This is a genomic window from Marinomonas ushuaiensis DSM 15871, from assembly GCF_000521805.1.
GTDB lineage: Bacteria > Pseudomonadota > Gammaproteobacteria > Pseudomonadales > Marinomonadaceae > Marinomonas > Marinomonas ushuaiensis.
Genome location: NZ_JAMB01000009.1, coordinates 1 through 115,343, shown reverse-complemented (window position 1 = coordinate 115,343; position 115,343 = coordinate 1). Strand labels below are relative to the sequence as shown.

The 115,343-nt window shown below is 41.0% G+C and carries 108 protein-coding genes and 1 riboswitch (1 of these 109 running past the window's edge); of the genes, 47 read left to right on the top strand and 61 right to left on the bottom strand.

The window, feature by feature from the left end; translation table 11 throughout:
• The 3 genes from mutL to tsaE form a co-directional block, all read right to left on the bottom strand.
• A protein-coding gene (mutL, locus tag MUS1_RS11050) for a DNA mismatch repair endonuclease MutL (protein WP_036162466.1) crosses the window boundary here: on the bottom strand, positions 1–1,715 show its 5' portion. 211 nt of this gene lie to the left of the window's left edge; 1,715 of the gene's 1,926 nt are visible here — the first part of the coding sequence; its start codon is at positions 1,713–1,715; its stop codon lies beyond the left edge, outside the window.
• 54 nt (positions 1,716–1,769) lie between these two features.
• Positions 1,770–3,098 carry an N-acetylmuramoyl-L-alanine amidase gene (locus MUS1_RS11045; RefSeq protein ID WP_036162465.1) on the bottom strand — a complete coding sequence of 443 codons (1,329 nt, stop codon included), beginning with the start codon at positions 3,096–3,098 and terminating at the stop codon, positions 1,770–1,772.
• Positions 3,099–3,184: 86 nt separating this feature from the next.
• Positions 3,185–3,655 (bottom strand): tRNA (adenosine(37)-N6)-threonylcarbamoyltransferase complex ATPase subunit type 1 TsaE, encoded by a 471-nt coding sequence (tsaE, locus tag MUS1_RS11040; RefSeq protein WP_051436223.1) that lies wholly within the window; start codon positions 3,653–3,655, stop codon positions 3,185–3,187.
• Between the two features lie 149 nt (positions 3,656–3,804).
• Between tsaE and MUS1_RS11035 the strand changes: the two genes are divergently transcribed.
• Positions 3,805–4,554, top strand: a complete 750-nt coding sequence (locus MUS1_RS11035; protein WP_036162461.1) for a sulfite exporter TauE/SafE family protein — start codon at positions 3,805–3,807, stop codon at positions 4,552–4,554.
• A 118-nt stretch (positions 4,555–4,672) separates the two neighbouring features.
• Here the strand turns inward: MUS1_RS11035 and orn are convergent, their stop codons facing one another.
• A complete protein-coding gene (gene orn / locus MUS1_RS11030) occupies positions 4,673–5,239 on the bottom strand; it encodes an oligoribonuclease (protein ID WP_036162459.1) in 567 nt (188 codons plus the stop codon).
• A gap of 73 nt (positions 5,240–5,312) precedes the next feature.
• Between orn and rsgA the strand changes: the two genes are divergently transcribed.
• Entirely contained in the window at positions 5,313–6,347 is a 1,035-nt protein-coding gene (rsgA, locus tag MUS1_RS11025) for a small ribosomal subunit biogenesis GTPase RsgA (protein ID WP_036162454.1), read from the top strand.
• Here rsgA and MUS1_RS11020 read toward each other — a convergent pair.
• Both MUS1_RS11020 and motA read right to left on the bottom strand, forming a co-directional pair.
• Complete coding sequence (locus MUS1_RS11020) at positions 6,344–7,243, bottom strand: flagellar motor protein MotB (protein WP_036162452.1); 900 nt, start codon at positions 7,241–7,243, stop codon at positions 6,344–6,346. The two genes, rsgA and MUS1_RS11020, sit on opposite strands and share 4 nt — an antisense overlap.
• A gap of 33 nt (positions 7,244–7,276) precedes the next feature.
• Entirely contained in the window at positions 7,277–8,131 is an 855-nt protein-coding gene (gene motA, locus MUS1_RS11015) for a flagellar motor stator protein MotA (RefSeq protein WP_036162450.1), read from the bottom strand.
• A gap of 120 nt (positions 8,132–8,251) precedes the next feature.
• Between motA and MUS1_RS11010 the strand changes: the two genes are divergently transcribed.
• Together MUS1_RS11010 and asd are read left to right on the top strand one after the other, a co-directional pair.
• Positions 8,252–9,733, top strand: coding sequence for an HDOD domain-containing protein (locus MUS1_RS11010; RefSeq protein ID WP_036162449.1), 1,482 nt, complete (start codon positions 8,252–8,254; stop codon positions 9,731–9,733).
• A 24-nt stretch (positions 9,734–9,757) separates the two neighbouring features.
• Positions 9,758–10,627, top strand: a complete 870-nt coding sequence (gene asd, locus MUS1_RS11005; protein ID WP_211236458.1) for an archaetidylserine decarboxylase — start codon at positions 9,758–9,760, stop codon at positions 10,625–10,627.
• Positions 10,628–10,794: 167 nt separating this feature from the next.
• Here asd and dnaQ read toward each other — a convergent pair whose 3' ends face one another.
• The 3 genes from dnaQ to MUS1_RS10990 are packed head-to-tail and all read right to left on the bottom strand — an operon-like array spanning position 10,795 to position 12,685.
• Positions 10,795–11,508: a DNA polymerase III subunit epsilon gene (gene dnaQ, locus MUS1_RS11000; protein ID WP_036162445.1), complete on the bottom strand. Its 714-nt coding sequence runs from the start codon at positions 11,506–11,508 to the stop codon at positions 10,795–10,797.
• Positions 11,505–11,933: a ribonuclease HI gene (gene rnhA / locus MUS1_RS10995; protein WP_036162585.1), complete on the bottom strand. Its 429-nt coding sequence runs from the start codon at positions 11,931–11,933 to the stop codon at positions 11,505–11,507. Before rnhA ends, dnaQ begins: the two co-directional genes overlap by 4 nt.
• 11 nt (positions 11,934–11,944) lie before the next feature.
• Entirely contained in the window at positions 11,945–12,685 is a 741-nt protein-coding gene (locus MUS1_RS10990; RefSeq protein WP_036162444.1) for a class I SAM-dependent methyltransferase, read from the bottom strand.
• Between the two features lie 95 nt (positions 12,686–12,780).
• On the opposite strand from MUS1_RS10990, the gene gloB reads away from it, so the two are divergent.
• Both gloB and MUS1_RS10980 read left to right on the top strand, forming a co-directional pair.
• Positions 12,781–13,554 carry a hydroxyacylglutathione hydrolase gene (gene gloB, locus MUS1_RS10985; protein WP_036162584.1) on the top strand — a complete coding sequence of 258 codons (774 nt, stop codon included), beginning with the start codon at positions 12,781–12,783 and terminating at the stop codon, positions 13,552–13,554.
• 54 nt (positions 13,555–13,608) lie between these two features.
• Entirely contained in the window at positions 13,609–15,303 is a 1,695-nt protein-coding gene (locus MUS1_RS10980) for a LysM peptidoglycan-binding domain-containing protein (protein WP_036162443.1), read from the top strand.
• A gap of 80 nt (positions 15,304–15,383) precedes the next feature.
• Here MUS1_RS10980 and ppnP read toward each other — a convergent pair whose 3' ends face one another.
• From ppnP to MUS1_RS10960, 4 genes are all read right to left on the bottom strand, one after another.
• Complete coding sequence (gene ppnP, locus MUS1_RS10975) at positions 15,384–15,674, bottom strand: pyrimidine/purine nucleoside phosphorylase (RefSeq protein ID WP_036162442.1); 291 nt, start codon at positions 15,672–15,674, stop codon at positions 15,384–15,386.
• A gap of 66 nt (positions 15,675–15,740) precedes the next feature.
• On the bottom strand, positions 15,741–16,619 hold the full coding sequence (gcvA, locus tag MUS1_RS10970) for a transcriptional regulator GcvA (protein ID WP_342665495.1): 879 nt from the start codon (positions 16,617–16,619) through the stop codon (positions 15,741–15,743).
• 141 nt (positions 16,620–16,760) lie between these two features.
• Entirely contained in the window at positions 16,761–18,107 is a 1,347-nt protein-coding gene (locus MUS1_RS10965; protein ID WP_036162439.1) for a DEAD/DEAH box helicase, read from the bottom strand.
• 89 nt (positions 18,108–18,196) lie between these two features.
• Complete coding sequence (locus MUS1_RS10960; RefSeq protein WP_036162437.1) at positions 18,197–18,757, bottom strand: DUF1285 domain-containing protein; 561 nt, start codon at positions 18,755–18,757, stop codon at positions 18,197–18,199.
• A 170-nt stretch (positions 18,758–18,927) separates the two neighbouring features.
• On the opposite strand from MUS1_RS10960, the gene MUS1_RS10955 reads away from it, so the two are divergent.
• On the top strand, positions 18,928–19,884 hold the full coding sequence (locus MUS1_RS10955; protein ID WP_036162435.1) for a methylenetetrahydrofolate reductase: 957 nt from the start codon (positions 18,928–18,930) through the stop codon (positions 19,882–19,884).
• On the opposite strand, the gene MUS1_RS10950 is transcribed toward MUS1_RS10955, so the two are convergent.
• Complete coding sequence (locus MUS1_RS10950) at positions 19,877–20,887, bottom strand: glycosyltransferase family 9 protein (protein WP_036162434.1); 1,011 nt, start codon at positions 20,885–20,887, stop codon at positions 19,877–19,879. The two genes, MUS1_RS10955 and MUS1_RS10950, sit on opposite strands and share 8 nt — an antisense overlap.
• Before the next feature lie 107 nt (positions 20,888–20,994).
• Between MUS1_RS10950 and MUS1_RS10945 the strand changes: the two genes are divergently transcribed.
• Both MUS1_RS10945 and MUS1_RS10940 read left to right on the top strand, forming a co-directional pair.
• Positions 20,995–21,708, top strand: a complete 714-nt coding sequence (locus tag MUS1_RS10945) for a 3-deoxy-D-manno-octulosonic acid kinase (RefSeq protein ID WP_036162432.1) — start codon at positions 20,995–20,997, stop codon at positions 21,706–21,708.
• A complete protein-coding gene (locus MUS1_RS10940) occupies positions 21,701–22,621 on the top strand; it encodes a lysophospholipid acyltransferase family protein (protein ID WP_036162430.1) in 921 nt (306 codons plus the stop codon). Before MUS1_RS10945 ends, MUS1_RS10940 begins: the two co-directional genes overlap by 8 nt.
• Positions 22,622–22,760: 139 nt before the next feature.
• On the opposite strand, the gene MUS1_RS10935 is transcribed toward MUS1_RS10940, so the two are convergent.
• On the bottom strand, positions 22,761–23,753 hold the full coding sequence (locus MUS1_RS10935) for an LLM class flavin-dependent oxidoreductase (protein ID WP_036162428.1): 993 nt from the start codon (positions 23,751–23,753) through the stop codon (positions 22,761–22,763).
• 152 nt (positions 23,754–23,905) lie between these two features.
• The gene (locus tag MUS1_RS10930) at positions 23,906–26,254 is read right to left on the bottom strand and encodes a fatty acid cis/trans isomerase (protein ID WP_036162427.1); all 2,349 of its coding nucleotides are present in this window, start codon (positions 26,252–26,254) and stop codon (positions 23,906–23,908) included.
• Between the two features lie 483 nt (positions 26,255–26,737).
• Between MUS1_RS10930 and MUS1_RS10925 the strand changes: the two genes are divergently transcribed.
• A complete protein-coding gene (locus MUS1_RS10925; RefSeq protein ID WP_036162426.1) occupies positions 26,738–27,145 on the top strand; it encodes a pyridoxamine 5'-phosphate oxidase family protein in 408 nt (135 codons plus the stop codon).
• A 204-nt stretch (positions 27,146–27,349) separates the two neighbouring features.
• On the opposite strand, the gene MUS1_RS10920 is transcribed toward MUS1_RS10925, so the two are convergent.
• From MUS1_RS10920 to MUS1_RS10905, 4 genes are all read right to left on the bottom strand, one after another.
• Entirely contained in the window at positions 27,350–27,958 is a 609-nt protein-coding gene (locus MUS1_RS10920) for a hypothetical protein (protein WP_036162424.1), read from the bottom strand.
• A gap of 68 nt (positions 27,959–28,026) precedes the next feature.
• On the bottom strand, positions 28,027–28,407 hold the full coding sequence (locus MUS1_RS10915; RefSeq protein ID WP_036162421.1) for a YacL family protein: 381 nt from the start codon (positions 28,405–28,407) through the stop codon (positions 28,027–28,029).
• Positions 28,408–28,421: 14 nt separating this feature from the next.
• Positions 28,422–29,432, bottom strand: coding sequence for a ribosome biogenesis GTPase YlqF (ylqF, locus tag MUS1_RS10910; RefSeq protein WP_036162415.1), 1,011 nt, complete (start codon positions 29,430–29,432; stop codon positions 28,422–28,424).
• Between the two features lie 263 nt (positions 29,433–29,695).
• A complete protein-coding gene (locus MUS1_RS10905; protein WP_036162413.1) occupies positions 29,696–30,295 on the bottom strand; it encodes an acyl carrier protein phosphodiesterase in 600 nt (199 codons plus the stop codon).
• A 240-nt stretch (positions 30,296–30,535) separates the two neighbouring features.
• Between MUS1_RS10905 and MUS1_RS10900 the strand changes: the two genes are divergently transcribed.
• The 6 genes from MUS1_RS10900 (at position 30,536) to MUS1_RS10875 (ending at position 37,039) form a co-directional block, all read left to right on the top strand.
• Complete coding sequence (locus tag MUS1_RS10900; protein WP_036162411.1) at positions 30,536–32,065, top strand: ABC transporter substrate-binding protein; 1,530 nt, start codon at positions 30,536–30,538, stop codon at positions 32,063–32,065.
• Between the two features lie 75 nt (positions 32,066–32,140).
• A complete protein-coding gene (locus tag MUS1_RS10895) occupies positions 32,141–33,121 on the top strand; it encodes an ABC transporter permease (RefSeq protein WP_036162409.1) in 981 nt (326 codons plus the stop codon).
• The gene (locus tag MUS1_RS10890; RefSeq protein ID WP_036162407.1) at positions 33,118–34,056 is read left to right on the top strand and encodes an ABC transporter permease; all 939 of its coding nucleotides are present in this window, start codon (positions 33,118–33,120) and stop codon (positions 34,054–34,056) included. Before MUS1_RS10895 ends, MUS1_RS10890 begins: the two co-directional genes overlap by 4 nt.
• 1 nt (position 34,057) lies before the next feature.
• On the top strand, positions 34,058–35,056 hold the full coding sequence (locus MUS1_RS10885; RefSeq protein WP_036162406.1) for an ABC transporter ATP-binding protein: 999 nt from the start codon (positions 34,058–34,060) through the stop codon (positions 35,054–35,056).
• A complete protein-coding gene (locus MUS1_RS10880) occupies positions 35,056–36,066 on the top strand; it encodes an ABC transporter ATP-binding protein (RefSeq protein ID WP_036162404.1) in 1,011 nt (336 codons plus the stop codon). The genes MUS1_RS10885 and MUS1_RS10880 overlap by 1 nt, the downstream gene beginning before the upstream one ends.
• 37 nt (positions 36,067–36,103) lie before the next feature.
• Positions 36,104–37,039, top strand: a complete 936-nt coding sequence (locus tag MUS1_RS10875) for a LysR family transcriptional regulator (protein WP_036162403.1) — start codon at positions 36,104–36,106, stop codon at positions 37,037–37,039.
• Between the two features lie 98 nt (positions 37,040–37,137).
• Here MUS1_RS10875 and MUS1_RS15695 read toward each other — a convergent pair whose 3' ends face one another.
• Positions 37,138–39,477: a bifunctional diguanylate cyclase/phosphodiesterase gene (locus MUS1_RS15695; protein WP_051436222.1), complete on the bottom strand. Its 2,340-nt coding sequence runs from the start codon at positions 39,475–39,477 to the stop codon at positions 37,138–37,140.
• 181 nt (positions 39,478–39,658) lie between these two features.
• On the opposite strand from MUS1_RS15695, the gene dbpA reads away from it, so the two are divergent.
• The 3 genes from dbpA (at position 39,659) to guaD (ending at position 42,852) form a co-directional block, all read left to right on the top strand.
• Entirely contained in the window at positions 39,659–41,041 is a 1,383-nt protein-coding gene (dbpA, locus tag MUS1_RS10865; RefSeq protein ID WP_036162401.1) for an ATP-dependent RNA helicase DbpA, read from the top strand.
• A 13-nt stretch (positions 41,042–41,054) separates the two neighbouring features.
• Entirely contained in the window at positions 41,055–41,447 is a 393-nt protein-coding gene (locus MUS1_RS10860) for a VanZ family protein (protein ID WP_036162579.1), read from the top strand.
• Between the two features lie 103 nt (positions 41,448–41,550).
• Positions 41,551–42,852: a guanine deaminase gene (guaD, locus tag MUS1_RS10855; protein WP_036162399.1), complete on the top strand. Its 1,302-nt coding sequence runs from the start codon at positions 41,551–41,553 to the stop codon at positions 42,850–42,852.
• Positions 42,853–42,863: 11 nt separating this feature from the next.
• Here guaD and MUS1_RS10850 read toward each other — a convergent pair whose 3' ends face one another.
• Positions 42,864–43,151, bottom strand: a complete 288-nt coding sequence (locus tag MUS1_RS10850) for a hypothetical protein (RefSeq protein ID WP_036162398.1) — start codon at positions 43,149–43,151, stop codon at positions 42,864–42,866.
• A gap of 281 nt (positions 43,152–43,432) precedes the next feature.
• On the opposite strand from MUS1_RS10850, the gene MUS1_RS10845 reads away from it, so the two are divergent.
• Positions 43,433–45,103, top strand: coding sequence for a methyl-accepting chemotaxis protein (locus MUS1_RS10845; RefSeq protein WP_036162396.1), 1,671 nt, complete (start codon positions 43,433–43,435; stop codon positions 45,101–45,103).
• A gap of 160 nt (positions 45,104–45,263) precedes the next feature.
• Here MUS1_RS10845 and katG read toward each other — a convergent pair whose 3' ends face one another.
• On the bottom strand, positions 45,264–47,477 hold the full coding sequence (katG, locus tag MUS1_RS10840; protein ID WP_036162394.1) for a catalase/peroxidase HPI: 2,214 nt from the start codon (positions 47,475–47,477) through the stop codon (positions 45,264–45,266).
• A gap of 434 nt (positions 47,478–47,911) precedes the next feature.
• Between katG and codB the strand changes: the two genes are divergently transcribed.
• Positions 47,912–49,162 carry a cytosine permease gene (gene codB / locus MUS1_RS10835; RefSeq protein ID WP_036162392.1) on the top strand — a complete coding sequence of 417 codons (1,251 nt, stop codon included), beginning with the start codon at positions 47,912–47,914 and terminating at the stop codon, positions 49,160–49,162.
• A 91-nt stretch (positions 49,163–49,253) separates the two neighbouring features.
• The gene (gene codA, locus MUS1_RS10830) at positions 49,254–50,510 is read left to right on the top strand and encodes a cytosine deaminase (protein WP_036162390.1); all 1,257 of its coding nucleotides are present in this window, start codon (positions 49,254–49,256) and stop codon (positions 50,508–50,510) included.
• 13 nt (positions 50,511–50,523) lie between these two features.
• Here the strand turns inward: codA and MUS1_RS10825 are convergent, their stop codons facing one another.
• A complete protein-coding gene (locus tag MUS1_RS10825) occupies positions 50,524–50,958 on the bottom strand; it encodes a cupin domain-containing protein (RefSeq protein ID WP_211236457.1) in 435 nt (144 codons plus the stop codon).
• 307 nt (positions 50,959–51,265) lie between these two features.
• Positions 51,266–51,372: riboswitch (TPP riboswitch) on the top strand.
• 67 nt (positions 51,373–51,439) lie between these two features.
• Between MUS1_RS10825 and thiD the strand changes: the two genes are divergently transcribed.
• The 8 genes from thiD (at position 51,440) to MUS1_RS10785 (ending at position 58,140) form a co-directional block, all read left to right on the top strand.
• Positions 51,440–52,285 carry a bifunctional hydroxymethylpyrimidine kinase/phosphomethylpyrimidine kinase gene (thiD, locus tag MUS1_RS10820; RefSeq protein WP_051436226.1) on the top strand — a complete coding sequence of 282 codons (846 nt, stop codon included), beginning with the start codon at positions 51,440–51,442 and terminating at the stop codon, positions 52,283–52,285.
• Complete coding sequence (gene thiO, locus MUS1_RS10815) at positions 52,282–53,316, top strand: glycine oxidase ThiO (RefSeq protein WP_051436221.1); 1,035 nt, start codon at positions 52,282–52,284, stop codon at positions 53,314–53,316. Before thiD ends, thiO begins: the two co-directional genes overlap by 4 nt.
• Positions 53,313–53,513 carry a sulfur carrier protein ThiS gene (thiS, locus tag MUS1_RS10810; RefSeq protein ID WP_036162388.1) on the top strand — a complete coding sequence of 67 codons (201 nt, stop codon included), beginning with the start codon at positions 53,313–53,315 and terminating at the stop codon, positions 53,511–53,513. The genes thiO and thiS overlap by 4 nt, the downstream gene beginning before the upstream one ends.
• Positions 53,513–54,319 carry a thiazole synthase gene (locus MUS1_RS10805; protein ID WP_342665493.1) on the top strand — a complete coding sequence of 269 codons (807 nt, stop codon included), beginning with the start codon at positions 53,513–53,515 and terminating at the stop codon, positions 54,317–54,319. The genes thiS and MUS1_RS10805 overlap by 1 nt, the downstream gene beginning before the upstream one ends.
• A gap of 1 nt (position 54,320) precedes the next feature.
• On the top strand, positions 54,321–54,947 hold the full coding sequence (locus tag MUS1_RS10800) for a thiamine phosphate synthase (RefSeq protein WP_211236456.1): 627 nt from the start codon (positions 54,321–54,323) through the stop codon (positions 54,945–54,947).
• Positions 54,944–55,912, top strand: coding sequence for a HesA/MoeB/ThiF family protein (locus MUS1_RS10795; protein ID WP_036162386.1), 969 nt, complete (start codon positions 54,944–54,946; stop codon positions 55,910–55,912). The genes MUS1_RS10800 and MUS1_RS10795 overlap by 4 nt, the downstream gene beginning before the upstream one ends.
• A gap of 67 nt (positions 55,913–55,979) precedes the next feature.
• A complete protein-coding gene (gene tenA, locus MUS1_RS10790; RefSeq protein ID WP_036162385.1) occupies positions 55,980–56,708 on the top strand; it encodes a thiaminase II in 729 nt (242 codons plus the stop codon).
• Positions 56,701–58,140, top strand: coding sequence for a sodium:solute symporter family transporter (locus tag MUS1_RS10785; RefSeq protein ID WP_036162383.1), 1,440 nt, complete (start codon positions 56,701–56,703; stop codon positions 58,138–58,140). Before tenA ends, MUS1_RS10785 begins: the two co-directional genes overlap by 8 nt.
• 61 nt (positions 58,141–58,201) lie before the next feature.
• Here the strand turns inward: MUS1_RS10785 and MUS1_RS10780 are convergent, their stop codons facing one another.
• The 12 genes from MUS1_RS10780 to MUS1_RS10725 all read right to left on the bottom strand — a co-directional run bounded on the left by MUS1_RS10780 (position 58,202) and on the right by MUS1_RS10725 (position 72,284).
• Positions 58,202–59,167: a D-2-hydroxyacid dehydrogenase family protein gene (locus MUS1_RS10780; RefSeq protein WP_036162381.1), complete on the bottom strand. Its 966-nt coding sequence runs from the start codon at positions 59,165–59,167 to the stop codon at positions 58,202–58,204.
• Between the two features lie 205 nt (positions 59,168–59,372).
• Positions 59,373–60,548, bottom strand: a complete 1,176-nt coding sequence (gene fadA, locus MUS1_RS10775) for an acetyl-CoA C-acyltransferase FadA (RefSeq protein ID WP_036162379.1) — start codon at positions 60,546–60,548, stop codon at positions 59,373–59,375.
• A 27-nt stretch (positions 60,549–60,575) separates the two neighbouring features.
• Positions 60,576–62,726 (bottom strand): fatty acid oxidation complex subunit alpha FadB, encoded by a 2,151-nt coding sequence (gene fadB, locus MUS1_RS10770; RefSeq protein WP_036162378.1) that lies wholly within the window; start codon positions 62,724–62,726, stop codon positions 60,576–60,578.
• Positions 62,727–62,825: 99 nt separating this feature from the next.
• Positions 62,826–63,755 (bottom strand): electron transfer flavoprotein subunit alpha/FixB family protein, encoded by a 930-nt coding sequence (locus tag MUS1_RS10765; protein WP_036162375.1) that lies wholly within the window; start codon positions 63,753–63,755, stop codon positions 62,826–62,828.
• Positions 63,752–64,522: an electron transfer flavoprotein subunit beta/FixA family protein gene (locus MUS1_RS10760; protein ID WP_036162373.1), complete on the bottom strand. Its 771-nt coding sequence runs from the start codon at positions 64,520–64,522 to the stop codon at positions 63,752–63,754. The genes MUS1_RS10765 and MUS1_RS10760 overlap by 4 nt, the downstream gene beginning before the upstream one ends.
• A 205-nt stretch (positions 64,523–64,727) precedes the next feature.
• Entirely contained in the window at positions 64,728–65,480 is a 753-nt protein-coding gene (locus MUS1_RS10755; RefSeq protein ID WP_036162371.1) for an enoyl-CoA hydratase-related protein, read from the bottom strand.
• A gap of 80 nt (positions 65,481–65,560) precedes the next feature.
• Positions 65,561–67,255, bottom strand: coding sequence for an AMP-binding protein (locus MUS1_RS10750; RefSeq protein WP_051436219.1), 1,695 nt, complete (start codon positions 67,253–67,255; stop codon positions 65,561–65,563).
• A 109-nt stretch (positions 67,256–67,364) separates the two neighbouring features.
• Positions 67,365–67,679: an SCP2 sterol-binding domain-containing protein gene (locus MUS1_RS10745; RefSeq protein ID WP_036162370.1), complete on the bottom strand. Its 315-nt coding sequence runs from the start codon at positions 67,677–67,679 to the stop codon at positions 67,365–67,367.
• 54 nt (positions 67,680–67,733) lie between these two features.
• Complete coding sequence (locus MUS1_RS10740; protein ID WP_036162368.1) at positions 67,734–69,539, bottom strand: acyl-CoA dehydrogenase C-terminal domain-containing protein; 1,806 nt, start codon at positions 69,537–69,539, stop codon at positions 67,734–67,736.
• A 193-nt stretch (positions 69,540–69,732) separates the two neighbouring features.
• Positions 69,733–70,755, bottom strand: coding sequence for a CobW family GTP-binding protein (locus MUS1_RS15690; protein ID WP_051436218.1), 1,023 nt, complete (start codon positions 70,753–70,755; stop codon positions 69,733–69,735).
• Positions 70,756–70,786: 31 nt separating this feature from the next.
• A complete protein-coding gene (locus MUS1_RS10730; protein ID WP_036162367.1) occupies positions 70,787–71,533 on the bottom strand; it encodes a DUF481 domain-containing protein in 747 nt (248 codons plus the stop codon).
• A 211-nt stretch (positions 71,534–71,744) separates the two neighbouring features.
• Positions 71,745–72,284: an RNA methyltransferase gene (locus MUS1_RS10725; protein WP_342665492.1), complete on the bottom strand. Its 540-nt coding sequence runs from the start codon at positions 72,282–72,284 to the stop codon at positions 71,745–71,747.
• Positions 72,285–72,387: 103 nt separating this feature from the next.
• On the opposite strand from MUS1_RS10725, the gene MUS1_RS10720 reads away from it, so the two are divergent.
• The 3 genes from MUS1_RS10720 to MUS1_RS10710 all read left to right on the top strand — a co-directional run bounded on the left by MUS1_RS10720 (position 72,388) and on the right by MUS1_RS10710 (position 75,676).
• Positions 72,388–73,248, top strand: a complete 861-nt coding sequence (locus MUS1_RS10720; protein WP_036162364.1) for a TraB/GumN family protein — start codon at positions 72,388–72,390, stop codon at positions 73,246–73,248.
• A gap of 209 nt (positions 73,249–73,457) precedes the next feature.
• Complete coding sequence (locus tag MUS1_RS10715; protein WP_036162358.1) at positions 73,458–74,750, top strand: NCS2 family permease; 1,293 nt, start codon at positions 73,458–73,460, stop codon at positions 74,748–74,750.
• 182 nt (positions 74,751–74,932) lie between these two features.
• Positions 74,933–75,676, top strand: a complete 744-nt coding sequence (locus tag MUS1_RS10710) for a class I SAM-dependent DNA methyltransferase (RefSeq protein ID WP_036162356.1) — start codon at positions 74,933–74,935, stop codon at positions 75,674–75,676.
• A gap of 23 nt (positions 75,677–75,699) precedes the next feature.
• On the opposite strand, the gene MUS1_RS10705 is transcribed toward MUS1_RS10710, so the two are convergent.
• The 3 genes from MUS1_RS10705 to MUS1_RS10695 form a co-directional block, all read right to left on the bottom strand.
• Positions 75,700–75,915 (bottom strand): hypothetical protein, encoded by a 216-nt coding sequence (locus MUS1_RS10705; protein WP_036162354.1) that lies wholly within the window; start codon positions 75,913–75,915, stop codon positions 75,700–75,702.
• A gap of 304 nt (positions 75,916–76,219) precedes the next feature.
• A complete protein-coding gene (gene cpxA / locus MUS1_RS10700; protein WP_036162352.1) occupies positions 76,220–77,617 on the bottom strand; it encodes an envelope stress sensor histidine kinase CpxA in 1,398 nt (465 codons plus the stop codon).
• Positions 77,617–78,303: a response regulator gene (locus MUS1_RS10695; protein WP_036162351.1), complete on the bottom strand. Its 687-nt coding sequence runs from the start codon at positions 78,301–78,303 to the stop codon at positions 77,617–77,619. Before MUS1_RS10695 ends, cpxA begins: the two co-directional genes overlap by 1 nt.
• A 197-nt stretch (positions 78,304–78,500) precedes the next feature.
• Here MUS1_RS10695 and MUS1_RS10690 point away from each other — a divergent pair, with 197 nt between their 5' ends.
• Positions 78,501–78,998 carry a CpxP family protein gene (locus tag MUS1_RS10690; protein ID WP_036162349.1) on the top strand — a complete coding sequence of 166 codons (498 nt, stop codon included), beginning with the start codon at positions 78,501–78,503 and terminating at the stop codon, positions 78,996–78,998.
• A gap of 75 nt (positions 78,999–79,073) precedes the next feature.
• Here the strand turns inward: MUS1_RS10690 and MUS1_RS10685 are convergent, their stop codons facing one another.
• The gene (locus tag MUS1_RS10685; RefSeq protein ID WP_036162347.1) at positions 79,074–79,352 is read right to left on the bottom strand and encodes a hypothetical protein; all 279 of its coding nucleotides are present in this window, start codon (positions 79,350–79,352) and stop codon (positions 79,074–79,076) included.
• A gap of 224 nt (positions 79,353–79,576) precedes the next feature.
• Here MUS1_RS10685 and MUS1_RS10680 point away from each other — a divergent pair, with 224 nt between their 5' ends.
• Entirely contained in the window at positions 79,577–80,098 is a 522-nt protein-coding gene (locus MUS1_RS10680; RefSeq protein ID WP_036162345.1) for a hypothetical protein, read from the top strand.
• A 93-nt stretch (positions 80,099–80,191) separates the two neighbouring features.
• Here the strand turns inward: MUS1_RS10680 and MUS1_RS10675 are convergent, their stop codons facing one another.
• From MUS1_RS10675 to MUS1_RS10665, 3 genes are all read right to left on the bottom strand, one after another.
• Positions 80,192–81,190: a branched-chain amino acid aminotransferase gene (locus MUS1_RS10675; protein WP_036162344.1), complete on the bottom strand. Its 999-nt coding sequence runs from the start codon at positions 81,188–81,190 to the stop codon at positions 80,192–80,194.
• A 183-nt stretch (positions 81,191–81,373) separates the two neighbouring features.
• Positions 81,374–81,658 (bottom strand): DUF1294 domain-containing protein, encoded by a 285-nt coding sequence (locus MUS1_RS10670; protein WP_036162341.1) that lies wholly within the window; start codon positions 81,656–81,658, stop codon positions 81,374–81,376.
• 139 nt (positions 81,659–81,797) lie between these two features.
• Entirely contained in the window at positions 81,798–82,706 is a 909-nt protein-coding gene (locus MUS1_RS10665; protein WP_245595797.1) for a LysR substrate-binding domain-containing protein, read from the bottom strand.
• 104 nt (positions 82,707–82,810) lie between these two features.
• Here MUS1_RS10665 and MUS1_RS10660 point away from each other — a divergent pair, with 104 nt between their 5' ends.
• Positions 82,811–83,476: a LysE family translocator gene (locus MUS1_RS10660; RefSeq protein WP_036162338.1), complete on the top strand. Its 666-nt coding sequence runs from the start codon at positions 82,811–82,813 to the stop codon at positions 83,474–83,476.
• A 121-nt stretch (positions 83,477–83,597) separates the two neighbouring features.
• Here the strand turns inward: MUS1_RS10660 and MUS1_RS10655 are convergent, their stop codons facing one another.
• Positions 83,598–83,990 carry a YciI family protein gene (locus MUS1_RS10655; RefSeq protein ID WP_036162336.1) on the bottom strand — a complete coding sequence of 131 codons (393 nt, stop codon included), beginning with the start codon at positions 83,988–83,990 and terminating at the stop codon, positions 83,598–83,600.
• Positions 83,991–84,186: 196 nt separating this feature from the next.
• Here MUS1_RS10655 and MUS1_RS10650 point away from each other — a divergent pair, with 196 nt between their 5' ends.
• The 6 genes from MUS1_RS10650 to MUS1_RS10625 all read left to right on the top strand — a co-directional run bounded on the left by MUS1_RS10650 (position 84,187) and on the right by MUS1_RS10625 (position 89,324).
• Positions 84,187–84,867, top strand: coding sequence for a malonic semialdehyde reductase (locus MUS1_RS10650; RefSeq protein WP_084035606.1), 681 nt, complete (start codon positions 84,187–84,189; stop codon positions 84,865–84,867).
• Between the two features lie 49 nt (positions 84,868–84,916).
• Positions 84,917–85,366 carry an OsmC family protein gene (locus tag MUS1_RS10645; protein ID WP_036162334.1) on the top strand — a complete coding sequence of 150 codons (450 nt, stop codon included), beginning with the start codon at positions 84,917–84,919 and terminating at the stop codon, positions 85,364–85,366.
• Between the two features lie 39 nt (positions 85,367–85,405).
• Positions 85,406–86,497, top strand: coding sequence for a C4-dicarboxylate TRAP transporter substrate-binding protein (locus tag MUS1_RS10640; protein WP_051436216.1), 1,092 nt, complete (start codon positions 85,406–85,408; stop codon positions 86,495–86,497).
• 63 nt (positions 86,498–86,560) lie between these two features.
• Positions 86,561–87,139, top strand: coding sequence for a TRAP transporter small permease subunit (locus tag MUS1_RS10635; protein WP_051436215.1), 579 nt, complete (start codon positions 86,561–86,563; stop codon positions 87,137–87,139).
• The gene (locus MUS1_RS10630) at positions 87,136–88,443 is read left to right on the top strand and encodes a TRAP transporter large permease (protein WP_036162333.1); all 1,308 of its coding nucleotides are present in this window, start codon (positions 87,136–87,138) and stop codon (positions 88,441–88,443) included. Before MUS1_RS10635 ends, MUS1_RS10630 begins: the two co-directional genes overlap by 4 nt.
• Before the next feature lie 11 nt (positions 88,444–88,454).
• Positions 88,455–89,324, top strand: a complete 870-nt coding sequence (locus MUS1_RS10625) for a dioxygenase family protein (RefSeq protein ID WP_036162331.1) — start codon at positions 88,455–88,457, stop codon at positions 89,322–89,324.
• Positions 89,325–89,442: 118 nt separating this feature from the next.
• Here the strand turns inward: MUS1_RS10625 and uxuA are convergent, their stop codons facing one another.
• Together uxuA and MUS1_RS10615 are read right to left on the bottom strand one after the other, a co-directional pair.
• Positions 89,443–90,630, bottom strand: coding sequence for a mannonate dehydratase (gene uxuA, locus MUS1_RS10620; protein WP_036162329.1), 1,188 nt, complete (start codon positions 90,628–90,630; stop codon positions 89,443–89,445).
• Position 90,631: 1 nt separating this feature from the next.
• On the bottom strand, positions 90,632–92,122 hold the full coding sequence (locus MUS1_RS10615) for a mannitol dehydrogenase family protein (RefSeq protein WP_036162328.1): 1,491 nt from the start codon (positions 92,120–92,122) through the stop codon (positions 90,632–90,634).
• A gap of 244 nt (positions 92,123–92,366) precedes the next feature.
• Here MUS1_RS10615 and MUS1_RS10610 point away from each other — a divergent pair, with 244 nt between their 5' ends.
• The 4 genes from MUS1_RS10610 to MUS1_RS10595 all read left to right on the top strand — a co-directional run bounded on the left by MUS1_RS10610 (position 92,367) and on the right by MUS1_RS10595 (position 96,370).
• The gene (locus MUS1_RS10610) at positions 92,367–93,134 is read left to right on the top strand and encodes an FCD domain-containing protein (protein ID WP_036162326.1); all 768 of its coding nucleotides are present in this window, start codon (positions 92,367–92,369) and stop codon (positions 93,132–93,134) included.
• A gap of 343 nt (positions 93,135–93,477) precedes the next feature.
• A complete protein-coding gene (locus MUS1_RS10605; protein WP_084035605.1) occupies positions 93,478–94,473 on the top strand; it encodes a TRAP transporter substrate-binding protein in 996 nt (331 codons plus the stop codon).
• Between the two features lie 95 nt (positions 94,474–94,568).
• A complete protein-coding gene (locus MUS1_RS10600; RefSeq protein WP_036162325.1) occupies positions 94,569–95,063 on the top strand; it encodes a TRAP transporter small permease in 495 nt (164 codons plus the stop codon).
• The gene (locus MUS1_RS10595) at positions 95,060–96,370 is read left to right on the top strand and encodes a TRAP transporter large permease (protein WP_036162323.1); all 1,311 of its coding nucleotides are present in this window, start codon (positions 95,060–95,062) and stop codon (positions 96,368–96,370) included. The genes MUS1_RS10600 and MUS1_RS10595 overlap by 4 nt, the downstream gene beginning before the upstream one ends.
• Positions 96,371–96,491: 121 nt before the next feature.
• On the opposite strand, the gene MUS1_RS10590 is transcribed toward MUS1_RS10595, so the two are convergent.
• The 15 genes from MUS1_RS10590 to sdhC all read right to left on the bottom strand — a co-directional run bounded on the left by MUS1_RS10590 (position 96,492) and on the right by sdhC (position 113,417).
• Positions 96,492–97,379: an NAD(P)-dependent oxidoreductase gene (locus tag MUS1_RS10590; RefSeq protein ID WP_036162321.1), complete on the bottom strand. Its 888-nt coding sequence runs from the start codon at positions 97,377–97,379 to the stop codon at positions 96,492–96,494.
• A 56-nt stretch (positions 97,380–97,435) separates the two neighbouring features.
• Positions 97,436–98,518 carry a class I mannose-6-phosphate isomerase gene (locus MUS1_RS10585; RefSeq protein WP_036162319.1) on the bottom strand — a complete coding sequence of 361 codons (1,083 nt, stop codon included), beginning with the start codon at positions 98,516–98,518 and terminating at the stop codon, positions 97,436–97,438.
• Positions 98,519–98,781: 263 nt separating this feature from the next.
• A complete protein-coding gene (locus tag MUS1_RS10580) occupies positions 98,782–99,246 on the bottom strand; it encodes a hypothetical protein (RefSeq protein ID WP_051436214.1) in 465 nt (154 codons plus the stop codon).
• 111 nt (positions 99,247–99,357) lie between these two features.
• Positions 99,358–99,732, bottom strand: a complete 375-nt coding sequence (locus tag MUS1_RS10575) for a helix-turn-helix transcriptional regulator (protein ID WP_051436213.1) — start codon at positions 99,730–99,732, stop codon at positions 99,358–99,360.
• Positions 99,733–100,168: 436 nt separating this feature from the next.
• Entirely contained in the window at positions 100,169–101,392 is a 1,224-nt protein-coding gene (gene lhgO, locus MUS1_RS10570; RefSeq protein ID WP_036162317.1) for an L-2-hydroxyglutarate oxidase, read from the bottom strand.
• A gap of 31 nt (positions 101,393–101,423) precedes the next feature.
• On the bottom strand, positions 101,424–101,627 hold the full coding sequence (locus tag MUS1_RS10565; protein WP_036162316.1) for a cysteine-rich CWC family protein: 204 nt from the start codon (positions 101,625–101,627) through the stop codon (positions 101,424–101,426).
• A 101-nt stretch (positions 101,628–101,728) separates the two neighbouring features.
• A complete protein-coding gene (gene sucD / locus MUS1_RS10560) occupies positions 101,729–102,601 on the bottom strand; it encodes a succinate--CoA ligase subunit alpha (RefSeq protein WP_036162314.1) in 873 nt (290 codons plus the stop codon).
• Positions 102,601–103,767, bottom strand: coding sequence for an ADP-forming succinate--CoA ligase subunit beta (gene sucC / locus MUS1_RS10555; RefSeq protein WP_036162312.1), 1,167 nt, complete (start codon positions 103,765–103,767; stop codon positions 102,601–102,603). The genes sucD and sucC overlap by 1 nt, the downstream gene beginning before the upstream one ends.
• Positions 103,768–103,859: 92 nt before the next feature.
• Complete coding sequence (lpdA, locus tag MUS1_RS10550; RefSeq protein WP_036162310.1) at positions 103,860–105,299, bottom strand: dihydrolipoyl dehydrogenase; 1,440 nt, start codon at positions 105,297–105,299, stop codon at positions 103,860–103,862.
• Between the two features lie 142 nt (positions 105,300–105,441).
• Positions 105,442–106,962 (bottom strand): 2-oxoglutarate dehydrogenase complex dihydrolipoyllysine-residue succinyltransferase, encoded by a 1,521-nt coding sequence (odhB, locus tag MUS1_RS10545; protein WP_036162308.1) that lies wholly within the window; start codon positions 106,960–106,962, stop codon positions 105,442–105,444.
• A 36-nt stretch (positions 106,963–106,998) separates the two neighbouring features.
• Positions 106,999–109,836, bottom strand: coding sequence for a 2-oxoglutarate dehydrogenase E1 component (locus MUS1_RS10540; protein WP_036162305.1), 2,838 nt, complete (start codon positions 109,834–109,836; stop codon positions 106,999–107,001).
• Between the two features lie 369 nt (positions 109,837–110,205).
• Positions 110,206–110,910 (bottom strand): succinate dehydrogenase iron-sulfur subunit, encoded by a 705-nt coding sequence (locus MUS1_RS10535; protein WP_036162303.1) that lies wholly within the window; start codon positions 110,908–110,910, stop codon positions 110,206–110,208.
• Positions 110,911–110,922: 12 nt separating this feature from the next.
• Complete coding sequence (gene sdhA / locus MUS1_RS10530; protein ID WP_036162302.1) at positions 110,923–112,695, bottom strand: succinate dehydrogenase flavoprotein subunit; 1,773 nt, start codon at positions 112,693–112,695, stop codon at positions 110,923–110,925.
• Positions 112,696–112,698: 3 nt separating this feature from the next.
• Positions 112,699–113,046 (bottom strand): succinate dehydrogenase, hydrophobic membrane anchor protein, encoded by a 348-nt coding sequence (sdhD, locus tag MUS1_RS10525; protein ID WP_036162301.1) that lies wholly within the window; start codon positions 113,044–113,046, stop codon positions 112,699–112,701.
• The gene (gene sdhC / locus MUS1_RS10520; RefSeq protein ID WP_036162299.1) at positions 113,040–113,417 is read right to left on the bottom strand and encodes a succinate dehydrogenase, cytochrome b556 subunit; all 378 of its coding nucleotides are present in this window, start codon (positions 113,415–113,417) and stop codon (positions 113,040–113,042) included. Before sdhC ends, sdhD begins: the two co-directional genes overlap by 7 nt.
• A gap of 572 nt (positions 113,418–113,989) precedes the next feature.
• Here sdhC and gltA point away from each other — a divergent pair.
• Positions 113,990–115,273 (top strand): citrate synthase, encoded by a 1,284-nt coding sequence (gene gltA, locus MUS1_RS10515; RefSeq protein WP_036162297.1) that lies wholly within the window; start codon positions 113,990–113,992, stop codon positions 115,271–115,273.
• Positions 115,274–115,343: the final 70 nt, after the last annotated feature.

Sequence of the window (115,343 nt, the reverse complement as noted above, 5' to 3'; positions counted from 1 at the left end):
TCAGATATACCATTGGCGGCTAAATCACTAATCACATCACGAACAAGCCCTTCAACATCACCACGAATCAAAATAACAGGCACTTCGCGGACCATGACGCTTTCTAACCCAGTCCGCTCTACGCGAAAACCAAACGACTCAAAGACAGCACTACTTTCTTCAACCAAATCCGCCTCACTTTGTGACACAGCAACATTGATTGGCACTAGCAAAGGCTGAGATGAAATGTTTTTTTGATAAAAAGCCGTTTTCATTCTCTCGTAAACAATACGCTCATGAGCCGCATGCATATCTACCAAAATAAGCCCCTGCTCACTTTCAGAAAGTATATACACCCCATGCAATTGAGCTACAGCAAAACCCAATGGTGGAACCGCCTGATAGCCCACTTCTTGAACATACAAAGCATTATCATTTCCCAAAGAACGCAGAGAAGTAGATTCCTTTATTTCACCGGTTTCAGGGTCAACCACTTCAGCATTAGAAGCATAACCTTGCGCATAATCAGAAAGTTGACGCATCCCATCAAGTTGACTATGAACCTCATTCAAGGCTGGAGAGCTTTGCGTTGTTCGCATCCAATCCATACTATTTGAAGCGGGATGATTTGATAATGGTAAAGCGGACTGCTCTTTTATCTGTGACTCGTTAAGTGCAGATACACTCGATAAACTGTCATTCTGCACACCTGTTGGAGCACCGTCAGATTCAGGTCGAACATCTGCAATGGCTTTATGTATTCGGCTAAATAAGAAATCATGCACCAAACGACCATCACGAAAGCGAACTTCATGCTTAGTCGGATGTACGTTCACATCAACAGTGGAAGGATCCAATTCAAGGTACAAAACAAAGGTAGGGTGACGACCATTATACAAAACATCACGATAAGCCTGACGAACCGCATGAGCTACCAGTTTATCCTTAACAACTCGACCATTCACAAAGAAGTACTGAAGATCCGCCTGAGAACGGGAAAATGTTGGCAAACCAATCCACCCCCATAAACGCAACCCAGCAGCCTCAACATCAAGCGTCAAAGAATTTTCAATGAATTTTTTACCCAACAAGGTCGCAAGTCTATGCTCAGCATGAAGCTGATCGGTTACAGGACGAAGGTCATATACTTGTTTGCCATTATGACTCAACCGAAAGCCTGTTTCATAACGACTCAACGCCAGTCGCTTCACCACCTCTTCAAGATGAGTAAATTCAGTCTTTTCTGTACGCAAAAACTTACGACGCGCGGGTGTATTGAAAAACAAATCTCGCACATCAATTGTTGTGCCTTGCGGATGCGAAGCTGGGCGAATCGCCGCTGCCATATCTTTACCTTCAGCCTCAACACGCCAAGCCTCCGTTTCATCTTCCGCCTGAGAAGTCAAATGCATCCTGGAAACAGAACTGATACTTGCCAGAGCCTCACCACGAAAACCTAAAGTACGAACCGCCTCCAAATCATCCAATGTAATGATTTTACTGGTTGCATGGCGACTTAAAGCCAAAGACAAGTCATCTTTGACGATTCCAGTACCATTATCTCGAATTTTGATACGGCGGACACCACCCTGCTCAACATCAATATCAAGCTGTGAAGCACCCGCATCCAAACTATTTTCAAGTAACTCCTTCACTACAGAAGCTGGTCGTTCAACCACCTCACCTGCAGCAATTTGGTTAGCTAAACGTGGTGATAAAAGATTTATTCTTTGCATGAAAGACCTTCAATAGAAATACCTCTAACCGTCAGTTAGAAATAAAATTGGATTTTATCCGGCAGGAATAACCAGTTTTTGACCTATCCATATAACATCATTTTTGAGACTGTTCGCTTGACGCAATACACCAAGTGAGACTTGGTTGCGCCGAGCAATTTCAGATAAGGTATCACCTTTCCCAACTGTATAAATATAATCAGAGTGACTGTTTTGCTTCCAAGCGACTAAGGTTCCATCGGGTGCATTTTTAGTAAAATATTCAATAACACCTTTTGATATTGAAGCTGCCAACTTCACTCTGTAATTTCTACTAGACAAATTCTTTGCCTCTATCTTATTTGAAACAAAACCCGTCTCAATCAAAATAGAAGGAATATCTGGGGATTTCAACACCACAAAACCAGCTTGCTGAACACTGTTTTTATGCAGTTTTGCAACACCTCGCATTTGCCCCAAAACACTTTCGCCGACATTCAAGCTCATTTGAATCGTCGAATTCATAGACATATCCAACAAAACTTCTGCCAACAATTGATCCTTATCATCTAACGAAATACCACCAACCAAATCAGCAGAATTCTCCTGACTTGCTAGCCAACGCCCCATTTCAGAGCTTTTTCCGCTTAACGATAGCGCCCAAACAGAAGCGCCACTTGCACTGGCTTTTGTAAATGCGTCCGCATGCACAGAGATCATCAAATCAGCATTTGCCTCACGAGCTACTTTGGATCGATCTCGCAACTTAAGATACACATCCGTTGATCGCGTCAACACCGCCTTGAAACCATCAACCGCACTAATACGACTTGCCAACTCTTTAGCGATAGATAGAACAATATCTTTCTCTCGAACACTGTATTGACCTAAAGCACCCGGATCTTTCCCCCCATGACCTGGATCAATAACAATCACTATGTCGCGCTTCTCTTTGGATAAATTCGCCAAGCTTTTGACAACCGTTGCTGGTTTTCGATCTCCATATTCAAGCTCAATTAAAATACGCGGCCCATAGGTGCCATTCGAAGATAAAACCGTACTTTTGGCTTTTGCAGCTTGAGACAAGTCTAAAACGAAACGCACACCATTATCTCGCTTGGCATAACGGACTCGCATCAAAACACCGGAAGATATAGCAGATAACCCGTTAACAACTGAATTACTTAGATCCACACCACCTAAATCCAACACAATACGATCAGGATTTGAAAGAGGAAAAAGGCGATGTTCTGCTGTTTCAGAAAGCTCAAAAACAAGACGCGTCACGCCTTCTTGCTGAGCAACACGAATATCTCGAACCTCTGCAGAAAACGCACTTAAAGGTACAAAAAATAAAATAAAACCAAGAAAAATAAAAAGATTATTACGAAATTTAGTATGCATATCAGACAGCTAGCTAGTATATGTACTCCACTATAACTGCTGATTAAGTGGATCTCAATCTTACTTATAGTAAAGACCTCTATACATCAAGACGCTATAGCACCTCGCGCAGCATTTAGAATATCATTACCTTTTGGGGTTTTCGCTTCTAATGAGACATGTCGACCTTGATTTATTAAGCTCAAGGAGACAATAACGTCTGCTTCTGCGAGCACGCCTTCACCCATTTCAGCCCACTCAATCAAACACAAGCCACCATCATTAAAGTAGTCACGGATCCCCATATACTCTAACTCTTCAGGATCCGTTACACGATATAAATCAAAATGAAACACCTCCAAAGCATCCAATTCATAAGGCTCAACAATCGTATAAGTTGGACTCTTAACTGGCCCTTGATATTCTAGGCCACGCAGAACACCTCTTACTAAAGTGGTTTTCCCCATTCCCAAATCGCCTTCAAGATAGACAACACCACCGTCACGCAATGAAGACGAAAAAGCTTCTCCCAACTTTTCCATTGCCTCTTCACCGTAAACTTCTTTTTCTATTTGCATTATATCTTTACCCTTTTTTCACTCAAACAGAGCAAAATAAACATTCAAACAATTCTAATACAGAAACCTTTTGAATTAAGACTAGATAGCTCATAATCAAAAATATCTATTTTACTAATCAAAACAATAATTTTAAATAAAGAGTTCTTATGGACTGGTTACTTATCTCTCTCATTAGTATTGCTGTCTTTATAACTGGCGTATCAAAAGGTGGTTTTTCCGGCGCATTTGGCGTTATCGCTGTGCCCTTTATTTCACTCCAGACTTCGCCTACTCTTGCCGCAGCAATTATGCTTCCAATACTTTGCGTTATGGACATTTTCACCGTTCAAAAGTTCTGGAAAAAATGGAATACAGAGCAACTTATAAAATGTATTCCGGCCGCTATAATAGGCATTATTGTCGGTGGATTAACTGCATCATGGTTTTCGGTAGAATGGTTAAAAATTGTCGTTGGTATAATTGCCGTTGGTTTTACTATTAATTCATGGCCGAAGAAAAATAAAATATCTCAATTAAAACCACTCAACTCAATAATAGGCAAGCTTTGGTGTGCTCTTGGAGGCTTCACAAGCTTTATTGCTCACGCTGGCGGACCACCAATGAGCGTCTACTTACTTAGAACCAATTTAGACAAAACCCAATACGTTGCCACCGCAGCTGTTATTTTTGCAGCCATCAACTACGTCAAACTCATCCCATACGGCATGCTTGGACAACTAAATGCATCAAACATTGTACTGTCTCTCTGTTTCACCCCTCTTGCTTATGCAGGAGTACAGCTAGGCGCTTGGTTACATTATAAAATTCCAACTGAATCCTTCTTCAAATACATGTACTTTTTTCTGTTTTTAACAGGTACAAAACTTATTTGGGATGGCGCTTCCGCTCTCATCTAAAAATCAACAACACCCAACACATAAGTACAAACTACATAAACACCTAACTGATACAAAACGTTAAAGGCGCCTACTCTTTCACCTAAATTTCGTACCTAACCTTTTTTAGCTTACCGCTTCATTCACTCAAACTTTTATCATCTAGACCAAACATAGTACGACGGTAATGCTTAAGCTCACCAATAGATTCTAAAATATCATCCATCGCCAAATGCGCTCCTGACTTTTGAAAACCGTCCAACGCTTCTGGCTTCCAACGTTTCGCCAACTCTTTCACGGTACTTACATCAAGATAGCGATAATGGAAATAACGCTCTAGATTCGGCATATAGCGATACAAAAAACGGCGATCTTGACCGACACTATTACCACATATTGGCGAAACACCAGCGGGCACATACTGAGACAAAAACTCAATCGTCTCCCTTTCTGCTTGCTCCATACTGATCGTCGAAGACAAAACCCTTGCCGTCAAACCAGAATCACCATGGTGCTGCGTACACCACTCATCCATTGCATCCATCACCGATTTTTCTTGATGCACAGCAAAGCTAGGACCTTTCACCAACACGTTAAGGTGCTTATCCGTTACAACCGTCGCGATTTCAATAATCGTATCTGTTTCTGGATCTAACCCTGTCATTTCCAGATCGATCCACACTAAATTCTCTTCATTTAAACTCATATCTTCCAAATCCTTTATTATCAATGCCAAGCATTATACTCTATGCGCCTTACTATATGACCAGACGAATCTAATGTCGAAGCGAAAACTTACCAAACAACAAACTTGGCGAATTGAACGAATTCAAAAAGAGCGTGTAGAACGCACACAAAAACGAGGCGATGTCGCTGAAGAACTTCTTCAATCATCAGACCTCGGCCCTGAAACAGAAGGCATCATCATCTCTCATTTTGGCACCCAAGTTGAGGTCGAAGGTACGCAAGAACCATTTATCGGTGTTTCCACACGCTGTAACCTACGCGCTAACTTAGGCCAATTAGTAACGGGCGACAAAGTTGTTTGGCGTCCAAAACAAAACGAAGGTGGCGTTGTTGTCGCAACAACCCCAAGAAACACGTCACTGTCTCGCCCAGACATGCATGGCAGAATAAAGCCTGTCGCCGCCAATATAGATCACATTATTGTCGTCATTGCAGCCGAACCTGTTGCTCACGCCAATTTAATCGACCGTTATCTAGTTGCCGCTGAAACCGTTGGAATCCCACCGGTTATATTATTAAATAAGTGTGACTTAATAGACGAAAGCAATCAATCAGATCTCAATGAACTTCTAAAGACGTACGAAGATTTGAATTACAAAATCATTCGAACTTCTATTAAACACCAAGAAGGCATGGAGTCTCTTTATTCTTTTTTACAAGATAAAACCAGTGTTTTTGTTGGACAGTCAGGCGTAGGGAAATCATCCCTTATCGGAACCCTTCTCCCTGACATAGACATCACAGTTGGTGAACTATCACAAAAGAGAAAGAAAGGTGTTCATACTACAACCACAGCACGTTTATTTCACATGCCAAAAGGTGGAGATCTTATAGACTCACCTGGAATACGTGAATTTGGTTTGTGGCATATATCAGAAGATGAACTAATGAATGGCTTTATAGAATTTCGCCCTCATATTGGCTACTGCCGATTCAGAGACTGCGCCCATGAAAAAGAGCCAGGATGCGCCATTCTTGAAGCCCTAGAAAAAGGTGAGATAACTCAACACCGTTTCCAGAGTTTCTTAAGAATCAAACACTCAATTAGAGAAAACCAAGCTTTTTAAAATGTCGTTTCCGGCGTCAATTTCACATCAGATTGACGCATTGGAACACCAAAATTTCGACGATTACGCTCTAGCATTTCTTTATAAGCTTTATCTGTTAATAAAGTAATGCTGATCCGTCGATTTTCAGGACCATTTCTATCAATCCGATTATAAGGAACTGTGTCAGACAAACCAATCACCTGTGCAACCCTATCACTTACAACACCACCTTCCTCCAATATACGACGAGCGGCATTTGCCCTCAGAGCAGACAAATCCCAATTATCCAATTGATTTGGATCGTCAAACTTAGATGAATCCGTGTGCCCAGTAATAACAATTGGATTTGTTATGCTATTGAAGATCGGTGACATCGCAAGCAAGGTGTGTTCGATATCAGGCATCATTCGAGCACTGCCACGCTCAAACATCGGCTTATTTGGATCGTCTAACAAGGTAATACGAACACCTAAAGGTGTAATTTCGATACGTAGATTTTTCTCTTCAGAAAGAGTGATATTCATTTTTTCCATTTGCTCAAGCACAACATCATTCAAACTTGTTGAGTCTGATGTTTCTGAGCCACTACCTCGTCGATTTTCTATCAACTGCACATCAATGCTACCCGCCTCTGGTAACTGTAAATCCAACTTTTTCTCTGCACTTTTTGCAGGACTCCCTCCCAAATCAATAGGATTAGCACTATAGCCTGCAGTTGACTGCCCTATAGGATCTTGAAAATATCCCTCGACACTAGCCAACTCCTCAGGAGAAGCCACACTCAACAACCAAAGAACCAAAAAAAACGCCATCATAGCTAAAGCAAAATCGGCCAAAGCTATTTTCCAAGCACCACCGTGATGACCGCCCTTTTTAATTTTTTTAACCCGTCGAATAACTAAGCCGTTAGCCATCAAACACCTCCCATAATCTGGCGTGAGCTCATACTAGCGATACTGCTTAAGTTCATTAGACAATTCGACAAAACTTGGACGCATTTCCGGTGGAAGCAATTTACGCCCGGTTTCAGCAGCCACAGCTGGCGCATACCCAGATACAACCGAGTTTATGCTGGCTTTAATACACAAATACGCTTTTAGCTCATGTGTTCCTAAGGTTTCTAGATGAGAAGCAGCAGGACCAACAAAGCCATAGCCAAAAAAGATACCCAGAAAAGTCCCAACTAAAGCCGCTGCTACATGCGCTCCAATCTCTTCTAATGGACCACCAATGGATCCCATAGTAATAACAATACCAAGAACTGCAGCAACAATACCAAATCCAGGCAACCCTTCAGCCACACGAGTTAAAGCATGACTAGGGGCAACAAGCTCTTCTTGAATTTGCTCAATTTCATTATCCATAATAGCGTCGATTTCATAGGCAGGAAGCCCCGTCAGAGTGAAAATTCGATAGTTATCGGTAAGAAAATCAACCACTTCATAATCTCGAACGACTGCAGGAAAACGGTTGAATAGCTCACTGGTAAAAGGGGATTCGATATCGTCTTCAATAGAAAGAAAACCATCTTGACGACTTTTTTGAAAAAGGCAATAAATCAACCCCAGCAGCTGCAGGTAAAAATTTTTATTATGTCGACTCCCAGAAAAAACCTGAGGCAACATAGTAAACACTTTCTTTTGAACGATTAACGGATTAGCCACCATAAAGGCACCCAATGCAGAACCACAAATAATCAGCACCTCAAACGGCTGCCATAACACCAACATATTACCATGAGATGCTAAATACCCAACCACAACACTGATGATAACCACTAGCACACCAGCTAATGCAAACATATACTCTTCCTTAATACTTACAATGTATGCTCTCACCTCAATATACAGTATGATGAATGAGATCAAAAACATAAGAACGCTTTAAACGCACAAATAACAGAGCCTTTAATGTAACCAGCTATGAAAGACAAGTCACCTTCTAGCCTAAATGAATGGCTACATTTTTTAAAAAATAAAAAATTCCCAGTTAAGTCTGTTAATTTAGCTCGTTTAAAGACTCAGATTAAAAGAACAGAAGAGACTCTCGATACGCTTGATGGAATGCAAACTAACATCGCGTCCGACCCGATGCTCGCTTTTACCATACTTAATGAAGCAAACCGCATCACATTAAATCAAACCAGCCAAATCAAAACACCATTACATGCCGCCTCTATGATTGGTATGAAGGGCATTACAAGACTTTTCACTCGTTTTACCCCATACAACTCGAAAAATAAAAACCATCCACCACATTTAGTCGCTTTTTTAAATCAGGTACAAACCAGTTATGAAGCCGCGAGCATTGCAAAATACTGGGCGATAAAAAATGTATCCAGTCATGAAGACGATATTTTCTGGACCACCCTGTTTAGAGATTCCGTAAGATGGCTGCTATGGTTTTATGCCTATCCTTTGATGACTGAAATCTCTCAAAAAATAATACAAGGTGAAAAATCAAGCCAAGCAGAACTTAGCGTTCTAGGTTGCCACATTGATGAACTAACCGTTCATATGTGTCTGTATTGGAATACATCAAATGGAATCATAGATTCCTTCCTTACTAAACACATCCCAAACAATAAAGAACGACAAGAGCTAGCCCATTTAGCACACCATCTAGATGAATTACCTGGCTTCATTGAAGAGAAAAGACTTACCATCCTGGCAAACAACCCTCTGATTTTTACTTACTGCGCAACTCAAGTAGCGCGCGAAGCCAATCTGATGGGCTGGAATTCAAAAAAGCTTCCTTTCTACTATCGTGTTGTTGCGACAGTTATGCGCCGTCGTCTAGGTGAAGTTATTCAGATCGCACATTTAGCAAGCACCGAAGCAGCCACTTTATATAACATGGGCGGAAAGATCCCTCTTGCATTTCAACTCCTAGATCCAGAGCTATTTATCAAGAAAAAAGTCACCAAGAAACCACTATCACCTCTAGCCACATTGAAAAAAACAGTTAGCAATAACGATCTATTAGACATAAAACTCAAAGCAAGCTTGGCGTTAAAAACAATACAACAAACCATTCCGAATATGCAGCACTGTATTATTTTCAAGCATTCAATTAACAAAACACAGCCTATTTTTCAATCTGGTTACAATATAGAAACCATAAAATCCATTCGGTGGAATGCGCCATCAAATGTATTTAAGAAGCTATCAAGTAGAAAATCTGCGACACATCTATTTGGTCAAAAGCTTGAAGAATTACTGAAAGACCTTCCACACACTTCAGACCAAATAATTGACACAAGCAGTCACCTCATTCTTGCATCTACATCCGTATCAAAAAATGAAATGATTATATTTTGGTTAGAAACACGCATAGAGTTTAATGAAAAAGATTATAAAAACCTTAAACAGATTGTGTCTTTAATCAGCCACAACATTATATAAATCGCCAACATCAGGATGAAACAAGTGACTAAAGATCAACTTTTTGCATTTGCACAACACATCACCCCTCAAAAAACATTGTCTCGCACTATAGGAAAAATAGCGGAGTGTGAGAATAATTGGGTAAAAAACACATTTATTAGCCAATTTGTAAAAAAATACCAAGTAGATATGTCTGAAGCCATTAATAGTGACGCTTTGTCTTATCGCAACTTCAATGATTTTTTCACTCGCGCCATTCGCCCTGAACTTCGCCCAATTTGTGACGAAAAAAATAGCATAGCCTGCCCTGCTGACGGTGCGGTTAGCCAACTAGGGAACATAGAGCACGGTACAATTTTTCAAGCTAAAGGCCATCATTACAGCTTAACAACATTACTAGGTGGCGACGCCTCTCTATCCGATCAATTTCTTGGCGGCTCTTTTGCGACCGTTTACTTATCTCCGAAGGATTATCATCGAGTTCACATGCCGATGACTGGCAAACTTACCAAAATGATCCACATTCCCGGAAAACTGTTTTCAGTCAATAAAGTCACTGCAGAACAAATACCAAATGTATTTGCTCGTAATGAACGTACTGTTTGTTTGTTTGATACCGAAGCTGGCCCTATGGCAGTCATACTTGTTGGTGCAATGATTGTTGCCAGCATAGAAACCGTTTGGACAGGACAAGTTACACCGTTTAACAAAAACGCAGTCACTTGGGATTACGAAGAATTAAACAACATTGAAATCAAAAAAGGCGAAGAAATGGGTCGATTCAAACTTGGGTCGACAGCCATCGTTTTATTTGGAAAAGATGCAATTCAGTGGGAAGAATCCCTAACGGCTGAAACCCCAACTAAAATGGGTATGAAATTTGGTAAAGTACTTAGTGAAAAAACTGAATAATTTAGTTTTTAGCATTTTTTTGGTATTTGATTAACCACCTCAAACAAAGCCTGCCTATGCAGGCTTTAAGCTGAAGAAAATAAACTCTATATTTACTGACTAGAGTTTATTTTTCAACGCTTATACTTCTTGAAAAGCAATCAATCCGCAGCAACTTACACATCTAGTTAATGCTTAATTCGCCAAACAGATTGACCTGATTTTTTATCTATTAAATCCAAACGCTCTTCATGCACTTTCATTTCATTTTCATTTGCTTTAATTACTTTTAACGCCGGACGCCCAGCCGCAACACGACGAATTTCGCCGACATCACCTTCTTCTTTAGAATCTGAATCAGAACTGTTCGCCAAACCTAAACTGGTCTGACCACCGGTCATTAATAAATACACATCAGCAAGAATTTCAGCATCCAAAAGAGCGCCGTGTAACTCTCGATGTGAGTTATCGATACCATAGCGTCGACATAGAATATCTAGATTGTTTTTTTGACCTGGATGTTTTTTTCGTGCGTAAACTAAACTATCAAAAACACCACACACTTCTGCCGTTTTTGGATAACCGCCAATTCGAGCAAACTCATGATCCATAAAACCAATATCAAAAGGCGCGTTATGGATAATCAATTCAGCACCTTTTATAAAATCAAAAAACTCTTGAGCGATTTCATGAAAGCGAGGTTTATCAGAAAGAAATTCATCACTAATACCATGTACTCGAAAAGCTTCTGCCTCTACCTCTCTATCAGGATTAATGTACACGTGAAAATGCCGCTTCGTTAGCTTACGACCTATCATCTCTACACAACCAATTTCGATAATACGATGGCCTTGCTTAGGGTCAATACCAGTTGTTTCAGTATCAAGAATAACCTGTCTCATGATGCAGCCCTTAACTCCTCAATACCCTGGTTAGCTAGATCGTCAGCAATTTCATTACCTTCTATCCCTGCGTGACCTTTAACCCACTTCCAAGTCACATCATGCCTTTGACATTGCTCATCTAAAACCTGCCATAAGTCCTTATTTTTAACCGGTTGCCTCGAAGCTGTCATCCAACCTTTGCGCTTCCAACCAGCCAGCCATTCTGTAATGCCTTTCTGAACATAAGAGGAGTCTGTGTATAAGGTTACTGAGCACTTTTCTTTTAACGCTCGCAGACCTTCTATCGCCCCCATCAACTCCATTCGGTTGTTTGTGGTGTCATGTTCACCGCCACACAAACGCTTTTCATGCTCGCCAAAAGCCAGCCAAGCACCCCAACCGCCAATCCCTGGATTGCCTTTGCAAGCACCATCAGTGTACATAATTACATCTTTCACTCTTTCATCTCTTTTGCTGTTGGTTTTGTTAATGGCGGCACTCTCACTCGAGTCCCAGACCAACGAGGTTTTAACGGAATATAACGTTTCTCATGTTTCGTCGCTGTCATGACATAAACACCACTAAAAAGTAATTTAAGTGGCTTTAATATTTTTTCAAGCCACTTAAAACGCAATCGCCACTTTTTGTTTTGAACAGGAGGCTTATAATAAATAAATCGCTTAGATTCTAGAGTCAGTCCAGCAACTTTTAACCAATCCTCCAAACGGTGATGAGCAATAAATCGACCGCACCAAGGTGCCTTTATTCGTGGCGTAAATAAACGACAAAAGCCCCACAAACCCAAAGGATTAAAACCAATAATAATTAGCTTACCACTAGGCAATAAGGTTCTTGCAGCTTCTCGTAAATCATCATGAGGAGTGGCTGAAATATCTAACGTATGGTGAAAGACATGAATATCAACACCATCAGATTCAAAAGGAAGTTCACTTGATTTTGCAACTATGGTATTTGAAGGTGCGCCAAACTCTAGAGTGGGAGCAAGAGAAATACTTTCCCTAAGTCGATGATTTTTTAGAGATAACGTCATTAATGGAGACTGAGTAACCAGATAATAACCTACAGAAAAATCGAGCTCAGATTCAATTTCTGCCAACTCCAATTCCAGTAAATCACTTCCTAAATCAGTCTTATACCAAGTCTGAAAAAATTGTCTTGATTGATCATCCAACATACAATGAATTCTCTATTTAAAACCGCGTGACGGTGCTTCATTTTTCTTATGGCGCGTCATCTGAAATGCAAAAAACCTATAAAAGTAGACAATATATGACCATACTTCCGCTTCCTGCTTTCCAAGACAATTATATATGGATAATCGAAGATAAAGATAGCGCACATGTTTGGGCTGTCGATCCAGGTTCTGCGAAAGTAGTAAAACAATACTGTCAGAAACATCAAAAAACCTTAGTAGGCATCTTAATTACTCATCATCATTATGATCATACAGGCGGTGTTGCAGAACTTAAACAACAAACATATTGCCGAGTTTACGGACCTGCACACTTAACTGAGCTTGTGACTCATCCCGTCATAGAAGGAGATCACATTGAAATTTTCACAGAAAACTTTCGAGTAATCGCCACTCCGGGACATACACTTGATCATCTCTGTTATTTTTCGGCACAAGAAACGCCAATTTTGTTCAGTGGTGACACCTTATTTAAAGGTGGCTGTGGTCGAATTATGGAAGGTACGCCAGCCCAAATGCTAAAGGCCATGGAAAAAATATCATCACTCCCAGACAACACACTAATTTATTGCACCCATGAATACACTCTAGCCAACTATCGATTTGCTTTATCGTTAGACCCTAAAAACAAAATATTATTAGAAAGCAATACAATTAGCCAAGACAAACGCTCACACAATGAGCCAACCATTCCAACAGAATTAAGTTTAGAGAAAAAAACCAATCCTTTTTTACGCACTCATAATAAAACAATTAAAATGTATGCCTCACAACAACTTAAAGAAGATCCTACGGAAGATTCGGTCGCTGCATTTAGCCAAGTACGTCGAGCTAAAGATAGTTTTAGTTGACCTATCCCGCCACACCTTTAAAATGTCTAAACTTTATTCAATTTTGTGGTTTTCATGATATATAAAATTTTATGGGTTTGCCTTGCAAGCTTAATTCTAAGCGCTTGCCAAACAACGTCCAAAGTAGAACAAGATAATGATCTTGCTGAGCTTTTAGAATCAGAAGAAGTCGAAGTTGTTGATGCAGACACAGATCGACTTGGCGTTATAGATACCGTTCCACCTATCAACTCAACTGCAGAAGAAACAGAAGAAGTATTAGCAGACGCTACGATTGAGAAAAAAGAACCTGTAGAGCCAGTGAAGTCAAAAGAACCTGACGATATTTGGGACAGAGTTCGCGCTGGCTACCAAATGAATATTGATATTGACCGACCTCGCTTGTCTTCTCAATTACGCTGGTTCAGCACTCACCCGTCTTATTTAGACCGCGTATCAAAACGTGGTGAGCGCTATCTATATTACATTGTTGATGAATTAGAAAAAGCCGGACTTCCTACTGAAATAGCATTACTTCCTATCGTAGAAAGTGGTTTCGATCCTTTTGGTTACAGCCATGGACGTGCATCAGGTCCTTGGCAGTTCATTCCATCTACTGGACAAATGTATGGTCTAGATCAAACTTGGTGGTATGACGGTCGTAGAGACATTATTGGTTCAACTCAAGCCGCAATCGCCTACCTTACTCGATTACATAAAATGTTTGATGGTAATTGGGAGCATGCTCTAGCATCTTATAATTCTGGTGAAGGCACAGTTATGCGCGCCATCAGAAAAAATAAAAAAGCAGGTAAACCAACCGACTTTTGGTCTTTAGATTTACCAAGAGAAACTCGCGCCTACGTCCCAAAACTTATTGCACTAGCAAAAATCATTAAAAACCCTGAGAAATACAACTATTCAACGTATTTTATTCCGAATAAGCCTTACTTTGACGTAGTCAACATTGGCGGACAACTTGATCTAGCGCAAGCTGCTCAAATGGCCGGCGTAAGCATCGATGAAGTATACCTGCTGAATCCAGGCTTCAACCAATGGGCGACATCTCCAGATGGCCCTCATCGATTACTAATGCCAATTAGTAAAGCTAAACAATTCCGAACTAAGCTAGCAGAGATCCCTCCTACAGAACGTGTAACTTGGGTTCGCTATACAGTAAAAGCAGGAGACAGTTTGTTGCTTGTTGCTAAGCAGCATAATACGACTGTTGGCGTTCTACAAAACGTAAACAAAATATCGTCTTCATTAATACGTGTTGGGCAGGAACTTATGATTCCAGTGGCAGGCAATGATATTGAGAGCTATACATTAAGTTCTCATCAGCGCTTGTTAGCTAAACAATCTAATGCGCCAAGTCGTAACAGAATAAAAATCGACTACACTGTCGCATCAGGTGACAGCTTATGGTTGATTGCAAACAAATACGGCACAACCAGCAAAACACTTGCTCGTTGGAATAGTATGGGGCTTGGTGATCCATTATTTCCAGGCAAAAAACTGGTTGTTTGGCTTGAACCTAAAGAATCAAAAAGCAACTCACAAACTAGCCCTCAAAACGCATTAAATACACGCAGCGTAATGAAAAAAGTGGTGTACACCATTCGCTCCGGTGATTCATTAGCGGTTGTTGCTAATAAATTCAAAGTGTCCGTGAATGATATTAAAGGTTGGAATCCTAAAGTTAGCAGCCAGAAATATGTTCAGCCAGGGGATAAAGTAACCTTACTTGTTAATGTAGTTGGCGGGTAACCAAGAAAAAAAGCATGATATTAAATACAAAAAAAGGGCTGATTTTTCAGCCCTTTTTTATGTAAAAAGCAAATCAAGGATTATTCATAACGGCAGAGGTATGCTGTGGTTTCTTCAACTTTCACTTGAAAAGTCTGGTTCGCCTCTACGACAAATAGATCGCCTTTTGAAAAAGTCTTCCAATCATTCTCTGTTGGTAGCTTTACAGTTAAAGCACCAGAAACAACCGTCATATACTCTCTCTGACTAGTGCCAAATTCATATTCACCAACCGCCATAACACCAACAGTTGAAGTACCCTCTGCATTATCTAGAGCAATGGATTTTACTTGATCATTAAAATAACTGTTTACCGTTAACGCTGCGTTCATATAAAAGCTCTCATTTATGTTTTAAAAACCTTCCACAAAACCGCCAATTATGACGAATAAAATAACCTAGTTACCCACCATCTCTTCAATTATCCACTCTTTAAACGCTGACATAGCAGACGTAACAGAACGACGTTTTTCATACACTAAGTAAAAAGACTTGTTAGTAATTAAATGCTGATCAAACAACACCTTTAGTGTTCCCGCCTCAATTTCTGGCATAACAAGCTCAGGGTCTGACAAAGAGATGCCTAAACCTTGTGCTGCAGCACCTGCTGTCAAAGAGCCACTAGAGAACATCAACCCTCGACGAAAACGAACGGGATCAAGGTCATGCTGTTGTAGCCAATCATGCCATTCATCCTTACGTTTCGAAACATGCAACAAAGGGTAGAAACTCATATCTTCAGGTGTATTAATTGGCTGATTGGCCTTTATTAATTTGGGATTACAGACAGGAGCTAATCGAGCAGGACGTAAATAATAAGCATCCACGCCTTCCCATTCACCATTACCAAAATACACAGCCATATCAACATCGTTTGCAGAAAAATCGATCAAACCGATAGAGGAGCTAATTTCAATTTGAATATCAGGGTAACGACTTTGAAAACGTTCCATTCGTGGCATAAGCCAGCGAGTTAAAAATGCAGGCGCTACCGCCAACCTTAACGAACCTGATTTTTGCTGACTTTTGAGTTCTGAGGTTGCATCTTCTAGCTGCTCAAAAATCGCTTTAATCGGCTTTAGATAAGATTCCCCTGCTTCCGTTAAAATCACTTTACGCTTAGTCCGTCGAAATAATTCAAGGCCTAGAAAACTTTCCAGTCCCTTGATTTGATGGCTAATCGCGGAAGGTGTCACAGACATCTCTTTAGCCGCTTTATTAAAACTGCCATGACGAGCAGCAGATTCAAAACATCGTAACGAATTTAGTGGGGGCAAACGGTTAATAACCTGATCTCCAATGAATTAGCAAAATTAACCAATAAAGTGAATATATCTCACCTTTAATCTAATAACATCAAAAACAATACTTACTCACAAATCTAAGCAACCCTTTAATACTTTACAGTGGCAAACTATCTAATCTTCACCATCGTCGGTATTTACTTGTTTTTCAAAACGCTTAGTTGGTAATTTGAAAGCATCAAAACCATCTTGTTGATTATCATGAAAACGCGCTTTACCTGTGGCTTTTTTAGCTGAGTTCTTGGGTATTTTATTTTGTACTTTTGACGCTGGCTTTTTACTTACCGCACGTGCAGGTTTTGGTGGCATTAATCCTTTAAATTTAGGCTCTAATCCTTCAACTACTTCCGTATCAAAAGTTTTTTGTAAAAAGGCCTCAATCGCCTTAAAGTTCGCCCAGTCTTTAGGTCCAACCAATGAATAAGCTTCGCCTTTAAAACCCGCGCGACCAGTTCGTCCAGTACGATGCACAAACTCTTCCGCTTGTTTTGGCAAATCAAAATTAAATACATGAGAGACGCTAGCGATATCTAAACCACGAGACGCTACATCAGTACTTACCAAAACATCAAATTGACCTTTAGCAAAACTTTCCATTGTTTTATTGCGGGCACTTTGTGACAAATTGCCATTAAGTGCTTGAGTCGTTAACCCCCAACCTGCAATGATTTCAGATAAGCGAACGGTATCGTTTTTTGTTGCGGTAAATACAATCACCTGTTTAATCGCTTGATCAACCAATAAATGCTTTAACAAGGCTTCTTTATGATCTAAGTGATCGCACAATAAGATGTGCTGTCCAATATCTGAATGCTCATCAAACCCCTGACCAACCGCTACACGAGAAGGCTCACGCAACAACTCACCGGCAATTTCACTAACATCGGTATTATCCAATGTCGCGGAGAAGAATAAAGTCTGACGCTGTCGATGACTTGCTGCAGTATTTATGGCACGCATGGCATCGGCAAACCCTAAATCCAGCATACGGTCGGCTTCATCCAAAATAAGTAGTTCCAGCCCTTCGAGAAAGACATGACGCTGTTTTAAATGATCAACTAAACGACCCGGTGTTGCGACGATAAAATGAGGGTCTTTTTGTAAAAGTTTATGTTGATCATTAAAGTTTTCACCACCTTGAATAAGGATGGACGTAAAACGGCTTGCTGCTAATAAAAGACGAAGCTGACCATAAACTTGTTTTGCCAGTTCACGAGTTGGCACCAAAATCACAACTCGCGGATCGCGTTTTGATAAGGCTTTTTTCTTATAAACTCGATGTAACGCTGGTAAAAGATAGGCGAGTGTTTTTCCTGATCCAGTTTTTGACGACGCCAATAAATCGCGTCCAACCATAGCTTCCGGTATCGCACGGGACTGAATTTCTGTCGCCTCATTAAATCCTAAATGATCAATGGACTTCAAAATGCGATTATCAAAACCAAATTCTTTGAATAACAAACAAACACCCCTTCAAAACAAAAATAATGCGCAAAGAAAAACATCACGCTCAATGAGTCACATTATATACCTAGACGGGTAAAAATTCGTCATTCATCTTCCATTAAAAGATAAGATTTACCTGCACTTATCACCCCCATACCAGTTCCTTTTGATGTCTCAACTCTTTCTAGGCTTTCTGCCAGGCCATAAAAAGCATTACGTCTAACCAATGCCTTCATTCCGTAGCGCATAGAAATATAAGGACGCTCTTCTCCTTTGAAAAAATCCATCCATAAATCACAGTCTACACCGAGTATTAAGACATCATCAGTGTGTGTCTTAAACTCAATGGCTTGCCCATACTCTGTTTCAATCCAACGCCATTCAGTGACTAAAAAAGGCGCATCTTCCACCTGAATTCGAACCTTCTCGACAGGCGTTACTAAAAAATACTCACCTGCTTCGAACCATAGAATTCGACTAAACATAGCCACCATAGCAGAACGTTTTATTTTTCCACCCTCATGAAACCATTCCCCATTTGCTTTAATAACAAGATCCATATCACCACAAAAAGGAGGAGACCATGTATGCACTGGTGGCAAACTAGCTTGTGCTGTTTGGAAGGATGCAGCTTCAGACAAACCCTTTAGCTCAACATTTGACATTTCCACCTCTTTTTTCATCGAACGAATTAGCCGCCCTCACTTTATCTACAATATTATTCAACTTGTAAGCAAAGCCTTGAATTCATTTCACTGTTAGAATAGCCACATCAAGAAAATTTACCGAGGTACAGAACAACACTATCTGCCTCGACTACATAGAGTGTGACATTATGAAATCCGAATTGGCAACAAAGTTTCAAGATCCTAATCGAGGCGTTTATTTTATAGGTACAACCCCTCCACGATCCTCTGTTGAAGAAGAGCAGTTAGAACAAATCAGCAACAAGCTTTTAGAACGTTTGGCAGGTGTTGAAGCAGACGGGTTAATCGTCTACGACATTCAAGACGAAACAAGCCGTATTGACAAACCTCGTCCTTTCCCTTTTATGGAAACGCACGATCCAAGAGCTTGGTCAAAACGCCTTCATACGCAATCAGGTAAACCTGTTATCACTTATAAATCTGTTTCTTCACGCAGTTCAGAAGAGTTTTCTGGCTGGTTAACAGAAGCATGGGAAGATTTTGGCATTCGTGATCTAGTTTTAGTTGGCTCACCATCTTCTAACGGTGATATCAAACTGCCTTTACCAAAGGCATACGATACATTGAAAGCATCGCCTCATGATTTCAATCTGGGTGGCGTCACTATTGCAGAGCGCCATGCTAAAAAAGGTGACGAGCACTTACGCCTGATGAAGAAATCGGACGCTGGTTGTGAATTCTTTATCTCTCAAGCCGTTTATAACCACCAAGCAACCGCAGATTTAATCAGTCGATATGCTAGAGAATGCAAAGAACACGGTGAAGAACCAAAACGCATCATTTTGACTTTTACACCTTGCGGTAGCGCCAAGACACTTGAATTCATGGAATGGTTAGGTATCTCAGTACCGGATGCGACCAAACATCGCATTCTAGACTCTGCAACACCATTAGATGAATCCATCAAAATTTGCCGCAATGCTTTAGAACAAATTATTGAAATAGCATTGCCACTTGATGTTCCACTTGGCTTGAATATTGAAAGTTTAACCAACAGAAAAGAAGAAATCGATGCATCTATCCAGTTGTATAAACTATTAAAGGCAACACTGGATCTTAAACTGGCAGAGAAAGGACTTAAATAAGCCTTTTCAATACCGCCATAACTTGGTCAATACGAATATACTGCATGGCTTCTTGGTCGTGCACACGTGTTGACCAAGGCAGTTCTGCAACTGATTTCTGATATTCCTTTTCAACTAATTCTTCGTAAACACTGACTACCTTATCTAAATCTTTATATGGCCCAGTTCGTTTAGGGTTTGAATGCGCATACAAACCTAACACAGGCGTGCCAACCAGAGTTGCCATATGAGCAGGACCAGTATCTGGACTGATGACCAATTCCGCTCCTTTCAGGACACTCAACATAACATCCAGTCTCGTCTTTCCTACAAGATCAATAACGGAGTCAGTTTGTTCTGCGATTATTTGCTGAGCGAAAGATTTCTCTTCCAATGACGGTCCGCCAGTAATAACAACTGACATACCTTTACTTGAAAGGTATGCCAACACTGCCTGATAACCTTCTACTGTCCAATTTCGATCGGCTTTAGAGGCTGAGGGATTTAATACCACATAGCGACTTGGCAAATCAAAACTCACTTCTGGCAAAACAAGACCACATGGTAAGCTTGGTTGCTTGATACCTAGTACACTGGCAATCGATAAAAAAGAATCTAAAACATGCTCACCTTTCGGTTCAGGGGCTAGCTCATTAACAAACCAAGATTGTTTTTCACGGGAGTGAGACAAAGCAAAACCAACACGCCTTTTTGCTTTAACCATTCGAGATACAAAACTTGCGCGTAAAGACCATTGCAAATGCAAAAGCATGTCAAATCGATACCCTTTCAACTGTTTACGTAATGAAAACAACCCAGGAAACCCCGTTTTCTTATCATATTCAACAACCTGTACATCTTTAAGTAAGCGAACAAGATTGGCCTCTAAAGGTGATGTTATCCAAGTTACTTGCATCGTAGGGTTTTGTTTCATAATAGATTGAACCACAGCCATAGCGTGACACACATCGCCTAATGCAGATAACCGAACAATGGCCAAATGTTGAATATTCTCTTGTCGCATGTCTTCCTCTAGGGCTGATTAAAGTTGGCAAGTATTATAGAATAGTCACTCTTAAATGTGTCCAAATTTATAAGCATTACCTATTACAACACCATAAAGCGAGTAACATGCCACAAACCATTAAAATATCGCCTCGTATTATTCTATTGCAAAGCGACCAAGAACTACCTGTAACTGTGTCATGGTTTGACCCTGAATTTTGGCAATCACAAAATGCTCTCGCAGGAACAGGACTCGGCCGAGGTGCCGTCTGGTTTATAAACAGTACTTTCGGCCGGTTTGTGATTCGTCGTTATCGTCGTGGCGGTTTAATTGCTAAAGTAAATAAACAGCATTTTTTATTTACTGGCATCGAAAAAACACGCCCTTGGCTAGAGCTAAATCTATTAGAAAAAATGCGTATTTTAGAGCTTCCTGTACCACGCCCAATAGGCGGTCTATTCACTCTTAACAAAGGTTTTTATCGAGCAGAGCTACTCACTGAAACTATCCCTAACGCCAGAGATTTGTTCGACATAATAAAAAGCGATTGTCATAACGAAATCAACTGGAAAGAAATAGGACTGGTCATTAAAGACTTTCATAATCATGGCGTTTATCATTCAGACTTAAATTGCCACAACATCATGATAGATAATCACAATAAAGTATGGGTTATCGACTTTGATAAATGCGAATTTAAAACACCTCATTCAGACTGGCAACAATCCAACATTGATCGCCTAAAACGATCTATCAACAAAGAAGCCAGCAAACACTCAACTTTTCATGTATCAAACAAGCAATGGCAGGCTTTTTTGGAGGGATACAACAATGGCTAAACAAAGCACATTAGATAAAAGCATTACCAAGTTCATTAAACCAAAGCATTGGTTAACATGGCTCGGAATGGGAATAGCCTACTTACTCAGTTTTTTACCTTGGTCTATTCTACAGAGCCTAGGCTCTGTTTTTGGTCGATTTTTATATTTAATTTCTCCTCGACGACGCCATATTTGTAATGTGAATTTTAAAATTTGCTACCCAGACATGACAAAAACCAAAAGAAAACAGTTAACCAAGGAACATTTTGAAAGCATGGGAAAAGGTGTACTAGAAACTTTCGCATCTTGGTTTCAAAATAAAAATAGATTCTCATCGAGAGTTACTTTCGAAGGGCAAGAAGTAATAGATCAAGTGCTTTCTAAAGGTAGAGGCTGTATTTTAATCAGTGGTCACTTTTCGTCTTTAGATATTTGCGGCAGCCAAGTACCTCGTATTCTCGACGTACACCCAATTTATAAGCTACAGAAAAACCCTGTTATTAACTGGATAATGGAGCGTCAGCGTAAAGCTATTTTCACCAAAACAATCGAACGCAGAAATATGCGTGAAGTACTTAAATCCTTAAAGAAAAACAAAGCCGTTTGGTACGCAGTTGATCAAGATTATGGTCGACAGGACTCCGTATTTGCGCCCTTTTATGGCCGTGAATGCGCAACCATTGCCCATATAGGCAGAATTGCCAAAATGACCAATGCTCCAGTTGTGCTGTACGACTATGGACGTACTGCAACAGGCTATCATTTAGCCTTTACAGAAGTACCTGATTTCCCAACAGCAGACGATGTAACCAATGCAGCCAAAATGAACGAGTTAATGGAATCAATCATCGCCCCTAAAAAAGAACAATATTTTTGGGCTCACCGTCGCTTCAAGACACAAGTGAACAAGGGCGATCCTTCTCCGTATTAAAACACTCGCTTCTTCCCGATCTAAATAAAAAATCATCAAAGAAAAATCTCTTTAGTGGTTTTTTATTGCTCATAACCTCTACGAACAGACGCTATCGAGAACAACCATTAACAAGCTCACAACACTGATACATTTAGATTTAATCAATAGCCAACTCATCTCGAACGTCTGCCATCAAGCGCAATGATTTCAATCGTGCTTCTGGATCATGAATAGGCATAGAAACAATAAGTTCATCAACTTGTGTTGCATCAAGAAAACTCGATAATTTAAAGGCCACCGATGCCTTTGAACCAACAACCGCATATTGCAACATGTGATCAACCATGTGTTTTTCACTAGGTGACCAGATAGCATCCATAGAATCAACCGGCTTGGTAAATGGCACATTTCGATTACGGCGTAAATTGATAAACTGCTGCTGAGCAGAGGTAAACAAATACTGCGCTTCTTCATCCGTATCCGCCACAACAGCCATAACACCAGCCATGGTATGAGGCTTGGCAAGTTGTTCTGACGGTTTAAAATTACGACGATAAACAGTAAGCGCTTGAATCAATTGATCAGGCGCAAAATGAGACGCAAAAGAATAAGGCAAACCAAACTCTGCTGCCACTTGCGCACTGTATAAACTCGACCCCAGCATCCACAAGGGAACATGAGTATCAAAACCTGGAACCGCTTTTATTCCTTGACTGCCACTCCCAAGCAAACGTCGCAACTCCAAAACATCATCTGGATAACTATCAACAGAAGCATCCATATTACGTCGTAGAGCTCTGGCCGTTTGCATATCTGTACCCGGTGCGCGCCCTAAACCCAAATCAACACGATTAGGGTAAAGCTCCGCCAAAGTACCAAACTGCTCAGCAATCACCAAAGGAGAATGATTTGGCAGCATAACACCACCAGAACCTAGACGAATTGTCGATGTGGCCGCACCAAGATGAGACAACACCACAGAAGTCGCAGAACTTGCCACTCCAGCCATGCCATGATGCTCAGCTAACCAAAAGCGCAGATAATTGTTTTCTTCCGCCGCTATCGCCATTTTACGACTCATAGCAAGCGAATCCGCCACAGAGTAGCCATCAGCTACCGGTGCTAAATCAAGAATAGAGAAAGGAATCATAAGATTTTCCAACAAAGAGAGAATATATATTGTTAGTTGGGTTTAATCACTCAAGATACAAGTAGCAAATATTGCAGGGAATGCAGAAGCGTGTTCCCCCACTCTCAAACACATTACTTAATGTATCGGCCTCACACATAAAAAACCTTGCCTTACCTGTTTTCTAAACGATTATAGTCCAAAATACCACTTTCTCTTGGTCGATCTAATTTATTCAAGTTGGCAATAGCATCGCTAACAAACCAAAAATTTGGATGAGTTCGTCGGATACCAAAGCTGTCTAAAAGCTCAGTATAATCTTTTCCAGTTTTCAGTTTAGCGACTTGGCTAGCCCAATTTATCAGCTCACTTTCTTCGACTTGCATAAGCACATTTGGATAATCACCGAGCACGCCTTTTACTAAAGTAATGCCATCTTCTGCGGGCAAGCGTGCCGATTCTTCATCCAATAAACTAGAAATATTAGAGTGAGCCTTGTTATGAATAATGCTTAATACTTCCACAGGAACACCCTGCTTGGTCACTAAAACAGTAACGACATTCGGCAAGAAAACCAAACCGCCGCCACGAACTGCTTGAAGCTTATACAAGGCTTCGATTTGTTTAGCAGTTAAGGTACTTTGCTCTAAATCATAATCACGATCGAGAACTTTGGTAAGCTTGTGACGTAGTTTTTCATAAAGCTCGGCTTGGTGATCATTTGTGCCATATTGAACTTGAGCTTCTCTATCAATCTTAATGTAATCACTAAAAATATAGTTCTTTATTGTCTGACTAACATCTCGATACCAATATTTTCGAATTCTCTCTCTATCTTGTTTTGGCAAGAGCATGAGGAAATTCATCTCGCCCTCCATACGTAAAAAATCCATATATAAACGAGTAACCAATTGATGACCGACATTGCCATACACATCAAAGCCAGCTACCAACAAGTAATGAATACGCTCTAATAATGGATAATCAATGACCCATGAGGTTTTGGGATGTTGTCCAACCATACCTTTTACGACAGAGGCGTTATCAAAGTGCCGGAAAATAGTTAGCGCAGCATTTTGATTATTGCCATCACCATCCCAGATTATATTCAAATCCAATGGTATTTTTTTCCCAGCGTCACTTTCAATTAATGCCGCTTTTGCGGATAGATAAGATTTTTGCTGTTCAGAAAAAATGACCCATGACGCTAAAGGCAAAGTATTACTAGAACCCACCGCGGGCAAATCAAGCTCTTGCACTTGATCTTCTAAAAAATCGGCAGAGCCTTTGTTGTAGCCTAGTTCTGGATCAACGAAATACACCCAAAATTGTTCATTGATTACATTTACAGCGACCTGACCACGACACACTGGCCCTTTAATAAAAGCCATGATGGTATTTTGAGAGTGATCTAATAAAAAGCGATAACGAGCATGAGAGGGAATTTCACGAAAGGCTCTAAACGGATTGGTTGCGACTTCTCGCTCATAACCAGGATCTTTTGTTACTTTATACACCTCGCCATAAAAATAAGACATCCAGCGCATATACCTCGCTTCGTCTAACTGCATAGGAATATGGTTTTTTTGAACTTTCACCTCTGGGTCAGCTAAAAGGCGATAATAAACCTTAGCTACGCCAGGTGGATCATAAGGCCTGCGGGTGGCAATACGATCAACAGGCTCACCCGGTGGGGTTTTCGATCGTACTAATTGGAAGCGATAGTCTTCACCATCATCAAGATACAAACTGTATAGATACAAATGCTCGTAAATATAACGAGAAATGAGCCGACCTTTTAAATCATCACCATTTAGACGAGATTCCCATAATTCGACTTTCATTTGAAGCGTCGATGGTAGCGCTTTTGCTGCAGGCATTTTTCCGCCTTTCGCTAACCAACGGGTCAAAATATCGTACTCTTGGTCATTCAAAGCGGGGAGCCCGTATGGCATTCCCCAATTTGGGTAATTTTTCTCAAACTGAGAATACTCCTCTACACTCGAACACTGCTGGTCTCGCGCCAATGAAAAATCATAATCATCTGATAAAACAGGCTGTGTAAACTCCCCCTGTTTTTTGCGTAACGCTATTGCACGATATAACACACTACCTTGCAGGTTTGCAGATGGTGATTGCTCCCGTTCATTTAGAACGGGGTGAAAGCCTTTTGTTCGCCACTCTTGAGTAGTCTTTCCATCAATAAACAATCGCGTCGGAGAAGCAGCCAACAAACGTGTTCCGTCATAAACTAGATCCTTTGAGCCCCCTCGCTCAATACCTTCTGAAGCGGTCAATTTGAGCTGGCAAGGTGCGTCATAACAGGCATGACAGGACACACAACGACTGTCTAAAATCGGCTTAACTTGCTCGTCATAAAATACGGCATCATCTTCACTAACATTGCTGACACGATTTTCAGGATTCTCAGAACCAAAAAGATCATCAAATTGATGTGTTACATATGCAGCACAGCCTGAAACCAGAACAAGCAAACAAAGAAGAGACAACCAACGAGACATAAAAAATTTCCTTTATTACTTCATAACAAAAGCAAGGGGCAAATAAAAATATTGCCTCAACTTAGCCTCACAACTCATAAGGCATAAGGTATAAGGTATAAGGTATAAGGTATTTAAATTAAGTATTGAATGACCTTTTAATAACAATCATAGCCCTAATAGTCACTACAAAATTAATAGCAGCTACAAATCTACAGTTATTATAAACACCACGAAGAACTCTTGCATTAATGTCAAAATACGGTAATGATTATGATAATTGATATTATTTGCATTATATTAAAGACAGGTCTATCGAAATACATGAAATCAAACAGACTTAAGCGACTGACACAAATAAAAAACGCCATCAGATACCTTGATACTGACAAATGAGATTTATCAATGAGAGCTGGTATGCCGATAGACGGACATATCCTCTTATATCAACTGTTGTTAGTTTTAAAAGATAGCTAACACTAAAAATAAGGAAGTAATACAGATATGAGCCAAGTAAAACTCGACGATAAAATGCAAACCATGCTTGCCGCACAAACCCCAATTATAGCGACCGTTATTCAGAGTAACGGCCTGCCCAATATAGGTCCTAAACGCTCTCTACGAGTCTATGATGAAAATCATCTAATCTATAATGAAAATACGGGTGGTCAAACTCTAGAAAACATTGAGAAAGGATCTAAAGTCGCTATAGCAGTAATCGATCGCCCCAACCTAGATGGTTACCGTTTTGTAGGTACTCCAAGCATTCACCTCGATGGTGCGGCATTTGAAAATGCTCTAGCCTTTGCCGCACTAAATGGCATGAAAGAACCAAAATGTGCGGTACTCATTCAAGTGGATGAAGTATACACACTAAAATCTGGCCCTACAGCCGGTCAGAAACTAAGCTAATCAATTAAAACGTCAGACTGATTATCACTCTTGACACCACAGCACCCGCCTAGAATGTATTTCAGGTGGGTGCTCATAATAAAGTCAGCTAAAAACTAAAAGTTCAAAACACACATTTAAATAACTTTATACTTTTTCAGGCAAATAAAAACGCCAATTAAGGCGTTTTCTTTTAAAAGCATACAAGACAAGTAAAACTAACGATTACTTTTCGTCTTCGTCAACATTTACACTGTCTTCAGGGTAAGTATCAGATAGCTCATAAGCATCATCACCCATATCATCATTGGCAAGCATCAAAGCATCTTCGTAGGCACCACCAAATTCAATACGAGTGATATCGTACAAGTCGTACTCAAATGTATCGTCAAACCAACGAGCGTCTGAACCTATTTCTTCCAATTCATACGTGACAGCATCAGCACGAACAACACGACCAATTTCACAACTATCTGGTTCAATTTCTTCACGATGAAGTGTAACTAAACCAAACTCCTCACTGACGTCGATCAACAACACCGCCAGATCATCAAGCTCCACTTCGGGATCAACAACTTCTTCACCACGAAGCGCTAATACTTTTTTCTGGAAATCATTAAAGGGAGCTGGATGAGCAAAATCACTAATGTCTTCAAGAAACAAAACTTGATAACCATTAAGACGAATACTGTCATCCACCAACTGGAGCAAAACCATTTCTTCGTTGGCAGCCACAACAAAACCATCCGTCCAATTTTCTGGTCCGTCTAGTTCTTCACGAAAAATGCGAACGACATTATTTCGAGTACGAGCTTTTTCCAATTCGATGAGCATATTGGCTCCCTAAAAAAACATGAAAAATAAACATACGCTAGTGTAAACCCAGCCAGCGCAAGGAACAACTATTGCAGCACTTCGTGCCAATTTTCGATCATATTAATCAAATCTTCTAGACCACATTCTGATTGAATGCCATCTGTTGAAGTTTGGTAAAAGCTTTCTTGGGTATCAAACATGGCTTTTATTTCTTCTTCTGCCGAGTCTAGATCAACTTGACGAGAAACAGAAACGCCCTCTTCAGTCAGAATCACATTGAAAGGACCGTGTTTAAACTCAGTCGTTTCTTTTTCAGTTTCCGCTAGGCGAGCCGCCATCAATACCCGTTGAATACTTTCTAAGTCTCGTACGTATTCAGACACCCATTCGCCAATTGCTGCGAACTCATATCCTGTGTATATACGATAAATATTTTCGTCTTGGTCAAAGGCTATTTCATAATCCATGACAGTGAACCTCACTAATGGTCATCTAAATTTTCGTCTTGCGTGTTTTCGTGTTGCGTTGTGGATTGCACCTGACTTTCACGATAAGCACGATTGCTCGCTTGTTGACGCTGAGGAATAGCAGCGATTAATCTTGCCTGCCTAATTGCTTCCTTCTTCGCTTTTGCTTCTTCGACCAAACCCTCTTCCAATGCAATCATTTCGGGCGTTTCCATCACATAAGGACCGATTGCACCGGTTCTTACATCATTCAAAAATACTTCTGCCGCTTTGTGCATATCAACTTTACCGCCAGACCGCAAAGCACCACGCTTAGAACCAATGACTTTCAAAACATCGTAAGGATCGTCAGCGATTTCTTTCAGTTTATAGCGAGTAACCAGTGAATCTAAATAATCACTAATAAAGAACTTTAATCCAACTAAGGCTACATCTTCGTAATCGATGGCTGTATCACGAACCGCACCGGTTACCGCTAAACGATAGCTGGCATCTGGGTTTTCAATTTTAGGCCATAAAATACCTGGCGTATCCAACAACTGAAAGCCATTGGTGACTTTTAATTTTTGTTGCGACTTAGTAACAGCAGGCTCATCACCTACTTTTGCTACACGACGGCCAAGTAAAGCATTCATCAAACTAGACTTACCCACGTTAGGAATACCAGCGATCATCGCGCGAATCGGCTTTTCAGCACTGCCTCGATGAGGAACCATTTGGCTTACCCATTGGCTAATTTTAGCAACATCGGCTTTATCAAGAGTCGAAAAAGGATGCGCTAAGACGCTTTTATTACCGCGCCAATGCTCTAACCAAAGATCCAAACGAGCTTTATCAGCCAAATCTTTCTTATTTAATAGACGAAGTACAGGAACCTCGCCACGTAATGTATTCAACATAGGGTTTTGGCTAGAATCAGGAATACGTGCATCTAATACTTCGATGACTATATCCACTTGCGTCATGACTTCTTCGATTTCACGACGCGCTTTGTTCATGTGCCCTGGATACCACTGAACGGCCAAACTAATTTCCCCTATGGTTATGATCAAGTCTTTTTTCGGTGGCGAATTCTACCACAAGTTCTTATTAAGAAAGAGAAAATACTCTATTAAGATCCCATTAGTTTTTATCATACATTTAGTCCAGCTCTGACTTAGATCAAGATAGTCTATAAGCTAAACACCTATACTCAATTACGTCATATTAAGCACAAGAAAGGAATCTGCACCTAACTTGAAGCTTGTGTGATTGTTCTCTTGACCGAACTTAGGCTTTCTAAGTTCACTTAGCCGAGGCTGTGTGTGGCCTCGGCTTTTTTCATTTCTTGATCAACAAACTTAAGTAAATCTGGATATAAAGCCAAAAATGGCTTCTCTGCCTGCTCAATGACATTAGGTAAATCATCAACAAAGTCTTGTAAATACTCACCGTATCGCCAACGTCGCATAATGGAACGTATGGCTTTTTCCACACCATCAGTTGTGCCAAGTGTTGATAACCAGTTGTCAGCTTCTAATGAGCTAATCATATTTTTCAAGCGCTCAGGGCTGCGCTCTTTATCCAGCATTAAACCGGACACCGCTTGTTCACAAAATACATCTAAAGGCATCCCACCAAAACGCGACCAGTTTTGAATTAACCAGTAATCCATAACAATATCCTGAACGATGCCAGCAAAACGCCTTCTGCCATTTCTTGGCATTGAACGATATTCGACACTGGCGGCATGCTGATCAACCATGACATCAACCTGCTGATGCAGACGCCAACCTTGTAATAAATCCGCATCCAGCGAATTTGCATTAACAGGAAAATCCCCTAATAAATTTCCAACCCAAGATGTTTGAGTGATGGACGCTATATGCAGATGAGCAAAATAATTCATATCTACCTATTTATTTAAAACCTGATGCTCTAAATAAAACATAATTCGCTCCAAATATGCTGAAACGATATACTCTTGCTGTATTTTTACTTATTTATTTGTAAGAATACTCGGCTACCCTTTTGACTCAAAGTCATATGCACTGTCATGTTTTCATTCTAATGCTCCAAAAAAATAGACGACAAGATTACTTGTAAACAATCCTGAGCAACGCACCATACATAAATGAGGTCTAAAGTAATGAAGATCAAAGTTATTATAGCTTGTTATTTGGTGCTTATTTTATGTAATAAGGTGAGCGCAACAACATTAGAAATCGCTCTAAATGCAGACCCTGTTTCATTAGACCCACACGAACAACTTTCTGAAGGGACACTTCAGTTTTCCCATTTTACTTTTGATCCGTTATTACGATGGGAAAAAAGTGGTCAATTCGAAGCTCGACTAGCAACAAAATGGCAACGCCTTGATGCACACACCATGCGTTTCTTTTTAAGGAAAGACGTCACTTTTCATTCTGGCAATCCATTTTCAGCAAAAGACGTGATTTATACGATTAATCGCTTAAAAACATCACCTGATTTTCGAGCTATGTTTAATAGCATCGCCTCAGCATCTATCGTTGACAAATATACAGTCGATGTTCATGCGACCTCGCCGAATCCTTTACTTTTAAACATCATGGCTTACGTATTCCCAATGGATCAGGCTTTTTATCAAGGTCGAGATGAAATTATTAAATACGGTAAAACTTTTGCGTCACAAAATGTCTCAGGTACTGGGCCGTTCGTATATATAAGTCGTGAACTCGGCAGCCGAATGGAATTAAAACGAAACCCTAATTACTGGGACACAAATTCGCCGGGTAACGTAAACAAGATCATCCTAACGCCAATCCGTACCGATTCAACCAGACTCGCTGCATTATTCTCGGGTGATGTTGACTTCATTTTCCCTATATCTCCTATTGATATAGAACGAACCAAGCGCACCTCAGGTATTCATCTTGTCACTATTCCAAGCACACGTATTTTATTGCTACACATGAATCAAAATAGACGCCAAGAATTCAAAGACGTCAAAGTAAGAAAAGCAATTAATCTCGCCATCGACCAATCTTTGATTGTCGAAAAAATATTAAAAGGTCATGCCACACCAGCAGGTCAATTAAGCGCCGATCGCTTCCTTGGCCACGTCCATGACTTAGAGCCTGAATACGACTTACGCAAAGCACAAGACTTGATGAAACAAGCGGGCTACGAAAAAGGCTTTCGTATTAGCATGATGGCGCCAAACAATCGCTACATGAATGATGAAAAAGTCGCTCAAGCGGTTGCCGCCATGCTAGCCAGAATCAACATAACCGTCGATTTAAAAACATTACCTAAAGCTCAGTACTTTCAAGAATTTGATAATCATGCAGCCGATATTATGATGCTCGGTTGGCAATCTGACACGATGGACTCCAATAATTTATTTGAATTCATCGTCGCCTGTCCAAATAATAAAACAGGACTCGGTGCTTATAACGCCAGTGAATATTGTCGCCCTAGTCTCGACGATAATATTCACCAAGCAAACAGAGAGATGGACCAAGAAAAACGCATCATTTTATTACAACAAATAGAGCAGACTTTATATGAAGATGCCGCTGTTGTTCCGCTTTACTGGCAGTCTCTTTCTTGGGCGGCCAAAAATAAAGTTAAAATACAAGACATAGTCAATGACCAGAACTACCCCTATTTGGGAGACTTATTCATTGATGAATAACGAACACACGAAGCACTTTTCAGCAGACTTACAAAGAGACACAATTACAATGATCAAAAGGAAAAAAATCACCCAATGCTGATTTTCTTACTTCGCCGTTTAGTACAAGCTTGCTTTGTTATGATCATCATTAGTGTGATTAGCTTTGCTATTCAAGATAAGCTAGGCGACCCAGTTCAACAAATGGTTAGCATGGCTGTATCGTCCGATGAACGAGAACAATTACGCGAACAGTTGGGCCTAAATGATAGCTTCTTAAATCAATACTGGCGCTTTGCCAAAGGTGCAATTCAAGGCGACCTTGGTACATCTTATCACTACAAAGAACCAGCCTTAGACGTCATTTTAAAAAAACTTCCAGCTACATTAGAGCTGGTTTTTTGCGCTATTTTACTCATTATCATCGTCGCCACACCCTGCGGTGTCTTAGCTGCGATCAAACCCAAACATCCTGTATCTCGTCTATTAATGATCATCAGCTCTATTGGTCTTTCTGTGCCTATTTTTATCATTGCGATTTTCATGGTTTATCTCTTTTCCGTGGAATGGAACATAGCGCCAAGTTTTGGTCGTGGAGAAACCACTGAAATATTAGGCTTATGGGACAGTGGCATCTTCACCAAAGACGGATTAAGCCATTTACTTCTTCCTAGTCTCTCGCTTGCCATTGCTCTTATGCCTATTTTTGTTCGATTAATCCGAGCAGAAATGATGGATGTTCTACAATCTGAATACATACGCTTTGCTTGGTCAAAAGGACTTTCCGCCAAACGTATTTATTTCATCCACGCCTTAAAAAACACCATGCTGCCAGTTATTACCGTTGGCGGCATTCAAGCAGGAACTTTGGTGGCTTATACCATTTTAACGGAAACCATTTTTCAATGGCCGGGGATGGGATTCTTATTTATGGATGCAGTCAGTCGAGTCGACACACCACTTGTCGCTGCTTATCTTATCGTCGTCGGAGGCATGTTCGTTATCACCAACACTGTTGTAGATTTGATTTACGGTTTAGTAAATCCAACCGTACGTTTAGCGAGCCATGGCTTATGAAATATTCAAAAAAAGATCTTATCCACCCTATTGCAGGCAGTCGTTGGAATCATATTTGGTCTGGTTTTGTTGGCGACAAACTTGCCGTTCTGGCCCTGATCATTTTCATTTTTTATTGTTTGGTTGCTTTACTCGCGCCTTTGGTTGCTCCTTTTGATGTAAATGATCCAGCCTTTATGGATTTGATAAACTCTGAAATTGCGCCTAGCTGGATAAGCCATGATTCACGCTTTCTATTGGGAACCGATGCCCAAGGAAGAGATTTATTGTCGGTGATTTTATACGGCACTCGCCTTTCGCTCACTATTGGTATTTGTGCTGTTCTAATACAGGCGACATTAGGCATTTGCATTGGTTTGATGGCTGGGTATTTAGGTGGACGTGTTGATAATTTTTTAATGCGCTGCGCCGACATTCAACTGTCTTTTTCCAATATGATGGTTGCCATCGTCTTCCTTGCTATTTTCCAGTCTCTGTTTGGCATCGCCATGTATCAACAATTAGCTATGGTCATCCTCATACTTGTAATTGGTTTAACCGAATGGCCGCTTTTTGCTCGAACTATCCGGGCCTCGGTATTAGCTGAAAAGCAAAAAGAATATGTCGATGCAGCAAGGGTCATGGGCATCAGTTCAAAACGCATTATGTTTCGTCATATCTTGCCAAACACCTTATCCCCCGTGTTGGTCATTTTCACAGTACAAATTGCCAATGCGATTGTGGCCGAAGCCGCTCTGTCCTTTTTAGGCCTTGGCATGCCAGCGACAGAGCCTTCTCTTGGATCTCTTATTTCAGAGGGTTTTTCTTATATGTTCGCCGGTTCATGGTGGATTTGTGTTATTCCAAGCGCCACTCTTATCATCTTGATTTTGGCGATGAATTTACTTGGAGATTGGTTACGCGATCACCTAAATCCAAGGACGTATAAAGACTAATATGAATTTATTAAGCGTCAGTAACCTAAACGTCAATTTTAAAATGAAAAAACAAGAGCTGGCTGCTCTGATTGATGTCAGTTTCACCCTCAACCGTGGAGAACGCATTGCCATTGTGGGTGAATCCGGTGCAGGAAAATCCATATTAGGCTTTTCAATCGTCAACTTAATCAGCAAGCCCGGCTACATAAAATCAGGCTCAATTAAACTAGAAAACAAAGAACTTACCAAGATGAACTTGCGCCAGTTGCAAGAAATCCGTGGCAAGCGCATTGCCATGATATTCCAAGATCCAATGATGACATTAAACCCGGTTCTTACCATTGGCGATCAACTGGTCGAAACCATACGCAGTCATACTAAAATCACTTACAAAGATGCTCGCAACATCGCCATTGAAAAATTGCACAACGTACAAATTGCTTCACCAGAAACGCGTTTTGATCAATATCCACATGAGTTATCTGGAGGCATGCGACAACGGGTCATTATTGCCTCTGTGCTTTTATTAAACCCAGACATCATCATTGCTGATGAGCCAACCACTGCCCTAGATGTAACAATTCAAGCAGAAATTCTTCAACTGCTGCTCGCTATTTGCCGCGACAATGGTGTTGCGCTAGTGTTAATCAGCCATGATCTTGGCGTAGTGTCAAAAGTCGCCGAGCGTACCTTGGTAATGTACGCTGGTCACATTGTAGAAGAAGGCCCGACGCTTGAAATCATTAACGACCCTCAACACCCTTACACACAAGGTTTGTTGAATGCCTTACCGCAAATGACATTACCAGGCCAACGTCTTAATCAGATTCAAGGCAGCATGCCATCATTAACCGAACGTCCGACAGGCTGCGCCTTCCATCCTCGCTGCCCTTACGCCACAGAAAAATGCCAACAAGAACAACCAAGTTTTATTCACAGCGGTGTTTCCAGTGTTGCCTGTTTTTTAGTAGAAGATATGGTGAATGATTTCGCCAATCAAGATGAGGAGGATCGCTAATGGCAACACCTCTTATTCAAATTAGCGGTCTAGAGAAGTCCTTTTCAACCAATGAAAGCTGGCTTGGACAATGGTGCTTTCGTCAAGGCAAACTAGCACGACACAAAGACAGCGTTCATGCTCTCAATGGCGTTAATTTGACAATAAACCAAGGCGAAACCTTGTGTGTTGTTGGTGAAACAGGTTGCGGTAAATCAACCCTTGCTCGCGCCATTATGGGGCTAACACAACCCACTGCTGGCGAAATACATTATCTTGATCAACGTATCGATCAACTCAATGACCGCCAACGTATGTTTTTCCGTCGTCGTATGCAAATGGTGTTTCAAAACCCTTATGCATCTTTAAACCCTAGAATGACCGTCTATCAAACCCTCAGCGAACCGATTGCTTTTCATCAACCTCAACTCTCTAGAATTGAGATTGATGAAAAAATCGAGACGCTTTTGGCGTCAGTTGGTATTTCTGCATCGAGTTCAGATTCTTATCCACATGAATTTTCTGGTGGGCAACGTCAGCGTATTAGCCTTGCTCGTGCTTTGTCAGTTGAGCCAGACTTTATTGTCGCTGATGAACCTCTGTCGGCATTGGATGTTTCTGTTCAAGCACAAGTATTGAACTTGATGATAGATAAGCAAGCAGAGCGTAATCTTAGCTATCTTTTTATCACCCACGATTTAGCGGTTGTAGAACACTTCGCCACCAGAGTGGCGGTTATGTATCTGGGTCGAGTGTGTGAATTAGCTCCAACTAAAGAGCTATTTAGCAGTCCAAAACACCCTTATACTCGCGCCTTACTCTCTGCTATCCCACGATTAGACAGCACGACAGCACAACCTATTCGGTTGATTGGTGAAGTACCAACGCCAATAGAAAAACCGATTGGCTGTGTGTTCCAAGCTCGATGTCCACACGCAAACCAACGTTGCTATGAAGAATTACCAAAGATGTTGCTTCAGAGCGATTCCAGCAGTGTGGCCTGTCATGCTATTGAGGAAGGACGGATATGATTCATTCGACTGTTCTTGCTTTGCGTCAGGAGGTTTCATGGAAATAAGATGGCTTGAGGACTTTATTGCCCTCGCAAAAACACGTCACTTTTCCCGTGCGGCCGACGAGCAAAACGTCACGCAACCAACGTTTAGTCGACGCATTAAATTACTCGAAGAAGAAATGCGCGTCACCTTGATAGATCGCAACACCTTGCCTTTGTCTTTGACTCCAGCAGGTGAAGTCTTTTTGCAAAGTGCCGAGCTAATTACTCGACAACTCAGAGACACTAAAGAGCGTTGCCAAGAAATTAAGAAACAAGAAGAGTCTCAAGTGCGCTTCGTCACGACTCAAACACTTTTCTTAAGTTTCTATAAAGAAGTGATTGAACCATTTTGTCAGGATATCGAGATGGATTTAGACATCAATATGAAGTCGAGTTCTTGGCTTGGAATCGACTTCGTCAATTCATTAGTCGATCAAAAGTGCGACATCATGTTGTGTTATTGGCATCCTGCCATCAACTTCATTCGCGCCATTGATGATGAACAATATGAACATATTGTGATTGCCGAAGAAACCTTAATCCCATGTAGCGCAACCGATGATTCAGGTGAACCTAAATTCACCTTACCAGGTGCGAAGCGTAAACCGATTCCTTATATTGGTTATTATGAAAACTCGTTTCTACAGCCAGTGATTCATCATCACTTACAGAGGCAAAGAGAAGTACCACAGCTACAAACCATCTCTGAGAATTACCACTCTGTAAGTATAAAAGCCATGGTTAAAGAAGGTTACGGTATTGGCTGGATTCCAAAACGCCTCATGCTGGACACACTTAATTACGGAAAAGTGGCTTTAGCCGGTGAAGGAAATTGGAACATTCCACTAGAAATTCGTTTGTACCGCTCCAAGCTTAATCAGAACCCAAACCTGACACAGTTTTGGGAAGCACTAAAAAACAAAGTACGTAGCAGCGGACCTCTTTAACCAAAAAAAGGACCCAATATTGTCATTGAGTCCTTTTTCAGAAAGGATGCTTTATTCATCGTCGCCTGCCCAAATAGCAAAACACGACTTATTTTTTATCAATTAGGGTTATCTTTCTCATTCAAAGCAATAATCATTGGATCGCTTCCCATGGAGTTTGCCCCCATCGCCTTACTGAAAAGGTAACCTTGTCCAATATCACAACCAAACTCTTGCAACATGATTAACTGTTTTACATCACTAATGCCTTCGGCAATAACTTTTAAGTTTAAATTATGACTTAAACCAATAATAGCGTGCGTCAAAGCGGCATGATTTTTGTCTTCTGTGATATCTCGAATAAAAACCTGATCAATCTTGATGTAGTCAAATGGTAAGTCTTTCAAATAACTCAAACTTGAGTAGCCTGTTCCAAAATCATCAATAGCCAACTTGATCCCCAAACGACTAATCTGGCGTAGAAGTTCAGCACAACCTTCCGCATCTTCAATCAAAATAGATTCTGTCACTTCAATTTCTAATAGGCTTGGATCAATTTTATATTTGTCTAACAAAGCTAAGATATTTGGCAGAAAATCAGCTCGTTTTAATTGTGCGGCAGAACAATTAATGGCAATTGGAGGGACACAAATGCCTTGTTCTTGCCACTCTACAATGTGTCGGAAAGCTTGCTCAAAGACCCACTCACCTAAAGCTAGAATAATACCTGTCTGCTCTGCAATCGGAATAAATTCAACTGGTGAAACCACACCAAGTTCATCATCATTCCAGCGTAATAAAGCCTCCATACCAACACAACGTTCGGTCATGATGTCTACTTTAGGTTGAAAATGCAGCTCAAAACTTTCATGAAGCAAAGCTTGTCTTAGTCGAGATTCTATTCGCACATTACGCGTAAACTGCTTACCCATTTCGCCATCGTAAAAATGGTAAGTTGCTCGACCCAATGTTTTCGCTTTATAAACCGCCATATCTGCGTTTTTAATCAAGGTGACAGCATCTTTTCCAAACTCAGGATACATAGCCACACCAATAGAACAACCAATATTTAACGTTCGACCATCAACAAAATAACTCTGACTAATTTGCTGTATAACTTCTTTCGCCAACACATTGAGATAACAAACATCATGCTCATGACTGTTTGCCAGTAAGACAACGAACGCATCACCGCCTAAATAGCCAACCACAGCTTCGTCAGGCAAAACAGAATTAAGACGCTGCCCAACTTTTACCAATAATTTATCTCCCACTTCATGACCAAATGCATCATTAATGGTTTTAAAATGGTCTAAATTAAGAACAAAAGTAGCAACCCATTTATCTTTTTTCTGGTTATTCTTTATTAATTCAGTCAAAAGCTGTTGAATCTGATAACGACTTGCCAAACCCGTTAGCTCATCCGTTTCAATTCTCTTATTCAATAAATTAAGAGCCAAATAATACGCAGATGAAAGCTTGTGCATATAAAAGAATAAAAACAAAGCAATAAAGCCAAAAATAACCAACGGCCAAACCACCGAACCCCAATGAATTAAACTCATAATATCAGCCGAATAACGTGTATCTACACGCCATTCACGCCCGGCAAAATAGACTTTCTGAGTATCATACTTACCTTCTTCCCATGCAGATGCTTTAGAAGACGAATCAGCAAACCAAACCAGTGAACCAGAATCACTCACATCAGCAATTCGATAGGACATTTGATCATTTTTTAAAAGGCCGTTTTGCTTCAACAAGTCATTGATTTTGAAATAAGTGCCCACCATACCGTGAAAACCAAACTTATCTGTTAGCTTGTAAGAACGAACATCAATAGGTAAATAAATAGGCATTCTTAAGATAAAGGTATCTGTACCAGTTGCTGACTCCCAGCCAGATAATAAGATGTTAGTGGGTTCAGATAAGACATAAGCTAATGACGTTCGTGCACGGCTAATAGTGACTGAGTATCGATACTCAGAAGATAAAAGATCATAACCATAAGACAGTTTATCAGGGTAACCAAGGCCAAGAGCAAGGTAACCCGATCTGTCCCCTTCAGGATAAATAGCAAAGCTATCATCCTTTAATATATTTTTTTGTTTAGCCTCGTAATCGGCTTTTTTATTAGCAGGAACATATTGTGCAAAATAAAACCCTGCATCAAATTGAATAGAAAGGTTTTGAAGGTAACGCGTAAAGTGCTCTGGAGAAACGTCTTCTTTACTAGATGAAATAAGAGAGGCAATAGACGACAACACTAAGGCTTGTTGAGATAAGCCATCATTCAACTTTTCAGTAAAATAAATACCTTCTTCTTTTTGTGAGAAGCTAATGTGCTTATATTCTTCTAAATAAATTGTGCTACTTGTCACTACACCGCACAAAAAAACAGCAGCTAATATGACGTAATGCATTTTTTTACTTTTCACATAGTGCTGTGAAGAGGCCATTATTTACCCATTATTATGTTAAAAAACAAAAAATTTGTCTATGCAATACATCATATTTTGCATAATTAAATACTTTACCTAAAAAACATCTAGTCAACACTGAATAAATGGTTAAGAAAGGTATTTTCTGTGTATTTCTGTTATCCTGCTTTCATTATTTACTCTATTAGACAGGCCTTTTGTGACCCAATTCAACCATGCTTTAACCAATCTTCTTCCAACAAAACTGACAGCTTTGCTATCAGATATGGGATTCACTACTTTCACGCCTGTTCAAGAGCAAAGCTTACCGGCAATTGTTGATGGCAAAGACATTCTTGCTCAAGCTCAAACTGGCAGTGGTAAAACCTTAGCTTTCGCCATTGGTCTTTTACTTAAAATCAATCCTCGCTTCTTCGGTGTACAAGCATTAGTTATGTGCCCTACTCGTGAATTAGCAGACCAAGTTTCCAAAGAGATCCGTAAGGTCGCGCGCTATCAAGACAACATCAAAGTATTAAGCTTATGTGGCGGTATGCCATTCGGTCCACAAATTGGTTCACTAGAACATGGCGCTCACATTGTTGTAGGTACGCCGGGCCGTTTGATGGAACATCTTCGCAAAGGCACATTGCGATTGAATGCACTAAACACCTTAGTACTGGATGAAGCAGATCGAATGCTTGATATGGGATTCGTCGACAGCATTCGTGAAGTCGTCGAACTAACACCAAACAACCGTCAAACCCTTTTATTCTCTGCCACTTATAGCGACGACATTGAAGCCATCAGCGCGGAGTTCCAAAACAATCCGATTAGCATCAAGGTTGAAGCTGACGAAGATCTAAAACCAAATATAGAACAATTTTTTGTTCGTAGTGAAAACAAAGACAAATGCGAAACTTTATTGGCCACACTACAACATTTTGAACCACGCCAAGCGATTGTTTTTTCGAACACAAAAGCGGAATGCCAAGCGGTAGCGGATTGGTTAGTTGACCACAAAGTCGCGGCGCAAGCGATCCATGGAGACCTTGAGCAACGAGAGCGTGATCAAGTATTGGTTCGCTTCAGCAACCAAAGTACCTGTGTCTTAGTCGCAACTGACGTAGCGGCTCGCGGTATCGACGTGAAAGAAATTGATCTTGTCGTGAACTACGACACAACACGCGATACCGATGTTCATACTCATCGTATTGGTCGAACAGGTCGTGCAGGTGCTGCTGGTATTGCCGTAAACCTAGTGACGTCAAAAGACGATTACAAAGTTCGTGACATTGAAAAACGCTTTTCCACTACGGCAAACTTTATTGAACTCGAACAAGCAGACGCTCATTATCGTTTAATTCCACAAAAAACCACCATCTCATTCGATGCTGGCCGTAAAAACAAACTGCGCCCAGGCGATATTCTAGGCGCACTCACAGCAGGTATCGGCTTGGATAAAAACCAAGTGGGTAAAATTGATATTTTCGATTTTCGAGCTTACGTTTCAGTCGATAATGACGTTGCGAAAAAAGTTGTCAATGAATTGGAAAACAAAAAAATCAAAGGCCGTAACATTCGCGCGCGTATTTTACGCTAAGAAAACCATGGTCATGGATAAAACATTTATCTTTCGTTTCTATCGATTGTTATGTTCTCCGGCAGTGCAAACTGCCGGTTTTATTATTGGTGGATTTATCATTAGTTTAGCCACCCTTCTGCCTGCAGAAAACCTTCCACCAGCTCCAGGCTCAGACAAACTCCATCATATTATTGGCTTTGGTGGCTGGACACTTATATGTGCTTTGGGTCCATTTAAACGCTTTGCTTATATGGCTCTGTTTATCATCTTTTGGGGTGGCGCCATTGAACTGATTCAGCCTAGCGTAAATCGCTATGGTGAATGGCTCGATTTTTACGCCGATGCCTTTGGTGTTCTATTAGTGTTAATTATCCGATTTGGCTTCCACAACTTCCTCAAAAGAAAAACGATGAGCGACAAATAGTCATCGAAAATAAAAAACCTCTGATGAAAGGCAAAGAAAGACCTGCTAAAGTATGACCATTCGGTCAAATCTAGATCTAAAAAAGACAGCTAAGAGAGACAACATGAGCCAATTAAAAGCCTGGCGTGCCGCCATTGTTCACTGCATAGCAGATCCAAAAGACGTTGGCATTGATGCCGCTTATGAATATTTTGAAGATGGCTTATTAGTCGTTAAGGGCGATAAAATTCATGCTCTAGGTGATGCAACACAACTTATTCCAACACTACCAAATGATCTAGCCATAGAACACCATCCTGACGCTATTATTACTCCGGGGTTTATTGATACGCATATCCATTACCCACAAACCGATATGATCGGCTCTTATGGCGAACAACTTCTTACATGGTTAAACACCTATACCTTTCCCGAAGAAAGTAAGTTCAGCGACAAAGCATACGCTCGCGATGTTGCAGACCGTTTTCTAAAAGAGCTACTTCGCAATGGCACAACCACAGCGTTAGTATTTGGCACCGTTCATAAAGTCTCTGTAGACGCTTTCTTTGAAGCCAGTGAAGTCCATAATCTACGCATGATTTGCGGTAAAGTGATGATGGATCGTAACGCACCAGGTTACTTAACCGACACACCAGAAAGCAGTTATAAAGAAAGCAAAGAACTGATCGATGCTTGGCACAACAAAGGCCGATTGCACTATGCCATCACGCCACGTTTTGCACCGACCAGCTCAGACGAACAACTCAAGTTGGCTGGCAAATTATTAAGTGAATACGACGACGTTTACCTTCATACCCATCTGTCTGAAAACAAAGATGAATGCGCTTGGGTTCAGGGCTTATTCCCTAAAAGTAAAAACTACCTTGATGTGTACGACCAACACAAGTTACTGAGCGAACGTTCTGTTTTTGCTCACGGTATTCACCTTTGTGACAGCGAATACCATAGGTTGCATGAAACAGGTTCTGCCATTTCATTTTGCCCAACGTCCAACTTATTCATCGGTAGTGGTTTATTCAAACTGAGTAAAGCGGAAGAGCACAATGTAAACGTTGGTTTAGGAACAGACGTCGGCGGTGGTACTAGCTTCTCTATGCTGCAAACCATGAATGAAGCCTACAAAGTCATCCAACTGCAAAACGAGAACTTGAGCCCAATTAAATCGCTTTATCTTTCCACTTTAGGTGGCGCAAAAGCTCTTCGTCTCGAAGGTAAAGTTGGCAACCTAGCAGTAGGAACAGAAGCGGATTTTGTTATTCTAGACACCAGAGGCACACCGTTACTTGAATCACGTTTGGCTTTGTCTAAAAACATTGAAGAAAGCTTGTTTGTCTTTATGACAATAGGTGACGACAGAGCAATACAAGCCACCTACTCTGCAGGACAATGCGTACATAAACGCTAACAAAGAGCGAACTACTCGAACTTATTAGAAACAATCAAGTCATTGATGTAGTTACACCATTGACTTGATTGTACTGACGGTACAGAAGGCTCATCTTGTATTTTCAGCTTGAACTCAATGACAGAACGCCATTCTAATGAACCGAGATCCGGTCCATGCCCCTGACCATCACCTGTCGAAATTTGATCTTCCACTAGTTGATACCAATCATTGGTACAGTTTTGCATAAATTCTTGGTCATTGGTTATTCGAGCACAACCGAGATTTACTAAAAAGATAAGGGTAAGAAAAAATCTCATAATTTATTGGGTACCTCGATAATAAGAACACTATTCAGATTCGATATTCGGCTATAAAAATAGTAGTTTTTTTATTCACACTGGAACAAGAGAGCTTATTTATACCTTCCCTAGAACCCTTTTTTAAACAGTGTCTTTCGCTAGAAACTGTCATATATTATAAGCATTGCTTACTCAATAATTACAAAGCGCTATAATTTTTTATAGTACATCAAATATGTTTTGGATATAAAAAAACAATAAATTATTAGGATTATCCTTTTTATCCTGGAGTATTACTTATGTTTCGATCGCTAAAAGCTCAGATATATATGTTTGCCTTTGCCCCCTTTATTTTAGTGGCTATTGTCGGTATTTTTATGCAAATAAAAACACTTGATACAATCAATCAACAAGTCTCTCAAATTTCAGAAGATGCCATTATTGAAGTTGAAAAAAGACGTCTGGTTACCGTTATCGATTCCTCTTTAAGTATCATCCAGCCTTACCTTGATATGCCAGGTAAAGAAGGCTTAGAAGACGCTTTAGCATTGCTTTATAACTACCGCTTCGACAATGATGTAGGTTACTTATTTGCTTATGATGGTGAAGGTACTCGTTTAATGAGTGGTTCCGGCGTTGGTGTTGGCGGTAACTTCATCGACTCGAAAGACAAATTAGGTAACTTAATTGTTAAAAATATACTAACAGCTGCGAAATCGGGTGAAGGCTTTACCACCTACTATTTTCCTAAAAAAGGCGAAACCGAGCCTTCAGAAAAATACAGCTACTCTCTTTGGATTGATAAGTGGAATGTTGCAATCGCAACAGGCTTCTTTATCGATGGCACAGAAATAATGTTAGACAATATAGACAACTCACTTAAAAAATCCCAACAATCTAGTCTCTTTCAAAACTTATTAGTGATATTTGGATTGGCGGTTTTTGTTGCTATCGTTGTATTCTTTTCCGTTCGACTCATGCTAACTGCACTTACGTCTCTGCGTGATGCAGTGGAAGATTTAGCAGATGGTGAAGGTGATTTAACCGCCACCTTACCTGGAAGTTCATTAGACATTTTGGATGATATTTCTAGTCACTTTAATCGTTTCTTAGCATCAATGGCTAGCGATATAAACAGCTTAAAAAGTGCCTGTGATCAGCTGAACGAAGTCGCTTCTATATCAAGACAACAACATAAAGATCTTGCCTTAGCTTCTAATAAACAAATACAGGAAACGACAAGCACAGCCGCCGCGATTGAAGAAATGTCGACCACTGCAATGGAAATTGCTGACAACGCCGAACGCACACGCACCTCTGCTGAAAATACCGACGAAGAAGTTCAAAATGTACTGAAACAAGTTCAAATATCTGGCGCAGAACTAAACGCCTTAAACACTGTATTAGCCAGTGTCGAACAATCTATCCAAGAATTAGGTGGCAATGTTGAAGAGATAAATTCAGTTCTAAGTGTTATCCAAGGCATTTCCGAACAGACTAACCTACTTGCACTAAACGCCGCTATCGAAGCTGCACGTGCTGGTGAACTTGGTCGAGGATTTGCGGTGGTTGCCGATGAAGTACGAAACCTTGCTCAACGCAGCCAACAAAGCACGGTTCAAATTCAAACGATTCTGGACAAGTTACAGCTAAGCGCTGAAAAAACCATTCAAGACATGAGCAACACAACTGAGAAAAGAACCGCTGTTATCGAGTCAATGGATGCGATTACACACATCATCAATTCAAGCTCTGAGTCTATTAAACAACTCACCAGTATGAACGTCGATGTTTCAAATGCTGCTAGCCAGCAGTCCTCTGTGGTAAATGACATGGCTCATAATATCAGTGGTATAGCAGATCTTGCGGATTCGATTGGTAAGAGCTCGAAAGAAACCAGCGTTCAGTTCTCTCGACTTGAAGAGCAATCCAAACTTATTCAACGTGTAACAAGTAAGTTTAAAACCTAATCGTTAAATTGTTCTAAAAAGCCTCATCATGTTGACTATAGTTTGTTTGATGGGGCTTTTTTTATGCCTAATCTTTTGTCATAAACACCTAAATATCACCCATAAAAAAACCCCGTAATCTTTTCAAATTAAGGGGTTGGGCGTTGGTAACACTAGGAGATTAAGCTAGATCGAAACGATCCAACTCCATCACTTTCGTCCATGCTGCAATGAAATCCTTCACAAAACGATCTTGTGAATCAGCGCAAGCATATACTTCAGCAATAGCGCGAAGCTGAGAGTTTGAACCGAAGATTAGATCCGCACGAGTTGCGGTCCAATTAATCTTACCGGTATTACGATCTCTACCTTCAAACTCATCTTCTGCTTCGGAGACGGCATTCCATTTTGTTGCCATATCAAGCAAGTTAACGAAGAAATCGTTCGTTAGTGTTTCAGGTTGATCTGTAAACACACCGTGCTTAGAACCTTCAACATTCGCCCCCAATACACGTAAACCACCAACAAGAACGGTCATTTCAGGACCGCTCAAAGTCAATAACTGAGCACGATCAAGAAGCATTTCTTCTGTTGTAACTGTGTATTTACCTTTTTGGTAATTACGGAAACCATCCGCAATTGGCTCAAGCACAGAGAAAGACTCAATGTCTGTTTGTTCTTGAGTGGCGTCAGTACGACCTGGCGTAAATGGCACTGTCACTTCTTTGCCTGCCGCTTGTAGTGCTTTTTCAATACCCACGGAACCCGCAAGCACTATCAAATCAGCCATAGAAACTTGAGCTGAAGAACCTTTATTAAAGTCTGTCTGAATTGCTTCAAGAGAATTTAATACACTAGCAAGTTCAGTTGGTTGATTCACTTCCCAATCTTTCTGAGGAGCAAGGCGAATACGAGCACCGTTTGCGCCACCACGCATGTCTGAACCACGGTAAGTAGAAGCAGATGCCCACGCTGTAGAAACCAATTGAGACACAGACAAACCAGACGTAGCGATTTTTGCTTTTAAATCTGCAATATCATCGTCGCTAATCAATTGACTAGTAACAACAGGCACAGGATCTTGCCAAATCAATGTTTCTTGAGGAACTAAGTCACCTAAGTAACGAGATACAGGTCCCAGATCTCGGTGAGTCAATTTGAACCATGCACGAGCAAAAGCATCAGCTAATTGATCAGGGTTTTCATAAAAACGCTTAGAAATTGGCCCATAAATTGGGTCTTCACGTAATGCGATATCGGATGTAAACATCATTGGTGCGTGACGTTTCGTTGAATCATGAGCATCTGGCACACTGTTAGAACCCGCGGTTCCTTTAGGAGACCATTGCCAAGCGCCTGCTGGGCTTTTTGTTAATTCCCATTCGTAATCAAATAGATTTTCAAAGAAGCCATTGTCCCATTTGATTGGGTCTTTCGTCCAAGCACCTTCAAGACCACTACTGATAGTATCAGCACCATTACCTGTACCTTGTGTATTGCTCCAACCAAAACCTTGTTCCGTAATGCCTGCCGCTTCTGGATCATCGCCAACTTGTGCCGCATCGCCAGCACCGTGTGCTTTACCAAATGTATGACCACCAGCAATCAAAGCAACCGTTTCTTCGTCATTCATCGCCATACGACCAAAGGTATCGCGGATATCACGAGCAGACGCTAATGGATCAGGCTTACCATCTGGACCTTCTGGGTTTACGTAGATCAAGCCCATTTGAACCGCAGCAAGTGGATTTTCTAGATCGCGTTCACCAGAGTAACGATCGTTTTCACCACCACTTTCTTCTAACCAAACACCTTCTGACCCCCAGTAAATATCATTTTCTGGTTCCCACACATCGGCACGTCCACCAGCAAAACCGAATGTTTTAAAGCCCATAGACTCTAATGCACAGTTACCAGCAAGAATCATCAAATCTGCCCATGAGATTTTACGACCGTATTTTTGTTTAATAGGCCAAAGCAAACGACGTGCTTTGTCTAAGTTAACGTTATCAGGCCAGCTGTTTAATGGTGCGAAACGCTGAGTACCTGATGTTGCTCCACCACGACCATCGGCAGTACGGTATGTACCAGCACTGTGCCATGCCATACGAATCATGAACGGACCATAGTGACCGTAATCTGCTGGCCACCAATCTTGAGAATCGGTCATCAAGGCATAAAGATCTTTACGTAGTGATTCAAGATCTAAGCTTTTGAATTCTTCTGCGTAATTGAAATCGTCACCCATTGGGTTAGATTCAGCAGAATGTTGGTGAAGAACACTCAAATCCAATTGATTTGGCCACCAATCTTTGTTTGTTGTTCCTCGTGCAGCCGACATACTTGTGTCTGCTGTCGCACCATGACCGAAAGGACATTTACCTTCGTTTGACATAAATTTTTCTCCTGCTTATTTACTTTTATACTGTTATTTTAAAAACTGAGGCTGTCTAGAGAAAAAATAGACTGCGTTTAAACATGACTATAGTTATAGACTTAAAGATCCTGACAAACCAATAAATTAAAACTAACAAAGTAATAGTCGTGATAATTCATAGAATATAGTCGCGCCTTTAGGGCGTACCTCAAAACCAAAAAATCACGTAACTAAATCAGAGCATTCTCTCTTTTAATCATGATTATTATATAAAGTGCACGATAGTTTGATAGGACCTCTCGCTATCTTGCCAAATAGCATATTAAGTATAGTCTCTTAATAAAAACTGGTTCATTTGTTGCTTAATTTAAAGTCAGGCATTTAAAAAAGGTTTTAAATTCAAAAGCCAATCAAAATTAATCTTTACTGACCTATCGATTACGGAGACAGATATGAACCAATCAGACTACCCTCTAACTGAAGTACCTCAGAACCAACGACGAGGATTACTTCCAATGGCGTTTATCTTGCTCGGTTTTACCTTTTTTACTGCCACTATGTGGGCAGGTGGAACATTAGGAACCGCCTTTTCTTTCTCTGAACTCTTATTAGTCGTACTTGCGGGTAATTTATTACTCGGAATCTATGCTTCTTTTTTAGCCTTCATTGCTTACAAGAGTGGTTTAAACAGCGTTCTAATGTGCCGATTCTGTTTTGGTGAATTAGGCAGTAAGCTTTCTGACTTTATTTTAGGTTTTACACAAATCGGTTGGTATGCATGGGGAACCGCAACTCTTGCCATTGTTTTAGTGAAAATCACAGGTATTCCTGAAGCATGGCAAACACCTTTAATGGTGCTATTCGGTATGGCATTTTGTATTACCGCTATGATTGGTTTTCGCGGCATGGATATTTTGTCTCGTGTTGCTGTCCCCGTTATGCTCATTTTTATTTTAATTAGCCTTTACACAGGTTTGGTTGATGTCGGTGGCGTATCTACCCTATTCGGTATTGAACCAACTGAAAGCTTAAGTTTTACAGCTGCAATTACCGTTGTCATTGGTACTTTTGTAAGTGGCGCTACACAGTCCACAAACTGGAGCCGTTTCGCAAACAGTGGAAAAGTAGCCATTTGGGCGACTATGGCAGCGTTCTTTATTGGTAATGGTTTGATGGTATTAACTGGCGCTCTGGGCACGTTGGTTTATCAACAAGCTGATATCGTTGATGTCATGCTTGCTCAAGGCTTTTTGGTGTTGGCTGTGCTTATGTTATTCCTTAATATTTGGACGACTCAAGACAATACTATTTATAACTTTGCGGTGGCGGGTTGTAACCTTATTCGTACAGATAAGCGTCGTACAGTAACGGTTATTGGTGCCGCAATCGGGACTGTGATGGCTGTCTTTGGCATGTACAATTTCTTGATTCCGTTCCTGATTTTGTTAGGTACTTTTATTCCACCTATTGGTGGTGTCATTATGGCTGATTTTTGGTTACGCCATAAAGGCAAATACCCATTGTTAAATAATGTAACGCTACCGGATTTTAATTGGGTTGGATTGGGTTCTTACGCGATTGCATCTGCAGCGGCGTATTTTTCACCTGTTGTTCCACCAATTGTCGGTGTTTTTTTTGCTATTGTTGTATATGGTGTTTTAACGTCTCAACTTCAGAGTCAAACAAAAACAGTCTTAGATTAATCAAGCAATATAAGCGGCGAGTTTCTGCTTGCCGCTCAATAAAGTTAAATACAAACAGTCGTTTATTTAAGACGCAAAAATAGGGTTTCCTATGCAAATTATTAACGCTCGTTTACGCCAACAACCAGAGTTATTTACCTTACAGATTGAAAACGGCCACTTTACCAAAATCGAAAAACAAGACGGCACACTACCTTCTTTAAAATCTGCCACAGAAGTAATAGACGCTGACGGCAACCTTGTCTGTGCGCCTTTTGTTGAGCCGCACATACACCTTGATGCAGCGCTCACAGCTGGTGAACCTGAATGGAATCAGAGCGGCACGCTGTTTGAAGGCATAGAGCGCTGGAGCCAACGTAAACCTATGCTGAATGAAGCAGACATTCGTAAACGCGCGTTGTCTACCATTGAGCTCTTGGTACAAAACGGTGTGCAAGCAATTCGAACTCATGCCGATACAACAGACCCAACCTTGATTGGTGTTCGCACTTTATGTGCGCTACGAGATGAATTGAAAGGTAAGATAGATTTACAAGTCGTTGCCTTCCCACAAGACGGTCTGTTGTCGTACCCCAATGGTTTAAAACTCATGGAAGAAGCCCTAGAAATAGGAGCTGACGTTGTAGGCGGGATTCCCCATTTTGAATACACCCGAGAACTGGGTGAACAATCCATCAAAAAAATCATCGAGCTCGCCAAAAAATACGATCGTCTGATTGATGTTCATTGCGATGAAATAGACGATCCGAATTCACGCTTTTTAGAGTTTCTTGCTTGTGAAGCCTTATTCCATGACATGGGTGACAAAGTCACCGCCAGCCACACAACAGCCATGCATTCCTATGACAACGCTTATTGTTCAAAGCTATTTCGCTTGTTGAAAAACTCAGGTATCAATTTTATATCTTGCCCGACTGAAAGCATTCATCTCCAAGGTCGATTCGATACCTACCCAAAGCGTCGCGGTGTAACACGAGTAAAAGAGTTGAGAGAAGCTAATATTAACGTGTGTTTAGGACAAGATTCAATCTTTGACCCTTGGTATTCATTGGGTAACGGTAAGCTGTTACGAACGCTCGACTTTGCTATGCACATCTGCCAAATGATGGGTTATCAAGACTATGAAAAAGCCTTAGACATGATCACAGACAACAGCGCGAAAACGATGTGTTTGGACAACTACGGTATTGAAATCGGCAACCCAGCGAACTTTATCTTATTAGAAGGCTTTGATGATTACAGCGTGCTGCGCAAACAAGGCGAAGTACTGCTGTCAGTACGCCATGGAGAAATCATCATGCAACGTCAGCCTGCACAAATTACCAGTAATCCTTGGGTGACAACATAAAAAATCAGGTTAACTAATCACCTAATGAAGAGAGTTTAATATGCACGGCAGACAAGGCTTGATCGCCTATTAGCTCTGCCGTGTGCCCATGAACCTGATCATTAAACACTTCATCTGCCTGTAAACAATCTTGAGCAATAAACATATCTCCTGCCGTGAAGTCTCGATAATCCCCATTACGCAATGTGATTCGTAATATGCCTGAGCGAATGACAATCAAAGTAGGATCGCCTGCCACATGCCACGAACTAAAGTACCCAGGTTCACTTATCCGATGACGAAAATTCAAAGCATCCATTCTGTCAGTAATAAACAAACCATTATAGTTTTCTAGGGAATATGTAACATCGTTGAAAACGGAATACCCTGTCCCATTCCTATATTCACTCTCTGGGTTATTATTTACGGTAACAGGTGACGATAAAACAGGAAGACTAATCTGATTCAATATGGGTTGCTCCTAAGAAATACAATTTAAGAAATACAATAGCTTCATAACAATGGTTTTCTATATTTGTCATGCACAACAAAAATGACTTTCACTATAACAAATACGACCTTCTGGCGAAGTAAACTTTAATCAAATTAATTTCCATCAATTAAACTTTAAAAAATAAATTGAATTATTTTAAATGACTTTTAATGCATAAAGTCGACATTTTAAAGGATTATAGCGAATTTTAGAGGATTTCATATTATTCGAAAAATAAACATACCGCTTGTAAACTGAATTTAAGTCTTCTATGCTGTCTCCAAATTGTCCGTCGGGGTGCCTAGTTGAATTAGGCTGAGAGATGTATTTCATTAACCCGGTGAACCTGATCCGATTAGTATCGGCGTAGGGAACGGATGCGATGTTATGCAGTCTTTCTATGCATCTTTTCGCGCACTCATTCCCTATGTCGCCTGATAAAAACTGGGTGATATACATGTCTCGTCTTTTAGACAAAACAACCTCAAAAACAACACCAATTGCGTTAACCATTGCCGGTTCTGACAGCGGTGGCGGCGCAGGCATTCAAGCCGATTTAAAAGCTTTTTCTGCTAATGGCGTGTTTGGCGCCAGTGTCATTACTGCTGTAACAGCACAAAACACTCAAGCGGTTACTGCAGTTCACCCTATCCCTATTGATGTTGTGACTGCACAAATTACCGCCGTTCTTGACGACTTAAATGTTCAAGCCATTAAAATCGGTATGCTTTTCTCCAGTGATTTAGTAATCGCTGTGGCAAATGCGTTAAAGAATTTTCAAGGGTTTGTGGTGTTAGATCCTGTAATGATTGCCAAGTCTGGCGATGCACTTTTACAGGAAGAAGCCGTTAATGCGTTAAAATCCGACCTTATTCCCCGAGTCGATCTACTGACACCAAATTATCCCGAAGCAAAGGTCTTGCTGGGGTTATCACCTCACGATGCCTTTGACGATAGCCAATTAACTTCCCACGCTTTCGACCTGTTACAGCTTGGCGCTAAACACGTTTTATTGAAAGGTGGACACGGTGAGAGTGACACTTGCACCGATGTTTTAGTAGGTACTAATTTCGAACCACTTATCCTTCATGCACGACGAATTGCCACTCAAAATACCCACGGCACAGGTTGCACCTATTCTTCCAGCATTGCCGCTTGGTTAGCCAAAGGGGCGAGCATATCCCAAGCCGTTGAGCAATCCCACGATTATTTACACCGTGCAATTGAGTGTGCGGACCAATTAAAAATTGGCTCAGGTCATGGGCCAGTTCATCATTTTCATGCGATGTGGGGACAGAAATGAACGCATTTACAGAACACGTTGTTGTATTAGGCGCTGGCGTGGCGGGTCTTTGTGTTGCGACGGAATTGGTCGCCCGAGGTATTTTCCCTAAAGTGATAGATCGCCAATTGGAGCCAGGTCCTGAGTCTTGCTCTTGGTGGGCTGGCGGAATGCTTGCTCCTTATTGTGAAGTCGAAAGTGCCGAGGAAGCCGTGCTGCATTATGGCAAAAAAGCCGCAACTTGGTGGCAAAAACACACAGATGTGGTTGAGCATCAAGGGTCATTGGTATTGGCTTTAGATCGTGATCAAGCAGATCTAAAACGTTTTGCAAAGCGAACTCAAGCTTATGATGTTTTGGATGCCGATGAAATAACGGAACTTGAGCCTGATTTGTCAGGTCGTTTTTCACGAGGCTTATATTATCGTGAGGAAGCACACTTATCTCCACGGAATGCATTGCGAGCATTGAAAACCAAATTAATACAGCAAGGTGTCACTTTTATAAACCAAAGCGCAGATCCAGACATGTTGGCGAAAGACAGTTTGGTTATTGACTGTCGTGGCATTAAAGCAAAACCTGATCTAGACGGTTTGCGTGGCGTAAAAGGCGAAATGCTCATTTTACGTTGTCCAGAAGTGCAACTCACAAGACCAGTACGTTTACTCCATCCAAGAATCCCCCTTTATATCGTTCCCCGTGGTGATGGCGTTTATATGCTTGGCGCAACCATGGTGGAAAGCAGCGCCAAGAAACACGCTTCAGTGCGCTCCGTGATGGAATTATTAAATGCCGCTTATGCAATAAACCCTGCGTTTGGCGAAGCTGAAATCCTTGAAATTGGTGTAGACAGTCGCCCTGCATTTGCTAACAACCTTCCTCGTATTCGCCGTCAAGGGCAAATTATTCGTGCCAATGGTTTGTACCGCCATGGTTTTTTGCTCGCACCAACCTTGGCAAAAATGGTGGTGGATTATCTCGAACAAGGTATCGAATCTGAATGGTTTGATACCACTAACCTTACTACGACCGAAGAGACTATAAACCTATGAAACATATACAGGTAAATAGCGAGAAAGTGACCGCTAAATCTGAACGTCTTTCTGATCTTTTAATTGAATTAGGTTACGCAGATGCCGTGGTTGCGACCGCGGTAAATGGTGACTTTGTTACTCAAGGTAATCGAGCGAATATCCAGATAAATGATGGCGATCGCATTGAAGTGCTCGCGCCAATGCAAGGGGGCTAATGATGAAAAATTCATTTAATGACAGCTCAGCAAAACGTGATTTTTATGGCGTGCAATTAGAAACCCCTTTCATGTTAGGGACTGCTCAATACCCTTCTCCAGCAATTCTGGCGAAAGCCTTTGAGCAAAGTAAAGCCAGTGTGGCAACGGTATCGTTACGTCGTGAAGCCAGCGGAGACAAAGCCGGACAGGATTTTTGGCGCTTGATTCAACAATTAAATGTTCATGTGTTGCCCAATACAGCGGGTTGCCATACGGTAAAAGAAGCCGTAACCACAGCGCATATGGCTCGGGAAGTGTTTGGAACCTCATGGATTAAGTTGGAAGTCATTGGTGAAGAAGACACATTGCAACCGGACGTATTTGGTTTGGTAGAAGCTGCGCGAATTCTTTCTGAGGATGGCTTTCAAGTATTTCCCTACACCACAGAAGATTTGGTTGTGGCTGACAGATTGGTAAACGCAGGCTGTCGGGTATTGATGCCTTGGGGCGCTCCGATTGGTTCTGGAATGGGCTTAAATAACATCTTTGGTTTGCGGGCATTACGTGCTCATTTCCCTGATATCCCATTAGTTGTTGATGCTGGACTAGGTTTACCAAGTCAAGCAGCGCAAGCCATGGAATTAGGAATGGATGCGGTTTTACTCAATACCGCGGTCTCAAAAGCCGGTGATCCCGCCATGATGGCAGAAGCCTTTGCTAATGCCATTCGAGCAGGACAATTGGCCGTAAAAGCCGACCCAATGGTACCCCGTGATATGGCATCACCTTCTACGCCTATTTTAGGCAAAGCGTTTTTGGATTGAAATGATGATGAAGTTAAGTCGTTTTTACCCTGTTTTTGACAGCAGCGAATGGATCGAACGTTTGGTTCCTCTTGGTATTGAGCTGGTTCAGCTACGTATAAAGGATTGCCAAGAAGAGCATGTGCGAGCAGAAATCAAAAAAGCCAAAGCCCTTTGTGCTCAGCATAATTGTACTTTGGTAATCAATGATTACTGGCAGCTTGCCATCGAACTGGGTTGCGAATGGGTGCATCTTGGACAGGAAGATTTAGATACCGCAGACATAACTAAAATCAAACAAGCTGGATTGAAAATTGGCATCAGTACCCATGATGATGAAGAGTTATTAAGGGCATGTCGCCTAGAACCCGACTACATTGCCCTTGGGCCCGTGTATCCAACCATTTTGAAAAAAATGAAATGGCACCAGCAAGGGCTAGAAAAAGTCACTGAATGGAAAGGAAAACTCGATCAAACACCACTAGTAGCGATTGGTGGCATGTCAGTAGAAAGAGCCGAAGGCGCTTTTTTAGCAGGTGCTGATATCGTCGCTGCGGTCACTGATATCACCTTAAATTCTGATCCAGAAGCACGGATCAAGGAATGGCTAAATGCTTGTAAAAATGTCTCTAACGAGGCAACTGTATGAGTCGTTATCTACGTCAAACATGTTTACCTGAAGTCGGTGAAACGGGACAAACATTGCTGGCATCTGCGCGCATCCTTGTTGTGGGCGCTGGCGGTTTAGGCTGTGCGGCGCTGCCTTATCTTGTTGGTGCTGGCGTTGGTCAGATTACCTTAGTGGATGGCGATGTGGTGTCCCTTTCAAATCTGCATCGACAAGTATTGTATCGAGAAGCGGATGTTGATTTACCCAAAGTAGAATGTGCCAAACGCCATCTTGATGATCTCAATAATAACTGCGTGATCACCACCCACTTTACTACTCTGACACCAAGCAATGTAGATGTTTTCTGCCACGAGATGGATGTCATCTTAGATTGTGCGGATAACTTTGCAGTGAGTTATGTACTGTCAGACTACTGCCATGCTCACAATCTGAAATTGGTGTCAGCATCGGCATTGGGGTTTAAAGGATATATTGGCGGATTTTGTGGCGGTAAGCCGTCTCTAAGAGCCATTTTTCCAGAACTACCACAGCGAGCAGAAAACTGCTCTTCAGCTGGGGTAATGGGACCGATCGTTGGCACGATTGGTTGTCTACAAGCTCAATTTACACTCAATCTATTACTTAATATTGAACCCTCTCCTCTTGGGCAATTAGTGTCCATAGATCTACACAATTTACGACAAAGCGGATTTCGCTTTGATGACGCGCCAGAGCCATCAGAGAATCAACTATTAGGTTTCATAGATACCGATGAAGTGACCTCGCAAGATTGGTTGGTGGATTTACGTAAGATCAATAAACAAGAAGGCGTTCAGTATTTCACTCTGGACGAATTTGACCAGCAACAAGCTCAACCTCACACACATCAGCGAGCTGTGCTTGTCTGTCGTACCGGACTGACCGCATGGCGTGCAGCACGAAAGTTACAAACTTATTGGCAAGGCGAAATAAAGCTTATAGCACTGGGTGACGATCCTCTGTAATGGCTTTTTGACTACTCAATAAAACTCCCTTAAACCTTTATTAACCAGAATAAAGCGAACATAGATTATGACGAATAAAACACCAGATTATGGAAAAACATTTGCACTTATGCGCGAAGGCTGTGCGCCACAATGGCGTGAATATATTGAGCACGATTTTGTAAAAGGCCTACAAGATGGCACTTTGCCACAGGCATCTTTTTTACATTATATGATTCAGGATTATGTTTACCTTGTGCATTATGCTCGCGCTTGGGCATTGGGTGTCGTGAAAGCAGAATCACCAGAAGAAATGAAACTCTGTGCAGCAACGGTAGATTCATTAATTAATCACGAGTTTTCCTTACACATCCAAACCTGTGCAGCTCAAGGGATTGATGAGGCTTCTTTATTTAACGCCAAAGAAGAATTGGAGACCATTGCCTATACCCGTTACGTATTGGACTCAGGCTTACAGGGTGACTTTTTAGACTTGATCTTGGCGCTTGCACCTTGTGCATTTGGCTATGGAGAAATTGGTTTACGCTTAAAAGAAAGCGTTTACGAAGGCCACCCTTATGAGAAATGGATCAACACCTATTGCGGTGAATCCTTCCAAGAGGTTTGTGTTGAAGTGGGTCGATTAGTCGATTTAGCCATTAGATCTCGTATTGGCGACAACCCAACACAAAGCCCTCGTTGGACAAAAATGCAAGAACGCTTTAGCAAAGCAGTTGAACTTGAAGCTGAATTCTGGGGAATGGGGCTTAGAGCTGGTAGTCAAGGAACAGGTAATAAAGGAGCGAAACATGCTTGAATCACAAACCGCGATTCTTTGGCTTGTTCTATTTTCGGCGATCTTTGCTATTGCAGGCTTAGCATTTGCACGTCGCCATCAGGACGGTTTAGAAGATTTCATTGTGGCTCGAAATAGCCAAACGAGCCAAGCCACCTTGTTGACCTTGCTGGCAACCACCATGGGAACATGGGTATTATTTGGCCCAGCCGAATCGGCTACTTGGGGTGGTATTGGCGCTATACTTGGTTATGCACTCGGTGCATTAATCCCTCGTCTGGTGATGATCCCTCTTGGTGTGAGAATTCGTCAACTGATGCCAACAGGCCACACATTAACTGAATTCGTCTATGCACGTTATGGACGCAGTGTTTATGTTGTGGTGCTTTCTATCATGCTGTTTTATCTTTTTATTAGTCTTACTGCAGGGCTTACAGGTATTGCGCAAATGGTTGCACTTTTAGCACCCGTTCCGCTCTGGATAACAGCCTCTATTGTGATGTTATCTACCTTGCTTTACACCTTATACGGTGGATTAAAAGTGACCATTTTTACTGATCGTATTCAAATGTTCGTCATCTTACCTTTTATCCTTCTGATATTAGTTTTGGGTTGGCAAGCAACAGGTGGCATCACACCTGTGATTGAAGGTTTGCAAGAAAAAGCCCCTCACTTACTGAATCCATTTAACAGTACTGGTATGGAAACAGGTGTGACTTTCTTTTTAGCTGTGTGTTTGACTGGCCTATTTTATCAAGGTACATGGCAGCGCATTTTTGCAGCGAAAGACAATAAAGCGATTCGCAACGGTTTCATTTTTAGTGGCCTAATTAGCTTCCCTATCATCTTAGCACTGGGCTTATTTGGTTTGGCTTTTGTTGGTTTATCTGTACCTGGTACAGGTTCCACGGCTTTATTTAGTGTGATGTTAGGCAATGCGCCTTATTGGTTATTGATTGGTATGATTTTCTTTGGTTTGGCGTTAATTATGAGCAGTGCAGATTCTACTATCAGTGGTTTTCATAGCTTATTTATTATTGATTTAAACCGAATTTTACCTAAACTTGAGGAAAGTAAATTGGTTGTGGCGTCTCGCTGGTTGATCATTGTCATTTCTATTCTAGCCTTGATCGTGGCATCGAAAGGCTTCAGTATTTTGTATCTTTTCTTACTTGCTGACCTACTTTGTTGTGCCGCTGCATTTCCTGTGTTTTTTGGTTTTTATAACGCTCGTTATCAAGGCTACCAAGCATTATTAAGCTTGATTGGTGGTTTGGTAGCCGGTTTTTTCTACTTCCCAATGCCGGGTGAACCCATTGCCTTTTTGTTTGAATCCTTTTTATTAGCAACCTTGATTCCTGTAGCGATTTCATTAGCGCTGCTCGTATTACCAAGTAAAAAGATGTTTGATTTCACTCTGATCAGCAAAAAAATAAAAACGCTCAGCAATTAGCCGTTAAGCTGAAAAATATGATCTAAAAAAGTCGACCATAGTGTCGACTTTTTCTTCTTTATTAAACCGCGACTAGATTCTGTGGCTTACCATTGGCAAAAGCTACGACATTCTCAAAGGCGATATTGAAGTAAAGCTCATAACTGCCTTGTTCAACGTAACCGATATGTGGCGTACAGAGTACATTTGGCAAAGATAACAATGGCTCATTATCACGATTAGCCGGTTCTATTTCGAACACATCGACTGCAGCTTGTTTATTTGGGTTTGCAGACATCACTCGATACAAGGCACCTTTCTCGACTAACTCTGCTCGGCTAGTGTTTACAAATAAAACACCGTCTTTCATCTGCTCTAAATCGCTTTGGGTAACACAAGCGTTAGTGGCATCATTGAGTCTCAAATGCAGCGAAATCACGTCAGCGGTTTGAAAGAATTCCTCCTTTGATGCTGCCACTGAAAAGCCATGTTCCTGCGCTAACGCTCTAGAAGCATCTCTTCCCCATACCACTACTTTCATGCCAAAGGCTTTGGCATATTGAGCAATTCGCTGACCAATCTTTCCATATCCCCAAATGCCAAGCACAGAGCCATTTAATACTCGCCCTAAGCCTAACGAACCAGACTGTTGCCATTGATTTTGTGTGAAATGAGAAACATAAGCGGGAATATGTCTGCTTGCAGACATAATCAATCCCCAGCAAAGTTCAGACGGCGCAACAGGCGAGCCAACACCTTCCGCAACAGCAACACCATATTGATGACAAAGCTTAGCATCAATGTGATTACTGATTTTTCCCGTTTGACTAATCAATTTTAAATTAGGCAATCTCGATAATAAGTCTTCAGTAATCACGGTGCGCTCACGAATCAAAATACACACATCAAAATCAATCAGGTTCGTAACTAAATCATCTACTGTCAAAAAGGTTTCATTAAAAACATGTACATCATGACCTTGTAGAAGATGAAAGCATTCAAGGTTTCTTACACAGTTTTGATAATCATCCAATACCGCTATTTTCATGACATGCTCTCCTCAGATAAATGTGTTTTGATCTTTGTGTTGATGTTTATTTCACAGAATTAAAGTCGTGACAATCATCCAACAAGATACTTATTAATACCAGAATAAATGCATAAAAAAGCCCCACTCTAAGGTGGGGCAAAGACAGAGTAAAGTATCATGTTACTTCACAATTGAACGCTTAAAGAAAACGCGATAGATCAGATCACACACGCTCAAAGACAGTAGCAATGCCCTGCCCCATACCAATACACATGGTGGCAAGACCCAACGTCGCGTTTTTGTCACGCATGACATTCAGCAAGGTTGTTGAGATACGAGTACCAGAACAACCCAATGGATGACCAAGGGCAATGGCACCACCGTTTAAGTTGACCTTGTCATCGACTAGGTCAATCAGCTTCAGGTCTTTCAGAACAGGAATAGATTGCGCCGCGAACGCTTCGTTCAATTCAACGATATCGATATCATCAATCGTTAAACCAGCACGTTTCAATGCTTTCTTCGTTGCTGGTACTGGTCCGTAACCCATGATTGCAGGATCACAACCCGCTACGCCCATACTACGAACTTTGGCAATTGGCGTTAAACCTAGCTCTTCTGCTTTTCTTGCCGACATCATCAACATTGCCGATGCACCATCAGACAAAGCTGAAGAAGTACCCGCTGTGACGGTTCCAACTTTCGGCATAAATACCGGTTTCAACGCAGCGAGAGATTCCATTGAGGTTTCTGGACGAATAACTTCATCCACTTCCACAAGGATCTTATTACCTTCTGCATCATGCCCTTCAATCGAAACAAGTTCATTATTGAAGCGCCCTTGCAGTGTTGCTTCATAAGCGAGACGATGTGAACGTACTGCAAATTCATCTTGCGCTTCACGGCTTACACCATGCATTTTGCCGAGCATCTCAGCGGTGACCCCCATCATCATGGACGCTTTTGCCATATGTTTAGATAAAGCTGGATTGACATCAACACCATGCATCATGCCAACATGACCCATGTGCTCGACACCACCCACAACAAAGACATCCCCTTGGCCTGTCATAATGGCTTGAGCTGCTGTATGAATCGCCGACATAGACGAACCACATAAACGGTTAACGGTCTGTGCTGCACAAGTGATTGGCAAACCACCTAACAAGGACACAGCACGAGCCATGTTAAAACCTTGCTCTAGTGTTTGGTTAACACAGCCCCAGATCAAGTCTTCTACGTCTTTTGGGTCTACGTTCGGGTTACGCTTAAACAAGGCTTTAACCAAGCCTGCAGATAAATTCTCTGCACGTACATTACGAAAGACACCGTTTTTCGTTTTACCCATTGGTGAGCGAATTGCGTCGATAATAACGACATCATTTGGATTCAATTTCATGGTAACTCTCCTCTAGCCTATGGGAAATTATGCGCCGTAATAAGTGTAGTTGTTTGTCGCCATGGCACGCATTTTCGCGGTTGGCTCGTACAACTTACCTAAGTGGCTGTATTTGTCTGCAAGATCACAAAATGCCTGCAGTCCCATTTGGTCTAGGTAATGCAAAGCACCACCAAGGTATGGAGGGAAACCAATACCGTAGATCAATCCCATGTCAGCTTCGGCGGCCGATGCCACAATATTTTCTTCTACACAACGAACCGTTTCGATGCAAAGCGGAATCATCATACGTGCAATTATATCGTCTTCACTTAACTCTGTTTGAGACGTTACAACAGGCGCAAGAATCTCATTGATCTCGTCATTGAAAATTTTCTTCGGCTTGCCTCTACGATCCGCTTCATAAGTGTAGAAACCTTTGCCATTTTTCTGACCAAAACGCTCTAGTTCGAATAAACGATCCACTGCATTTTTGCCTTCATGTTTCATACGATCAGGGAAACCTTCCGCCATCACTTGATCCGCATGGAAGGCCGTATCAACACCAACAACGTCTAACAAATAGGCTGGTCCCATTGGCCAACCAAATTTCTCCATGGTTTTATCAACCACTTGGAAATCTGCCCCTTCCTGCATCATCAAAGAGAAGCCTGCAAAATAGGGGAACAAAACACGGTTTACTAAGAAACCAGGACAGTCGTTAACAACAACAGGCGTTTTCCCCATGGCTTGTGCATAGGCAACGGTTTTCGCAATCGCCGCGTCACTAGTTTTTTCGCCACGGATAACTTCAACCAAAGGCATACGATGTACTGGATTAAAGAAATGCATACCACAGAAGTTTTCTGGGCGTTTTAGATCTTTGGCTAATTCTGTAATAGAAATAGTCGAGGTGTTCGATGTCAAAATCGCATCGTCTGTGATTTTACTTTCGACTTCTGCAAGCACTGATTTTTTGATTTTGACGTTTTCAACAACGGCTTCAACAACTAGGTCAACGTGTTCAAACTCGCCATAGCTTAATGCTGGAACAATGCCGTTCATCGCTTTAAAAGCCTTGTCAGTGGTTAAACGACCACGTTCGACTTGACCATTAAACAATTTATTCGCTTCACTCAAGCCAAGCTCTAACGCTTCTGGTCGAATGTCTTTCATAATGATTGGCGTGCCTCGGGAAGCGGACTGATAAGCCACACCACCACCCATAATACCCGCACCCAATACAGCAGCTTGTTTCACTGGCGTTGCGTTTTTCGCGTATTTACCAGCAATTTTCTTAATTTGCTGATCGCTTAGGAATAGATTCACCAAAGATTTGGCAACGGGCCCTTTCGCTAATTTAATAAAGCCTTTGATCTCTGTATCAAGGGCTTTTTCCATGTCTTGGCTTATGCCCTTCTCGATCGTCTTAATCACTAACATTGGCGCAGGGTAATGTTTGCCTGCTTTTGCACCAACGACACCACGAACCGATTCAAAGATCATCATTTTTTCAATAGGAGAAAACACCATTGGCGCACGCAGTTCTGCGCGACGAGCATGGTAATCTAGCTTGCCATCTAACACTTGTTGAATAAGGTGACGAGCTGAGTCATTGACTTTCGTGGCTGGAACAACGGCATCAACTGCACCGTCTTTGAAAGCATCTGCGCTGCGTTTTTGCGCACCACCACAGATCCACTCACAGGCATTATCAGGACCGATCAAACGAGGCAAACGCACACTGCCGCCCCAACCTGGGTAAATACCAAGCTGAGTTTCAGGTAAACCAATTTTTGCCGTATCAGCCATCACTCGGTAATCACAAGCTAAGCACAATTCCATACCGCCACCCAAGGCAATACCGTTAATAGCAGCAACCGTTGGATAAGGTAGGTCAGAAATAGTGTTAAAAATAGCGTGAGCATCACGAAGTTTGTCCGCAAGCTCTTCGTCGTCCAGTTTGAACCAGGTTGTAAATTCCGTAATATCAGCGCCTACAACAAAAACGTCTTTTGCGCTCGAAAAAATCACGCCTTTAATGTCGGCTGTGTGTTTAAGTGCATCAACGGCTTTGGCCAGTTCACCTAATGTGAGGCTATTGAATTTATTAACCGACTCGCCGACCAAATCCAGAGTGACTGTTGCCACACCTGCATCATCGACTGCAACCTTGACTGCTTGTCCTTCGAATATCATGCTGGTCTCCAATTATTTTTATTATGACAATGACGGTCATTCGCTCCGTCATTGTCTAGTGTTTGAAAATTCTGTTATCTATACAAAACAGTCTAAAATCTAAAGACTGTTTTCTAGTTCTGGAACGGCTTCGAATAAATCTGCGACCAAGCCATAATCGGCCACTTGGAAAATAGGCGCATCTTCGTCTTTATTGATAGCGACAATCACTTTTGAATCTTTCATACCAGCTAAATGCTGAATCGCACCGGAAATACCAACAGCGATGTACAAATCTGGTGCAACCGTTTTGCCCGTTTGACCAACTTGTAAATCGTTAGGCACAAAGCCAGCATCGACAGCAGCACGTGAAGCACCAATCGCTGCGCCTAGTTTGTCGGCAACGCCTTCCAATAGTTTGAAGTTGTCACCGTTCCCCATTCCTCGACCACCTGAAATGATCACATTCGCCGCAGTCAGTTCTGGACGATCTGATTCCGCTAGCTGCTCTTTCACAAAACGGCTGCGATCAGAAGCAATGACCTGAGAAAGTACTTCACGTTCGGCACTACCACCTTCTGTCACTGCGGCATCAAATCCAGTTGAACGAATTGTCATCATTTTCACTGCATCGGTTGTTTTTACCGTCGCAATAGCATTACCTGCATAGATTGGTCGAACAAAAGTGTCTGGAGATTCTACTTTGATTACATCAGATAACTGCGCTACGTCTAACAAAGCAGCGACTCGTGGCAAGGTATTTTTACCGGTTGTTGTCGCTGATGCTAAAATGTGACCATAACCACTAGCGATTTCGACCACCAATTTAGAAACGTTTTCTGCCAATTGATGCTCATAAACAGCATTATCCGCTACCATAACCTTAGTAACACCAGCCACCGCTGCCGCTTGCTCAACGACGGTTTGGCATTCAAACCCCGCCACTAGCAAATGAACGTCTGCATCGATTTGTGTTGCTGCGGTTACGGCATTCAATGTCGCAGGTTTCAAAGACTTATTATCATGTTCTGCAATAATTAATACGCTCATGACACCACCTTCGCTTCATTTTTAAGTTTGTCTACCAACTCAGCAACCGAACCAACTTTAATACCACCTGCACGTTGAGGTGGTGGCGTGACAGAAACGATGCTGATGTTAGAACCAATGTCGACACCAAGATCCGCAGGTGTTTTCACATCCAATGGTTTTTTCTTGGCTTTCATTATATTTGGCAAAGAGGCAAAACGAGGCTCATTCAAACGCAAATCTGTCGTCACAACCGCTGGTAAAGTGATTGCCAAGGTTTGTAATCCACCGTCAATTTCACGAGTCACTTTTATTTCATTAGTAGCTTGTGCGTCGCCACTTTCAACAACCACTTCTGATGCAAAGGTTGCTTGTGGGTAATCTAATAATGCCGCGACCATTTGACCGGTTTGGTTATTGTCTGAATCAATGGCTTGTTTACCCATGATGATTAAATCAGGGGCCTCTTCTTGAGCCACTTTCGCCAATAATTTAGCAACAGAAAGAGAATCTAAACCGTCTTCCGTGTCTACTTGAATGGCACGATCTGCACCTAAAGCCAATGCTGTTCGTAATGTTTCATGGCATGTTTTAGAACCAACCGAAACCACAACGACTTCCGATGCCACGCCTTTTTCTTTTAGACGGATAGCTTCTTCTACTGCGATTTCACAGAAAGGATTCATAGACATTTTTACGTTAGTAAGATCGACCGCTGTATGATCGGTTTTGACGCGAACTTTGACGTTGTAGTCAATAACTCGCTTTACGGATACTAGGATTTTCATAAGACCCTCTCTTTTATTATTTTCATACCATCTATAGTAGTTTGGGAATGATTTTCATCAATAACAAAAAAGCCCCAGTTAACTGACAAAAATATTCACAACAACAATTAATACGACAACCTTCGTAAGCTATAAAACAAAAAAAACCGCTACCTTGTATAAAGTAGCGGTTAGATACAAAATCAATTCAACCTAAATAATACGGCTATTTATTACGATTTAAGAAAGCAGAAAAAGCTTGATGAGCTTCAGATGAGCGCAAACGATCTTTAAAATTTTTTCCCTCACGCACTAATGCTGATTGCACATCATCTTTTCCATTGGCTTTCAACAAGCCTTTACTTAAAGCGACGGCCTCCACAGGTAAAGTCGCGATTTTCTCTGCATAACGTAACGCCAGCTGATAGGATTCTCCTTCTTCACACAAGTGATTCACCAAGCCCATTTCATGGGCAGATTGAGCATCTACAAAATCCCCCAACATCAATATTTCAAACGCTTTTTGATGGCCAATTAACTGAGGCAATAAATAACTAGAGGCCGCTTCTGGAACCAAACCTAATTGCACAAAAGGAAATTGTAATCGTGCTTCACGAGATGCCAAGACCATATCACAATGCAACAACATGGTTGCACCAACACCTACGGCTTTTCCTTCCACACCTGCAATTAATGGTTTGGTATAACGGCTTAACACCTGTAAGAAGGTCAAACTCACTGCCATTTTTTCAGGTGCTTGGGCAATTTGTACAAATTCGTTTATGTCATTACCTGAAGAGAAATCACCACCAGCACCATGTATCAAGGTCACCTTAATATCACTGCTACTTTCTGCTCTTTGCAATGCATCTGCCAAAGCCTGATACATATCTAAAGTAATGGCATTTTTTTTATCGACTCTATCTAGGCACAAAACCTGCACACCAGACTCAATTCTTTCAGTAACAAAATCACTCATCACCAATACTCCCCTGACAGAAAATAACGCACTAGAAACCTTTGTAAACCGCTCACGTATAAGCGGTTTACAAGGTAGAGTTAAGCTTGTTCTTCTCGCAAAGCTCGGCGCAACACCTTACCGACATTAGTTTTTGGCAATTCAGTTCTAATTTCAACGTATTTAGGTATTTTATAAGCGGCCAAATGTTCTTTGCAATAAACACGTAACACTTGAATATCCAGTGTTTCGACCTCTGCTTTTAAAACAATGAAAGCTTTTACCGCTTCTCCCGCTTTATCGTCGGCAACGCCAATAGCAGCAGATTCTAAAATATCAGGATGAGACGATAGACAGTCTTCGACTTCTGTTGGGTAGACATTGAAACCAGATACAATGATCATATCTTTAGCACGATCTACAATCTGTAAGTAACCATCTTCATGTTGTACAGCAATATCACCAGTAGTTAAAAAGCCATCTTCTGTCATCACTTCTCGGGTGGCGGCGTCTTGATTCCAATAGCCCTTCATAACCTGTGGTCCACGCACACATAACATGCCTGATTGGCCTTGTGGCAATGCTTGACCATCTCTTCCCTGTATTTTGATGTCGGTTTCAGCAACAGGAAGACCAATAGTTCCAATCTTCTCTTTACCAATTGGATTAAATGACACAACTGGCGATGTCTCCGTTAAACCATAACCTTCAACTACGACGCATCCGGTAACCGCTTGCCACGCTTCTGCAGCAGAATGCGTCAACGGCATACCACCAGAGCAGGTTAACTTAAGACTAGAAAAGTCTAATTCACGAAAATCTTTTCGATTGCATAAACCAACAAATAAGGTATTTAAACCAACAAAACCTGTGAACTTCCACTTTTTTAGCTCCTTAACAAAGCCCGGCAGATCTCTTGGATTAGGAATCAAGACACTATGTCCACCACGCTCTAGCAGGGTTAACCCATGGATCAGAAAAGCATAAATATGATAAAGCGGTAAAGGCGCAATATAGGTTTCTGATCCTTCATCTAAAATCACTTTTAAACGAGAACTCAACTGGAACGTGTTAGAAATCAGGTTGGCATGAGTCAACATAGCGCCTTTTGCTACGCCAGTTGTCCCGCCCGTATATTGCAACACGGCAATTTTCTCAGGCGTCATTTCTACCTTCACAACAGCTTTACCAGCCCCTTTAGCCAACACATCATTTAAGCTCAATGCATTAGGTAAATGGTATTCAGGCACCATTTTTTTCACGTACTTCACAACAGAGTTCACTAACAGTCGTTTAAAGGGTGAATGAAAATCTGCAATTTCGGTGATAATAACGTGTTTAATGGATGTTTTAGCGAGGATTTTTTCAACGTTGTGAGCCATATTAGCAAACACAACTAATGCCTTTACACCTGCATCATTGAACTGATGCTCAAGCTCTTTAGGCGTATATAACGGATTCGTGTTTACAACGATCAAACCTGCTTTCATAGCACCAAAAAGTACGACTGGATACTGAATAACATTAGGTAATTGAATCGCAATTCGATCACCTGGAACTAAGTCTGTTTCGTTTTGGAAATACGCTGCGAACTGATCAGATTTTTCACCTAACTCACGATAAGTTAGTGTTCGCCCCACACTCGTAAAAGCAGGTTTATCATTATATTTTTCAACCGCTAAAGCCAATACATCAATGAGCGATTGGTAACCAGCAGGATTGAGTGACTCAGGTAAATAACTACCCGGTGCTTTCACGGTGCCTACAGTATTATGAGTAGAAGTATCCATAGTCATAAAAAAGCTCCATTTGTTTTTTTTATTTAGGAGAATAAAAGTCAATACAAAAGCTCAACTGTTAAAACGGCAGTTGAGCTTTAAAACAATTTATCGCTGAGCTCAAACCCTACATAGGAAATATTTGAGTCAACTTAGTCGCTAACATAATATCTCCGTCTGCACGGATTTTACCTTGCATGAAAGCAGCCATGCCATCTAATTCACCACTCATTACGTCTTTTAGTGTTTCAAGGTCCATGCTCAGGGTAACCGTTGGATCATCATGCTCACCCTCTCCCATGTCACATTTACCATCAAGAATACTTAAGTGATAGCTGTCAGCATCATCTAAGTCAAATTGAAACACCGCTTCCATATCGTCCGCTTCATCAGCATCAAAACGACCAACCATAGATTCAAATACTGTTTTAGCTTCGCTCATAACCATAACCTCTTTAATCTGTTTAAAATTACATTAATCAATACTTGGATACATTTAAGAATTCAGAAACAAAAAGTTATCTTCATCCATTGATAATAGGTTATCAGCACCTGACAACATCGCTTCAGCGTGCGCTTTCGTACGAGGCAATAAACGCTCATAGTAGAAAGTGGCTGTTTGCAGTTTTGCCGTGTAGAAACCAACTTCGTCCGTGCCTTCCTCTAATTTTGTTTTCGCAACAACGGCCATACGTGCCCAGAAGTATGCCAACACAACGTAACCAGAGAACATGAGGTAATCAACGGATGCTGCGCCAACTTCGTCTTTGTTGCGCATGGCTTTCATTCCCACTTTCATGGTTAAATCGCCCCACTCGCTGTTTACCTTATCTAATGCTGTCACATACGATTTAAAGCGTTTGTCGCCTTTGTGTTCCTTACAAAATTTATGAATAATTTTAGTAAATCGACGCAGAGTAGCACCCTGTGTCATTAAGACTTTACGACCTAATAAATCCAATGCTTGTATGCCTGTTGTGCCTTCATACAACATAGAAATACGGCAATCTCGTACATTCTGCTCCATGCCCCATTCCGCGATAAAGCCATGACCACCAAAAACTTGCAGACCTTGGTTAGCGGATTCAAAACCGGTTTCCGTTAGGAAAGCTTTCGCAATAGGGGTTAATAAAGACATTAATTCATCGGCTTCCGCTTTTTCATCGTCGCTGGCATGCTTCGTTGTATCCACCAGCATTGAACAATAATGAATAAGTGCACGACCACCTTCAGCAAAGGCTTTTTGCGTTAACAACATACGACGAACATCAGGATGAACAATAATAGGATCAGCGGCTTTTTCGGGTGCTTTCGGACCAGATAATGAACGCATTTGCAGACGATCTTTAGCGTAGGCCACTGAATTTTGCAGTGCCCATTCTGCATGAGCAAGACCTTGTAAAGCAGTACCAATACGAGCCGTATTCATAAAGGTAAACATACAATTCAAACCGCGGTTTGGCGGTCCGATCAAAAACCCTTTCGCGCCATCAAAGTTCATCACACAAGTGGCATTACCATGAATGCCCATTTTGTGCTCAATCGAACCACATGACACTTCATTACGTTCCGCTTTTTCACCAGATGCATTAACACTGAATTTTGGCACGATGAAAAGCGAAATACCTTTCGTTCCCGCAGGCGCATCAGGAAGGCGAGCCAAAACGATATGGACAATATTTTCGGCCATGTCATGCTCACCAGCAGAAATAAAGATTTTAGTGCCAGTAATCGCATAGCTGCCATCGTCTTGGGGCTCAGCTTTGGTTTTCAGCATGCCCAAATCCGTACCACAATGCGACTCTGTCAAACACATGGTGCCGGTCCATTCACCTGATACAAGTTTAGTAAGATACGTGTCTTTTTGTTCTTCAGTGCCGTGAATTTCAATGGTGTTCATTGCGCCGTGGCTCAAACCAGGGTACATACCCCAAGACCAGTTTGATGTGGCAATCATTTCTGTCACCATCATACCAAGGGAATCTGGTAACCCCTGTCCACCAACACTTTCAGGATGAGATAGAGATGGCCAACCGCCTTCGACATATTGCTGGTAGGCTTCTTTGAATCCATCAGGAGTCGTTACAACACCGTCTTTAAACTGACAACCTTGCTGGTCACCAATACGGTTTAGAGGAGAAAGTACACGCTCAGCAAATTTAGCGCCTTCTTCTAGAATCGCAGTCACCATGTCTGGCGTCGCATCTTCGGCACCAGGTAGCTTTGCGTAATGCCCATGAATATCTAATACTTCTTCAGTGACAAATTTGATGTCGCGCAGTGGCGCTTTATATTCAGGCATGGCCTATGACCTCTTTATTGTTTTTGTTGTATGAGCTCCATAGAGGAACCCTTTCGATAGCAGAAAGGTTCCTCTATATGCGTCATTCTCTCAATAACAAAAGATGCCAAAGTTAATGACAAAATAAACCACACCAATGCGTTTAATGAATTATTAAGTCAAATAATCTAAATCAAAAGCCAGACAATTGAATTCAATCAATATGAAATATTTGTTCCATTTTAATCTCGTTAGACCAATTACCTTCTACGTTCCCAATAACTTCCATTCTACTTGTTTCCTGCCATTTGGATCTTGTGAAGGTTATTTCGCCACGTGAAGCATTCACAAACAAAGCTTCGTTAGAGTTTATCGAAAACACACCTTTAATTCGGTAAATTCCTTCAAATGCAGATATTTTTTCAATAATAGTCTTTAATGATTTTTCGTTGAAAGAATGCCCTAACGACCAACGCCAGCCCAATACCTGCATCGCGTCTTGCTGCCTTTGATAATGCCAAGGACATTCGGTTTCATTACTTTCATGAGCATGGGCATGTTCATGTTTTGAATGAGCTTCATGGGAATGAGCCGTGTGAGTATGATTTAATTTTTTGGCCTCAACCGAAATATCGCTAAGTCCAATATCCAAATCATCAAGATCTAGCTTCATAGGATTAGATATAAAAAGTTCAGGCTGATGAATAGAAAATTTATTAAAATGTGTTTTTAAACGATCAATATCTTCCAGTTGATATTTATCTACATGACTCAACACAATCCCATTCGCTGCTTCTATTTGATCATTAAAAATAGCATGCTTGATATAGCGTTCATCTTGTAAATTACGGGCATCCAAAACACAAAAAGCCCCCGTTAGTAACAAGACATCTTGATAAGAATCACTGCGCAATTTTTGAATAATTTGTTTAGGATGGCCAAGCCCAGACGGTTCGATAAAAATTCGGTCTGGATTATATTGACGAATTAATTGGTTCAACCCCTGCTGAAAAGCAGCGGATGTCGTACAACAGACACAACCGCCAGGCACTTCTTTAATGGCTACGCCAGCCTCAGAATAAAACGCACCATCCAGCCCAATATCACCAAATTCATTGACCAATACCGCCCATCGTTCATGAATGGGGGCTTTTTCAAGTAACTGCCGAATTAATGTGGTTTTACCCGCTCCTAAAAATCCGGTAATTAACGTAACTTTAATTCCTTGATAGCGCATGATTCAATTCTTATCTGAAAGTTTTTGAGGTTTAAAATGCATAGGCCAGCGTCAAACTCGTCACTGCATCGGTCTTTTGGATATCATCAAGCACTTGGCTATTATGAGTAACAGTGTAAGCAGCCTTAAGATTCATACCACGACGGATTTTTGTACTAATCGCCGTTTCCGATTTAGACTGAGTATTTTCGCTCTCTTCTAAGGCTTTTTGAGTACTGAGTGTTTGAGTGAACTTTGCCGTAGGACTTATAATATATTGATATTCTACTTCTAAACGAAAGATAGCGGCGTTATCTTTATCACCATCGTCAGTTTTATAAAAAGAATAACCTGGACCCACACTGTAATCTAAAAAAGAATACTGGTTAGAAAACAACCGAGCGGCATAACCTACAGAAACGATATTTTGATAATCATAACCACTTAATCGATCGTCCGTGTAGGATCCATACACAAATATAGAGGTATTCTCACTGGTTAATTTATAATCACTTTGTGCAGAAAAAAACAGTTTTTGCGCTGTGGTTTGGGTTTCCCCATCGTACTCACCCTTATTATAAAGCGTGTCAATTAAGTATTTGCCTTTCCATTCTCTAAAGTCTTGGTGTAACGTCGCTTTACCTATTAGCGAAGTACTTTCCGTATTGCCAGACGTGTCGATAATACCTAGCTCTAATTCCGCCCTAAAGGGCTCTAACGATTTTGTTGCCTTTTCGGCATGAAGAGCCGGAATTGCAAACATCAAACCGACAAAAGTCAGTGATTTTAGGGGGAGCATTAAAATATCGTCCTTACGTCCGGTCTATAGATAAGACAAGTAAAGGAAGGTGTGTAGACTTTGAAAAAGAATCAAAAATATAAATAAAAATATCACCTTCCAATATTGCCCTTAGGCTAGAAAGGTATTTTTGCATTGATCAGTGTTTTTCTCTGTCAAAATAGAGTTAATTATTTGCAAGATAATCGATAAGACCATCAAGACTGTGCCATTAAGCACGTACTTTGACATTATTGTTAACGTCTTTACTTTGACGAATCAGCTCATCACCCGCTTCAGCCCGTACCGATTTAGCCAATCGATCGTAAAGCAATACATTCACCGACGCCGCTAGATTCATACAACCGACAGTAGGAACAAATACCACATAATCAGCACGATCAACGACTTTTTGTTCTATCGTCCCGTCTTCAGGACCAAAAATATACAAGGCTTTTTCAGGGTGTTGAAAAGCAGGCAGAGGCGTAGCACCTTGAATCAAATCAACACATACGATTTTAGTATCACTATCGACTGCATCAATTAAATTATCAACATTTAGCGTTTCAATATTAATAAGAGGTATTGAGGTGCTTGCATTTTGGGTATCCGTCGACATTTTTACAGCACGGTCATAACGTTGACCTGAATACAAAACCTGATCAACCTGATAGCAACCAGCGGCTCTCATAACAGAACCGACATTTTCGGCTCCTTTCGGATTCGTTAATCCAACACAAACAAATTCTTTATTCATTGACTCTTTATTCATGGTAGGCACGACACTGACATTGAAAATTTCGAAGATAATACCATTATTTATAAATAGGATGGCTTTTATACAGTGCCATTAACAATACTAAACTGAGACAAACATGCATTTTCTAAAAAGAATCGGATTTACTTTACTCGCTGCGGCGACCTTCCAAACTCAAGCAGCTTCTGTTTGGAAGATAACATCTGGAGAAAATATACTTTATATTGGCGGTACAATTCATCTGCTGACCGCTGAAGATTATCCCTTACCAAAAGCTTATGAAAAAGCGTACCAAGCCTCGGACAAGGTTGTTTTTGAGACAAATATGGATGCGCTAACTGACACAGCTTTTCAAAGAGAAACCCAAAAAACATTATCTTATACCGATGGAACAACCATTGATCAAATCATCACACTGGACACTTATAACTTATTAAAAACCTACCTTGATACCCGAAATATTCCGGTCACCGCCATACAACATTTAAAGCCAGGCTCATTAGCCATGTCTCTTAGTATGATTGAGCTAAAACATCTAGGCTTTACCAGTGAAGGTGTTGATCAGTTTTATGCAAAAAAAGCCACACAAGATCGAAAAAGCAAAGGTTGGTTAGAACAGCCTGAAGCGCAGATCCAAATGCTTGATGAACTTAATCAACAAGACAATAACCTTATCGTGCGCTATGCCTTATCTGAGATTGAAGAAATGTCTGAGAGCATAGTTAGCTTGCGTGATAGTTGGCGTAAAGGCGATATGAAAGCGCTAGCGACATTAGAAATGGATACGTTAAAAGAAGACTATCCCGACATGTATCAATCACTATTGGTAAAGCGTAACAACCTTTGGGTACCACAAATCGAACACATGCTAAAAGACAATACTGTAGAATTTATCATGGTCGGGGCTATGCATTTAGCGGGCCCTGACAGCGTATTAGCAAAGCTTAAAGCCAATGGCTACAAGATTACTCAGCTTTAATACAACCAAAAAGAAGCCACTTTAAAATAGTGGCTTTAGGTAACGTTATTTAAGTGGCTTAACTGAATTTTTGCTTTATTTTTACTCCTTTTTTAAATTTCCCTTCCCAAATTCCAATCTATTTTTTTATACTAGCCGCCTAAAAATTAATACTGACTAAATGATCAGTTTTAATGCAATCCCACTATGGCAAAAAAAAGGCACCCTTCATGCTCGAACGCTATTTCCAACTCAAGGCACATAATACGTCTATACGTAATGAAGTCATTGGTGGTATTACCACCTTCCTAACCATGGCTTATATCATTTTCGTTAACCCATCCATTCTTGCTCAAGCAGGCATGGATCAAGGCGCGGTATTTGTCGCTACTTGCCTGGCAGCAGCCATTGGTTGTTTGATCATGGGGCTTTATGCAAACTACCCAATTGCATTAGCGCCTGGTATGGGCTTAAACGCCTTCTTTACCTATGGCGTTGTATTAGGCATGGGCTACTCATGGGAGCAAGCACTTGGAGCAATCTTCCTATCCGGTATTCTTTTCATTTTTATCAGTATATTCCGCATTCGTGAATGGGTAATAAACGCTATTCCATCTTCCCTAAAGCTAGGCATTGCAGCGGGTATTGGTTTGTTCTTGGCTATGATTGCGCTCCAAAATGCAGGCATCATTGTAAAAAACCCAGCCACTATGGTTTCTTTAGGTGATTTGTCTTCACCTTCTGCCATCTATGGATTTTTAGGGTTCTTTGTTATTTGTGCATTAGCTTACTTAAATGTCACCGGTGCCGTGATGATAGGCATTTTATTAGTTACCGTTTTATCCATGGTATTCGGTCAAAATCATTTTGGTGGCTTAGTTTCTATGCCACCCTCTATTGCCCCAACATTTCTCGCTATGGACATTGAAGGCGCCTTTCAAATTGGCATGATCAGTGTGATTTTTGCTTTTTTCTTTGTCGATCTGTTTGATACTTCAGGTACGCTTATTGGTGTAGGCCAACGCGGTGGTTTATTGGACAAAGAAGGCAAGCTGCCTCGCTTGAAAAAAGCCCTATTGGCTGACTCCAGCGCAACCGTAGTTGGTGCGGCATTAGGAACATCTTCCACAACAAGTTACATTGAAAGTGCTTCTGGAGTGTCTGCAGGCGGGCGTACAGGTTTAACCGCCGTCGTGGTTGCTTTGTTATTCTTGTTAAGCCTTTTCTTTGCGCCATTGGCTGGCTCTATTCCTGCTTATGCCACAGCGGGTGCATTAATGTACGTGGCTGTTCTAATGACAAGCAGTTTGGCCCACGTGGATTGGGATGATATTTCTGAGGCGGCTCCAGTATTAATTGCGGCCTTCACCATGCCATTAACCTATTCCATTGCTGATGGTATCGCGCTTTCTTTCATCAGCTACGCGGTAATTAAACTATTGTCTGGTCAAGGTAAACAAGTCAATATTGCTGTGTATATTCTGGCTGCATTGTTTATTGCCAAGTACTTTGTATTTGTTTAAAACGCGCTTTGTATTTGCCTAAGAAACTCTTCTGTGTTTTTTAAAAGAGTTCATTTTAAATAAAGACCACAAAAAAAAAAGAAGCAGACATCTTATGTTTGCTTCTTTTTTTATGCTTCGCAAAAAACCATTCTTCCTATATGATGCGCCATCAAATTTTACCCTCCAAGTGATCAAACAAAATGCCTCACAATGCCCTTTATACGGATTTATCTGGTTACTATGATTTAATGTGTGCTGATATCAACTATCAATCCCAAAGCGATAACATCCATCGTCTTCATCAAATCTTTGGCAATGGCGGAACTAAGCATTTAGATTTAGCTTGCGGAACGGGCCCACACATTCATCATTTTATTAAAGCGGGCTACCAATGTCATGGACTCGACATAAACCAACCCATGCTCGATATTGCTAACCAACGCTGCCCTGAAGCTACCTTTGAGCAAGGCAATATGTGTGCCTTTAAAACAGAACAGCAATACGACCTAGTCACCTGCTTTCTGTATTCGATCCATTACTGTGGTGATATTGAAAATCTAATTTCTTGCATTGAAAGCGCTCACAAAGCATTAAAAACAGGTGGAATCCTGTGCTTCAATTCCGTAGATAAAAGCCACATAAATAATACATTAACGGCAAAACACAGCGTTTTACACGACAACAATGAGTTTAGCTTTTGTTCTTCTTGGTTTTATTCTGGTGAGGGAGAAAAACAAACATTAAGACTGAATATTGAAAAAAAGACCACTGAGACAACACACAAGTGGACAGACGAACATCCGATGGTGGCATTGAATTTTGTAGAGTTACGGGAATTGCTCGCACCGCATTTTGATGTTCATATTTTTGAACACGAATACGACAAGATTATGGCTTGGGACAAGATGTCAGGCAACGCAATATTTGTGTGCGTAAAAAAATAATCAGAGTAATGCATCAACGCATTTTACCCCATTGCACGATATTTCAAGATCAAAGAAATGATTTCATGATCACTTACAGTCGAAGACAAAGATTCATTCATAGAACGTCGTTGTGGTAAGCGTATATTAAATTTACTTTTTAACATGCCCACAACCTGAGAATCAGAATTGGGATCAAATGCCTGACTTGTAAAAATACAAATCCGTTCTAACAAAAACTCTTTTGCTGTATTTATCATATTTTTCCTATGATAGTAGAGAGAATCAATACGAGCTTCTCCATTGGTTATTTACGAGCATCGGCCTAATCATCTAGGCTAGATGTTTATTGTATGGCGTCTTTTTCAAATAGAATGCGATATAAAGAAAAGAAATTCAGGAGATCAGAATAAACACGATGAACGTAAGATTTAATTTCATAGATAATATGAGCTTAATTTATTACTTTGTCTACTAATGCTTTTGATTAACGCTGCAGATTAGTCAAAAGCATTTAGTAGAGTCTATTGCCATAGCTCGCCTATAAAATCCAATAAATCTTTTTTATGATTTTAATAATGGCAAAGAAACCTCAACCAACAAACCACCTAAGCTACTGCGAGATGCATTAATGGTTCCATTATGCTGACGAACAGCACTCTCTGTAATAGCTAAGCCTAACCCTGTTCCACCACTATGACGATCACGCGCCGTAGACACACGATAGAAAGGACGAAAGATTGATTCCAGCTCCTCATCCGGTACACCTCCGCCATTGTCCTCCACCCGAATAGTTAATACATCTGACTTATCTTCTGTATTAACATCAAAATTTACTTCAATGCGGTCTTTGCCATAGTAAATAGCGTTTCTCACAATATTCTCTAAAGCGCTCATTAGTAGCTGAGGATGACACGTCAGTGATCGTTCAGGAATATCAGATACATAAAGTGTTTTACCCATTTGTTCGGCTTCAAATTGACTGTCCGCTAATAAGGCTTCCCATAAACTAGAAAGTGGCTGTGATTCTCTTTTTAAATGACTATCAACTTGCATACTCGATAATTCAAGCAACTTGCCAATCATTTGCTCAAGCCGCTGGGCTTCAGTATCAATGCGAACGAGCTCTGTACTTTCTCCCTGTTTTCGCGTTGCCAACGCTTGCGCCATTCTTAAACGAGTTAGCGGTGAACGCAATTCATGGGAAATGTCAGACAACAAACGTTGCTGACGACAAATCATCAGATTAATGGCTTCCACCATTTGATTAAAACTCGCTCCCGCTTGACGGAATTCTGATGTGCCTTTCTCAAGCTCCGGGTCTGTTTCAAATATACCCTGAGCCACTCTCTGAGCGGCTAACTCCAAACGACGTGCAGGCTGACTGAGTGCCCAAGACAGCCATAATAAAAACGGTGTACTCACTAACATAACCGCGAGTAATAGACGAAATGGATGATCAAACAGCTGTATCACAAAGTTTGGTGGTTGGTTCCATTTAGCTCCGATGTAAAGATAGTAATCATCATTAGCAAGTTGAATCGGAAACGGCCCTGATATCATCACTCTGCCATAAAGTCTTTGTTGGGGAGCTAAGGGAGTTTCAATCGTCGTCACAAAGTTACGTAAAGCTTTTAAAGAAAAATCAGGACGGCGGTAAACCGTTAGAATATTACTATCAATATCGGTAATAAAAACCTTTAATCGACCATCATTTGAATCTCTAGGTGGCCTGGAGTCAAAAGCGGCTAATACCTGTCCAATACTATTGGCTGCAGAAAATTCACGTTCTATTTGATCTCTTACTTCTGTCAAACGCTCATAGTAAGGCGGGCTAATATCTCTTGTTTTTCGTGGGTCAAGATGTGGCAATGCCAATACGGCCAAGGTAACAAGAAACATGGTGAACCAAAATATAGCGAAAATACGTCCATATAAGCTGGTAATTTTTGGCAAACGCATTAGTCACCCTCCACCAGTAAATAACCACGACCTCGCAAGGTTTTTATTCGAGGCTTGCCATTCGGCCAATCTGGCAATTTTTTACGCAAATTCGAAACATGCATATCTACCGCCCTATCAAACGCAGCTAGCCGCTTACCTAATACATCAAGACTTAAAACTTCCTTAGTGAGCACTTGACCTGGATGAAGTAAAAAATAATGCAAGAGCGCAAATTCCGTACTCGTCACATCCAGAAGCTCACCATTGCAATACGCCTCTAAACGCCCAGGATAAATTTTAATATCACGATAGGTAACAAAATCATTCTGCTGTTGAGCTTTCGGTGTTTGAGTACGACGTAAAATGGCACGAATTCGAGCCAACAATTCACGTTCACTAAACGGTTTTGGCAAGTAATCGTCAGCACCTAATTCAAGCCCTACTACACGATCAATCTCATCGCCTTTCGCCGTCAACATTAAAACCGGCACCTCCCATTTTTCACGCAACAGCTTTAATGTCTCAAATCCATTTAGCTTAGGCATCATCACATCAAGTAAAACAAGATCAACACTGTCATTCATGGCCTCTAAACCTTCCATACCATCATATGCAGTAGAAACCGTACAGCTTTCAAAAGACAAAACCTCTTTGAGTAGGTCACTCAATTCAACATCATCATCGATTATTAAAATATGTGGCATTAGAAATTCCTAAACGGTCGTACGGACAAAAGAGCAACTGACCTTATTTTACGTTGAAATCAGAACAACAATGCTGCTTTTACGATAATTTACCTTGGCGATACGCTACTTGACCTAACAATCTTTATTCTATCCCTATGCGCTGCAAACACAGCGAATTACTCAAAACGTCCTAAACAGTATAGAAGGAAAAGAACATGAAAATGACTAAAAAACTTATTATCGCATCTGTTGTTTTACCATTAGTATTGAGCACAGGTAGTGCTTTCGCCTTCGGCGGGAAAGACAACAAGGGTCACAAAGGCGAATGTCGCGTTGGCATGGATCGCGGCATTATGAAACAATTAGAGTTGACTGACATTCAAAAAGAGCAGTTCAAAACATTGCGTAAAGCGACTAAAGAAGAACGTAAGAATAAAGGCAAAGACAAGCCTGAACAACATCAAGCAAAACGTTTAGCGGACTTTGAAAAAGTAAATAGCCTGTTGCTTGCTGATAAATTCGATCCTGCTAAAGCCACTGAAATCGCACAAAAAATGGCACAAAAACAAATTAAACGCCAAGTTAGCTTGCTAAACAACCAGTACCAAATGATCAGTATTTTAACACCTGAACAAAAAACGAAATTCGTAGAGTTACAAAAAGAACGCCTAAATGACTGCGCTGAAAAAAGGGCTGATCGTCACGATAAATAATCCCAGCTTGAATTAACCAAAAGGCGATGTACTTCACAGTACATCGCCTTTTTTCGTTTTAATTTAACGACATGTCTAATCGCGCTTCCAGATTCTGGCCACAGCTTGGTTACTGCCTAACAAACCTACAATTTCACATACCAGCCCAGTAATAAAGAACAATGAGATAGGAATAATGCCTGCAAGCTCGCCAGTCTTTAACGTAAAAAACAATGACACTAAGGCAATCACAAAACACAATCCCCCCAATACAAGCAATATAGTACGGTGGGATTTTCTGTACTCACCTTGACCATCACCCGCTTCAAACATATTTAACACTGGCGAACAGAGTTTTCTCATTAGGTCTTTCATCAATACAGCCTTATAAAATTCAAATACGCCCTAACTTAGCACGATATAATCGTTATTTATTTATAAAATCTCAAAAAAACTAAATATTACAACAGTAAAAATAAAAATCTTTAATTTAGGGGGGTAAACCCTAAAGTTTAAAAATTGACCACCGATAACCTACTACAAGAATATATAAACAAACTTTTGAGTTACTAATAAACATCAGCAAAATGGAGAATGAGATGAAAAAATTAATCACAGCAAGTATCGCTGCTGCAACCTTAACATTATCAATGGGTGCTAGTGCATCACCTTTCACTTACATCGATTATGCCATAGGCAATGTCGAACATGATGGCGGCGGCGATGGTGATTACTCGAACCTATCCATTTCTTTTGAAACAATAGTTCTACCAATTTTGTCATTAGAACTCGTAGATTTTAGTGGCACTGACATCACAAAAATTGGTGCAGGTACTGCGCTTGCAGTTGGTGGCTCAAGTCATATTTTTGGTTTCGTTCACTACAATGACTATAGCGGCAATACAGATTCTGATTTCAGTTTAAGAGCTGGTTTTCGTACAACCATCGGAGATCGTTTAGAAGGTACTATTGCCTTCACTCAATATACAGATCACGATTATTATGACAGTACTAAATTTTCATTAGGTTATTACTTCACGCCAAACCTATCTGTTGCTGGTAACTATGAAGATCTTGATTCTTCAAATGTTATATCTGCTTCTGCAAGATTGAGCTTCTAAACACGAATTGTTTATTGCTTAGAAAAAAGGGTTGAACATTATGTTCAACCCTTTTTTATATTTCTACTTAACTATTTTTTTACGATGTAACCATTAGCAGACTTTCGTTAACCAGTTATGAGTGTCTTCTGCTTTACCCCATTGAATATTATTCAATGCTTGACGTAGTTTGTCAGCCATTGGTCCCGGCTGACCAGAACCCACTTGGTATTCTTTGTCATTATGGATAAAAGTACCAACTGACGTTAATACCGCTGCAGTACCAGACAATACCGCTTCTACTTCTGGCTTAGCCGCACGTTCTAGCAATTCAGCAACGGTCAAATCACGTTCGGTCACTGTCATACCTAAATCAGCAGCCAAGGTCAAAATAGAAGAACGCGTTACACCATGTAGGAAAGACGTATCCAAACCTTTGGTAATAATCTCGTTACCATCAATCAACAAGAAATTAGCCGCGCCAGTTTCTTGAACATCGCCATTTGGACAGAACAAAATCTGGTCAGCTTTTACTTCTTCACTGGCTTTCTTGATCGGCCCTAGTGCACTGGCGTAATTACCACCACTTTTGATCATGCCCATGTGAGGCGCACAACGTATACCCGTTTCGTCCAACAAAAGACGCAATGCTTTCGCACCACCAGTGAAATAATCTCCAACAGGAGACAATAATACATACAGCATAGACGTTGCTGTTGCTCCTGCTGCTTTGCCTACGTTCGCTTCTGTACCTATATGAGTTGGGCGAATGTACAAAGACCCTGGTGGCTCGGGCACGTCACTGGCGAATTCACCGACAACATCGACAATCATTTTTGAAACGGCCGCTTCATCAATTTCTGGCAAAGACAATAATCGACTGCTTTGTGCCAAACGCTTAATGTTTTGATCCATACGAAAGACATGCACACTACCATCAGCATGACGAAACGCTTTCAAACCTTCAAAACACGTGCTTGAGTAATGCAAAACATGCGCACCTGGATGCAACTGAATGCTATCCGAAGTCACAATACTTGCTTTACTCCATTGATTATTTTCAAATGTTGCCAATGCCATTTTAGGCATAAACACGCTACCAAAAGCCGCCATTATTGTTTCCTATATCGTTAAATGATGATGAACAACGTCATGCTAAAAGCAGACACTACCAAAGCTCTAAATTCGCATCACTGCTTAGTCCAATGATATTAAAACAGAAAACAGTCGCAAGAAAGTAAATCGTCACAATATCCTTACCAAGTACGCGTTTTAAGCAAAAGTCTCTATAAAGCGCTATCTGAAAATATAAAGATAAGCCACTACGAGTAGAGCTAGGTTTAAAATGAGCGTTAACCAAAACACCACACGAAAACGGAATTTCTTGGTTTTATGATGAAACACCTTCTGGCCAAGCAAAGCACCTGGCCAACCACCTAATATCGACAAAAGATGCAACGTAGACTCACTCACTCGCCATACATTTCGCTTTGCCGCAGACTTATCTATGCCATACACAACAAAAGTGACAAGACTCCAGATAAGATAATAAGTCGGTAAAATCAGATAATCTATCCACATAAAAAGCACTTTTATTGTAAAACACACACAATGCATGGAACGATATTTTGACGATATAAAAAAGGGAAATTAAAACTAACGCAGTGGTCATCTGGATTTAGACTCCACAAGCTTTAGCAATAAAAGAAGCTACAAGCAGCTATTTGATTACTTGCATCTCACTTTTTTGTTGAATAAGCCAATCGCAAAACGTTTGTATTCTTGGGTCTTGATTTGAATCATTTAAAGAAAGGATGACATAATCATAACCTGTCGGTTGCATGCCGAATGGCGTAATAAGCCGTTGTTTCTCTAGGTCATCAGAAACCAAAGGAGTGGAGCCAATGGCAATCCCTAAATTATCCTGAGCCGCTTGTAGAGCATAAAAAAAGTGATCAAAATATTGTTCGTTCTTAGGTTTCACATTTTCAAAATTAGCTGTATTTTTCCATTCTTCCCAAGCTTCTGGACGAGTTCGACTGTGTAACCAATGTGCTTTATTAAGATCTTGCTGGCTGTGTTTATGCCAATATTCTTGCGTGCAGACTGGACCCGCTAACTCTGAACAAAACTGCGTCACTCGATAATCATCAGGTATTCCAAAATCTGTACGTCGAATTGCGATATCACAACTTTCAGATAATAAATTAATCGCTCCACCTGCCATTTTTAGATCAATATTTAATTCTGGGTATTGTTCTCTAAAATCACCTAAACGAGGCATTAACCAACGCATTGCCAAACTAGGCTCACAGGATACAGTGAGAAAAGGTGAGGTTTTATCATGTCGGTGAATTTCTTCCACTGTATTACTCAGTGCATCTAGGGTTTCTGTGGTCGTTTTTAGTAACCGTTGACCCGCTGCGTTTAAATAAACACGACGATTACGGCGAATAAATAGATTCACACCTATACGTTCTTCTATTTGTGCCACGGCTCGGCTAATTGCACCATGTGTCATATGCAACTCTTCCGCCGCGCGAGAAAAACTTTGATGACGAGCCGCTACCTCAAATGCAGTAAGCGCTCCCAAAGGGGGTAAACGCCTTTTTGTGTGAATTTTTCTCACAATTTTTACCATTTATTATCGATTTTATTAAATATTTAAAGGTTTTATACTCTTATTATTCACAAATAAACGAATTTTGTCACTCACAAATAAGAGCTCTTTCCATGCTAAATATCGATCATTTCGAATTGTATTCGGTTGCCATTATTACGTTATTGGCGGTTATCAGCCCTGGACCAGATTTTGCCATGGTATCGAAAGTGGCATTATTAAAAGGAAGACGAGAAGGTATTTTATGCGCGCTAGGCATCAGCGCAGCAATTAGCGTACATCTTGCTTATACTTTATTTGGATTAGGCATTTTGCTTGCCAATAATATTTGGGTATTAAATACCTTACGTTATCTTGGTGCTATGTACCTTATTTGGCTGGGCGTGTCCGCTTTATGGCCCGATATAAAAAATATGTTTTCAAACACTGTGAACAAGCACTCTGAAGGCACGATCAAACAAGGCTTGGATTCAGGCAATAAAGGCATAAACAATCAATCGGCTTTTTGGACCGGATTTGCCTGTAATGCATTAAATCCAAAAACCATGTTGTTTATTGTGTCTTTGTTTAGCCAAGTCATTTCAGATAATACGCCGCTAGTGATTGAGTTGGGTTACGGCTTTTATATTGCGTTTGCACACTTTATTTGGTTTGGCTTGGTGGCGTGTTTACTAACGTCTGAAAAAGTGCAAAAAAAAGTACAGGCCTTTAAGGTATGGATTGAACGAGTCACAGGTGTATTGTTAACTTCGTTTGGAATTCGCTTGCTTACTGATTAATCGATTATTTGTGCAGATCTCCACACTTGATAGTGTGGTAAAAAAGGTAGAACAGTAAAAATACCTGTCCTACCAAGACAGAACTGCTTCTCTTAAAAACTAAAAAATTAAAAACAAAAAATCAGTCTTCAGATAAAGAAACCGATTGTGCTGATAGTTTGATATTGACCTGCAAACTTCCTTCATTAATTAACCAACGACGTATTTTATACACTCGCGCGCCACGGCTATGCATAGGGTCTTTTTCAGTAATGTTTTTCGCCATTTCTAAGTTGGCGGCTTTATAAATAATCATCCCCGAGCCATTCATATTTTCACCAGAGTCATCAGACAGTGGACCCGCAAACATAAGGGTTCCGGCCTGTTCTTGTTCTGCTTGATATGCCAAGTGATCAGCCAATGTTTGTTTCACTAATTCTGGGTCACCTGCAGGCGTGCTTTCAATAACAAATACCTCCATTGCTAATGAACCACGTTTTTTTGATGCTGCTTTATATTCGTTCCAGTCTGCCATTTTATTCTCCAAAGTAAGAAAGAATCATTAAAAATAATATCGATATTATTTGACATAAAACTAAATTATCGCTAAAACTAAATCAAGCTATACTTTTGACATACCGTTAAAGTGATGTGATTTTTTATAGATTCATCAATAAATAATCGCCTTGCGCTAAGACTTTACCTAAATAATAAAAATATAAGGATGGAGTATGAGTGGTTCTAATCTCGATGCATTAAGCAGTACAGATCTGGCTAAAATGCGTAGTGAAGCTCAAGAAAATGTACGAGCTCTGCGCCAGCGAAAGCCAACTCTAGACAAAGATTCAATTGATATGATTTTGCGAGATGCTCGCTCGCATTATGCTTGGCAAGATAAACCTATCTCGAAAGAATTGCTTGAAGCGCTTTATGAGATTGTTGCTAATGGTGCGACAAGCATGAACTGCTGTCCTGCTCGTTTCTTTTTTGTGACCTCAAAAGAAGGTAAAGATCGTCTTGCAACGTCATTAAAAGAAAAAAACATCGACAAGATGAGAGCGGCGCCAGTCACCGTTATTATTGCTTACGATTTAGAGTTCTGGCACAAACTTCCTTTCCTTTTCCCCCATGAAGACAGACGCCCATTATTTGAAGGCAAACCTGAGTACTGTGAAAAAACCGCTTTTTTAAACGGAACGCTTCAAGGTGCTTATTTGATGATTGCCGCTCGTGCACTGGGTCTCGATGTTGGCGCTATGTCTGGTTTTTCTAATGACATTGTTGATAAAGAATTCTTTTCTGGCACAACCTTGCGATCGAATTTTTTGTGCAACTTAGGTTATGCCGACGAGAGTGCTTTGTTTCAAAAATTGCCTCGTTTTGCATTTAATGATGTGTGTTCATTTCTGTAATAACACCAATATGAATTAATAAGATAAACGCAAATCAAAGGTGTTTTGAATGAAAATGACAATGAAAAAAACCGCATTACTACGCGCTGAATCACAATGCAGTTCACATGCGCGTAGTGACGTATCCATACGTGATGTGGTGTTAATCATTGATGAACCTGTCGAGCGTGGTGGAACCAATATTGGCCCAACACCAACGGAGTCCGTTGTCGCGACGCTGATTGGTTGTACCAATGTCCTCGCGCATAAATGCGCAAAAAAACGGAATATCAATATTGGTAATTTACATATTTCAGCGGTCTGCGAATTTGATCGTCGAGGTGTGTTACTGGAAGAAGAAATTGAGGTTCCGTTCAAGAAAGTCACTTTAACAGTGAAGACAAATCCTACTGTAGATAAATCAGAACTAGATCGTATTGCTGAAGACGTCGTAAAGTACTGCCCTCTGTCGAAACTTTTTCAACAAGCAGGCACAGACATTGAGGCGATTTGGCTATAGGTAATCAAATTTAATCTAAAACAACATAGGAAGATAACAATGAAAATAACAATAAAAAAACTACTTCAGAAAAAAGCCATAGTAATCACCATGGCTTCATTAATTTCTCTTCCTGCGGTGGCAACTGAAACCATTAAAGCGGTTGTCATTGACGGATACCCCGCTAAGTCTATGTGGGTCGATGAGTTTTCAAACTTCTTTATTCCAGAAGTGAATGAACGTCTTGCAAAAACCAATAATTACAAAATCGATTGGCAAGAATCCTACGGCGGAACCATTGTAAAACCCAAAGGTGTGCTTGATGGCATCAAACTAGGTCTAGGCGACATCGGCATAGTAACAACGATTTTTCACAATTCGAAGTTGCCAAGCCAATCATTGGCTGGTGTGACGCCATTTATTTCCGCAGATGCCCGAGTTGTTGCGAAAGCTATAGATGAAATTACCAAAGAATTTCCAACTATGGAAAAAGAGTTCGCACGGCAAAAACAAGTCTATCTTGCGACGGGTGTTGTCTTAGATACGTACCAAATTTTCAGTAAAGAGCGTATCGAATCTATTAAAGACCTTGAGGGTAGTAAAGTGGCTGGCGCTGGGATTATCTTGCGTTACCTTGATGGCATTGAAAATGCGGCAGGTGTTCGAGGCGGTTTAACGGATTTTTACAATATGGTTTCTACTGGTTTAGTTGACCATGCCATGCTTTGGCCAGAAGCGGCAGAAACATTCAAAATTGCTGAAGTTGCTCCTTTTATGTTGAAGGCCGATTTTGGTGCCGTTAACACGAAGACTGTTACAACAAACAGCCGTTTCTGGAAAAAACTTCCTAGTGAAGTAAAACAAGTGATACAGGAAGTGGCTATCGAGTACCGTGATCATGTCGCTAATATCGCGATGAATCGCGCCAAAAAGAGCTTAGATGCTTATATTGCTGCGGGAGGAACCGTTGTAACAATGAGTCAAGAAGCCAGAAAAGAATGGGCTGACTCTATGCCTGACCTAGCTGCTGAATGGGCTGAAGGTTTAGATAAAAAAGGCGAACCAGGAACAGAAATGTTACGTGCCTACATGGCGAAGTTAAAAGCAGCGGGATTTACACCTACTCGTGATTGGACAGCTGGTCTTAAATAAAGCCGTTTTTAAAATCATTATGATTTTCATAATTACGGCCCTAATAATCATGGAGTAAATGCTATGTCCAACCTGCTTTTACAAGGTGTCAGCAAGCTGTCAAAAATCGCCAACAGTGTTGCCGTTATTACTAACACAGTTGGCACCTTGATGGTACTTTGTCTCGTTCTTGTTGTTGACTATGATGTCATCGCTCGAGGGGCGTTTAATAAGCCCTTCGGCGGTGCTGTCGAAGTCGTGCAATTCACTATGGTGTTGATTGTTTTCTTGCAATTACCTGATGTTGTTCGAGTGAACAGACTCACTCGATCAGACGGTTTTTTAGCCATTATGCAGCCGCGCTTTCCGAATGTGACTATGTGGGTAAGACGCTTTATTGACAGCGTTTCCGCAATATTGATGGCCCTCATTGCCATTGCTATATGGCCAGAGTTTGTCGAGATGCTTGAAACGAAGGATTATTTTGGTATTCCCGGTGTATTCACTGCACCTTGGTGGCCAATTAAGCTCGTCATATTTTTGAGTGCAAGCCTGTGTTCATTAATTTTCATCTTTAAAGTCATCCTTGCTGCAACCAATATTCAGCTCATTCGCATGGACGAAATGAAGGATAAAGCCATATCGGCAGGAGAAAAACTATGAGTCCAATTGAGATTGGTGTTATCTCAGTTATTGCCATCATTGTTTTGGTGTATCTGGGTCTTTATATCCCTGTCGCGCTTGGCGTTGTTTCGTTTGTGTCAATTTGGCTAATGCGTGACGACTTTGAGCTCTCTATGAACTTATTAAAAATAGCTGTTGGCGACAGTGTTATGGAATATACCTTTGCCACGGTCCCCTTATTTACCTTTATGGGGCTTATAGTATCCAAAGCTGGAATGGGAGCTGATATTTATGAAGTGATGAATTCAGGCTTCAAAAAGGTTAAAGGTGGAATCGGCATGGCAACGGTTGGTGCTAATGCTGTTTTCGCTGCTGTGACGGGCTCATCCATTGCATCTGCTTCTGTTTTTGCAAAAGTGTCTGTTCCTGAAATGCTCAAATATGACTATAACCCACGCTTCGCCGTTGGTGTTGTTGCTGGCTCTTCTGTATTGGGTATGATTATTCCGCCATCGGCTATGTTGATTATCTATTCTTTTGTAGCAGAGCAGTCTGTCGGGGAAATGTTTTTAGCTGGGGTCGTACCTGGAATTCTGTTAGCTGCAGCTTATATTGCTGCGATTTGGCTAATGGGTAAATTCATACCGAAATACGTAGGTGGCAAGCCAGCAACTGAATATGAGTGGATGTCATTTAAGGAGATATTTTCAAAAACAGCACCATTAGTCAGCTTGATCACTATTGTCTTAGGTGGCATTTACACAGGTTGGTTAACACCCGTTGAAGCCGGTGCAGCTGGTGCAGCAGTTGGCCTTATTATTGCCCTCATTAGAGGTAAAATGAGCCTAAAGTCGTTTTGGGAAGCGCTTATTGAAACGGGTCATATTACCGCGTCTATTCTGTTCCTGATTACGGCCGCCTCAATTTACAGCCGCATGTTGGGGCTAGCTGGGTTACCAAATGAGCTAGCTTTGATATTAGAACAAAATCAGATGAGCTTTATGATGATTATGGTGATTTACGTCTGCCTAATGCTGTTCCTTGGAACCTTATTAGACACATCGTCAATCATTTTAATTGTTGTCCCTCTGTTTTTGCCTCTTATCGAACCAATGGGTTTAAGCCTTGTTTGGTTTGGCATTATTACAGTAATCGGTGCTGAAATTGGTTTGCTCACACCACCATTAGGCATCAGTTGTTTCGTCATTAAGGCCAGTTTAGATGACGATCGTATCAGCCTAAAAGATGTGTTTATGGGGTCATTACCTTTCGCATTTGTCATGTTGGTCGTTCTTATTCTACTAATCAACTATCCCGTACTTAGCATTGGAATTTTACATTAAGGAGATCGCTTATGCGTTCTGTTACAGCTGAAAACATTACCGAAACCTTCATTGGATATTTTGGAAAAGACACAGATCCTAGAGTGAAAGAGATCATGGCCAGCCTTGCTCATCATTTACATGGTTTTATCAAAGACACAAAGTTAACCCATGATGAATGGCGTGAGTCTTTGGAGTTACTAAAATGGACAGGAGAGATTACGACTCCAGAGCGAAACGAATTCGTTCTATTATCGGATGTGTTAGGAGTGTCGTCATTGGTTGATATGATTAACTCTAATCCAGCAGCCACAAGCTCTAGTGTATTAGGGCCATTCCATGTGACCGATGCACCGCCAATGGCTTTGGGCGCCGATTTCAAACGTCATTACGAAGGCGAAGTCATCTTGGTTGAAGGCTATATAAAAGACACGGACGGCAACGTTATTCCCGGTGCTTCGGTCGATATTTGGCAAACCGCACCCAATGGTTTGTATTCGTCACAAGACGATGAACAAGACATCAATAGTTTTCATGGTGTCTTTACAGCAGATGAAAATGGCTATTACTCTTTTACGACGATAAGACCCGTTTCATACACGGTACCTAGCGATGGCCCTGTTGGTAAAATCCTTGATGCGACAGGCCGTCATCCATGGCGCCCTTCTCACTTGCATTATATTGTATCAGCAGAAGGCTATCGTTCATTAGTCACTGAAGTGTTTCCAAATGATGACCCTTATCTTGATCAAGATACAGTATTTGGTGTGCGAGAGGATTTAGTCATTAGCTACAAACCACAAGCCGCAGGGACTTTCCCGAAAGAAGGCTTTGAATTATCCGGGAAAGTAGACAGCGCGTTTTCGAAAATTGATTTTGACGCCATTCTAATTAAGAAATAAAACGATTAGGTATCACCTTAGTCTAAACAAACATCTTCTGCTCTAACCAAGAACAGAAGATGTTTTATCTTAAACAGCACATCGAAATTCGACTTTATAAAAGCGATTTCTTAGACAATTAAGACGATGCTTTAAGTATGCTTTTCAAACCCACTTCCAAGCCTCGCACTTCGGCTAACCCTTTCATTCTGCCTAATGTTGAATAACCTGGATTTGGACTTTTTTTCAAGTCATCCAAAATTTGATGTCCATGGTCTGGTCTCATTGGGATCGTTTTAAAAGAACTATTACCTTCTCGTTTTTGCTCTTCCATAAGAATCGCGCGGACTACACCAACCATGTCCACATCCCCACTTAAATGAGATGCTTCGTGGAAACTGCCTGCCACCTCTTCTCTTTTGGTTGAACGTAAATGGGTGAAATAAATACGAGAACCAAACTGTTTAATCATATCCACTAGGTCATTGTCTGCTCGTACACCGTAAGAACCTGTACACAATGTCAGGCCATTTACATCACTTGGTACAGAATCTAGTAACCACTCTACGTCGTCTTTAATTGAAACAACACGTGGCAAACCAAGAATCGGACGCGGTGGATCATCAGGATGTATCGCTAGTTTCAGTCCACCTTGTTCTGCGGCTGGAACGATTGCCTCTAAGAAAAGTTTTAAATGCTTACGCAATGTGCCTTTATCTATGTGATCGTATTCGGCTAGTTTGTCGCGGAATTGCTCTAAGGTATAGCTTTCTTCTGCGCCTGGTAAGCCTGCAATGATGTTGGCAACCAGTCGGTTTTTGTCTTCTTCTTTTAAGTTAGCAAGAAAGTCTTTCGCTGCCGCTTTTTCTTCATCATTGTATTCGGTTTCAGCACCTTTACGCTCTAAAATATACAACTCAAATGCTGCAAACGCAGTTTGATCAAAACGCAGCGCGCGCGAGCCATCTGGCAATTCATACGCAAGATCTGTACGAGTCCAATCCAATACTGGCATGAAGTTATAGCAAACAGTATCTATGCCACATGCAGACAAATTCAATAACGTCTGTTTATAGTTTTCGATGTATTCAAGGTACTTTCCTGTGCGCTTCTTAATGTCTTCATGAACAGGAACACTTTCTACCACAGACCAACGCAAGCCGTGAGATTCAATCATCTCCTTTCGAGACTGAATGATGTCAACTGGCCAAACATCGCCATTAGGAATTTCATGTAAGGCGGTTACCACGCCTGTTGCGCCACACTGGCGAATGTCTGTCAAAGTTGTATTGTCATTTGGTCCAAACCAACGCCAAGTATGTTCCATTTTATTCTCCGAAATTAGTCATGTTAAGGTGGTCAAACTGCAAACAAGCTGCCACACCCTTAGATGTCATTGTTAAATAGGTTGTTAAAACTGATTGAAAAAAGGTGTCGTCTTCACTGAATGCCTTAGGAAAAACATCGTGAATCGCTAATATGCTACAAATCAGGTTTTCAGGTTTTTTATGCAAAGTATGTAATTCATTCAACGTCTGTGACATTGGGTCATCGACTTTATGTGAGTGCCCTTCTAAGTCTTTCCCTCCTGTATAGAGAATCCATGCAGCAACACCTAAAGCGGTTGCCGATAGATTTTTTTGTTGGACCTGTCGCTCTTTTTGTTGAATCAATAGCTCTGCTGCACCAGCCAGCCAACGCTGAGGGATTTTCTGTGATCCATCCATGGCAATTTGTGACAACTTATGTTGCAAGCTGTCATTAGCAAAGCGACTGATAAGACTTTCTATGTAGTGTTGAACATCGATGCCGTCTGGCATGTCTAATGTCGGTAATGCTTCAAACGTCATATAGTGTCGAATCAAGGCGGCGAATTTCGGGTCCGCAACCGCATCTGCGACGGTTTCCAATTTCGCCGCTGAGCCAACATAGGCAAGCAACGAATGGCTGCCATTAAGCAATCGTAGTTTCATGGTTTCAAATGGATGAACATCGTCTACCATTTGTACGCCATCCAGTTCCCAATCAGGTCGCCCTAGTGGAAAGTTGTCTTCTACGACCCACTGACCAAAGGCTTCACACATGACGGCATTTTGATCATTGCAATTCAACTCAGACTGCAGGCGTTTTTGTGATTCATCCGACATGGCTGGCACGATTCTATCGACCATTGAACTGGGAAACGCCACGTTGTCTTGAATCCACTTAGCGAAATCAGGTGAGCGATAAGCGGCCAGTTCACAAACCGCAGCACGAGTTAACGCACCGTTATTTGGCATGTTGTCACAAGACAAAACAGTAAACGCTGGAATACCTAATTTTTTTCGTCTGAACAAGGCTTCAACTAAAATACCTGGCGCGGTTTTTGGTTGTGCTGGAGATTGAATATCATGCTGAATACTCGGATCGTCTAAGCGTAGCTTTTTATCAGATGGTGTAACGTAATAGCCTTTTTCCGTTACGGTTAGCGTGACTATTTTGGTATTAGATGAAAGCAGTCTTTCAAACAATACCTCTTTGTCATCTCCGGCAAACAAGGCATCTCTTATCGCGTTAACTTCTCTTAAGTGTGCATGCTGGCTATCTGTGTATTCAGCAACATGATAACGACAGTCATTCATTTTAAGCAGATCAACCAGCTTACTGTTAGAGCGAATATTCACTGCACAAATACCCCAGTTTCCGCCAAGATTTCGGTTCAGGTTTTTTTCGATGTAGACAGCTTGATGAGCACGATGAAAAGCACCTAAACCAATATGTACTATGCCAATATCTACACTTTCTAGTTTATATAAGCTCTTTGTTATTTTTATTTTCATGTCGATCTCTTTTGCCTGTTTGGTAATTTTCTTACTGTATTTTGTTTACTAAAACCTATTTCCCATAAACAAACATTGACCTCTGATCATCATTGACAATGTGTTTTCCAATCAAGGAATAGGCGTCATATTGAAGCAAAGGCTTTTTCCGGTCAACCAATATAAAAAATTGGTTGACCAGTTTAATTGATACCTTTAGATTAGACAAAATACATAACAAGACATAATAAGTTGAATACAATAAATGATAAATACATTCACTAAACCCAAACGCCTATACCAGGAAATTGGACTTAGGCTATATGAAGAGTTAAGTGATTCTCGCTTTAGTGTTGGAGATAGGCTTCCTCCTGAACGTGATATTGCAGAGCGTTTAGGTGTGAGTCGAGCCGTTGTTCGTGAAGCATTAATCATGCTGGAGTTAATGGGTCTTGTTGAAGTTCGAAAAGGCAGTGGTATTTACTTAATCAAACAGCCAACGGACAACTCGCTTAATAATGAGCTTGAATCCACATTAGATAATGATGACGTTGGTCCATTTGAAATGATGCAGGCAAGACAGCTTCTTGAAAGCCATGTGGCTGAGTTTGCAGCAACACAAGCAACCAAGAAAGACATCATTAAAATGCGAGAGGCATTAGAGCTTGAAAAGCAAAATATTGAAGTGCTCGATCATAACCATGATGCGGATAAACTTTTCCATTTGGCCATAGCCGAAGCGACTCAAAATAGCGTCCTAGTAGATTTAGTCGAGAATCTTTGGGAAAGGCGTGAAAGTAGCCCCATGTGGAAACAACTTCACTGTCATATCACCGATCAAACATACAGAAAGAAATGGCTGATTGATCACGAAGAGATTTTATTAGCCATACAGCAGAAAAAACCAGATGCCGCTCGCATGGCAATGTGGCGACATCTAGAGAATGTAAAAGACACATTACTCATATTGTCTGAACATAAAGACCCTAGCTTTGATGGTTACTTGTTTAGTAGTAACCCTGTACAAATCTAAACAAAAAAACATACAAAACGGAACAAATAAAGAGGTTTAAGAAAAAGCTGAATATTGAAACGTTTTATGAAATTTGAGTAACTTTTTGAGTCTGTCGGACCCCACGATTTACTTCCTATAAGGCACATTTAATGGGAGATAACGACTTAATAGACGAGTTAAACATCAATTTCATACTGACTGCCATATGACACAGCAGCAATGAAAAAATTAATATTAATATAAAAACAAGACGTAGACATAGTGTAAATATTTAAATATAGTGGTCTTACTTGTTGTATGTACTATTGCATTACAAATAGATACTGCGAACTTGATAATCATAATAATAAGGATAAAAAAGATGATATTTAATAAACACGTGAAAAAAATCGTTAAAGCTACTTTGGTTAGTGCTGCGTTTGTAGCATTAGCAACTCCGGCAACTGCTCAGACTCTTCGCGGCGCAAGTATGTTTGATGATAATCATACTTTCACTAAAACCATGGTTAAGTTCGGCGACTTAGTTGAGCAATACTATAAAGGTGATGTTGAGTTTGATTTACGCTTAAACGGTGAGTTTGGTGTAGAGAAAGATTATGTTACTTTCTTAAATCAAGGTGTTGCTATTGATTATACTATCTTAGCGCCATCTAACATGGCTCGTTTTGCCCCTTCTATTCCTTTAATGGATATGCCTTTCTTATTCCGCGATCTAGATCATTGGAACACAGTGCTATCTAGCAATGTTATGGCACCACTAGAGCAAGAATTGTCTGATAAAGCAGACATTGTCATTGTCGGTTATGCTGGCGGCGGTACTCGTAACCTTATTTCTAGTAAAAAAATCAGTAATATGGATGAGCTAGCTGGCCATAAAATGCGTGTAATGGGTGCTCCTATCCAAGCACAAGTGTTTAATGCTATAGGAGCGGCTCCATCTGCGATTTCTTACAATGAAGTATACAATGCTATTCAAACCGGTGTTGTAAGCGGCCTTGAAAACGAAGCAGCTAGTATTCAGAACTTAAAGTTCTATGAAGTTGCTCCTCACATCACTAAAACAGCTCACACCATCACTGTACGCCCAATCGTATTTAGTGGTAAAAGCTTCCGTAAACTTCCAGCAGATCTTCAAACTGCCATTATGAAAGCTGGTAAAGAAGCCGGCGCATATGGTCGTGAACTTGAGTCTCGAGAAGATGCTATTAAGTTGAAGCAAATGGCTGATGCTGGTCAAATCAAAGTATCTGAATTTGCTAACCGTGAAAAACTTTTGGTTATGGTTAAGCCAGTCCAAGACAAATTTGCAGCAAGCATTGGAGCAACTGAACTGCTCGAAGCTATCCGCAACAAGTAATAAGTCTTCTTGCTTTGTCTCTGATATCCCTGTGGTTTCAAACCCACAGGGCTGTTTTTCTCAGTTAATAGCATTTCTCATTGTAAGGCTCTCTTATGATTAAAAGCATTTTAGAATCATTGTGTAATGTACTAAGGGTCTTGTTGGCGATATTAGTTGGCGCTCTCGTAGTTCCCGTTATCATGCAAGTTATTGCTCGTTATACAGGGATCATTCCTGTTTATCTTTGGACAGAAGAACTCTCTACATTTATTTTCGTGTGGGTTGTTATGGTTGGTTCTGTCATCGCCGTTTGGGACGGTATACATTTCGATGTACAAGTTATCCCTGACAGTGCTAATCCTCTTATTCTATTTTTTCAAAAAGCGATTGTTTTCGCTCTTGTCGGAATGTTTGGCGCCATGTTCTTTTGGTATGGCATTCATTACACAGAATTTGGTAATAACCAACGCTCAGTCATGATGCAAGCCAATTTAGCGGCTATTCATATTACAGTTCCTCTTGCAGGCTTTCTGTGGTGCGTATTCTCTCTATACCGCCTTGTCGAAGCATTCCAGCAATACAGATTAACTAAGAAGGTTACAGCATGATTCTTTCGACTGGACTAGCTTGCTCGCTATTAGTAGGTGTCTTTATTCTTTTAGTGGTACTTCGTGTACCTGTTGCCTTCGCTTTAGGTTTAGCAACCATTCCTGTGGTTGCTCTTGATGTTCGTTTAACCCCATTTCTTATTATCGACCGTATGTTTCAGTCGTATAATTCTTTCATATTATTGGCCGTCCCGTTTTTCTTATTGGCCGCCAACTTAATGAACTCAGGTAAAATAACAGACCGGCTTATTGAATTAGCCAAGGTACTAACCGGTTGGATGCCTGGTGGTTTAGGTCATGTAAATGTGGCTGTTTCTATGCTATTTGCTGGTATCTCTGGTTCTTCTACTGCAGATGCGGCAGGTTGCGGTAAGATCTTAATTCCTTCTATGATCAATGCTGGCTACGACAGACGTTTCGCTATTGCGATTACTGCTTGTTCATCGGTCATGGGCGTTATCATCCCTCCTAGTATTTTGATGATTGTTTGGGGTGGCGTGATGCAGGTTTCTGTAGGCGCACTCTTCTTAGCTGGTGCTATTCCAGGATTGATGATTGGTATCGCATTAATGGCAACGGTTTATGGTTTTGCAAAAGTGTATAACTACCCTATTGCAATGAAACCAACCTGGTCTACCGCATTTAAAGCATTCAAAGGTGCTGCACTTGCGATGTTAACGCCGGTATTTGTTATTTTCGGTATTGTTGCAGGTATTGTGACACCAACAGAAAGCGCCATTATTGCTGCGGCCTATTCATTGTTTCTCGGAATGGTGGTATATCGTACAGTAACCATTCGTGAAGTCGGTACTATTTTGTATGACACTGGCCGATTCGCTTCAATCTCTTTGTTTGCTATTGGCACAGCCTCTATTTTTGGCTGGTTATTGGCTTACTACAATGTTCCTCGTCTGATTATTAGCTTAATCACAGATATGGAATTAAGCAGTTTAGCAACCGCATTAGTTATTGCTTTCTTATTCTTATTCTTTGGTTTGTTTATTGATGCGATTCCAACCATCATCATTTTGGGAACGGTATTATTACCTGTCGCAATCCAAGCGGATATTTCGCCTATTGTTTTTGCAATGATCGGGATTATCTCTCTAGCATTTGGACTGGTGACACCTCCCTATGGACTCTGTTTATTAATATCCGCGTCTATTGGTGGAATGAATGTGGTTAGTGTTCTAAAACAAGTTATTATTATATTACTGCCAATGCTAGGTATTTTATTACTTATTATTATTTTCCCGGAAATTTCTTTATGGTTACCAAGTAAAGTAATGCCAAATTCATTTAATTGAATTGAATTGAATAATCTATAGAAAACCGATATCAAAAATAATACAAAAAAGGGAGAGATGATTATTCATCTCTCCCTTTTTTTTAACTCTCATTAAAAACTGTTATTAAAAAATAAGTGTTTTATTTCTTTAAATTATCAGAGAAAAAATCAACCATTTCTGAAACCATCTTATCGCCACGGCCTTGATCTACCGCCTTAGTGAAAGCGTCATTTGTACAAGTCGACATGATAGATTTTGCGCCTAAGTCTGTCGACATCTGACGATAGTAACCCACATCTTTTGAAGCGTTACGAATGGAGAAACCAAGTTGACTCGCATCGCCATCAACACCATAAGCTTTCACAAAATCCATCATGGCTGATCGCAAAGGGCCAGCAGACATGACGTCATATAAACTTTCGCGAGAAACACCGGCCTGGTCAGCCATGGCAAAAGCTTCCGCCATTGCACTCGCTGTCGTCATACCAAAGAAATTATTAATCAGTTTGATTGTATTGCCCGATCCTAGCTTGCCTAGATGGAAAACGTTTTCACCTAAATCTTCCAATACTGGACGAATTTTTTCAAAAGCGGTTTCATCCCCTGAACACATAATATTAAGCAACCCATCGACCGCATGTGCTGGCGTTCTACCTAACGGCCCATCAAGATAAGCACCACCTGCTGCGGCGACTTCTTCACCCAATGCAATGGTCGAAGCAGGTAATGATGTACCAAAATCAATCACAACCGTACCTGGTTTTAAGCCACTGATCACACCGTCTTCACCACGCATACGACCTTCGACTGAAGCAGAAGTATCCATACACAACATTACGATATCACTGGCTTCTGCTACAGCGCGTGCTGTTGAAGCTTCTACTGCGCCAGCCGCTACAGCCGCATCAATTCTAGGGCGAGATACATTCCCCATAACTGTCAATGAATATCCCTTAGATTGTAAACGCTGAACCATAGCTGCGCCCATCAATCCAAGACCAATAAATCCAATTTTTAATTTTGTCATTCTATCCTCTCAATAAATAATGACGCTGTAAAAACTAAGCCTCTTTAAGAGCTATGTTATTTAACAGCAGGTGGATAACACTCAAGAATTTCTACTCCAGATTCCGTATCGATCGTTACGAAATCAACGCCAGCGGGGCAAAAGAATCGATCAAGCTTTTTAAGCTGTGTGGTTTCATCACCAATTTTTATACTGCATTCACCCGTTACGACGATACCTATGTAGAAGTCTTTCTCGGCTTTTTCTACTGTTCCAGTAATGGTCGATTTTTTCACTCGGAATTTGTCTGTGACATTTTCGTCGATTAAGCTTTCTTGAAACGAACTATCTGAATAGTGACGACCTACCTTGGGATACTGATAAAACTTATCTATAGCTTGCTCAACAGATAATTGAGTAAAATCAAAAACATCCATACAGAATTCAAGGTCACGCTTCATGAATCGAGCCTCTTCCGGCATGGTGTATCCTGCTTTTGAAAACTCAAAACGCACCGCCCAATCAGAAGGCTCCATGATTTCAACCATCAAAATACCTTCGCCAATTGCATGAGGTGAACCTCCAGGAATGTATAAACAATCCCCAGGCTTAACAGGCACTTTTTCAAAACAGGCTTCCATTGCATCAATATCTTGAGCTTCAATCATTTTCTTAAAGTCATCACGTGATGGCGGATATTGGAAACCAACGTAAACGTAAGGGTCAATGCCTTCGCGAACATCAAGAATGTAATAACCTTCCGCTTTACCGTGATCACTATTGAGATGCTCGCGGGCAAACTCTGCAGTTGGATGCGCTTGGAAATGTAAACGAACCGAAGAATCTAGAAACTTCACTAACAACATTGGATTCGAATGAAATGCTTTTGTATGTTCTTCACCCAAGAAATAACTAGGATCGGCAGCAATTAGTTCATCAAAACGAATAGTCTCATCACCTACTGTCGCGTGAGAAACGCCTTCAAAAATATGCTCTCGGTCTGGATTAACAGCTTGAGTAGTTGAGCCAATCCAGTCTTCAGGAAAATGAGTATCTTCTGGTATGGTTTTTTGCTCCATTTGATCCAGAATTTTTCCACCAGTATAGGTACGCCATACACGATTTGGAGTAAAACGAACGAGTTTATTTTTATAATTCATAATCATTCCATTTTTTAAATGTGATTAATATTGAAATATATTAGCAGTAAAAATCATGTGGTTTATTCAGGCTAATGAACAATATTAAGTATTAATTAAATACTCATACTATTATACAGAAAGGATTAAAAGGTTATCTAGACAGATTAGAAAAGTCGTACAAAAATTCACATTATTGTGAAATTTATCACGACCTTTCTAATCAACAAGTTCTTATTTAAATTTTATCTATAGATACCATTTTTTTTTGGAATAAATATTATTTAACGCAGAGCGTAAGAGATATTTTCTGAAGATAAATTCATCGCTGTTTGCAATGCTTGTTGAGATGACATGTTTTGAGTAATAAGCTGATCTGTATAAACACTTTCCGGTAATTGGATATCATCACGCTGAGCCATCACTTTTTTGAATTTTTCTACATCGATAGAATCAGGCGTAGCTTTAATATTATCAATTTCATCAGCTGTTAAAGTAGCGATACCACCGCCGGGCAAATAAATAGCCCCTGTAATAAAATCCACACCAAAAGCAACAACACCAGGAACAACGAAAAACAACAAGCCGATTGCATTTAAAGCCACAACACCGACATCAATTTGGCCGTTTGTTTGGCCTCTTCGTTCAGGATAAAGAATTGTCCCACATGCTGTTAATTGAGTAACCAATAGCACTGCGACGACAGTTTTACTCATTCGATTAGCACTTAATGCTTTAGAAATTATCATAACTTTACCTTATCAATAATGATGACAAGAACACTCTATAGTGAAACCTCTATGGAGTACAAACATAGCCATTGTATTTACGCAAAGCTTTCATCTTTGATAGCTTTCACCTTACATAGAGAGGCGATAGGCTTCTGTTGGCGATACACCAAACTGACGTTTAAACGCGGTTGTGAAATTACTTGAATGGTTATACCCAGCCAATAAAGCAGCATCGATAATAGAAACACCATCTTGATAAAGTGCTTTTTTAGCAAGCTCTAAACGACGTATTCTCAAGAACTGAGTAACACTCATATTCAAGTGCTCATGGGCGTTACGCTGTAAGGTTGCTGAACTCATTCCAAGTTGGTTACTAATGCCACTTAAACTCATAGTAAGCACTTCATCACTCGCCATTAGATCTCTGAACTGATAAACACGACGGCTTTCAGGCTTTATGTTGTCGACCTCTTTATTCTCTGTCGCATCGAGCCAATTCGACATTAATGACAACGCAAAACCTTTTCGAACGTGCCGTGGGTTATGAATACGCCTTTATTCTGAGCTCTGCGGTGAGCAATGACGGTTTTTACATAATTTCAACAGATCAAAAAGAGCGTTAAGAAAATTTTTTTTGCATTGGATGCTAGTTACAGCAGACAATTTTAAATCATGGTGAAAGTTAACTTTTCACCCAATAATTGACTTAGCAATCATTACCATTACAGGAGCATGTATCAGTAATCACGAAATCTCAAATAATATTGATAGCAGCGGTTCTCCTTTTACTTTTTATGTAGGCCGTAACTTCATGGCAAGTGCAAACGACACTTTCTAAAATTTAATCCCCTTTAAATACAGAAAGTGTTAGTTTTTCAAAAGTAACCAAAAGGAGCCTGAAAACAGCTCCTTTTTCTTTTCCAGTAAACTATTTTATATATTATTTAGGGGCTATTTGCTGCTCTAGCTTTTGTACAATATGCTCACCAATAGGAAAAGCACTGGTCGCTGCTGGTGATGGCGCATTACACACATGCAATGTACGCTGACTTTGCGCAAACAAGAAATCATGCACTAAACTTCCATCACTTAGTACCGCTTGAGCTCTAATTCCAGCAGGATAAGCTTGCAAATCATCTAAATTAATTTGGTCGCAATACTTTCTAACTTGAGTCAGATAACCTGGTTTATACCAAGAATTTTTTGTTTCTATTAAACCTGTTCGCCAGTGGTTTTTAAGTAACTTCCAAAACCCTGAAAAGCGCACCATTTCGAATATGTCACGTGGGCTAATATTAATTCGACCATAGCCTTCACGCTTCCAACCCTGAACAGCATTAGGGCCAACTGTAACGGAACCATCGATCATGCGAGTAAGATGTACACCTAAAAAAGGTAAGTCAGGATCTGGAATTGGATAAATAAGATGGTTCACTATTTGGTTATGTTTGGCTGGCAATTGATAATATTCGCCTCGAAAAGGAATAATCTGGAAGTCCGTTGGAATATCCAACATCTTAGTTAATCTATCAGCCATTAAACCAGAGCAACTTACCAAATAAGAAGCATGAATAACATCATCGCTTAAAGTTATTGCGACACGTTCATGACTTTCATCTAAATCTTTAACGGGGCTGTTTAAACGTAGCTCACCACCCTTTTGAACAAAAATTTCAGCCAGCTTTTGGCAAATTTTACGATAGTTAACGATGCCTGTAGAAGGAACAAATAAAGCCGCTAGACCTTTTACATTTGGTTCTCTTTCTTTTAATTGAACTTGATCCAGTTTATGTACTTCTAAATTATTCTCTTGGCAACGTTCGTATAAAGCATTCATACGCTCATGTTCTGTATCATTTGTTGCCACCAACAACTTGCCACATTCATCAAAATCAATATCGTACTCTCGGCAAAACGCTTTGGTTGCAATGGCTCCTCTTTGACAAAAGTCGGCTTTAAGACTGCCCGGTGCATAATAGACACCCGCATGAATAACACCTGAGTTATGACCTGTTTGATGCAAACCAACTTCTGCTTCTTTTTCAACCAGTACAATTTTGTATTCAGGATAACGTTGAAGCAATTGCCAAGCGGTTGATAAACCAACAATACCAGCACCAATAACGGCAATGTCATATTTCGAGTTGTTTAATACGTTATCCACTTATTGTTTCCTTTCTAAAATAAGAATACGCCTAGACTGAACTATGGACGCTGAAAAATGCTTTTGGATCTTTGTAATAAAGTTCAATACAAGATCGACAAATACAGACTTTATCTTTTTGCTGACTAGACACAAGTTCAAGCATGCCATCCGGAACCGCCATTGTAAAACACCAACAAGACTGCTCTTCATTAAAAGCGCAGAGGTTATCTGTATAGCAAAATGGACAATTCATATTTGATCTCTATAAACTTGATTTACATGCAAAAAAAAATCCCTGCCGAGACAGGGATTTTATCGTCTATCGTGCATTAAAGAGCACTAAGAAATACTTGCTTACCAGCCAGTAATTTCTTTAAGACCAGCACCGATGTCTGCTAGAGAACGAACAGTTTTAACACCTGCGTCTTCTAGAGCAGCAAATTTTTCATCAGCTGTACCTTTACCACCAGAAATGATCGCGCCAGCATGACCCATACGCTTACCAGCAGGTGCAGTAACACCAGCAATATAAGATACAACAGGCTTAGTAACGTTTGCTTTGATGTAAGCAGCCGCTTCTTCTTCAGCCGTACCACCGATTTCACCGATCATAACAATCGCTTCAGTCTGTGGATCGTTTTGGAACATTTCCAATACGTCGATGAAGTTAGTACCTGGAATTGGATCACCACCAATACCTACACAAGTAGATTGACCGAAGCCAGCGTCAGTTGTTTGTTTAACTGCTTCATAAGTCAACGTACCAGAACGAGATACGATACCTACTTTACCTGGCATATGAATATGACCAGGCATGATGCCAATTTTACATTCGCCAGGAGTTATCACACCTGGACAGTTAGGGCCGATTAAACGAACACCTAATGCATCACAAGCCACTTTACAGTCAAGCATATCCAAAGTAGGAATGCCTTCAGTGATACAAACAATTAGTTTGATACCAGAGTTAGCTGCTTCAAGAATGGAATCCTTACAGAAAGGCGCTGGAACGTAGATTACAGATGCTTCCGCACCAGTTTGTTCAACGGCTTCTTTAACTGTGTTGAAAACAGGTAGACCTAGATGAGTTTGACCACCTTTACCTGGAGTTACACCACCAACCATTTTTGTACCGTATGCAATTGCTTGCTCGGAATGGAAAGTACCTTGACCGCCAGTGAAACCCTGACAGATAACTTTAGTATCTTTATTAATTAATACAGACATTATTTGCCCTCCGCAGCTTTAACAACTTGAATAGCTGCATCTTTAAGACTTGTAGCCGCGATGATATCAAGATCAGAATTCGCAAGTACTTCACGACCAAGGTCAGCGTTTGTACCTTCAAGACGAACAACAACAGGCACTGTAACACCTACTTGTTCAACGGCACCGATAATACCTTCAGCGATCATGTCACAACGTACAATTCCACCAAAAATATTAACTAATACAGCTTTAACATTGTCATCAGAAAGAATGATTTTGAATGCTTCAGCTACACGCTCTTTAGTTGCACCGCCACCAACGTCTAAGAAGTTAGCTGGCTTGCCGCCATGTAGGTTTACGATATCCATTGTACCCATTGCTAGGCCGGCACCGTTAACCATGCAACCAACGTTTCCGTCTAGTGCAACATAGTTAAGTTCCCATTGTGCTGCATGCGCTTCACGCTCATCTTCTTGAGATGGATCGTGGAACTCTTGCATTTTTTTCTGACGGTAAACAGCGTTGCTGTCGATACCAATTTTGCCATCTAGGCAATGAAGGTTACCTTCGTCAGTGATTACCAACGGGTTGATTTCAAGTAATGCGAAATCGTAGTCATGGAACATTTGAGACAAACCAAGGAACACTTTAGTGAACTGTTTGATTTGAACTGGGTTAAGACCCAATTTAAATGCTAATTCACGAGCTTGGTAAGGTTGAGCGCCAACCAAAGGATCGATGATCGCTTTGTGGATTAGCTCAGGAGTTTCCTCAGCTACTTTCTCAATCTCAACACCGCCTTCAGTAGAGGCCATGAATACGACTTTACGAGTTGAACGGTCAACAACAGCACCTAAGTACAATTCGTTAGCGATGTCAGTACAAGATTCAACAAGAACCTTAGCAACTGGCTGACCTTTTTCGTCAGTTTGGTAAGTAACTAGATTTTTACCAATCCAGTTTTGTGTAAATGCTGCAACTTCTTCATAAGAATCAACAAGTTTTACACCGCCTGCTTTACCGCGACCACCAGCGTGAACCTGAGCTTTAACAACCCACTTATCACCACCGATTTTTTTCGCTGCTTCAACTGCCGCTTCCGGCGTGTCGACTGCGTACCCTGTAGATACTGGCAGGCCGTATTCAGCAAAAAGCTGTTTAGCCTGATATTCATGTAAGTTCATTTGATTCTTCCGCTCATCTGAATGATTGACATAAGTTCTGTTTTTTAAAACAGAAAATGCCGGCTAAAAAGCCGGCAAATCTAAATTACTATTTAACGCTTTTTACGGTTTGCAATGTGGATAGCATGGCCATCTACTGCTAATGCTGCTTCATGAACTGCTTCACTTACTGTTGGGTGAGCAAATACAGTTAAAGCAATATCTTCTGCTGTAGAACCAAATTCCATTGCAATAACAGCTTGTGCGATAAGATCAGCTGCGTGGCCACCAATAATATGGCAACCCAAAATGCGATCTGTTTCTTCACAAGCAATCATTTTTACAAAGCCATCTGTATCGTTGGCTGCCATAGCACGACCAGACGCCGCGAATGGGAATTTACCTACTTTAAACTTAACGCCTTCGGCTTTAAGTTCTTGCTCATTTTTACCAACCCAAGCAAGTTCTGGGTGAGTATAAATGACAGAAGGAATGCAATCGTAATTCATTTGTGCTTTATGGCCTGCGATAATATCGGCAACCATAACACCTTCTTCTGACGCTTTATGTGCAAGCATTGGACCGCGAACGATATCACCAATTGCGAAAACACCTGGTACAGAAGTACGGCACTGCTCATCAACGAAAACAAAACCACGTTCGTCTAGTTTCACACCAGAATCATCAGCGAAACAACCTTCTGTGAACGGCTTACGACCAACAGCAACAATCAATTTATCAAAAGTTTGCTTTTGCTCTTCGCCTTTTGCATCAAGATAAGTTACTTCAACTTCTTCACCGTTGATTTGGCTACCAGTAACACGAGCACCCAAACGAACATCAAGATGTTGTTTTTTGAAGATTTTAGCCGCTTCCTTCGCTAGATCTTGGTCGCAAACACTCAGGAAAGAATCTTGTGCTTCAAGCACAACAACTTCTGAACCAAGGCGTGACCAAACAGAACCTAACTCTAGACCAATAACACCAGCACCGATTACGCCTAAACGCTTAGGAACTGTACGGAAATCAAGAGCACCTTCGTTATCAACGATGATGTCACCTGTACGTGGTGCAGGTGGAATATTAACAGGTATAGAACCTGTTGCTAAAATGACATTCTCAGCATCGATAACCGTTACTGTGCCATCATGTGCTGTAAATTCTACTTTTTTGTTCGCTAGAACTTTACCAAAGCCTTCAAAGCTTGTTACGCCATTCGCTTTGAAAAGACCAGTAATACCGCTTGTCAGTTGGTCAACGATTTTATCTTTACGATCAACCATAGTGTCAACGTTCATAGCGACATCACTAACACTAATTCCGTGTACGCCGTAAGCTTCTTTCGCATCATGATACTTATGTGAAGAATCTAATAACGCTTTAGAAGGAATACAACCAACATTCAAACAAGTGCCGCCTAAACGGGGCTTGTTGTCTTTGTCTAACCATTTTTCAATACATGCTGTTTTCAGACCTAGCTGAGCAGCACGAATTGCAGCAACATAGCCTCCTGGGCCGCCACCGATTACAACAACATCAAATTTATCAGACATAAGAGGTTCCATATTTTTCAGTCAAACTGAGCAGCACTTTGTTTAAACACTGCCACAGGATCAATTCATACCTAAAAGTTGGTACAAACACTCAAGTTTTAAGTTTCTCAGTTCCTAATCTAGGAACTGAGAATTTAATGCTTTAGATTTCAAGCAATAGACGAGCTGGATCTTCTAACAAGTCTTTAATTGTTACCAAGAACTGTACTGCTTCTTTACCATCAATCATGCGATGGTCATAAGACAATGCAAGGTACATCATAGGTTGAATAACAACTTGACCATTAACCGCCATTGGGCGATCTTGGATTTTATGCATACCCAAGATAGCAGTTTGTGGTGGGTTAATGATTGGAGTAGACATTAGGGAACCAAAAGTACCACCGTTTGTAATGGTGAAAGTACCGCCTTGCATGTCGTCCATACCCAATTTCCCATCACGACCACGAAGAGCGAAGTCCATGATGTTTGATTCGATATCAGCTAAGCCCATCGCTTCAGTGTTACGTAATACTGGCACCATCAAACCACGGTTTGTTGATACAGCAACACCAATATCTTGGTAGCCATGGTAAACCATGTCATTACCGTCAATAGAGGCGTTTACAGCTGGAAAGCGTTTTAGTGCTTCTGTTGCCGCTTTCACGAAGAAAGACATAAAGCCAAGCTTAGTACCGTTGTGAGCTTTGATGAACTCTTCTTTGTACTTTTTACGAAGTTCCATGATTGGTCCCATGTTAACTTCGTTATAAGTCGTCAATAAAGCAGCTGTTTGCTGAGCTTCTACTAGACGTTTTGCGATAGTGGCACGAAGACGAGTCATAGGAACACGTTTTTCGATACGTCCATCAGCACCTAATGCAGGTACGGCTGCAGGAGCCGCTTTAGCAGCAACAGGTGCAGCAGCAGGTTTCGCTTTAACGGCAGCATCAACATCTTCTTTCGTGATACGGCCGCCTTTTCCTGTGCCTTTAACTTGAGCAACAGTTAAACCGGCTTCAGCCAATGCTTTACGAGCCGCAGGACCCGCAACACCATCTTCATCATTTTCAGTTGCTGCAGCAGGAGCCGCAGCTTCTGGTGCCACTGTTGCGCCAGAAGCACCCACTAAGAAATTCGCCAATACTTCATCACTTAAGACAGTATCGCCTTCTGCTTTCAAAACATCGCCGATCACACCGTCTGCAGGTGCAACAACTTCAAGTACAACTTTATCTGTTTCGATGTCAACAATATGCTCGTCACGAGCACACGCTTCACCTGGCTGTTTGTGCCAAGCTGCAACGGTACCGTCAGCAACAGACTCTGGGAACGTTGGGGCTTTGATTTGCACTGACTCTTTTGCAGAAGCAGAAGGTGCTGATGGAGCCGCCGCTGGTGCTTTTTCAACAGGTGCTTTTTCAGCAGGTGCCGCTGACGCTGTTGCGCCAGATTCAAAAATTGCTAAGACTTCATCGCTTAATACGATATCGCCTTCCGCTTTCAATACTTCTTTAAGTACGCCATCAGCAGGTGCAACGACTTCTAAGACAACTTTATCTGTCTCGATGTCAACAATGTGCTCATCACGCGCACAGGCTTCGCCTGGCTGTTTGTACCAAGTAGCAACGGTTCCGTCTGCTACAGATTCTGGAAAAGTAGGTGCTTTAATTTCAATGCTCATTTTATACCCTTATCTCTCTGACAGGCTATGGTAGTACTAGCCAACTAGTGCGTCGTTGACCAGTGCTTCTTGTTCTTCAACATGGATAGACATGTAACCAGCTGCTGGTGCAGCAGACGAAATTCGACCCGCAAAACGGATTTTCAATTCTGGGTACAGTTTTTCCAATACTCGATTCATGCGGTGACGATTGGCATGCCAAGCACCTTGGTTTTTCGGCTCTTCTTGACACCAAACCAAACTCTCAACATTTTTGTACTGCTCTAACACGGACTCAAGGTCAGCGTATGGGAACGGATACAATTGCTCCAAACGAATCACAGCGACATCATCTTTTTGCAGCTCTTCACGACGGTTAATCAAGTCGTAATAAACTTTACCGCTACAAAGGACAATGCGTTTTACTTTATCCGCAGTAACAGTTTCAGACGATTCTGGCAGTACCGTTTTAAAACTTCCTTCCGCCAAGTCTTCTAATGTCGAAATTGCTTGCTTATGACGCAACAAACTTTTAGGTGACATAATGATAAGCGGACGACGCATAGGTCGAATCGCCTGACGACGAATAATATGGAAGATTTGAGACGGCGTAGTTGGAACACAAACTTGAATATTGTATTCAGCACAAAGCTGCAAAAAGCGCTCTAGTCTTGCAGACGAGTGCTCTGGGCCTTGACCTTCATAACCATGTGGCAACAACATAGTCAGACCACATAAACGGCCCCACTTATGCTCACCACTGGTAATAAATTGGTCAATAACCACTTGCGCGCCATTGGCAAAATCACCAAATTGCGCTTCCCAAATAACTAAACCTTTAGGAGATGTGCTTGCATAACCATATTCAAAAGCCAATACCGCTTCTTCTGAAAGATAGGAGTCATACAAATCCAGCGTAGGCTGATCATCTGACAAATGTTTCAAAGGAATGTAAGTACTGCCGTCTTTTTGACTATGAATAACAGCATGACGATGTGAGAAAGTACCACGACCAGAATCCTGACCAGTAATACGGATTGGATAATCCTGCTCAAGCAAAGTAGCAAAAGCCAATGTCTCTGCATAACCCCAGTTTAGAGGCAGTGCACCTGCTGTCATTTTGTCACGGTCTTGGTAAATTTTTTGAACTTGGCGCTGAATCACAACACCATCAGGAACTGTCGTTAATTTCTTAGCAACTTCCTGTAGTTTGGCTAGCGGATAAGTAGTATCACCTGCATCCGTCCACTCAACACCAAGGTAAGGTTTCCAGTCCACGAAAGAACCAGTTTGAGACTCAAGAACAAGACTCTTCGCAACATGGCGAACATTATCTAAATCGTCTCGATTTTCACTAACCAATTGATCAGACTGCTCTTGTGTGACAACAGACTCACCAACCAAACGCTCTGCGTATAAAGCGCGAGTCGTTTTTAGCTTGCTAATCACACTGTACATTAATGGTTGAGTACCAGAAGGTTCATCTGTTTCGTTATGACCACGACGACGGTAACAAACCATATCGATCACAACATCACGACCGAACTCATAACGGTAATCTAAGGCAAGCTGAGTAACAAACAATACAGCTTCAGGATCATCACCATTAACATGGAAAATTGGCGCTTGAATAATTTTAGCAACATCTGTTGCATATTCAGTTGAGCGTGAATCTTCTTGGCGGTTAGTTGTAAAGCCAACCTGATTATTAATAACGATGTGAACCGTACCGCCCGTGCGATAAGCGCGTGTTTGAGACATCTGGAATGTCTCCATCACAACACCTTGACCTGCAAAAGCAGCATCACCATGAATTGAAATCGGCACTACTGTTTTACCTGACGCATCTTTACGACGGTCTTGACGAGCACGAACCGAACCCTCAACCACAGGTGAAACGATTTCCAAATGAGACGGGTTAAAAGACAAAGCGATGTGTACTTCACCACCTGCCGTCATTACATTGGATGAAAAACCTTGGTGATATTTAACGTCACCCGATGTATTAACAAGCTTTTTACCTTCAAATTCATCAAACAAGTCTTTTGGATTTTTGCCCAATGTATTTACCAGTACATTAAGGCGACCACGGTGGGCCATACCAATAACAACTTCTTTTGCCCCAAGAGAACCAGAACGTTGTATCAGTTCATTAATCATTGGGATTAAACTTTCGGCACCTTCAAGACCAAAACGTTTTGCACCTGGGTAACGACTAGCAAGATATTTCTCTAGTCCTTCTGCCGCAGTTAAACGCTCTAAAAGGTTTTCACGAGTTTCTTGAGAATATTCAGGATGGGATCGAACAGATTCAACACGTTGTTGCAGCCACGCTTTTTCTTGCGTATCCACAATGTGCATGAATTCATAACCAATACTATTGCAATAGGTCTTTTCGAGGTCAGATATGATATCACCCAACGTCATTGACTCTTTATTAAAGAACAAAGATCCAACATTAAACTCTGTATCTAGATCAGCACCCGTTAATTGATGATACCCAATATCTAGATCTGCGACTTTCTCACGTTTTTGCAATCCAAGCGGATCAAGTGTTGCATGTTGATGCCCACGTACTCGATAAGCATTGATCAACTGTAAAACATTGATTTGTTTCTGCTCATGGTCAGAAGTTGCAACAGCACCTGAAGAAACAGGCATTGAACGAAACTTATTTTTACCAATTTGTAGAAACTGCTCTTGAATCACGGAGTGAGGAAGATCAGTTGATTGCGCTTCGCTCACACGAGGCAATTGATCAAAACATTTGCGCCATTCTTCCGATACCGAATTCGGATCGACGAGGTAGCTTTCAAACAGCCCTTCAACATACTCCAGGTTTCCACCTGAAAAATGAGAAGTGCTCCACAGCAACTCCATTAAACTTTCGTGCATTCTCGATCACCCTTATGTTCGAGCCAGCCACCGGGGTCCCGGCATCAATCTCATTAGATCAATTATTTATCAGGCCCGTAAGGCTACTAAAGCCTCGATTTTTTGTTTATTTCCAGCTACTTCTAATCTTCACGCTCAATACTAAACCACTAAGAACAACTTGTTAAAACACCAAATCACTCTGAATCCATAATTACTAAGTTAGTGGGCTTTCTTGATGCATCCATACCAATGAAGATCAAATTTTAAATTCTTTTTACTGCATTCTCTACATTAGAATATGCAAAAATGGCGGCATTGAATAAATATTCAAGCCGCCAGCCTTCAGTGGTCATATTAAAACACAATTTAGGACCACACAGGGCATTATTACGTCGCTCTTTGTAAAAGCATTGTACGAATATTACCGATTGCCTTAGTAGGGTTTAGACCTTTAGGGCAAACATTTACACAGTTCATTATACCGTGACAACGAAAAACACTAAATGGGTCATCTAAATCACTAAGACGTTCTTGTGTTGCTGTATCACGACTGTCTGCTAAAAAGCGATATGCTTGTAACAAACCTGACGGTCCAACAAACTTATCTGGATTCCACCAGAAAGACGGACAAGCAGTAGAGCAACATGCACATAAGATACATTCGTAAAGGCCATCAAGCTTTTCACGCTCTTCAGGGCTTTGCAAGCGCTCAATTGCTGGTGCAGGTGCATCATTAATCAAGTACGGACGAATTTTCTCATATTGCTTATAAAATTGCCCCATATCAATAACCAAATCACGCACAACAGGTAACCCAGGCAATGGACGTAAAACCAACTTACCTTTCTTAATTGCTTCGGAAACTGGAGTGATACAAGCAAGACCGTTCTTGCCTGACATATTCATACCATCAGAGCCACACACACCTTCACGGCATGAACGGCGGTAAGAAATACTAGGATCTTGAGCTTTTAATATATTCAAAACATCAAGTACCATCAGGTCTTTACCTTCTGGCAAATCAATTTCGTAATCCTGCATATAAGGAGCGTCGTCCTTCTCAGGATTGTAGCGATAAATACTAACTAACATTGACACAACTCCTTAGTATGTACGAATTTTAGGTGGGAAAGCGTCCATAGTTTTTGGCGCAAAGTTTACATCACGCTTAGTCACTTTCTTATCTTCTGGATGGAACAAAGAATGTTTCAACCAGTTTTCATCGTCACGTTCAGTAAAATCATTACGAGCATGAGCACCACGACTTTCCTTACGAAACTCAGCAGGAATTGCCGTTGCCTCTGCGACTTCTAATAAATTCTCAAGTTCAAGCGCCTCAATACGAGCAGTATTAAATGCCTGACTCTTATCTTCAAGATACAGATTCTCAACACGCTTACGAATATCCTGAAGCTGCACTAAGCCTTTCTGCATGGCATCGCCATCACGGAACACACCAAAATAAAGCTGCATAACGCTCTGCAAATCGTCACGAACTTGAGCAACACTTTCACCACCAGTTGTATTATTTAGACGATTCAAACGAACCATCGCCTTCTCAACATTAGCGTTATCTGCATCCAGTAATTCAAACCCTTCATCCAAGGATTTTTTAACTTGAAGACCAACAGCTCGGCCAAATACAACCAAATCAAGCAATGAGTTACCACCAAGACGGTTAGCGCCATGTACAGAAACACAAGCAGCTTCACCACATGCATAAAGACCGCCGATAATAACATCTTCGCCAGCTTCATTTGTTTTAAGCGCCTGTCCACCAATATTCGTTGGAATACCACCCATCATATAATGACAAGTAGGAATAACAGGAATTGGTTCTTTTACTGGATCAACGTGAGCAAAAGTACGAGATAACTCAAGAATACCTGGAAGACGCTGATTCAACGTTTCCTCACCCAAGTGATCAAGCTTTAGCAATACGTGATCACCTTTAGGTCCGCATCCGCGTCCTTCTAGAATTTCAAGAACCATAGAGCGAGCAACAACGTCACGACCAGCAAGATCTTTTGCGTTTGGCGCATAACGCTCCATGAAACGTTCGCCGTCTTTATTGATCAGGTAACCACCTTCACCACGACAACCTTCAGTAACAAGCGTACCCGCACCATATATACCAGTCGGGTGGAATTGCCACATTTCCATATCTTGCATTGGGTAACCAGCACGTAGTGCCATACCAACACCGTCACCAGTATTAATGTGAGCATTCGTTGTAGACTGGAAGATACGACCCGCACCACCTGTTGCGATAACCGTCGCTTTCGCTTTAAGGTAAACCGTTTCACCCGTTTCGATACAAATCGCAATAACACCAACGACTTCGTCTTGGTTATTTTTTACTAGATCAGTCGCATACCATTCATTAAGGAATGTTGTACCACCTTTGAGGTTACCTTGATAAAGCGTATGAAGAAGCGCATGACCCGTTCTGTCTGCCGCAGCACAAGTACGAGCAGCCTGCCCACCTTTACCGAAATCTTTTGACTGACCACCGAAAGGACGCTGATAAATACGACCTTGTTCTGTACGAGAGAAAGGCAAGCCCATGTGCTCTAGTTCAAAAACAGCCTGAGGACCAACAGAACACATATATTCGATTGCGTCTTGGTCACCTATGTAATCTGACCCTTTAACCGAGTCATACATGTGCCAGCGCCAATCATCATTTGGATCATCACTTGCGATCGCACAAGTAATACCGCCCTGAGCGGATACTGTATGCGAACGAGTAGGAAAAACTTTAGTAACACAAGCAGTATTTAAACCTGACTCAGTTAACTGAAGTGCAGCACGCATGCCCGCGCCACCGCCGCCAATAACTATGGCATCAAAAGAAAGAGTACGAATATTTGCCATTATTTATAGCCCCCAAATAACCTGAATACCCCATACGATATAAACGAACATCGCAAGGCCACATATAGATTGAAAGAAAAAACGTGCACCAGTGGCTTTAATATAATCTGTAGATATAGACCACAAACCAATCCATGAGTGAACACCAATTGATAAAAGAACCATCAAACTAAAAACGCGCATCCATGTTGCTTCATACAGAGCACTCCATTGGTCATACGTAAGATCAGGATTTAGTAATAGATAACCGATAATAAATACTGTGTACAAAGATAAGGTAATGGCAGAAACGCGCTGCATCATCCAATCATAAAGACCAGAACGGCCAAAACTTGTAATCTGAGTTACCATATCCACACTCCTGCCAATATGATTAGAATCGCAGCTATCACAATATTAGCGATAGCAGCATTACGCCCACTTTCTAACTCTTCAAAATATCCCAAATCCATAAACAAGTGCTTAACACCTGCAACAAGGTGATACATCAATGCAGATACAACACCCCAAATGATAAATTTCGCAAGAAAATTAGTTTGAAGAACATTCACCACCTGATCAAACCCCTCCTGAGATTCTAAGGAAAGATCAAACGCGTAGAACAAGAACGCCAAACCAACAAAAAGAATAATTCCTGTTATACGGTGTAGAATAGACACCACTGCTGTTAACGGCATTGATATTGTAGAAATATCAAGGTTGACTGGTCTTTTTTTATTCACGACTTTTACACCATCTTAACGATTGAATGGTCAATCACGACCCCATAACTATATGTGCACACTCACTACATAAAAATAGGGAATGACAAAAACACATCATAGGCCCACTTTGAGAATCCCATCGATTTGCAAACAACTGCCTAAAAGCGACTCTCTTTTATCAGTTCACGCCAACAAATCAATGAAATCCTCGGGAGGGCAATTATAGACCAGTGAAAAATACTAAGACAAATAGACTGAACAACAGGTTTTCAATGGTCGCCATTCAGCAAATGAATGTAGCCATAAATCGAAACAATAATGGTATAAAATTACATAAAAAATACACCCTTAAAATACAATTAAAACCAATAAAATCAATAGACTAACAAAAAAATAAAAAACAAAAAAAACATCCAATAACACACCTTTGTCATAAAATTACAAAACAACTCAGTGCGATGTAAGTAAACAGTAAATAGTCAAGATTGACTTTTATAGGTTAAAAACAGTATTTTTTCCGCAACTTCTGGTCTAGGTGAGTCAATTTACGATCTCATTAACCCCGAACCAGAATATGAAGGAGACCATAAATGGCTGATAAAAAAGCACAACTTAAAGTGGATGGGATCGATAAAACTATCGAACTTCCTGTTCTTTCAGGCACATTAGGCACAGACGTCATTGACGTTCGCGCGCTAGGCGCTAACGGTATATTCACCTATGACCCAGGGTTTATGTCTACTGGCTCTTGCGAGTCCGCTATTACCTACATAGACGGTGACGCTGGAATTCTTTTGCACAGAGGCTACCCAATTGCCCAGCTTGCAGAGCATTCAGATTACTTAGAAACATGCTACCTTTTGCTTTACGGGGAACTCCCTGACAAAAAGCAAAAAGAAGAATTTGATGCCATGGTGGGTAAACACACTATGGTTAACCAGTCTATGCACAAATTCATTGACGGCTTCCGCAACGATGCCCACCCAATGGCGATTATGTGTGGACTAGTTGGTGCTCTATCGGCTTTTTATCAAGATGATATGGATATCAACAATCCTAAACATCGTGAAATTGCAGCATTTCGCTTAATTTCAAAAATGCCGACTCTTGCTTCTATCTGTTATAAATATTCGAAAGATCAGCCAGTTATGTACCCACGTAACGACCTATCTTACGCTGAGAACTTTTTATATATGATGTTTGCAACACCTTGTGAAGATTATGTGGTTAATCCTGTATTTGCTAAGGCTATGGATCGCATCTTTGTTTTACATGCAGACCACGAACAAAACGCTTCAACATCCACTGTACGTCTAGCAGGCTCTTCTGGCGCCAATCCATTTGCTTGTATCGCAGCAGGTATTGCAACGCTTTGGGGGCCTGCACATGGTGGCGCCAACGAAGCAGTATTGACGATGCTTGAGGAAATTGGCGACGTTGAAAATATCGACGAATTCATTACTAAAGCAAAAGACAAGAATGATCCATTCCGTCTAATGGGCTTTGGGCATCGTGTTTACAAAAACTTTGATCCACGTGCGAAAGTAATGCGCGAAACTTGTGATCAAGTATTAGAAGAGTTAGGTATGTCAAATGACCCTCTTCTAAAAATTGCTAAACGTCTTGAACAAATTGCCCTAGAAGACCCTTATTTCGTAGAGCGTAAGCTTTATCCGAATGTAGATTTCTATTCAGGTATTATTATGAAAGCCATTGGCATTCCAACCAGTATGTTCACGGTAATCTTTGCCATGTCTCGTACGATTGGTTGGATATCCCATTGGAACGAAATGATCTCTAGCCCATACAAAATTGGACGTCCGCGCCAATTATATGTAGGCAAACCAGAAAGAGATTACCCTACTGATAAGTAGACTCTTGATTAGTAAGTAACACAAACAAAACCGCGCCACTTCAATTCTGAAGTGACCCCATAAAGTTGGA

Excerpts from the sequence above, each read along its gene's own strand:
- MUS1_RS11045 (WP_036162465.1), bottom strand. The coding sequence starts at position 3,098 with ATGCATACTAAATTTCGTAATAATCTTTTTATTTTTCTTGGTTTTATT.
- tsaE (WP_051436223.1), bottom strand. The coding sequence starts at position 3,655 with ATGCAAATAGAAAAAGAAGTTTACGGTGAAGAGGCAATGGAAAAGTTG.
- MUS1_RS11035 (WP_036162461.1), top strand. The coding sequence starts at position 3,805 with ATGGACTGGTTACTTATCTCTCTCATTAGTATTGCTGTCTTTATAACT.
- orn (WP_036162459.1), bottom strand. The coding sequence starts at position 5,239 with ATGAGTTTAAATGAAGAGAATTTAGTGTGGATCGATCTGGAAATGACA.
- rsgA (WP_036162454.1), top strand. The coding sequence starts at position 5,313 with ATGTCGAAGCGAAAACTTACCAAACAACAAACTTGGCGAATTGAACGA.
- MUS1_RS11020 (WP_036162452.1), bottom strand. The coding sequence starts at position 7,243 with ATGGCTAACGGCTTAGTTATTCGACGGGTTAAAAAAATTAAAAAGGGC.
- motA (WP_036162450.1), bottom strand. The coding sequence starts at position 8,131 with ATGTTTGCATTAGCTGGTGTGCTAGTGGTTATCATCAGTGTTGTGGTT.
- MUS1_RS11010 (WP_036162449.1), top strand. The coding sequence starts at position 8,252 with ATGAAAGACAAGTCACCTTCTAGCCTAAATGAATGGCTACATTTTTTA.
- dnaQ (WP_036162445.1), bottom strand. The coding sequence starts at position 11,508 with ATGAGACAGGTTATTCTTGATACTGAAACAACTGGTATTGACCCTAAG.
- rnhA (WP_036162585.1), bottom strand. The coding sequence starts at position 11,933 with ATGTACACTGATGGTGCTTGCAAAGGCAATCCAGGGATTGGCGGTTGG.
- MUS1_RS10990 (WP_036162444.1), bottom strand. The coding sequence starts at position 12,685 with ATGTTGGATGATCAATCAAGACAATTTTTTCAGACTTGGTATAAGACT.
- gloB (WP_036162584.1), top strand. The coding sequence starts at position 12,781 with ATGACCATACTTCCGCTTCCTGCTTTCCAAGACAATTATATATGGATA.
- MUS1_RS10980 (WP_036162443.1), top strand. The coding sequence starts at position 13,609 with ATGATATATAAAATTTTATGGGTTTGCCTTGCAAGCTTAATTCTAAGC.
- ppnP (WP_036162442.1), bottom strand. The coding sequence starts at position 15,674 with ATGAACGCAGCGTTAACGGTAAACAGTTATTTTAATGATCAAGTAAAA.
- MUS1_RS10960 (WP_036162437.1), bottom strand. The coding sequence starts at position 18,757 with ATGTCAAATGTTGAGCTAAAGGGTTTGTCTGAAGCTGCATCCTTCCAA.
- MUS1_RS10955 (WP_036162435.1), top strand. The coding sequence starts at position 18,928 with ATGAAATCCGAATTGGCAACAAAGTTTCAAGATCCTAATCGAGGCGTT.
- MUS1_RS10950 (WP_036162434.1), bottom strand. The coding sequence starts at position 20,887 with ATGCGACAAGAGAATATTCAACATTTGGCCATTGTTCGGTTATCTGCA.
- MUS1_RS10945 (WP_036162432.1), top strand. The coding sequence starts at position 20,995 with ATGCCACAAACCATTAAAATATCGCCTCGTATTATTCTATTGCAAAGC.
- MUS1_RS10940 (WP_036162430.1), top strand. The coding sequence starts at position 21,701 with ATGGCTAAACAAAGCACATTAGATAAAAGCATTACCAAGTTCATTAAA.
- MUS1_RS10935 (WP_036162428.1), bottom strand. The coding sequence starts at position 23,753 with ATGATTCCTTTCTCTATTCTTGATTTAGCACCGGTAGCTGATGGCTAC.
- MUS1_RS10930 (WP_036162427.1), bottom strand. The coding sequence starts at position 26,254 with ATGTCTCGTTGGTTGTCTCTTCTTTGTTTGCTTGTTCTGGTTTCAGGC.
- MUS1_RS10925 (WP_036162426.1), top strand. The coding sequence starts at position 26,738 with ATGAGCCAAGTAAAACTCGACGATAAAATGCAAACCATGCTTGCCGCA.
- MUS1_RS10920 (WP_036162424.1), bottom strand. The coding sequence starts at position 27,958 with ATGCTCATCGAATTGGAAAAAGCTCGTACTCGAAATAATGTCGTTCGC.
- MUS1_RS10915 (WP_036162421.1), bottom strand. The coding sequence starts at position 28,407 with ATGGATTATGAAATAGCCTTTGACCAAGACGAAAATATTTATCGTATA.
- MUS1_RS10905 (WP_036162413.1), bottom strand. The coding sequence starts at position 30,295 with ATGAATTATTTTGCTCATCTGCATATAGCGTCCATCACTCAAACATCT.
- MUS1_RS10900 (WP_036162411.1), top strand. The coding sequence starts at position 30,536 with ATGAAGATCAAAGTTATTATAGCTTGTTATTTGGTGCTTATTTTATGT.
- MUS1_RS10895 (WP_036162409.1), top strand. The coding sequence starts at position 32,141 with ATGCTGATTTTCTTACTTCGCCGTTTAGTACAAGCTTGCTTTGTTATG.
- MUS1_RS10890 (WP_036162407.1), top strand. The coding sequence starts at position 33,118 with ATGAAATATTCAAAAAAAGATCTTATCCACCCTATTGCAGGCAGTCGT.
- MUS1_RS10885 (WP_036162406.1), top strand. The coding sequence starts at position 34,058 with ATGAATTTATTAAGCGTCAGTAACCTAAACGTCAATTTTAAAATGAAA.
- MUS1_RS10880 (WP_036162404.1), top strand. The coding sequence starts at position 35,056 with ATGGCAACACCTCTTATTCAAATTAGCGGTCTAGAGAAGTCCTTTTCA.
- MUS1_RS10875 (WP_036162403.1), top strand. The coding sequence starts at position 36,104 with ATGGAAATAAGATGGCTTGAGGACTTTATTGCCCTCGCAAAAACACGT.
- MUS1_RS15695 (WP_051436222.1), bottom strand. The coding sequence starts at position 39,477 with ATGGCCTCTTCACAGCACTATGTGAAAAGTAAAAAAATGCATTACGTC.
- MUS1_RS10860 (WP_036162579.1), top strand. The coding sequence starts at position 41,055 with ATGGATAAAACATTTATCTTTCGTTTCTATCGATTGTTATGTTCTCCG.
- guaD (WP_036162399.1), top strand. The coding sequence starts at position 41,551 with ATGAGCCAATTAAAAGCCTGGCGTGCCGCCATTGTTCACTGCATAGCA.
- MUS1_RS10850 (WP_036162398.1), bottom strand. The coding sequence starts at position 43,151 with ATGAGATTTTTTCTTACCCTTATCTTTTTAGTAAATCTCGGTTGTGCT.
- MUS1_RS10845 (WP_036162396.1), top strand. The coding sequence starts at position 43,433 with ATGTTTCGATCGCTAAAAGCTCAGATATATATGTTTGCCTTTGCCCCC.
- katG (WP_036162394.1), bottom strand. The coding sequence starts at position 47,477 with ATGTCAAACGAAGGTAAATGTCCTTTCGGTCATGGTGCGACAGCAGAC.
- codB (WP_036162392.1), top strand. The coding sequence starts at position 47,912 with ATGAACCAATCAGACTACCCTCTAACTGAAGTACCTCAGAACCAACGA.
- codA (WP_036162390.1), top strand. The coding sequence starts at position 49,254 with ATGCAAATTATTAACGCTCGTTTACGCCAACAACCAGAGTTATTTACC.
- thiD (WP_051436226.1), top strand. The coding sequence starts at position 51,440 with ATGTCTCGTCTTTTAGACAAAACAACCTCAAAAACAACACCAATTGCG.
- thiO (WP_051436221.1), top strand. The coding sequence starts at position 52,282 with ATGAACGCATTTACAGAACACGTTGTTGTATTAGGCGCTGGCGTGGCG.
- thiS (WP_036162388.1), top strand. The coding sequence starts at position 53,313 with ATGAAACATATACAGGTAAATAGCGAGAAAGTGACCGCTAAATCTGAA.
- MUS1_RS10805 (WP_342665493.1), top strand. The coding sequence starts at position 53,513 with ATGATGAAAAATTCATTTAATGACAGCTCAGCAAAACGTGATTTTTAT.
- MUS1_RS10800 (WP_211236456.1), top strand. The coding sequence starts at position 54,321 with ATGATGATGAAGTTAAGTCGTTTTTACCCTGTTTTTGACAGCAGCGAA.
- MUS1_RS10795 (WP_036162386.1), top strand. The coding sequence starts at position 54,944 with ATGAGTCGTTATCTACGTCAAACATGTTTACCTGAAGTCGGTGAAACG.
- tenA (WP_036162385.1), top strand. The coding sequence starts at position 55,980 with ATGACGAATAAAACACCAGATTATGGAAAAACATTTGCACTTATGCGC.
- MUS1_RS10785 (WP_036162383.1), top strand. The coding sequence starts at position 56,701 with ATGCTTGAATCACAAACCGCGATTCTTTGGCTTGTTCTATTTTCGGCG.
- MUS1_RS10780 (WP_036162381.1), bottom strand. The coding sequence starts at position 59,167 with ATGAAAATAGCGGTATTGGATGATTATCAAAACTGTGTAAGAAACCTT.
- fadA (WP_036162379.1), bottom strand. The coding sequence starts at position 60,548 with ATGAAATTGAATCCAAATGATGTCGTTATTATCGACGCAATTCGCTCA.
- fadB (WP_036162378.1), bottom strand. The coding sequence starts at position 62,726 with ATGATATTCGAAGGACAAGCAGTCAAGGTTGCAGTCGATGATGCAGGT.
- MUS1_RS10765 (WP_036162375.1), bottom strand. The coding sequence starts at position 63,755 with ATGAGCGTATTAATTATTGCAGAACATGATAATAAGTCTTTGAAACCT.
- MUS1_RS10760 (WP_036162373.1), bottom strand. The coding sequence starts at position 64,522 with ATGAAAATCCTAGTATCCGTAAAGCGAGTTATTGACTACAACGTCAAA.
- MUS1_RS10755 (WP_036162371.1), bottom strand. The coding sequence starts at position 65,480 with ATGAGTGATTTTGTTACTGAAAGAATTGAGTCTGGTGTGCAGGTTTTG.
- MUS1_RS10750 (WP_051436219.1), bottom strand. The coding sequence starts at position 67,255 with ATGACTATGGATACTTCTACTCATAATACTGTAGGCACCGTGAAAGCA.
- MUS1_RS10745 (WP_036162370.1), bottom strand. The coding sequence starts at position 67,679 with ATGAGCGAAGCTAAAACAGTATTTGAATCTATGGTTGGTCGTTTTGAT.
- MUS1_RS10740 (WP_036162368.1), bottom strand. The coding sequence starts at position 69,539 with ATGCCTGAATATAAAGCGCCACTGCGCGACATCAAATTTGTCACTGAA.
- MUS1_RS15690 (WP_051436218.1), bottom strand. The coding sequence starts at position 70,755 with ATGCGCTATCAAGGAATTAAAGTTACGTTAATTACCGGATTTTTAGGA.
- MUS1_RS10730 (WP_036162367.1), bottom strand. The coding sequence starts at position 71,533 with ATGCTCCCCCTAAAATCACTGACTTTTGTCGGTTTGATGTTTGCAATT.
- MUS1_RS10725 (WP_342665492.1), bottom strand. The coding sequence starts at position 72,284 with ATGAATAAAGAGTCAATGAATAAAGAATTTGTTTGTGTTGGATTAACG.
- MUS1_RS10720 (WP_036162364.1), top strand. The coding sequence starts at position 72,388 with ATGCATTTTCTAAAAAGAATCGGATTTACTTTACTCGCTGCGGCGACC.
- MUS1_RS10715 (WP_036162358.1), top strand. The coding sequence starts at position 73,458 with ATGCTCGAACGCTATTTCCAACTCAAGGCACATAATACGTCTATACGT.
- MUS1_RS10710 (WP_036162356.1), top strand. The coding sequence starts at position 74,933 with ATGCCTCACAATGCCCTTTATACGGATTTATCTGGTTACTATGATTTA.
- MUS1_RS10705 (WP_036162354.1), bottom strand. The coding sequence starts at position 75,915 with ATGATAAATACAGCAAAAGAGTTTTTGTTAGAACGGATTTGTATTTTT.
- cpxA (WP_036162352.1), bottom strand. The coding sequence starts at position 77,617 with ATGCGTTTGCCAAAAATTACCAGCTTATATGGACGTATTTTCGCTATA.
- MUS1_RS10695 (WP_036162351.1), bottom strand. The coding sequence starts at position 78,303 with ATGCCACATATTTTAATAATCGATGATGATGTTGAATTGAGTGACCTA.
- MUS1_RS10690 (WP_036162349.1), top strand. The coding sequence starts at position 78,501 with ATGAAAATGACTAAAAAACTTATTATCGCATCTGTTGTTTTACCATTA.
- MUS1_RS10685 (WP_036162347.1), bottom strand. The coding sequence starts at position 79,352 with ATGAAAGACCTAATGAGAAAACTCTGTTCGCCAGTGTTAAATATGTTT.
- MUS1_RS10680 (WP_036162345.1), top strand. The coding sequence starts at position 79,577 with ATGAAAAAATTAATCACAGCAAGTATCGCTGCTGCAACCTTAACATTA.
- MUS1_RS10675 (WP_036162344.1), bottom strand. The coding sequence starts at position 81,190 with ATGGCGGCTTTTGGTAGCGTGTTTATGCCTAAAATGGCATTGGCAACA.
- MUS1_RS10670 (WP_036162341.1), bottom strand. The coding sequence starts at position 81,658 with ATGTGGATAGATTATCTGATTTTACCGACTTATTATCTTATCTGGAGT.
- MUS1_RS10660 (WP_036162338.1), top strand. The coding sequence starts at position 82,811 with ATGCTAAATATCGATCATTTCGAATTGTATTCGGTTGCCATTATTACG.
- MUS1_RS10655 (WP_036162336.1), bottom strand. The coding sequence starts at position 83,990 with ATGGCAGACTGGAACGAATATAAAGCAGCATCAAAAAAACGTGGTTCA.
- MUS1_RS10650 (WP_084035606.1), top strand. The coding sequence starts at position 84,187 with ATGAGTGGTTCTAATCTCGATGCATTAAGCAGTACAGATCTGGCTAAA.
- MUS1_RS10645 (WP_036162334.1), top strand. The coding sequence starts at position 84,917 with ATGAAAATGACAATGAAAAAAACCGCATTACTACGCGCTGAATCACAA.
- MUS1_RS10640 (WP_051436216.1), top strand. The coding sequence starts at position 85,406 with ATGAAAATAACAATAAAAAAACTACTTCAGAAAAAAGCCATAGTAATC.
- MUS1_RS10635 (WP_051436215.1), top strand. The coding sequence starts at position 86,561 with ATGTCCAACCTGCTTTTACAAGGTGTCAGCAAGCTGTCAAAAATCGCC.
- MUS1_RS10630 (WP_036162333.1), top strand. The coding sequence starts at position 87,136 with ATGAGTCCAATTGAGATTGGTGTTATCTCAGTTATTGCCATCATTGTT.
- MUS1_RS10625 (WP_036162331.1), top strand. The coding sequence starts at position 88,455 with ATGCGTTCTGTTACAGCTGAAAACATTACCGAAACCTTCATTGGATAT.
- uxuA (WP_036162329.1), bottom strand. The coding sequence starts at position 90,630 with ATGGAACATACTTGGCGTTGGTTTGGACCAAATGACAATACAACTTTG.
- MUS1_RS10615 (WP_036162328.1), bottom strand. The coding sequence starts at position 92,122 with ATGAAAATAAAAATAACAAAGAGCTTATATAAACTAGAAAGTGTAGAT.
- MUS1_RS10610 (WP_036162326.1), top strand. The coding sequence starts at position 92,367 with ATGATAAATACATTCACTAAACCCAAACGCCTATACCAGGAAATTGGA.
- MUS1_RS10605 (WP_084035605.1), top strand. The coding sequence starts at position 93,478 with ATGATATTTAATAAACACGTGAAAAAAATCGTTAAAGCTACTTTGGTT.
- MUS1_RS10600 (WP_036162325.1), top strand. The coding sequence starts at position 94,569 with ATGATTAAAAGCATTTTAGAATCATTGTGTAATGTACTAAGGGTCTTG.
- MUS1_RS10595 (WP_036162323.1), top strand. The coding sequence starts at position 95,060 with ATGATTCTTTCGACTGGACTAGCTTGCTCGCTATTAGTAGGTGTCTTT.
- MUS1_RS10590 (WP_036162321.1), bottom strand. The coding sequence starts at position 97,379 with ATGACAAAATTAAAAATTGGATTTATTGGTCTTGGATTGATGGGCGCA.
- MUS1_RS10585 (WP_036162319.1), bottom strand. The coding sequence starts at position 98,518 with ATGAATTATAAAAATAAACTCGTTCGTTTTACTCCAAATCGTGTATGG.
- MUS1_RS10580 (WP_051436214.1), bottom strand. The coding sequence starts at position 99,246 with ATGATAATTTCTAAAGCATTAAGTGCTAATCGAATGAGTAAAACTGTC.
- MUS1_RS10575 (WP_051436213.1), bottom strand. The coding sequence starts at position 99,732 with ATGTCGAATTGGCTCGATGCGACAGAGAATAAAGAGGTCGACAACATA.
- MUS1_RS10565 (WP_036162316.1), bottom strand. The coding sequence starts at position 101,627 with ATGAATTGTCCATTTTGCTATACAGATAACCTCTGCGCTTTTAATGAA.
- sucD (WP_036162314.1), bottom strand. The coding sequence starts at position 102,601 with ATGTCTGTATTAATTAATAAAGATACTAAAGTTATCTGTCAGGGTTTC.
- sucC (WP_036162312.1), bottom strand. The coding sequence starts at position 103,767 with ATGAACTTACATGAATATCAGGCTAAACAGCTTTTTGCTGAATACGGC.
- lpdA (WP_036162310.1), bottom strand. The coding sequence starts at position 105,299 with ATGTCTGATAAATTTGATGTTGTTGTAATCGGTGGCGGCCCAGGAGGC.
- odhB (WP_036162308.1), bottom strand. The coding sequence starts at position 106,962 with ATGAGCATTGAAATTAAAGCACCTACTTTTCCAGAATCTGTAGCAGAC.
- MUS1_RS10540 (WP_036162305.1), bottom strand. The coding sequence starts at position 109,836 with ATGCACGAAAGTTTAATGGAGTTGCTGTGGAGCACTTCTCATTTTTCA.
- MUS1_RS10535 (WP_036162303.1), bottom strand. The coding sequence starts at position 110,910 with ATGTTAGTTAGTATTTATCGCTACAATCCTGAGAAGGACGACGCTCCT.
- sdhA (WP_036162302.1), bottom strand. The coding sequence starts at position 112,695 with ATGGCAAATATTCGTACTCTTTCTTTTGATGCCATAGTTATTGGCGGC.
- sdhD (WP_036162301.1), bottom strand. The coding sequence starts at position 113,046 with ATGGTAACTCAGATTACAAGTTTTGGCCGTTCTGGTCTTTATGATTGG.
- gltA (WP_036162297.1), top strand. The coding sequence starts at position 113,990 with ATGGCTGATAAAAAAGCACAACTTAAAGTGGATGGGATCGATAAAACT.